At 41.9% G+C, this 97,784-nt stretch carries 90 protein-coding genes, 1 tRNA gene, 1 other RNA gene and 2 pseudogenes (1 of these 94 only partly in view); 51 read left to right on the top strand and 43 right to left on the bottom strand.

What is annotated here, in order from left to right; all coding sequences use genetic code 11:
- Positions 1-251 precede the first annotated feature (251 nt).
- The 6 genes from Xind_RS10080 to Xind_RS10060 all read left to right on the top strand — a co-directional run bounded on the left by Xind_RS10080 (position 252) and on the right by Xind_RS10060 (position 3,715).
- Complete coding sequence (locus Xind_RS10080; RefSeq protein ID WP_187649982.1) at positions 252-1,172, top strand: BstA C-terminal domain-containing protein; 921 nt, start codon at positions 252-254, stop codon at positions 1,170-1,172.
- Between the two features lie 105 nt (positions 1,173-1,277).
- Complete coding sequence (locus Xind_RS10075; RefSeq protein WP_187649981.1) at positions 1,278-1,508, top strand: hypothetical protein; 231 nt, start codon at positions 1,278-1,280, stop codon at positions 1,506-1,508.
- Positions 1,509-1,519: 11 nt separating this feature from the next.
- Entirely contained in the window at positions 1,520-2,053 is a 534-nt protein-coding gene (locus tag Xind_RS10070) for a phage N-6-adenine-methyltransferase (RefSeq protein ID WP_187649980.1), read from the top strand.
- The gene (locus tag Xind_RS10065) at positions 2,050-2,235 is read left to right on the top strand and encodes a hypothetical protein (protein WP_187649979.1); all 186 of its coding nucleotides are present in this window, start codon (positions 2,050-2,052) and stop codon (positions 2,233-2,235) included. The genes Xind_RS10070 and Xind_RS10065 overlap by 4 nt, the downstream gene beginning before the upstream one ends.
- 101 nt (positions 2,236-2,336) lie before the next feature.
- Positions 2,337-2,675, top strand: coding sequence for a helix-turn-helix domain-containing protein (locus Xind_RS23150; RefSeq protein ID WP_338114343.1), 339 nt, complete (start codon positions 2,337-2,339; stop codon positions 2,673-2,675).
- Positions 2,558-3,715 (top strand): tyrosine-type recombinase/integrase, encoded by a 1,158-nt coding sequence (locus Xind_RS10060; protein WP_338114344.1) that lies wholly within the window; start codon positions 2,558-2,560, stop codon positions 3,713-3,715. Before Xind_RS23150 ends, Xind_RS10060 begins: the two co-directional genes overlap by 118 nt.
- Positions 3,716-3,730: 15 nt before the next feature.
- On the opposite strand, the gene Xind_RS10055 is transcribed toward Xind_RS10060, so the two are convergent.
- A tRNA-Arg gene (locus Xind_RS10055) sits at positions 3,731-3,807 on the bottom strand.
- A 182-nt stretch (positions 3,808-3,989) separates the two neighbouring features.
- Between Xind_RS10055 and folD the strand changes: the two genes are divergently transcribed.
- From folD to sra, 3 genes are all read left to right on the top strand, one after another.
- Entirely contained in the window at positions 3,990-4,865 is an 876-nt protein-coding gene (gene folD, locus Xind_RS10050; RefSeq protein ID WP_187649977.1) for a bifunctional methylenetetrahydrofolate dehydrogenase/methenyltetrahydrofolate cyclohydrolase FolD, read from the top strand.
- Positions 4,865-5,077 (top strand): ribosome-associated protein YbcJ, encoded by a 213-nt coding sequence (gene ybcJ / locus Xind_RS10045; protein ID WP_047682569.1) that lies wholly within the window; start codon positions 4,865-4,867, stop codon positions 5,075-5,077. Before folD ends, ybcJ begins: the two co-directional genes overlap by 1 nt.
- A gap of 244 nt (positions 5,078-5,321) precedes the next feature.
- On the top strand, positions 5,322-5,558 hold the full coding sequence (gene sra / locus Xind_RS10040) for a stationary-phase-induced ribosome-associated protein (protein ID WP_187649976.1): 237 nt from the start codon (positions 5,322-5,324) through the stop codon (positions 5,556-5,558).
- A gap of 156 nt (positions 5,559-5,714) precedes the next feature.
- Here the strand turns inward: sra and cysS are convergent, their stop codons facing one another.
- Positions 5,715-7,097, bottom strand: coding sequence for a cysteine--tRNA ligase (gene cysS / locus Xind_RS10035; RefSeq protein WP_187649975.1), 1,383 nt, complete (start codon positions 7,095-7,097; stop codon positions 5,715-5,717).
- A 282-nt stretch (positions 7,098-7,379) separates the two neighbouring features.
- Here cysS and ppiB point away from each other — a divergent pair, with 282 nt between their 5' ends.
- From ppiB to purK, 4 genes are all read left to right on the top strand, one after another.
- Complete coding sequence (gene ppiB / locus Xind_RS10030; protein WP_047682564.1) at positions 7,380-7,874, top strand: peptidylprolyl isomerase B; 495 nt, start codon at positions 7,380-7,382, stop codon at positions 7,872-7,874.
- Positions 7,875-7,915: 41 nt separating this feature from the next.
- Positions 7,916-8,638: a UDP-2,3-diacylglucosamine diphosphatase gene (gene lpxH / locus Xind_RS10025; RefSeq protein ID WP_187649974.1), complete on the top strand. Its 723-nt coding sequence runs from the start codon at positions 7,916-7,918 to the stop codon at positions 8,636-8,638.
- 144 nt (positions 8,639-8,782) lie between these two features.
- Positions 8,783-9,346, top strand: coding sequence for a 5-(carboxyamino)imidazole ribonucleotide mutase (purE, locus tag Xind_RS10020; protein ID WP_276511072.1), 564 nt, complete (start codon positions 8,783-8,785; stop codon positions 9,344-9,346).
- Complete coding sequence (gene purK, locus Xind_RS10015; RefSeq protein ID WP_187649973.1) at positions 9,343-10,410, top strand: 5-(carboxyamino)imidazole ribonucleotide synthase; 1,068 nt, start codon at positions 9,343-9,345, stop codon at positions 10,408-10,410. Before purE ends, purK begins: the two co-directional genes overlap by 4 nt.
- Positions 10,411-10,470: 60 nt before the next feature.
- Here the strand turns inward: purK and Xind_RS10010 are convergent, their stop codons facing one another.
- A complete protein-coding gene (locus Xind_RS10010) occupies positions 10,471-11,082 on the bottom strand; it encodes a riboflavin synthase subunit alpha (protein ID WP_187649972.1) in 612 nt (203 codons plus the stop codon).
- A gap of 324 nt (positions 11,083-11,406) precedes the next feature.
- On the opposite strand from Xind_RS10010, the gene Xind_RS10005 reads away from it, so the two are divergent.
- From Xind_RS10005 to Xind_RS09995, 3 genes are read left to right on the top strand one after another with little or no spacing between them, the layout of a single operon-like run.
- On the top strand, positions 11,407-12,219 hold the full coding sequence (locus Xind_RS10005; protein WP_047679940.1) for an outer membrane protein OmpK: 813 nt from the start codon (positions 11,407-11,409) through the stop codon (positions 12,217-12,219).
- A 53-nt stretch (positions 12,220-12,272) separates the two neighbouring features.
- Positions 12,273-13,559 (top strand): MFS transporter, encoded by a 1,287-nt coding sequence (locus Xind_RS10000; RefSeq protein ID WP_187649971.1) that lies wholly within the window; start codon positions 12,273-12,275, stop codon positions 13,557-13,559.
- Positions 13,560-13,606: 47 nt separating this feature from the next.
- Positions 13,607-14,662 carry an LLM class flavin-dependent oxidoreductase gene (locus Xind_RS09995; RefSeq protein WP_081988978.1) on the top strand — a complete coding sequence of 352 codons (1,056 nt, stop codon included), beginning with the start codon at positions 13,607-13,609 and terminating at the stop codon, positions 14,660-14,662.
- 92 nt (positions 14,663-14,754) lie between these two features.
- Here Xind_RS09995 and ybbP read toward each other — a convergent pair whose 3' ends face one another.
- Together ybbP and ybbA are read right to left on the bottom strand one after the other, a co-directional pair.
- Complete coding sequence (gene ybbP, locus Xind_RS09990; protein ID WP_187649970.1) at positions 14,755-17,187, bottom strand: putative ABC transporter permease subunit YbbP; 2,433 nt, start codon at positions 17,185-17,187, stop codon at positions 14,755-14,757.
- The gene (gene ybbA / locus Xind_RS09985; protein WP_187649969.1) at positions 17,184-17,870 is read right to left on the bottom strand and encodes a putative ABC transporter ATP-binding protein YbbA; all 687 of its coding nucleotides are present in this window, start codon (positions 17,868-17,870) and stop codon (positions 17,184-17,186) included. Before ybbA ends, ybbP begins: the two co-directional genes overlap by 4 nt.
- On the opposite strand from ybbA, the gene tesA reads away from it, so the two are divergent.
- The 5 genes and pseudogenes from tesA to Xind_RS09960 all read left to right on the top strand — a co-directional run bounded on the left by tesA (position 17,841) and on the right by Xind_RS09960 (position 21,125).
- A complete protein-coding gene (gene tesA, locus Xind_RS09980) occupies positions 17,841-18,473 on the top strand; it encodes a multifunctional acyl-CoA thioesterase I/protease I/lysophospholipase L1 (protein ID WP_197056361.1) in 633 nt (210 codons plus the stop codon). The genes ybbA and tesA overlap by 30 nt on opposite strands.
- A gap of 66 nt (positions 18,474-18,539) precedes the next feature.
- A pseudogene (locus tag Xind_RS09975) lies at positions 18,540-18,659 on the top strand (SDR family NAD(P)-dependent oxidoreductase); the annotation flags it as partial.
- 117 nt (positions 18,660-18,776) lie between these two features.
- Positions 18,777-19,655, top strand: a complete 879-nt coding sequence (locus Xind_RS09970) for a co-chaperone YbbN (protein ID WP_047679951.1) — start codon at positions 18,777-18,779, stop codon at positions 19,653-19,655.
- A 45-nt stretch (positions 19,656-19,700) separates the two neighbouring features.
- Complete coding sequence (locus Xind_RS09965) at positions 19,701-20,630, top strand: SPFH domain-containing protein (protein WP_187649968.1); 930 nt, start codon at positions 19,701-19,703, stop codon at positions 20,628-20,630.
- 36 nt (positions 20,631-20,666) lie between these two features.
- A complete protein-coding gene (locus tag Xind_RS09960; RefSeq protein ID WP_187649967.1) occupies positions 20,667-21,125 on the top strand; it encodes an NfeD family protein in 459 nt (152 codons plus the stop codon).
- Here the strand turns inward: Xind_RS09960 and cueR are convergent.
- Entirely contained in the window at positions 21,113-21,520 is a 408-nt protein-coding gene (gene cueR / locus Xind_RS09955) for a Cu(I)-responsive transcriptional regulator (RefSeq protein ID WP_187649966.1), read from the bottom strand. The two genes, Xind_RS09960 and cueR, sit on opposite strands and share 13 nt — an antisense overlap.
- A gap of 86 nt (positions 21,521-21,606) precedes the next feature.
- On the opposite strand from cueR, the gene copA reads away from it, so the two are divergent.
- The 5 genes from copA (at position 21,607) to Xind_RS09930 (ending at position 26,701) form a co-directional block, all read left to right on the top strand.
- Positions 21,607-24,357, top strand: coding sequence for a copper-exporting P-type ATPase CopA (gene copA / locus Xind_RS09950; RefSeq protein WP_047679959.1), 2,751 nt, complete (start codon positions 21,607-21,609; stop codon positions 24,355-24,357).
- A 128-nt stretch (positions 24,358-24,485) separates the two neighbouring features.
- On the top strand, positions 24,486-25,286 hold the full coding sequence (locus Xind_RS09945; RefSeq protein ID WP_047679961.1) for a TraB/GumN family protein: 801 nt from the start codon (positions 24,486-24,488) through the stop codon (positions 25,284-25,286).
- An 83-nt stretch (positions 25,287-25,369) separates the two neighbouring features.
- On the top strand, positions 25,370-25,846 hold the full coding sequence (gene ybaK, locus Xind_RS09940; RefSeq protein ID WP_047679963.1) for a Cys-tRNA(Pro)/Cys-tRNA(Cys) deacylase YbaK: 477 nt from the start codon (positions 25,370-25,372) through the stop codon (positions 25,844-25,846).
- A 160-nt stretch (positions 25,847-26,006) separates the two neighbouring features.
- Positions 26,007-26,174 (top strand): hypothetical protein, encoded by a 168-nt coding sequence (locus tag Xind_RS09935; protein ID WP_187649965.1) that lies wholly within the window; start codon positions 26,007-26,009, stop codon positions 26,172-26,174.
- A gap of 65 nt (positions 26,175-26,239) precedes the next feature.
- Positions 26,240-26,701: a hypothetical protein gene (locus Xind_RS09930; protein WP_052189426.1), complete on the top strand. Its 462-nt coding sequence runs from the start codon at positions 26,240-26,242 to the stop codon at positions 26,699-26,701.
- A 120-nt stretch (positions 26,702-26,821) separates the two neighbouring features.
- On the opposite strand, the gene ushA is transcribed toward Xind_RS09930, so the two are convergent.
- Positions 26,822-28,480, bottom strand: coding sequence for a bifunctional UDP-sugar hydrolase/5'-nucleotidase UshA (gene ushA, locus Xind_RS09925; RefSeq protein ID WP_187649964.1), 1,659 nt, complete (start codon positions 28,478-28,480; stop codon positions 26,822-26,824).
- 439 nt (positions 28,481-28,919) lie between these two features.
- Between ushA and Xind_RS09920 the strand changes: the two are divergent.
- Both Xind_RS09920 and ybaL read left to right on the top strand, forming a co-directional pair.
- Positions 28,920-29,382 (top strand): annotated as a pseudogene (locus Xind_RS09920) (MFS transporter); the annotation flags it as partial.
- A gap of 215 nt (positions 29,383-29,597) precedes the next feature.
- Positions 29,598-31,313, top strand: a complete 1,716-nt coding sequence (gene ybaL / locus Xind_RS09915) for a YbaL family putative K(+) efflux transporter (RefSeq protein ID WP_187649963.1) — start codon at positions 29,598-29,600, stop codon at positions 31,311-31,313.
- Positions 31,314-31,371: 58 nt separating this feature from the next.
- On the opposite strand, the gene Xind_RS09910 is transcribed toward ybaL, so the two are convergent.
- The 9 genes from Xind_RS09910 to apt all read right to left on the bottom strand — a co-directional run bounded on the left by Xind_RS09910 (position 31,372) and on the right by apt (position 41,944).
- Positions 31,372-32,682 (bottom strand): inosine/guanosine kinase, encoded by a 1,311-nt coding sequence (locus Xind_RS09910; protein WP_187649962.1) that lies wholly within the window; start codon positions 32,680-32,682, stop codon positions 31,372-31,374.
- 197 nt (positions 32,683-32,879) lie between these two features.
- A complete protein-coding gene (gene wzz(fepE) / locus Xind_RS09905; protein ID WP_187649961.1) occupies positions 32,880-33,989 on the bottom strand; it encodes an LPS O-antigen length regulator Wzz(fepE) in 1,110 nt (369 codons plus the stop codon).
- Between the two features lie 217 nt (positions 33,990-34,206).
- Positions 34,207-35,172, bottom strand: coding sequence for a ferrochelatase (gene hemH / locus Xind_RS09900; RefSeq protein WP_047679975.1), 966 nt, complete (start codon positions 35,170-35,172; stop codon positions 34,207-34,209).
- A 172-nt stretch (positions 35,173-35,344) separates the two neighbouring features.
- Positions 35,345-35,989: an adenylate kinase gene (gene adk / locus Xind_RS09895; RefSeq protein WP_047679977.1), complete on the bottom strand. Its 645-nt coding sequence runs from the start codon at positions 35,987-35,989 to the stop codon at positions 35,345-35,347.
- A gap of 173 nt (positions 35,990-36,162) precedes the next feature.
- On the bottom strand, positions 36,163-38,052 hold the full coding sequence (htpG, locus tag Xind_RS09890) for a molecular chaperone HtpG (protein ID WP_187649985.1): 1,890 nt from the start codon (positions 38,050-38,052) through the stop codon (positions 36,163-36,165).
- A gap of 224 nt (positions 38,053-38,276) precedes the next feature.
- Positions 38,277-38,885, bottom strand: a complete 609-nt coding sequence (gene recR / locus Xind_RS09885; protein WP_038262276.1) for a recombination mediator RecR — start codon at positions 38,883-38,885, stop codon at positions 38,277-38,279.
- Positions 38,885-39,214, bottom strand: a complete 330-nt coding sequence (locus Xind_RS09880) for a YbaB/EbfC family nucleoid-associated protein (protein WP_047679982.1) — start codon at positions 39,212-39,214, stop codon at positions 38,885-38,887. Before Xind_RS09880 ends, recR begins: the two co-directional genes overlap by 1 nt.
- Positions 39,215-39,261: 47 nt before the next feature.
- Positions 39,262-41,295: a DNA polymerase III subunit gamma/tau gene (gene dnaX, locus Xind_RS09875; protein ID WP_187649960.1), complete on the bottom strand. Its 2,034-nt coding sequence runs from the start codon at positions 41,293-41,295 to the stop codon at positions 39,262-39,264.
- A gap of 97 nt (positions 41,296-41,392) precedes the next feature.
- Positions 41,393-41,944: an adenine phosphoribosyltransferase gene (gene apt, locus Xind_RS09870; RefSeq protein WP_187649959.1), complete on the bottom strand. Its 552-nt coding sequence runs from the start codon at positions 41,942-41,944 to the stop codon at positions 41,393-41,395.
- Positions 41,945-42,152: 208 nt separating this feature from the next.
- Here apt and priC point away from each other — a divergent pair, with 208 nt between their 5' ends.
- Together priC and rsmS are read left to right on the top strand one after the other, a co-directional pair.
- Positions 42,153-42,695, top strand: coding sequence for a primosomal replication protein PriC (priC, locus tag Xind_RS09865; protein ID WP_047679988.1), 543 nt, complete (start codon positions 42,153-42,155; stop codon positions 42,693-42,695).
- A 17-nt stretch (positions 42,696-42,712) separates the two neighbouring features.
- The gene (rsmS, locus tag Xind_RS09860) at positions 42,713-42,883 is read left to right on the top strand and encodes a pleiotropic regulatory protein RsmS (protein WP_187649984.1); all 171 of its coding nucleotides are present in this window, start codon (positions 42,713-42,715) and stop codon (positions 42,881-42,883) included.
- 51 nt (positions 42,884-42,934) lie between these two features.
- On the opposite strand, the gene mscK is transcribed toward rsmS, so the two are convergent.
- Both mscK and acrR read right to left on the bottom strand, forming a co-directional pair.
- Entirely contained in the window at positions 42,935-46,354 is a 3,420-nt protein-coding gene (gene mscK / locus Xind_RS09855) for a mechanosensitive channel MscK (protein ID WP_246432504.1), read from the bottom strand.
- 232 nt (positions 46,355-46,586) lie between these two features.
- Positions 46,587-47,237: a multidrug efflux transporter transcriptional repressor AcrR gene (acrR, locus tag Xind_RS09850; protein WP_047685651.1), complete on the bottom strand. Its 651-nt coding sequence runs from the start codon at positions 47,235-47,237 to the stop codon at positions 46,587-46,589.
- Between the two features lie 151 nt (positions 47,238-47,388).
- Here acrR and Xind_RS09845 point away from each other — a divergent pair, with 151 nt between their 5' ends.
- The 4 genes from Xind_RS09845 to Xind_RS09830 all read left to right on the top strand — a co-directional run bounded on the left by Xind_RS09845 (position 47,389) and on the right by Xind_RS09830 (position 53,146).
- The gene (locus tag Xind_RS09845; protein ID WP_047685653.1) at positions 47,389-48,588 is read left to right on the top strand and encodes an efflux RND transporter periplasmic adaptor subunit; all 1,200 of its coding nucleotides are present in this window, start codon (positions 47,389-47,391) and stop codon (positions 48,586-48,588) included.
- Between the two features lie 14 nt (positions 48,589-48,602).
- Entirely contained in the window at positions 48,603-51,752 is a 3,150-nt protein-coding gene (locus tag Xind_RS09840) for an efflux RND transporter permease subunit (protein WP_047685655.1), read from the top strand.
- 775 nt (positions 51,753-52,527) lie between these two features.
- Positions 52,528-52,896, top strand: a complete 369-nt coding sequence (gene tomB, locus Xind_RS09835) for an Hha toxicity modulator TomB (protein ID WP_047685657.1) — start codon at positions 52,528-52,530, stop codon at positions 52,894-52,896.
- Positions 52,897-52,942: 46 nt separating this feature from the next.
- Positions 52,943-53,146 carry an HHA domain-containing protein gene (locus Xind_RS09830; RefSeq protein WP_010845060.1) on the top strand — a complete coding sequence of 68 codons (204 nt, stop codon included), beginning with the start codon at positions 52,943-52,945 and terminating at the stop codon, positions 53,144-53,146.
- Between the two features lie 131 nt (positions 53,147-53,277).
- On the opposite strand, the gene ffs is transcribed toward Xind_RS09830, so the two are convergent.
- Positions 53,278-53,374, bottom strand: an RNA gene (gene ffs / locus Xind_RS09825) — signal recognition particle sRNA small type.
- Between the two features lie 1,070 nt (positions 53,375-54,444).
- On the opposite strand from ffs, the gene tesB reads away from it, so the two are divergent.
- Positions 54,445-55,314 (top strand): acyl-CoA thioesterase II, encoded by an 870-nt coding sequence (gene tesB, locus Xind_RS09820; protein ID WP_047685661.1) that lies wholly within the window; start codon positions 54,445-54,447, stop codon positions 55,312-55,314.
- A 122-nt stretch (positions 55,315-55,436) separates the two neighbouring features.
- On the opposite strand, the gene amtB is transcribed toward tesB, so the two are convergent.
- The 5 genes from amtB to Xind_RS09795 all read right to left on the bottom strand — a co-directional run bounded on the left by amtB (position 55,437) and on the right by Xind_RS09795 (position 61,305).
- Positions 55,437-56,717 carry an ammonium transporter AmtB gene (amtB, locus tag Xind_RS09815; RefSeq protein WP_047685663.1) on the bottom strand — a complete coding sequence of 427 codons (1,281 nt, stop codon included), beginning with the start codon at positions 56,715-56,717 and terminating at the stop codon, positions 55,437-55,439.
- A 15-nt stretch (positions 56,718-56,732) separates the two neighbouring features.
- Positions 56,733-57,071, bottom strand: coding sequence for a P-II family nitrogen regulator (glnK, locus tag Xind_RS09810; protein ID WP_187649957.1), 339 nt, complete (start codon positions 57,069-57,071; stop codon positions 56,733-56,735).
- A 179-nt stretch (positions 57,072-57,250) separates the two neighbouring features.
- Positions 57,251-59,044, bottom strand: coding sequence for a SmdB family multidrug efflux ABC transporter permease/ATP-binding protein (locus Xind_RS09805; RefSeq protein ID WP_047685667.1), 1,794 nt, complete (start codon positions 59,042-59,044; stop codon positions 57,251-57,253).
- Complete coding sequence (locus Xind_RS09800; RefSeq protein ID WP_187649956.1) at positions 59,028-60,776, bottom strand: SmdA family multidrug ABC transporter permease/ATP-binding protein; 1,749 nt, start codon at positions 60,774-60,776, stop codon at positions 59,028-59,030. Before Xind_RS09800 ends, Xind_RS09805 begins: the two co-directional genes overlap by 17 nt.
- Positions 60,777-60,843: 67 nt before the next feature.
- Positions 60,844-61,305, bottom strand: a complete 462-nt coding sequence (locus Xind_RS09795; RefSeq protein WP_047685671.1) for an Lrp/AsnC family transcriptional regulator — start codon at positions 61,303-61,305, stop codon at positions 60,844-60,846.
- 121 nt (positions 61,306-61,426) lie between these two features.
- Between Xind_RS09795 and Xind_RS09790 the strand changes: the two genes are divergently transcribed.
- Positions 61,427-62,479, top strand: coding sequence for a PLP-dependent cysteine synthase family protein (locus tag Xind_RS09790; protein ID WP_187649955.1), 1,053 nt, complete (start codon positions 61,427-61,429; stop codon positions 62,477-62,479).
- A gap of 32 nt (positions 62,480-62,511) precedes the next feature.
- Positions 62,512-63,210, top strand: a complete 699-nt coding sequence (gene queC, locus Xind_RS09785; protein ID WP_047680508.1) for a 7-cyano-7-deazaguanine synthase QueC — start codon at positions 62,512-62,514, stop codon at positions 63,208-63,210.
- A 42-nt stretch (positions 63,211-63,252) separates the two neighbouring features.
- On the opposite strand, the gene Xind_RS09780 is transcribed toward queC, so the two are convergent.
- From Xind_RS09780 to bolA, 9 genes are all read right to left on the bottom strand, one after another.
- Positions 63,253-63,663: an acyl-CoA thioesterase gene (locus tag Xind_RS09780; protein ID WP_047680510.1), complete on the bottom strand. Its 411-nt coding sequence runs from the start codon at positions 63,661-63,663 to the stop codon at positions 63,253-63,255.
- Between the two features lie 148 nt (positions 63,664-63,811).
- Entirely contained in the window at positions 63,812-64,195 is a 384-nt protein-coding gene (locus tag Xind_RS09775; RefSeq protein ID WP_187649954.1) for a ComEA family DNA-binding protein, read from the bottom strand.
- A 147-nt stretch (positions 64,196-64,342) separates the two neighbouring features.
- Positions 64,343-66,217 carry a peptidylprolyl isomerase gene (gene ppiD, locus Xind_RS09770; protein ID WP_187649953.1) on the bottom strand — a complete coding sequence of 625 codons (1,875 nt, stop codon included), beginning with the start codon at positions 66,215-66,217 and terminating at the stop codon, positions 64,343-64,345.
- Between the two features lie 169 nt (positions 66,218-66,386).
- Complete coding sequence (hupB, locus tag Xind_RS09765) at positions 66,387-66,662, bottom strand: nucleoid-associated protein HU-beta (RefSeq protein ID WP_156115343.1); 276 nt, start codon at positions 66,660-66,662, stop codon at positions 66,387-66,389.
- A 375-nt stretch (positions 66,663-67,037) separates the two neighbouring features.
- A complete protein-coding gene (lon, locus tag Xind_RS09760; protein WP_187649952.1) occupies positions 67,038-69,392 on the bottom strand; it encodes an endopeptidase La in 2,355 nt (784 codons plus the stop codon).
- A gap of 207 nt (positions 69,393-69,599) precedes the next feature.
- Positions 69,600-70,871 carry an ATP-dependent protease ATP-binding subunit ClpX gene (clpX, locus tag Xind_RS09755; protein ID WP_047680520.1) on the bottom strand — a complete coding sequence of 424 codons (1,272 nt, stop codon included), beginning with the start codon at positions 70,869-70,871 and terminating at the stop codon, positions 69,600-69,602.
- Between the two features lie 144 nt (positions 70,872-71,015).
- Positions 71,016-71,639, bottom strand: coding sequence for an ATP-dependent Clp endopeptidase proteolytic subunit ClpP (clpP, locus tag Xind_RS09750; RefSeq protein WP_047680523.1), 624 nt, complete (start codon positions 71,637-71,639; stop codon positions 71,016-71,018).
- Between the two features lie 258 nt (positions 71,640-71,897).
- Positions 71,898-73,202, bottom strand: coding sequence for a trigger factor (tig, locus tag Xind_RS09745; protein ID WP_047680526.1), 1,305 nt, complete (start codon positions 73,200-73,202; stop codon positions 71,898-71,900).
- A 357-nt stretch (positions 73,203-73,559) separates the two neighbouring features.
- Entirely contained in the window at positions 73,560-73,874 is a 315-nt protein-coding gene (gene bolA / locus Xind_RS09740; RefSeq protein ID WP_187649951.1) for a transcriptional regulator BolA, read from the bottom strand.
- A 244-nt stretch (positions 73,875-74,118) separates the two neighbouring features.
- Here bolA and Xind_RS09735 point away from each other — a divergent pair, with 244 nt between their 5' ends.
- The 9 genes from Xind_RS09735 to Xind_RS09695 all read left to right on the top strand — a co-directional run bounded on the left by Xind_RS09735 (position 74,119) and on the right by Xind_RS09695 (position 84,026).
- Positions 74,119-74,706, top strand: coding sequence for a lipoprotein (locus tag Xind_RS09735; RefSeq protein WP_047680616.1), 588 nt, complete (start codon positions 74,119-74,121; stop codon positions 74,704-74,706).
- A gap of 83 nt (positions 74,707-74,789) precedes the next feature.
- On the top strand, positions 74,790-76,316 hold the full coding sequence (gene ampG, locus Xind_RS09730) for a muropeptide MFS transporter AmpG (protein ID WP_187649950.1): 1,527 nt from the start codon (positions 74,790-74,792) through the stop codon (positions 76,314-76,316).
- 223 nt (positions 76,317-76,539) lie between these two features.
- The gene (locus Xind_RS09725) at positions 76,540-77,307 is read left to right on the top strand and encodes a nucleoside-specific channel-forming Tsx family protein (protein ID WP_187649949.1); all 768 of its coding nucleotides are present in this window, start codon (positions 76,540-76,542) and stop codon (positions 77,305-77,307) included.
- Positions 77,308-77,656: 349 nt separating this feature from the next.
- Positions 77,657-78,622 (top strand): cytochrome o ubiquinol oxidase subunit II, encoded by a 966-nt coding sequence (cyoA, locus tag Xind_RS09720; protein WP_047680533.1) that lies wholly within the window; start codon positions 77,657-77,659, stop codon positions 78,620-78,622.
- 4 nt (positions 78,623-78,626) lie between these two features.
- A complete protein-coding gene (gene cyoB / locus Xind_RS09715; RefSeq protein WP_047680535.1) occupies positions 78,627-80,609 on the top strand; it encodes a cytochrome o ubiquinol oxidase subunit I in 1,983 nt (660 codons plus the stop codon).
- On the top strand, positions 80,609-81,220 hold the full coding sequence (locus Xind_RS09710) for a cytochrome o ubiquinol oxidase subunit III (RefSeq protein ID WP_047680537.1): 612 nt from the start codon (positions 80,609-80,611) through the stop codon (positions 81,218-81,220). The genes cyoB and Xind_RS09710 overlap by 1 nt, the downstream gene beginning before the upstream one ends.
- Entirely contained in the window at positions 81,220-81,552 is a 333-nt protein-coding gene (locus tag Xind_RS09705; protein WP_038262173.1) for a cytochrome o ubiquinol oxidase subunit IV, read from the top strand. Before Xind_RS09710 ends, Xind_RS09705 begins: the two co-directional genes overlap by 1 nt.
- Before the next feature lie 12 nt (positions 81,553-81,564).
- Positions 81,565-82,449 carry a heme o synthase gene (gene cyoE, locus Xind_RS09700; protein ID WP_047680539.1) on the top strand — a complete coding sequence of 295 codons (885 nt, stop codon included), beginning with the start codon at positions 81,565-81,567 and terminating at the stop codon, positions 82,447-82,449.
- Between the two features lie 206 nt (positions 82,450-82,655).
- On the top strand, positions 82,656-84,026 hold the full coding sequence (locus tag Xind_RS09695; RefSeq protein ID WP_047680541.1) for an MFS transporter: 1,371 nt from the start codon (positions 82,656-82,658) through the stop codon (positions 84,024-84,026).
- A gap of 142 nt (positions 84,027-84,168) precedes the next feature.
- Here the strand turns inward: Xind_RS09695 and Xind_RS09690 are convergent, their stop codons facing one another.
- Entirely contained in the window at positions 84,169-84,660 is a 492-nt protein-coding gene (locus Xind_RS09690) for a YajQ family cyclic di-GMP-binding protein (protein ID WP_047680544.1), read from the bottom strand.
- A gap of 177 nt (positions 84,661-84,837) precedes the next feature.
- Between Xind_RS09690 and panE the strand changes: the two genes are divergently transcribed.
- Entirely contained in the window at positions 84,838-85,749 is a 912-nt protein-coding gene (gene panE, locus Xind_RS09685) for a 2-dehydropantoate 2-reductase (protein WP_187649948.1), read from the top strand.
- Entirely contained in the window at positions 85,712-86,305 is a 594-nt protein-coding gene (gene yajL, locus Xind_RS09680; protein WP_047680548.1) for a protein deglycase YajL, read from the top strand. Before panE ends, yajL begins: the two co-directional genes overlap by 38 nt.
- A gap of 84 nt (positions 86,306-86,389) precedes the next feature.
- On the opposite strand, the gene thiI is transcribed toward yajL, so the two are convergent.
- The gene (thiI, locus tag Xind_RS09675; protein WP_047680550.1) at positions 86,390-87,838 is read right to left on the bottom strand and encodes a tRNA uracil 4-sulfurtransferase ThiI; all 1,449 of its coding nucleotides are present in this window, start codon (positions 87,836-87,838) and stop codon (positions 86,390-86,392) included.
- Positions 87,839-88,086: 248 nt separating this feature from the next.
- Here thiI and xseB point away from each other — a divergent pair, with 248 nt between their 5' ends.
- The 3 genes from xseB (at position 88,087) to dxs (ending at position 91,322) form a co-directional block, all read left to right on the top strand.
- Entirely contained in the window at positions 88,087-88,344 is a 258-nt protein-coding gene (gene xseB / locus Xind_RS09670) for an exodeoxyribonuclease VII small subunit (protein WP_187649947.1), read from the top strand.
- Between the two features lie 4 nt (positions 88,345-88,348).
- Positions 88,349-89,266, top strand: coding sequence for a (2E,6E)-farnesyl diphosphate synthase (gene ispA, locus Xind_RS09665; RefSeq protein WP_187649946.1), 918 nt, complete (start codon positions 88,349-88,351; stop codon positions 89,264-89,266).
- A 190-nt stretch (positions 89,267-89,456) separates the two neighbouring features.
- Positions 89,457-91,322, top strand: coding sequence for a 1-deoxy-D-xylulose-5-phosphate synthase (gene dxs / locus Xind_RS09660; protein WP_047680555.1), 1,866 nt, complete (start codon positions 89,457-89,459; stop codon positions 91,320-91,322).
- Between the two features lie 98 nt (positions 91,323-91,420).
- On the opposite strand, the gene hemB is transcribed toward dxs, so the two are convergent.
- The 8 genes from hemB to rmuC all read right to left on the bottom strand — a co-directional run.
- Positions 91,421-92,437 (bottom strand): porphobilinogen synthase, encoded by a 1,017-nt coding sequence (gene hemB / locus Xind_RS09655; protein WP_047680558.1) that lies wholly within the window; start codon positions 92,435-92,437, stop codon positions 91,421-91,423.
- 146 nt (positions 92,438-92,583) lie between these two features.
- The gene (gene tatC / locus Xind_RS09650; RefSeq protein ID WP_047680560.1) at positions 92,584-93,363 is read right to left on the bottom strand and encodes a Sec-independent protein translocase subunit TatC; all 780 of its coding nucleotides are present in this window, start codon (positions 93,361-93,363) and stop codon (positions 92,584-92,586) included.
- Positions 93,364-93,366: 3 nt separating this feature from the next.
- Positions 93,367-93,855: a Sec-independent protein translocase protein TatB gene (gene tatB, locus Xind_RS09645; protein WP_047680563.1), complete on the bottom strand. Its 489-nt coding sequence runs from the start codon at positions 93,853-93,855 to the stop codon at positions 93,367-93,369.
- Between the two features lie 9 nt (positions 93,856-93,864).
- Positions 93,865-94,122 carry a Sec-independent protein translocase subunit TatA gene (tatA, locus tag Xind_RS09640; protein ID WP_047680566.1) on the bottom strand — a complete coding sequence of 86 codons (258 nt, stop codon included), beginning with the start codon at positions 94,120-94,122 and terminating at the stop codon, positions 93,865-93,867.
- A 198-nt stretch (positions 94,123-94,320) separates the two neighbouring features.
- Positions 94,321-95,949 carry a ubiquinone biosynthesis regulatory protein kinase UbiB gene (gene ubiB / locus Xind_RS09635; RefSeq protein ID WP_047680569.1) on the bottom strand — a complete coding sequence of 543 codons (1,629 nt, stop codon included), beginning with the start codon at positions 95,947-95,949 and terminating at the stop codon, positions 94,321-94,323.
- Positions 95,936-96,589, bottom strand: coding sequence for a ubiquinone biosynthesis protein UbiJ (gene ubiJ, locus Xind_RS09630; protein WP_187649945.1), 654 nt, complete (start codon positions 96,587-96,589; stop codon positions 95,936-95,938). Before ubiJ ends, ubiB begins: the two co-directional genes overlap by 14 nt.
- Before the next feature lies 1 nt (position 96,590).
- Positions 96,591-97,346: a bifunctional demethylmenaquinone methyltransferase/2-methoxy-6-polyprenyl-1,4-benzoquinol methylase UbiE gene (gene ubiE, locus Xind_RS09625; RefSeq protein ID WP_187649944.1), complete on the bottom strand. Its 756-nt coding sequence runs from the start codon at positions 97,344-97,346 to the stop codon at positions 96,591-96,593.
- Between the two features lie 73 nt (positions 97,347-97,419).
- Positions 97,420-97,784, bottom strand: the 3' portion of a protein-coding gene (gene rmuC, locus Xind_RS09620; protein ID WP_187649943.1) for a DNA recombination protein RmuC. The gene runs 991 nt beyond the window's last position; the window shows 365 of its 1,356 coding nt (coding positions 992-1,356); its start codon lies beyond the right edge, outside the window; the stop codon is at positions 97,420-97,422.

Here is a 97,784-nt window from a genome sequence, read left to right as displayed (position 1 = left end):
TGGTTAGCATGGCAGTTAGGTATCAGTTTCAACAAGTGTCACTTTGGCTGGTTTGATACTGATATGTGTAAGAAAGCAGAGAGTATATGCAGGAGGTTTGGGTGATTGAGTTCAAAGGAATAAATAATGGTATAATATAGTTCTGCCAATAATCATTATGCTAGCAACATGAACGCTTGACAGGATGATTCTTCAGCTTTAAGGGAACACCCTAAAATCTTTTTAAATACAATATATTAAAGGATTTTTACATGGAAAAGAGATCACCCTTAATGATGTCTATGCCACTGGATATTGACATCAAGCAGGAAGCCACCATTAATGGGATTGAAATGGGAGTTCTTGAAAATGGCATCCCTTATCTCACCCAAAATGGGTTAGCTAGTGTATGTGGAGTTCAGAGGCTTAGGATTAAGGAAATTACAGATGAATGGGCTGAATCATATGAATCTGGAATTTTCAAAAAAGGAAAAATGACTTTTATTGGATCTTATCTCTTAAAAGAGCGATTTTTAGAACCAAAACTCTATATACCCATTACTAAAAATGGCACTGAATATCATGCTTATCCAGATATAATCTGTATGGCGATATTAGAATATTACGCTTTTGAGTCCAGGCAAGCAGATAACAACACAGCCTTGAGATCATACAGAGAATTAGCAAAGAAAGGGTTAAAAGAATATATTTATGATGCTTTAGCTTACAAGCCTGATGACCCTTGGCGCCACTATCATAATAGGGTGTCGATATTAAAAGATAAAGGAACCATTCCAGATGGCTATTTTATTATATTCAATGAGATAGCGGGAATGATAATCGACTTGATAAATGCCGGTTTAACAATAAACAGTAGCACAGTTCCAGATGGTAGCGTTGGCATACATTGGGGAACTTTTTGGAAAAACAACAAATTACATTTAATATATGGCGACAGAATCTCTTGTGAACATTATTACCCTGAAGAATTTCAACAAGCAAAATCAAATCCTCAAGAGATAAATGCATATCCTGATTCTGCCTTATCTGAATTTAGGCGTTGGTTTAAACACGACTATCTCTTAACAAAATTCCCTAAATATATACTGAAAAAAGTAAATTTATTACCGGGAGGAAAAGATGATGCAGAGAGATTATCTGAACTATTTAAGCCTAAATTAATTTCAGAGTAACAGCTCACAGCCCCCACGGTGGGGCTTTTTGTATCAAACCCCATACTTCACACTTGTTCTTCATCATCCCCTTTACCGTCATCCAAAAAAATAACGAGAATAGACATGAGTAAAAAATTAATTGAATTCAGCGCTGAATTAGAAATAACTGATTTTTGTAAAAACGGTGAAGGTAAAGCTGTAGCATTTGGCAAAGTATTTAATGACAGTAAAAATCGTTTTCCTGACGGTTCTGAAATAATCACATCATTAGTTCATAACACCGAAACTTATGAAGCTGACGGATATATTAAAACCCAGAATTCAGTTTATAAGATACGTCACTCAAACAAATAACGAGAAATAATATGGCAGATTTTGGAGGTAGTAGCACTCCGAAGGAATTTAAAGATTTATGGCAAACTCCCCTCCCGTTATTTAAAGCACTCGACCTCGAATTTAAATTTACTCTTGATGCGGCTGCTTCTGCTCAAAATACCCTGTGCGTTCATTATCTCACAGAACGAGATAATGCACTGGAGTGTGATTGGGTAAGTCATGGTGCCATCTGGTGTAATCCGCCTTACTCCAATATTACACCGTGGGTAGAAAAAGCCGCTATCGAATGCCAAAAGCAATTACAGCCCGTCGTGATGTTAGTTCCGTCCGATACCTATGTGGGCTGGTTTAAGTTGGCATTGGAAACGGTTGATGAGGTCAGGTTAATAACGGGTGGAAGAGTTCAATTTATACCCGTAGAGCAAAGAAAGAGAAATTCAAATACAAAAGGCTCCATGTTTTTAATTTGGCGGCCTTTTATTACCCCACGAAAATTAATAACCACTGTAGATAAAGAACACCTATTCAATATAGGTAACAACGAAATAAGGAAAATAACGTGAATATACCAAAAATATCAATTGAAATATCTCGTAAATCAGCTAAAGAGTTTTGTGATTTTTATGATGATGACAAGTTATCTGATGAAAGTTTGATTTTGTCCATAACTGATATTGTACAGGATGCATTAAATGATATTGAGTTTCCAGCTTCGGAAATAAAAACCACACTTACCGATGACTAACGAATTCGAGAACAAAAAATGAAAGGTGGCAAGGGATTGCCAAATTATAAGAGCTAACTATCAAAAAAATATCTTATTAGGCATGGTTAAAGGAAATAAAAATGAATATTGAAGATGACATTTGGGATACAAAAAAGGCAGCGAAAGAGCTTAACGTTTCCTCAAGAACTGTTGCCAGTTTAATCGCTACAGGTGTTATAGACGGTAAACGGATCGGCAAAGGATATAAAACGACTAAGTCCGCTGTTCTTGCTTATATTAAAAGCCCGATGCAAACTCATGGAGCGAGCAAGGGTGATCGTAATGGAGATAAATCATGTCAATCACCCAAAGAAACGGAATATGGCACTGTCATTTCTTTACACCGTCAGGAAAGAGAGTTAGGAAATCTCTTGGCACGAGGGACAAAAAGCAAGCGCAGGAGCTGTATGACAAATTAAGAGCTGAGGCTTGGAGAGTTGACAAACTTGATGATCTGCCAATTCGTACATTTGAAGAGTGTTGCATTCGCTGGCTTAGGGAAAAAGAGCATAAAAGGTCACTTGATGATGACAAAACGAAGATTGAGTTTTTCCTACAGCACTTTTCAGGTCGAGATGTTTCAACAATCACAGCAGATGAAATTTACAATGCCGTTTCAGGTATGAAGAATCGTAAACATTATCAAGTTTGGGAGAGTAAAAGAGACGCAGCGCTGAAAAAAGGGAAAAAGCCTCCTGTATATGAGGCTGTTCCAGTTAGTCAGGCAACAAAGAGCCAACACTTATCATTCATCAGATCGCTGTTAAGGGCAGCCGCTAATGAGTGGAACTGGATTAAGTCAGCGCCTGTTATCAAAACCAAGAAACCCGTCAGTAAGCGCATAAGATGGCTGACAAAAGATGAAGCAGCAAGACTCATCGAATGTATGCCTGAAAGTATAAAGCCGATTGTTATCTTTGCGTTAGCAACAGGACTTAGACGTTCTAACATCATCGATCTGGAGTGGCAGCAGGTCGATATGCAAAGAAAAGTGGCATGGATAAATCCAGAGAACGCAAAAGCCGGGAAAGCGATAGGCGTCGCGTTGAATGATACCGCATGCCGGGTGTTACGGGATCAGATAGGCAAGCACTCAAGGTGGGTATTTGTGCATACCAAAGCCAAACACCGACCAGACGGAACATTAACCCCGGCAGTGAGAAAGATGAGGGTTGATGACAATAGTGCCTGGAATATCGGCCTTAAGAAAGCAGGCATAGAAGATTTCCGTTTTCACGACTTACGCCACACATGGGCAAGCTGGTTGATACAATCAGGTGTTCCGCTTTCCGCACTGCAAGAAATGGGGGGCTGGGAGTCAATCGAAATGGTGAGAAGATATGCACACTTAGCACCTAACCATTTAAGCGAGCACGCCTGCAAAATTGATGTACTTTTTGAAGATAACGACACAAATACGACACAAGGGAAAAATCAGGCTGGGCTTAGAATCGCGTAACTTATTGATTTTAAATGGTACGCCCTACAGGATTCGAACCTGTGACCTACGGCTTAGAAGGCCGTTGCTCTATCCAGCTGAGCTAAGGGCGCATTAGGATGTGAAATAAGAAGCACAATTAATGCAGGGGTGGATTATACGGGCATAATGGCTTGAGTCAATGACCTTTTAGCTTATATGCTCATTTTATGATTAATTATTAATAACTGACAGGCGGTTCATGTTCTGACAAAATAGCTCCTGTTCCTATACTCGATGATGGAATCTTAACTATATGTCAGCAAAAATTATTGATGGGAAAACGATTGCGCAGACAATCAGAAACGAAGTAGCAGAAAAAGTCAGGCAGCGTATTGCTGCTGGAAAACGTGCCCCTGGGCTTGCCGTCGTTTTAGTAGGAGAAAATCCCGCCTCCCAGATTTATGTCGCGAGCAAACGCCGCGCTTGTGAGGAAGTTGGTTTTACTTCCCGCTCTTATGACTTACCAGACACCACCAGCGAAGCCGAATTACTCACCCTGATAGATAACCTGAACAAAGATCCAGAAATTGACGGTATCTTAGTTCAACTTCCCCTCCCCGCCGGTATTGATAATGTCAAGGTACTGGAACGTATTCATCCCGATAAAGATGTCGATGGGTTTCACCCTTACAATATTGGCCGATTGTGTCAACGTGCGCCAAAGCTGCGCCCTTGTACTCCACGAGGTATTGTGACGTTATTGGAGCGCTGTAATATCAATACCTATGGGTTGAATGCCGTTATCATTGGTGCTTCCAATATTGTCGGGCGTCCAATGAGCCTTGAATTACTGTTAGCAGGTTGTACCACAACAGTAACGCATCGTTTTACCAAGAACCTGCGCCAGCATGTTGAACAGGCCGATTTATTAGTTGTGGCTGTTGGTAAACCCAACTTCATTCCTGGTGAATGGATAAAACCCGGCGCTATTGTGATTGATGTCGGCATCAACCGTCTGGAAAATGGTAAAGTCATTGGAGATGTCGATTTCGATAAGGCATCTGAATGTGCAAGTTGGATTTCTCCTGTGCCGGGTGGTGTTGGCCCAATGACAGTTGCGACATTAATTCAAAATACCTTGCAAGCATGCGAGGAATACCATGATGTAGATACAACTGAAGGATACTGATGGACATTTTTTATTTAGATAGTCACCCTTATGTAGAACTGTGTGATCTACTGAAGTTTCAAGGGTGGTGTGAAAGTGGTGCTGCTGCGAAGGCTGTGATTGCAGAGGGTTTAGTAGAAGTTGATTCCCAGGTGGAAACCCGCAAACGCTGCAAGATCGTCGCCGGGAAAGTTGTTACTTTTAACGGTGAATCTGTGCGCGTTGAAGGGTAGCTCAGTAGCATTGAGTCTCCGATAATATCCTTCGGAAAAACTGTACCTTATATTCTCTACGCATTTAAGGTGCAGTTTTTTATTTATAAACAGATTTCTTTTTCTTAATACAAATTTATCTGGTTTTCTCTACAAGATATGTGACATTAACGATATCTTAATAAACAATCATGCCAACAATATTTTGGTTTTCTAATAAGTTGCTATACTGAGAGACTCACTTACAACTGAAAAGGAGTTGATTATGTTTAGTAATAGAGCTGCAAGAAGGTTGTTGGGTATGTCTCATAAGTTAAGTAAATCTAAACGCAGAGTGACTATTTCTCTTCTGAATCTCGATTCCAGTGATAGTAAGCATCAAATACCAGAACATCTGAGTCATTCTTCTTTTATTTCTATAAAACGAGATACTTCTTCAGGAAAAGTTACTTATCACTCTGGAAGTGCTTTCTATCCTAAATATTTAAATATGAATCAATAAAATAGTCTGTTTTATTTATCAAATAAGTTTGGCTATTAAAAATAATATCACTATAAACATTACTGTGATTAAAACATTACATAATATATTACAGTAATCAAACAAACCGCCCACATATGGGGCGGTTTTGGCATATTTACGGCTTAGAAAAATTCTTTATTTACAGCGCCATGTTGTGCCCTGTGGGCCATCTTCCAGTTCGATACCCATTGCATTAAGCTGGTCACGCGCGGCATCAGCCAAAACCCACTCTTTGTTTTTACGAGCATCGTTACGCTGTTTGATCAGCGCTTCGATTTGGGCAACGTTATCATCCGCATGAGCACTACTTTGCAGGAACTGTTCAGGATCTTGCTCCAGAAGACCCAGAATACCCGCCAGTTTACGTAGCTCAGCCGCCAGACCATTCGCCGCAGCCATATCATCTGCTTTCAGGCGGTTGATCTCGCGAGCCATGTCAAACATCACGGAATAGGCTTCCGGCGTGTTGAAATCATCATTCATCGCTTCCACAAAACGGGATTCAAAAGCTTCACCACCAGCAGGCTGGGCAGATTTATCTGTCCCACGCAAAGAAGTATACAGACGCTCAAGTGCAGTACGAGCCTGTTTTAGATTCTCTTCTGTATAGTTCAACTGGCTGCGATAGTGACCAGACATCAGGAAATAACGCACAGTTTCAGCATCGTAATATTCCAGCACATCACGAATAGTAAAGAAGTTATTCAGAGATTTGGACATCTTCTCTTTATCCACCATCACCATGCCAGAATGCATCCAATAGTTCACATAAGGGCCTTCATGAGCACAGGTAGATTGGGCAATCTCATTTTCATGATGCGGGAACATTAAATCTGAACCACCGCCATGAATATCAAAATGATGCCCCAACTGTTTGGCATTCATAGCAGAACATTCAATGTGCCAACCCGGACGGCCTGAACCCCATGGAGATTCCCAACTAGGTTCGCCCGATTTGGACATTTTCCACAATACAAAATCCATTGGATTACGTTTTACATCAGCAATTTCAACACGCGCTCCCGCCTGCAATTGCTCCAAATCCTGACGAGAAAGCAGCCCATAATCAGGATTGGTATCAATGGAGAACATCACGTCACCATTATCTGCAACGTAAGCATGACCACGTTTAATTAACTGCTCAGTGAGTTCAATAATTTCAGGGATATGCCGAGTTGCACGTGGCTCTGAATCTGGACGCAGAATATTCAGTGCATCAAAATCGCTGTGCATCTCATTCAACATACGTGTAGTCAGCGCTTCACAGCTTTCATTATTTTCAATAGCACGCTTGATAATTTTGTCATCTATATCCGTAACATTACGAACATAGGTCAAATCATAGCCTAAATAACGCAGGTAACGGGAAATAACGTCAAAAGCAACAAAGGTTCTGCCGTGGCCAATATGACATAGATCATAAATGGTGATGCCACACACGTACATGCCCACTTTCCCTTTATGGATCGGCTTAAATTCTTCTTTTTGGCGACTGAGAGTATTGAAAATTTTTAGCATCGGTGGGTTTTCCGTAAAAATTGATGTACGTGTAATAAAAAACAAAAGCGAATAAATCCGCTGATTATAGGCTTCCTTATCAGTTACATAAATAAACTATAATATGAAAAGCCAAGTGGGCTATTTCACCCTGATATGGTGAGCTTTGCAAGCATTGCGATCCGCCTTGTTCACATGAGATTGCAGAGTACTGACTCAAGATCACAGATATGGTATAAAAGCCCTTGTTCCGAACACTCTAGAATATTAGGGTCAATCAAAATTATTATTAGGATTTCTATTATGGTGACTTTTCATACCAATTTCGGCGATATTGTCATTAATACTTTCGCTGAAAAAGCGCCTGTAACTGTTGACAATTTTTTGAATTACTGCCGTGAAGGCTTCTACGACAACACGATTTTTCACCGCGTCATCAATGGCTTCATGATTCAAGGTGGTGGTTTTGAACCTGGTATGAAGCAAAAAACGACTCAATCCCCTATCCAGAACGAAGCCAATAATGGCCTGAATAATAGTCGTGGTACTATCGCAATGGCACGTACCAATGATCCACATTCCGCAACGGCTCAGTTCTTCATCAACGTTGTTGATAATGACTTTCTGAATTTCCGCTCAGAACGTCCGGACGGCTGGGGTTACTGTGTATTTGCTGAAGTTGTGGAAGGTATGGATGTGGTTGATAAAATCAAAGGTGTTTCCACTGGCCGCAGCGGTATGCACCAAGATGTACCACACGAAGATGTGATCATTGAACGTGTTACTGTCAGCGAATAATTATTTATATAATATCCAGTTAGAGAATAGTTAATCGTTACATGAGTACACTGTTTATTGCAGATTTGCATCTCAGTGCGCAGGAACCGGCAATTACTGCCGGTTTTCTACGTTTTTTGCGTGAAGATGCAATTCATGCTGAAAGTCTGTATATCCTCGGTGATTTTTTTGATTACTGGATTGGCGATGATGATCCCAATCCTCTGCATACGGAAATAGCCCAGGCACTTAATACACTGAGACAAAAAGGGGTTTCGTGCTATTTTCTTCATGGTAACCGTGATTTTTTGTTAAGTTCCCGGTTTGCCAAAGAGAGTGGCCTGATTCTGCTGCCGCAAGAAAAGATATTGGAGTTATACGGTAAACGTATTCTGATCTTGCACGGCGATACACTCTGCACCGATGACGCAGGTTATCAACAATATCGTAAACGAGTACATACCCCGTGGATCCAGCGGCTGTTTTTACTTCTTCCCTTGTTTATTCGGCTAAAAATTGCAGCCAAAATGCGGGCCGGAAGCCAATATGCTAATAGACAGAAATCCGAATCAATCATGGATGTCAACCAACAGACTGTTATTGAACACTTTAACCAATATCAGGTTGATTGGATGATCCACGGACATACTCATCGTCCAGCGATCCATGATATCCAAATCAACGATAAAACCGTGCATCGTGGTGTATTAGGAGCCTGGCATAATCAAGGTTCAATGTTTAAAGTGACAGAGGCATCTATTGAACTGATATTTTTCCCTTTTTGAATTCTCTGATCTTTTTCTAGAAAAATTGGTAAATCAAGCAACGCAAACGTTTTCCTTATGCAATTCACATGATATGATCCGCCGCCTTACAATATTATTTTGATCTTGGTTCTGGTGGACATCCAATACAGGAGCATCTGATTTATGACGGCAAGCCCTGATCCCCAAAAAGCTATTTCCACAACAACGGTTACCTTTACAGCAAAAACGCCACATCATGCCAAAATTGCTATTGTCATGGGGTCAAAGAGTGACTGGGCAACAATGCAACATGCAGCCGATGTTTTAACCTCCCTTGATATTCCTTTCCATGTAGAAATTGTTTCGGCACACCGAACACCCGATAAACTTTTCCATTTTGCCGAACAGGCGAAAGCAAACGGTTTCGATGTAATTATTGCGGGTGCAGGTGGCGCAGCTCATCTGCCGGGAATGCTGGCAGCTAAGACCTTGGTTCCTGTATTGGGTGTCCCTGTGCAGAGTGCTGCCCTGAGTGGTGTTGATAGTCTCTATTCCATCGTTCAAATGCCAAAAGGCATACCAGTTGGTACGCTAGCTATCGGCAAAGCGGGGGCAGCAAATGCAGCATTGTTGGCGGCTCAAGTATTAGCATTACATGATAATGCCCTGTTCCAACGTCTGTCAGATTGGCGTCAGAAACAAACTCAGGATGTTTTGGATAACCCAGATCCACGGGAGGATGCATGAAGCCCGTTTGTGTATTGGGAAATGGTCAGTTAGGCAGAATGCTACGTCAAGCCGGTGAACCATTGGGAATAGCAGTCTATCCGATTGGGCTGAATGCTGAACCAGAATCTGTTCCCTATCAGAGCAGTATCATCACCGCTGAAATTGAACGTTGGCCTGAGACAGACTTAACCCGTGAACTCGCTCATCACAATGCTTTTATTAACCGTGATATTTTTCCGCAACTGGCTGATCGCCTGCCACAAAAGCAACTCCTGGATAATCTTGGGTTAGCGACAGCTCCGTGGAAGTTATTAGCTGATACCAGCCAATGGCCGCAGTTGTTTAACGAGTTAGGTGATTTTATTATCGTTAAACGCCGTACAGGAGGTTATGATGGCCGGGGTCAATGGCGTATCCGACCGGGTGATGAAGCTGCCTTGCCGCCCGAAATTTACGGTGAATGTATTGTGGAGCAAGGTATTCCATTTTCAGGGGAAGTTTCACTGGTTGGTGCCCGTAACGCTCAGGGTAAATCGGTATTTTACCCACTGACCCATAATCTACATCAGGAAGGTATCTTACGTACAAGTGTTGCCTTGCCAAATACACATCATCAATTACAACAACAAGCAGAAAAAATGCTGTCCATCATCATGGATCACCTGAATTATATTGGTGTCATGGCAATGGAGTGCTTTATTGTTGGTCATGATTTGCTGATTAATGAACTGGCACCACGGGTACATAATAGCGGTCACTGGACACAAAATGGCGCTTCCATCAGTCAGTTTGAACTTCACCTGCGAGCGATTTTAGATTTACCTATGCCTCAACCAGAAATATTGGCTCCTTCAGTGATGGTCAATCTGATCGGTACAGAAATAAACCCTGAATGGCTCAGCTTACCGCTCGTCCGTTTACATTGGTATGATAAGGAAGTTCGCTCAGTGCGTAAGGTAGGGCATCTGAATCTGGTTCATTCTGACAGGGATATATTAAGAACTGCATTACAAACATTAAGCCCGTTATTGCCTGAAGAGTACCAAACTGGCCTTAAATGGGCACAAGATAAATTAAACTGAAAAACCGTAGGAAGTGATAATTTTAAATTAATTACCACTTCTTATATCAACTGCAACAAACTATTTCTTCAATAATGTTCTGGATAGTGTATCTACAATCGTTTTCGTGGTTTGGTCGATTTCATAATTGAGGAAATCCCCTACTTTGATCTTATTGAGATTGGTTAATCTTAAGGTTTCAGGGATCAGATTTAAGGCGATGGTATTATTCTCTTCATCAATGCCATTGATAGTTAAACTACAACCATGAAGCCCGATGAAACCCTTCAAGAAAAAATATTTAATATTGTCTTGAGGGATCCGAATAACCAATCGATAAGTTTCACCTGTTGCAGTAAATTCGACTACTTCAGCAATCCCTTCCACATGTCCATAAAGATTATGCCCCCCATTTTCTTTATACATCTGGTGTGATCGTTCAATGTTGACTCGATCCCCAATGGAAAGAAACTTTAATGTTGTGGTATCAGCAGTAAAATCGGAAATATCAAAAGTGGTTTCATTTTCGCTAAATTGAGTGACAGTCAGACAAGTGCCATCAATAGCAACGCTGGCTCCAATAGCTATATCATCAAAAAAATGATTATCATTACTCATTACTATTGTGCTGAATCCCTCTTTTTTATTGAGTGATAATACACTTTCTGTACCTTGTACAATTCCTGTATACATAATATTTATCTCAGCACTGATATTAATTGAAAAATGAATCTGATTTATATTAAACGGTGGATTCGACTAATAATTAAGTGCAATTTCTCAGAAAAGCGATCAGTCGCTATAGTAGGTATCTTTCTCACCAAAGTAAACATGGTGAAACATTCCCCTCAAAGTTATCCTATTTTTCAATTAATTGAATATAAAGAAAAAAGCTATTACACCACTCATCACAATCAAATGCTGGTTTTAACTCTGGCATTTTGCTAATTATGACATTAAGTTAAAGGATAAAGAGGAATTCGCCTAATCCCCCATAAAATAGCGAGGAGAAATTAAGTGCCATTTCTAAGGAAGCAGGGAATAAACAATACATTCAGGTCAGTGGCAGCAACAAGTACCGGTTTATCTGTCATCTCCTTATGTTTTCTTTTTTCGTCATCTGTGCAAGCCAGTGATTTTGTCAATTTTCAATCAATCGATACCAGCCTTTACTTCCAACTCGAAAATAAAGTTGCCCCTGATAAAACCTTCTCTCCTATCGTCGAAGCCTTCGGTGATTACAAAATCGGAGATATGTATGTCTACAGTATTTGGCAAAATTCACTGCAAAATGATTATAAAGGCGATAAAAGCACCTATTACTATAAATTTGTGCCCAGGCTCAGTGCCAGCAAAATTACAGGATATGATTTTTCCTATGGCCCATTGAAAGATGTGCTGTTTGCTCAGTGGATTGCCAAAACCAAAAACGTAAAATATGACTATTTCCCCGGTATCAGCCTTGATTGGCAGGTAGATGGGTTCAGTTGGTTACGTACCATTTTTTATTTTGAAAACAATGCCAAAGGAAGCTGGAACGATCAACGCATCCACATCGACTATGGTATTCCTTTCAGTAATCGGCTAGGAGATTTCCGCATTGTAGGAACGTTCGACTACACATTGGGGCGGCGCGATAATCCAGAGATGTTTGATTTCAAACCAGAGTTACATTATGACCTGGGGAAAAAGTTGGGGTATCAACCCGGTCATTTGTGGACAGGTATTGTCGTCAATCCGGTTAAAAATAAATACAAGATAAAAGATACGCCTTACTTTCGCACAAACCAATTTAGCTATGGAATGTTTATTCGATACAGCTTTTTTTAATAAGCACTTAGAATAGTGCCGTTTTTAATGGTTTATTCCTTAATGGGGTCACAATGTCCATTCAACACGACAAATTCGGGCGTACTTATCAGTGGATTTTGCTGATACTTCTAGGCATGGTCTATTTTCTGTCCACAGCAACCACCTTTACGTCATTGGGTGTTGTCCTGCCCAGCATGATAAACGAGCTGGACTGGAGTTGGACTGATGCCGGTTTAGGTTTCACTCTGCTTGGCCTGACGTGTGGGCTATCCAGTTTCCTGCCAACGATGTGCATTCGCAAAATTGGTGTTCGCTTCACGCTATTTATTGGCCTGCTGATTTTTTTGTCTGGTTTCTACAGCCTTTATCACACGCATACTATTTCATCGTATTTTATCGGAACGGCTTTAATTGGGGTCGGGTTTACCTTTCTGGCAACTGTGCCCGGCACCTACGTTATTTCACGATTATATGAAAAACAGTCCCTTGCTTTCGGTTTCTATTTTACGATTGGAGGATTAGGAGGCGTGATTGGCCCGTGGATCTATTTTCTGGCAACTCGTGTCTGGGGAACGTGGCGAATGCACTGGATGATCTCTGCCGTCGTTCTGGCTGTTTTTGTTATTCTGACCATTCTTACTCTTCAGGAAGGAGAGAGGGAAATGGCCCATGCTAAAGCAGTCGATCAAAAGCACAACAGCGAAAATCCCCCCAGTATCTATCGTACCAAGCAGTTCTGGACAGCCCGACAAGCACTGCGCACCTGGCAATTTTATGTCATTGCCGCAACTTATACGGCGTTTCTGTGGTGTGGTATTACGGTGAATAGCTTTGCCGTCGCCCACATTATCGAAAATGGTTTCAGTGAAGCAATTGCCGCAGGGTTACTGAGTTCTATGGCTTTCATCAATGCCTTTTCAAGGTTGGCCAGTGGTGCCATGGGAGAATGGCTTGATCCGAAAAAACTGCTGATTGGCAGTCTGGCTGTCATTATTCTTGGCTTGATCGCCTTGAGTATCGCCTCTTCATGGCTGTTCCTGATTACCTTCACGTTGTTTGTCGGCATGGGTTATGGTATGACTTTCCTCGCTTCCAGTGTTCTGCTCGCCAATTATTTTGGCCGTAAGCCTTATCTGGAACTATTCTCGATCATGAATCTGATTTCTACTCTGGCGTGTCTGGCTCCTTTCTTTGCCGGTGCCATAAAAGATTATTCCGGTAGTTTTACATGGGCTTTTCTCATCATTGCTATCCCTGTATTTGTCGTGTTAGTTGTAACACTGATGATGACCCCCCCTAGCCAAAAAATGAGAGACGATTTAATCGAAAATGAGAAGCCCACTGACGAAATTCGCTAAATAATGATTACTATACCCTGAAACAGCACACAAATAAGGAAATAGTGATGTCAAAGAAAGAATTCGGTGTATTTCTGCCTATCGCCAAAGGTGGATGGATTATTTCCCAAAACACGCCGCCATTGGATGCATCTTATAAACAAAACCGTGAAGCGGCTATTCTTGCCGATCAAATCGGCCTTGATTTCATTATGTCCATGGGCAAATGGCGCGGTTTTGGTGGCGACACTGATCATTGGGGCAGTTCACTCGAATCTGTCACCATGATGGCTGGCATTGCTGAAGTCACTCATCGCGCCAAGTTGATCGCTACGGTTCATGCTGGTCTGCACAATCCGGCGGTGACGGCCAAAATGATCGCTACTTTAGATCATATTAGTCAAGGGCGCGCCGGTCTGAATATTGTCTCTGGCTCATTCCGCGATGAATTTGAGCAGATGGGGGAATGGGACAGTAAACTGGATCACGATCAACGTTATGCGATGACAGAGGAATGGACACTGTTGATAAAACGGCTTTGGCGCGAAAAACAAGTTGATTATCAAGGAACGTATTTCAATCTGAAACAGTGTGTCTCTGAACCCAAACCTCTTTCACGCCCTCGTCCTTATTTAGTTTGCGCCGGACAATCCGAACGCGGTCTGCGTTTCAGTGTACGCCATACCGATGTCTGTTTCATTGGCGGTAAAGATGAAGCAGAGACCCGCAGGATCAGTTTAACCGCCAAACGCATTGCCTCAGAATACAACACCACAACCAAAACATTCTGCATGTGTACCATCATTTGTGCTGAAAGTGATGCTTATGCCGAAACCCTTGCTCAATTCTATCGTCAGGGTTTGGATGTAGAGGCGGTCAGAAATATGATGCACAGTTTTGGTGTTGATGTGGATGGAAAAAGTAATGCGATGGTAGAAAGATCTCAAAATGCTTTCATGACTCATACCGCTATCGGAACAGCAGATACTTGCTGTAAGCAACTGTCGGATTTACTGCGTACTTGTGAATTGGATGGGGTAATGTTGATATTTCCTGATTATATTGAGGGATTAAAAATATTCGGCGATCAAATCCTGCCGAAATTAAAGGCTGAATTTGGCTGATATCACCTTGAAAAAAAACGATTATAAACATGGGAAGCCTTGATTCCAGAGCTTCCCATGCACAACTAAGGCACTATTTATTCTGACAAACGTTATTCTGGTAAACGTCGATATTGCCCTTGTTTGCGCAATAGCCGGACACCCAGCCAACCACCACACAATGACAGCAACAGGCTGCTGATAATCGGTAACAAAAGCCACATCAGCCACTGCGGTTGCCACGGAAAATCAAAAACTTTCGTCTGCAACAACCAAAGTGCAATTTCGGCACCAAATGCCGCAGCCAAACCTGCCATAAAACCAAGCAAGGCAAATTCGCCCCACAATGTACGACGCAACAATTTCTTACTGGCTCCCAATGTTCGATAAACTACCAGTTCAAGCAGTCGTTGGTTCATACCAACCTGAATCTGTGCCAGTAAAAGTAATCCACCACAGGCCATCACCAACACAACCATCATTTCCAACGCCCGACTGACTTGCTGCAAGATCCCTTGTATCTGCTTAATCATGGAGCCAATATCCAGCATACTGATTGTTGGAAAATGACGATTCAGTTCCGTTAACAATCTTCCATTCCCCTCATAATGGAAGCTGGTCAACCATGTTTGCGGTTGGTGTTCCAGTGTTTCTTTGGCAAAAATAAAGAAAAAGTTCGGATGCAGGCTTTCCCAATCCACTTTGCGAATGCTGCTGACTGTCACCGCAAAAGTTCGGGTGTCCCCGGTGAAAGTCAATTTATCTCCAACCTGAATCTGTAACTGCTCTGCAACCCCTTGTTCCATTGAAACTTCTTTGGGTTTCGGCGGCCAACTTCCTTCTATAAGGGTATTAAACGGCGGCAATTCTTTTTTCCATGTTAAATTAAGTTCACGGCGTACTGTTGTACTTTTAGGATGCTTTTCATCAGCCCATTCAATTGCCGGCTGTCCATTAATTTCTGTTAATCGTGCCAACACCACAGGATAGTATTCCGTTGGCTTCACTTTATAGTTTGCCAATAAATCATTTACCTGAGCAATTTGCGGCTGAGTCATGTTAATCAGAAAATAATTCGGGCTATCTGGTGGTAACTGCTGCTGCCATCGCCCCAGTAAATCCCCTCTCACCATCACAAGCAGTGCCAATAACATGAAGGAAAGTGAAAATGATGCTAATTGTGTCATCGTCTGGAATGGGCGGCACAACAATCGGCTGACCGCCAGACGCAGGCTCAACTGGCGAAATGTGATCCGACGCAGCAGCCACAACCCACTCCAGCCCAATATGCCTAATAACAATGCAACAATCGGTATACCTGCCAGCAACGACCATAACAGTGGCTCAGTTCCTGCCAACAATACTAATCCACCAGTAATCAGCAGTGCGACCGCAGGCAGATAATAACGTAATGGCCAGATAGACGCGGTGACATCGCTGCGTAATACTCTTGATGGCTGAGTTGCCATTAGTTGGCGATAGGGCCGAATGCCTACCAGCAAAGCAATACCAAACAGCGCTCCAAGCGCCCACACCCACGGCCACCGCCCTGCTTCCGGTAACATCTTAGGTAACATGGCGGCCAGTACCCGTATCAATAGCGATTCAAAAACCAACCCCAGCATAGAGCCGACAACCGTAGCTGCAAGCAATATTACCAACCACTGCCCAATGATCCACTGACGCAACAGCCAACGCCCTGCCCCTAGTGTTTTCAGGATCGCAACCAGATTATGTCGGCTACGGCAATAGTGAGTCATGGAAACAGCGACCGCCGCCACGGCCAGCAATAATGTCAGTAATGCCGACAATAACAAGAATTGCTGTGCACGTTCGATGGATTGTGCCAACGCGCCATTATCCTGTTTTAGTGTCAACCAACGCTGATCCGCTTTTAATTGTGGATCGATCAGTTGCTGGAATGATTGAACCGCCTCTGGCGAACCAGCAAACATATAACGGTAAGTCAAACGGCTTCCCGGCTGAATTGCGCCTGTCGCTCTGGCATCATCAATATTGATTAAAATACGGGGAGAAAGTTGGAATGGATTAAAACCACTATCCGGTTCTTGCAACAGTTCGCCACTGATTTTCAATGTAGTATCACCAACTTCCAGGCTATCCCCAACTTTAATATTCAATAGTGCCAGCAAACGGGGAGCGACAAGTACAGAACCTTTCTCTGGCTTTAAACCCTTTGGATGAGTTTCCAATTCACCATACAACGGGTAATGCTCATCGGTTGCTTTAACCTGAGCCAGTTGCGGGATATCCCCTGCATAAGTCATGGTTGAAAATGAGATTTGACGGCTTAATGTCAATCCTTTTTCCTGAGCCAGCATTAGCCAAGAGCCATCAACAGGATACGATGCACGTAATACCAGATCGCCTGCCAGAAAATCGCGGCTCTGATAATGGACACTCTGATCAATACGATCACCAATACGCCCCAACGCCAATACACATGCTACCGCTAATGTCAGAGACAACCAGACAATCAATAGCGATGGTGTACGCCATTCACGCCAAAACCAGCGCCAGATCATGCTTCCTCCCATAATTTTCCATCTACCAGACGTAAACGGCGCTGGCAACGTGCAGCAAGCTGGTTATCATGTGTCACCAGAATCAGTGTCGTAGCATAATCGTGGTTGAGCGAAAAAAGCAGATCGGCGATACGTTCACCGGTTTGACGGTCGAGATTGCCTGTCGGTTCATCCGCAAACAGGATTTTTGGACGAGTACTGAATGCTCTGGCCAATGCAACCCGTTGCTGTTCTCCACCCGAAAGTTGGGCCGGCATATGTTTTAACCGTTTTCCCAATCCTAACTGTTCGAGTAATTCGATAGCCTGCTGGCGACTATAGCTTTCGGATTCTCCCCGCAAAAGTGCCGGAAGCTGAACGTTCTCTAACGCATTCAGAGTAGGGATCAACATAAACGATTGGAAAACAAAACCCACATTTTCTGCCCGTAATTGTGCCCGCTGTTCTTCGTCCATGCGGCTGATATTCTGTCCTAGTAAATGCACTTCCCCTGAACTGCCATCATCCAAACCGGCAATAATGCCTAGCAAGGTGGATTTCCCTGAGCCTGACTCACCAATTAATGCAATTGTCTGTGCCGGCTCGACAAGTAGCTCAACACCTTGCAATATATTAATTACCTGTTCCCTTTGGCCAACATGTTTAATGAGATGATGAACTTCAAGAATACTTTCTACAGCCATGTACTTTTCCTTTTCTTGTTAGTGCTATGCAGTGCCAGAGCGGTGGCGGCTGATACTCTACTTATATTGGGAGATAGTCTCAGTGCTGGCTATCGCCTGCCCATTGAGCAGTCATGGCCCACCCTAATGGCAAAAAAATGGCAGCAATCCGGTAATAAAATAACCATCATTAATGGCAGTATCAGCGGTAATACCGTAGCACAGGGGCTTGAACGTCTGCCTGAGTTACTGAAACAACACAATCCTAAATGGGTTCTGATCGAACTCGGAGCGAACGATGGGTTACGTGGTTTTCCGGTCCAGCAAATAGAACAAGATCTGCAAAAGATCATTACGTTGGTAAAGCAAGCCAACGCTAAGCCATTATTGATGCAAATCTATGTTTCGCCGAATTATGGAAAACGCTACACCGAATCTTTTGCCAAAATTTACCCTTCTTTATCAAAACACAATCAAATCCCTTTATTACCATTTTTTATGGAGCACATTGCTATCAAGCCAGAATGGATGCAAGATGATGGCCTGCATCCCAATCAAATCGCACAACCTTTTATTGCTGATTGGATGTCCAACAGACTGTCAGCATATATCACCCATAAGTAAAAATATTCATTAATTAATAGTAAATCATTTATTTCAGTAAGCTGATGTAATTTAACAGGTAAAGTGATGCAAAAAGCAGTTCTTATTACTGGCTGCTCCCGCGGTATCGGATTAACCGCCGCCAAAGCCCTTGATCAACACGGTTATCGTGTCCTGGCTGCTTGTCGCAAGCCTGCGGATTTGGCACATAACTGAGATTGAAAAAGACATAGGTCATCCCTATCTATTGTTTATATACCCATTCATATATTTGCAAAGTGAAAGGGGATAATCGCCTGATAATGAACTTAAAGAGAGAATCCCATGGAATCAACAATGAATACTAACAGCAACACTGCTCAGATTGTTCACATCAATGAATCTAATATTGCTCCAACTGTTCAGCAGTCCTTAAATCAGCTTGTGGTATTCTATTTCTGGTCACCACAAGATCTCCATTGTCACGAATTAGAAGCGACCCTTGATAAGCTCGCACATGAATATGTGGGACAATTTATTCTGGCTAAGGTCAATTGTGATCAATTAGGTCACATCTCTGCACAATTTGGTGTACGTACCGTACCAACAGTGCTTTTTGTTCGTGAAGCCCGCCCTGTTCATGGTTTTGAAGGGTTACAAACTGACGAAAACATCAGAAAAATGTTTGCCCAACTTTTGCAGCAACATGAAAAATCACCGTTGGAACAAGCAAGTGAATTGCTTGCTGAAGGCAAAAATCTGGAAGCCTTACCTTTGCTGAAAGAAGCATATCAGGCCGATCCGCAGGATATTGAACTGGGTTTATTCCTGGCTGAAGTCCATATTTCACTCAATCAGTTAGAAGACGCCCAAAAGATATTGGAGACTATTCCATTGGAAAATCAGGATCAGCGTTATCATGATTTGCTGATGTCCATTGAATCACATAAACAAGCTGCTGATTCACCTGAAATTCAAAAACTTCTGCAAGAAATGGCAACACAGCCAGAAAATGCAGAACTTGCGATTCAACTGGCATCTAAATTACATGAAGTCGGACGTAATAAAGAAGCCCTTGAACTGCTGTTAGGTTTCCTGAAAAAAGATCTCTCTGCTGGCAATGGCGAAGTGAAAAAAACGTTAATGGATATTATCTCTGCACTTGGAGCCGGAGATGCACTGGCATCTAAATATCGCCGCCAAGTATACTCCTTACTCTATTAATCAGAGATTTTTTGTATTCCATGATTAACTAATAGAGGAATTATTATGGATTTACTCTCTCTTGGGGCTGTCCCCATTCTGATCATTATTGCGGTTGTCATCGTCTTTACTTGTGTGAAAACCATTCCACAAGGATATCAGTGGACAGTAGAACGTTTCGGCCGCTATACCCGCACATTGACACCGGGACTACATATCCTGATACCATTTATTGATCGTATTGGTCGTAGAATCAATATGATGGAGCAAGTATTGGATATCCCATCACAAGAAGTTATTTCCCGCGATAACGCCAATGTCACCATTGATGCCGTCTGCTTTATTCAAGTTGTTGATCCAGTACGTGCTGCCTATGAAGTCAGCAACCTTGAACTGTCGATTATTAACCTGACCATGACTAACTTCCGTACTGTTCTGGGTTCAATGGAACTGGATGAAATGTTGTCTCAACGCGATTTAATCAACAGCCGTTTGCTGACCATCGTTGATGAAGCCACTAACCCTTGGGGGGTGAAAATCACCCGTATTGAGATCCGCGATGTACGTCCACCTAAGGAATTGATCTCTGCGATGAATGCTCAGATGAAAGCTGAACGTACCAAACGTGCAGATATTCTTGAAGCAGAAGGTATTCGTCAGGCCGCCATTTTGAAAGCTGAAGGTGAAAAACAGTCTCAGATCCTGAAAGCTGAAGGTGAACGTCAATCAGCGTTCCTGCAAGCGGAAGCCCGTGAACGTGCCGCAGAAGCCGAAGCACGAGCAACCAAAATGGTCTCTGACGCTATTGCCGACGGTAATATGCAAGCGATTAACTACTTCGTCGCTCAGAAATATACCGATGCCCTGACCAGTATTGGCGCAGCAGATAATAGCAAAGTGATCATGATGCCGTTGGATGCCAGCAATCTGATGGGCGCTGTAGGCGGCATTGCTGAGTTGATCAATGAAAGCAGGAAGAACAACCAGGATAAATAACGGCTCAGTATAAACGACTATTTCAGGATAATGACTATGATTGAACAGGTTGCCACTCAACCAGTCTGGTTTTGGCTCTGTTTTGGTGGGTTACTATTAATTGCAGAGCTGCTGGGAACAGGGGGATATTTGCTGTGGACGGGTATCGCTGCCGTGATTATCGCCCTGATCACATGGATTTTTCCTGAAATGAGCTGGGAGCTGCAAGGCACTCTGTTTGCTGCCTTGACACTACTCTCTGCCATTGCGTGGCGTAGCTGGCTGCGTTACCATCCGCGCAATAGCGATAAGATGCTCAATCAGAAAAACCAGCAGTTAATTGGGTTACACGCCCGCTTAATCGCAGACACCGAAAATGGTTATGGGCGTATCAAACTGGCTGATGGCAGTTGGCGCATTCATTGTGACAGCGAACTGACTGCCAATACCGAAGTTGAAATCATTGCCGTTGACGGGATCACACTAAAGGTTAAGCCTGTATCTCATCCATCATGATTGGCGCAACAACCAGATAGTTGTTCAATGATGGGGCAATCTGCCCCATCATCTCCTGGGCATTCGGCAGCCAACGCTAATAGCTTTTCCCTTATCTGCTGTAATTTCACAATTTTTTCTTCTATCTCAGTGACTTTTTGTAGTGTGGCTGTTTTCACATCTATACTGTGACGATTGGGATTGCGGGATAAACGCAATAACTCCCGGCACTCTTCAATCGTGAATCCTATTTCTCTTGCCTGACGTAAGAGTATCAATTCATCAACATGTTTCTGTTGGTAAAAACGATAGCCATTATCTCCCCGCTCCGGCGCAGTAATCAGATCTTTCTCTTCATAAAACCGAATAGCTTTACTGGTTAAGCCAGTCTTACGGGCAATTTCACTGATATTCATATTTTCCCCTTGACCTTCCCCTTGCAGGAAGGTTTAGCCTAAAAGGATAATGATAAGTATATCACTCTGTTTCAGGAGATTTTGTTATGTCCACAACAACCATTCTCACACTTCAAGGCTTGACCTGTATGCACTGTGTCGGCAGTGTCAAAAAGGCACTGGAGAATCTGTCAGATGTTGAACAAGCAGAAGTTACCCTTGAATACGCTAAAGTGATCGGTAGTGTAACTCCCGATTCATTGATTGCCGCCATTACTGATGCGGGTTATGAAGCCACTCTGGCAACTCATCCCGATGTTGAATTACGGCTTTCAGGTTTAAACTGTATGAAGTGTGCAGGTAAAACCCAAAAAGCGTTGGAATCAGTGGCTGGTGTAGTTGCGGCTGAAGTTGATACTCAAACAGCCAAAATTTACGGCAAAGCTGAAAACCATGCTTTGATTAATGCCGTAAAGCTAGCGGGTTATCATGCTGAATTAGCAGGGGAAACCTATTCCCCAAAAAATAAGCCGCTGACAACATCTGCCTCAGAGTCTGCTTCACAAGCACCGGAGTTTTTGGCAGCGGCAATAGATCCTACTCCGGATACACGAACCACTTCAAATGATCATGATAGCATCCAGCTTCTATTGGATGGTATGAGCTGTGCTAGTTGTGTCAATAAAGTACAAAAAGCCCTGCAATCTGTTGCAGGGGTTGAAAACGCCAGAGTTAACCTTGCAGAGAGAAGTGCACTGGTTACGGGGACAGCATCTCCCCATGCTCTGGTCGATGCTGTCATCAAGGCTGGCTATGGTGCAGAAGTTATTCTGGATGAAACCGAGCGCCGGGAACGTCAGCAGCAAATTGCTCAGGCCAATATGCGCCGTTTCCGTTGGCAATCGGCCCTCGCTCTGGCTGTCGGGGTTCCGGTCATGATTTGGGGCATGATTGGTGACAATATGATGCTCACTCCAGATAACCATACAATTTGGTTAAGCATCGGGCTGGCTACTCTTGCCGTAATGATATTTGCTGGCGGACATTTTTATCGTAATGCGTGGCAAAGCCTGAAAAATGGCAGTGCCACAATGGACACATTAGTTGCACTGGGAACGGGTGCCGCATGGCTCTACTCGATAAGTGTTAATTTATGGCCGGATATTTTCCCGCCTCAGGCGCGCCACATTTATTATGAAGCCAGCGCTATGATTATTGGCTTAATTAACCTCGGACACGCCTTAGAGCAACGCGCACGCCAACGTTCCTCAAAAGCACTTGAGCGATTGTTGGATTTAACACCTCCCACAGCTCAGGTCATCATAGAAGGCAGTGAGAAAACGTTGCCATTGGCTGATGTTAAACCTGATATGACATTGCGGCTGGTAACAGGGGATCGGGTTCCCGTGGATGGTGAAATCATCCACGGCACAGTCTGGTTAGATGAAGCGATGCTGACAGGTGAAGCGCTCCCTCAACAAAAATCAATTGGCGATACAGTTCACGCGGGAACTGTGGTGCAAGATGGAACCGTACTCTTTAAAGCCTCAGCAGTAGGTAGCCAAACCACTTTGGCAAGAATTATCAAGCTGGTACGTCAGGCACAAAGTAGTAAACCTGAAATCGGCCAATTGGCGGATAAAATATCTTCTATATTTGTGCCTGTTGTTGTTGCTATCGCACTCATTGCGGGGGCAATCTGGTTTTTCATCGGCCCGGCACCCCAAATCATGTACTCACTGGTTATCATCACCACAGTGTTGATTATTGCCTGTCCTTGTGCACTCGGCTTGGCAACACCAATGTCCATCATTTCTGGGGTCGGAAGAGCGGCGGAATTAGGTGTACTGGTACGTGATGCTGATGCCCTACAACAAGCCAGCCAGCTCGATACCCTTGTTTTCGATAAAACGGGAACGTTGACTGAAGGGATGCCACAGGTCACTGAAATTCAAACTTTCAATGGATTCACCAAAGAACAAGTATTGCTGTGGGCTGGTGCGTTGGAAAGCGGTTCAAACCATCCTTTGGCAAGAGCCATTCTGCTGAAAGTTGAAAGTGAACAAATTGAAGATCAACAATTACCTGAAGTAACACAATTCCGTACTTTAGCCGGAACGGGTATACGCGGGAATGTTGGTAATACAACACTGTTGTTAGGAAATCTGAACCTACTTGAACAAAATCAGATTGATACAACAGAATTTAAATCACAGGTTGCCAAACAAGCAGAAAAAGGTGCTACCCCCGTTATACTGGCAATCGACGGAGAAGTGGCCGCTCTGTTTTCAATACGTGACCCACTACGTCAGGATACCGTCTCCGCCTTGCAACGCTTACATCTTCAGGGTTATCGCTTAGTCATGCTGACAGGTGATCATCCTGTAACAGCCAATGCTATAGCCAAAGAGGCTGGTATTGATCAAGTCATAGCAGGAGTGCTACCTGATGGTAAAGCCGCCGCCATTCAGGATCTCCAGTCTGAAGGTAAGAAAGTTGCCATGATTGGTGACGGCATCAATGATGCACCTGCATTGGCACAAGCAGATGTGGGAATTGCCATGGGAAGTGGTAGTGATATCGCCATTGAAACCGCGTCAATTACCCTGATGCAACATAGCCTGCATGGTGTTGCAGACGCGGTTGAACTGTCCAAGGGAACATTGCGTAATATGAAACAAAATTTATTTGGCGCCTTTATCTATAATACGCTAGGTATCCCGGTTGCAGCAGGTATTCTCTACCCCTTAACCGGAACATTATTGAATCCAGTCATTGCCGGAGCCGCCATGGCTCTCTCTTCAATCACCGTGGTCAGTAATGCCAACCGATTACTTTACTTTAAAACCAAACGCTGATATTCCACATTAATCATGCAGACATCGAAAAGCTAAACAACACCGGGTTTAGCTTTTCATTTATCACTTTCTTGTTAACCTTTAACACGTTAGCATACCCATTCACGCCAATTACCGGAGTATGTAGTATGGGAAAACTAATGACATATCTCAGTAATGTATTAGGACTGAATTCCCAACGATATTACCCCTATCCTGCTTTTGACGTCATTCTGCCCAAAAATAGACAATTACATATTGTTGGCAGCATCCATATGGGTACAGAAAATATGTATCCACTTTCCGAAGTACTGTTGGAACAACTGGAACAGTGTGATTCTTTGATTGTTGAAGCAGATATTACCCAATCTGGTTCACCATTTGGAAAAATATTTCCTGAACAGGTCGTACTGTCACAACGTTTATCAACTGAACATTTTGCTGCCTTACAGCAGTACTGCCACGAAATCCAACATCCGGTAGAGTCACTAGATCTATTACCTTCATGGCAAGTTGCTCTGATCCTACAGGCCGCTCAGGCTCAATATTTAGGATTACGTCCCCAATACGGCATTGATTTTCAGCTACTGAGCAGTGCAAGGGCCATTGATAAAAATATTATCGAGCTGGAAGGAACCGATACTCAGGTTAATTTACTCACCAAACTACCGAATGGTGGCATCTCTCTGTTAGAAGATACTCTGGTTCACTGGCATACTAACGCCCGTACCTTACAAATGATGATTAGCTGGTGGATGAATTATAAACCAAACCAAGCAAGTGGGGCATTACCACAGACTTTCTGTGAAGTTACTTACCAGACCTTGATGACTGAACGTAACCGCCAATGGAGTGAACGATTACATGACTTACCGGCAGGAAAATATTTAGTGGCTGTCGGAGCATTACATCTCCAGGGTGAAAACAATTTACTGAAGCTGTTACAATAGTAGCTATTATAAGAATAAGAATAAAAATAAAGACTATGACTAATAGTTACTATTTATACAGATAATGTTACAGGAAATACGACATGACGCCTGCTGTTACTCTACTGGAAAAACACAAAATTAATTTCAAACTTTATCCTTATGAACATGATGTTAATGAACATAATTTTGGTGATGAAGCGGTTAAAAAACTTGGGTTAGATGCTAAGCAGGTTTTTAAAACCCTCTTAGTTTCATTGAATGGTGATCCTAAAAATCTGGCTGTTGCTGTCACTCCGGTCACGGGACAACTGGATTTAAAAAAAATCGCCAAAGTATTTAAAGCGAAAAAAGCGGATATGGCAGATCCACAGTTGGCACAAAAAGTGACAGGTTACCTGGTAGGTGGCATCAGCCCATTAGGACAAAAAAAACGTCTTCCTACTGTTATTGACAGTCAGGCCCAAAACCTCCCGACTCTGTTTATCTCTGGTGGTAAACGTGGCCTGGATATTGAACTGGCACCGACTGATTTATGCCAACTACTTAATTGTCCATTTGCTGATATTGCCAAAATTTGAAAACTAATTGTAATTTCCGTTAAATTTTTCGAGCTGGCTCTGTTTTCTTGAAAACAGGGCCTTGTTCAATTATCTAATGCCGATATACTTCCCATATAGCAAAAACAATATCATTTACTATTTCAAGTAACTTAATATATTTAAATAAAAGGAGATAAAAATGGCCACTTCGTCATTTTTCAGGCAGATTGTTATCACCTATCCCAAGGCAATTAAGGTGTTGCGAAGGGCAAATAGAAGGCCATCTAAAAATAATTTTGAAAAAATAGACATTGAAACTGAACAAAAAGAGGCAATAGAGATATTAAAACAAAAACTCTCACTTTAGGAGAAGTATTAATAGTATTAGGCAGAGACAGAACAGAAAAGTATTTTCTTTCATTCTCCTGCCCCTTGAATCGAGACGTAGAATCTTTTTTACATAAAAATTCAATTAGATTTGAACAGGCTGATGTAACCAGAACATACTTAATTTTAAATGAAAAAGGGTCAATTCTTGCCTATTTTTCATTGACTTTTAAGGAGCTGAGAGCATATTCATTTTCTATTTCAAAAACAAAAATAAGGAAACTTAATGGCATCAGTAAAAACTCTAATACGATAAAAGTTTACTTAATCGGCCAAATAGCAAAGAACTTTTTATTCAATCAAAATCCAATAAAATTCGAAGATATTTTTCTTTATGTAAGGAACATTATTAACACAGCAAAAATTCTAATTGGAGGAAGAGTTATTGCCTTGGAATGTGAAAACAATCCTAAACTTATAGCATTATACTTAAAATATGGATTTGAAAAACTATCGGAAAAAGAAGGAGGAAACAATTCACTAATAACCATAATATTCAATAATTAGATAACTATTTATTTTCACCCATCCCCATTTTAGATTATTTATCACCGTTCCGACGACTAAGTAAAAGACCATCTGAAAATAGATGGTCTTTTTTTTCTAATAATTAACCTTCACCCATTATCATTTGCGCGCAATTTCGCCGTTCGGTTCATAGTCCGCCACTTTCAGCGGAGAGTGTTTTTCAATATACCCTTTCAACACTTCTGCATCGACAAAACCGGTATTAACATATCCTGGTAAATCATCGATTCGCGGATAACCGTCACCACCGATAGCATTGAAGTTCAATGTTGCCATCCGGTAAGTTTTATTCAGATCCAGGGGTTCTCCACCAATTTTGACATCACTGATATTTTTGCCATCTTTCACAAAACTGACATTATAGAATTGACCATAAGCACCAGAATCAGCTTCCATATTCGCAGCGGCAGTCAAATAAGGCAGAACCTCACTTCCTTTGAAATCTACATAAACCAATTGATTAGCAAATGGGTGAACCTTTAATACATCTTTATAAGTGATATCCCCTGCCTCAATGGAATCGCGGATCCCTCCTCCACTCATCACAGCAAAATCAGCGTTTGCCCGTTCCATCTGTGCTGCCAGTACAAGATGAGCCATATTAGTCTGTATAAAACGAACTTTGCTGCGATCTCCCTCTAATTTACCGTCAACAGATCCAATTTTGACTCCTAATTTCTGATCTCCTTTATCCTGATAAGGTGTCAACAATTTCAGCATTTCAGAGTCTTGAGGAATTTGATGAGTGTAGTAAACACGCTCAGTGCTTCCGTCATCTTTTTTGACCCTTTTGTTTAAATTGATAGGAATTAATTGATAATGAACTAGCTTAAATTCACCATTACGAAACTGGAAATCAGCACGACCAACATATTTTCCCCATTCATGAGCCTGAACAATCCATGTCCCATTTTGACGATCCGGAGAACAAGGCGTCCCAGGGACATAATTCACCTGTTTATAGTTTTTATTTTCCGCAGACATACAAACCGGATCCTGTGAATGTCCACCCACAATCATATTTAAATAACCAGCAGGTAAGCTACGTGCCATTTCCACATCACCCGGCGCATTCGTGCCATGTTGACCATCATCGTAATGCCCCATGTGGGTTGCTGCAATAATGACATCCGGCTTTTCAGTTTTCTTCAATTCATCAATGACTTTTTTCGCTTCTTCGGCAGGTATACGGAATTCCACATCAGGGAAATTAGCCGGATTACCTATTTTAGCTGTATCATCAGTAGTTAAACCAATAACCGCAATCTTCACACCTTGCTTTTCGAATATCACATATGGCTTAAATACGCGCTTGCCGGTGCTGGTTTGATAAATATTCGCTGACAAGAATGGGAAAGTCGCCCATTTTTGCTGTTGATAGAGTACATTCAAAGGCTTATCGAATTCATGGTTTCCCAATGCCATCGCGTCATAACCTACCAGATTCATTCCTTTAAAATCCGGCTCGGCATCCTGCATATCCGATTCAGGCACACCAGTGTTAATATCCCCGCCAGATAACAACAATACACTACCGCCTTTTTTAGCAACTTCCTGACGGATAGAATCCACTACGGTTTTCTGAGCTGCCAGACCATACTCTCCATGATCATTCTGCCAAAAGTGACCATGGTGATCATTGGTATGCAGGATCGTAATATCATACGTTTTATCCTTTTCCCAAGCGGATGCGATCATCGGTGACAATGACAGAGAAACAACCAGGGCACATACTGACGCTTTAAATGAGAATTTCATCGGGTATCTCCATGTTCCTTAAATAAATCTGTTATTAGTTTTCAAGAATGTTGAAACCTACCCCATTTAAGGCACGTTACTTTTTTATAACAAGGAACCTTACTGGAATAAGTACATATTCACTACAGAATGGAATAACAACACGACATTCGACGCAGTGTTTTTTCGATCAAGATTACATAATCAGGCCATTAAATAGAGTTTAATTTCATTTTTTTGCGATAAGCATCAAATTATATCAAGATAAGCAAAAATTTTATTAGAAAGTTAATATGTATTAAGGTGTAACAATTAAATAACAGTTCAACACCACTACAACGTAGATAAGATCGGTGAAACAATGAACAAAATTAAGCAAAGTAATACTATCTCATTATCAGCTCCGCGAAAAAAAACACAGGGAACGGCTTTCTCAATACTTGGTGCGATCAGCTTATCATCCGTGCAAAATGCGCAGATTCATCTTTTTGTATTTTTGTTTGCTGTAGCTACAAGCACGATTATTGGTGGACCAATCGGTGATAAGATTGGTCGTAAATATATCATCTGGGGATCTATTCTGGGTGTTGCTCCATTTACTCTGTTATTACCTTATGTATCGCTATTCTGGACAAGCGCTCTCAACGTCATTATAGGTCTGATACTGGCATCTGCATTTTCTGCCATTCTGGTCTATGCACAAGAACTGATCCCCCGGTAAGACAGGCATGGTTGCGGGCTTATTCTTTGGTCTGGCATTTGGTATGGGAAGCATCGGGGCCGCGCTACTTGGCTATGTAGCAGATAAAACTAGCATAGAATTGGTTTACAAAATTTGTGCTTTTTTACCACTTCTTGGTATTTTTACCTTATTCTTGCCAAATATGGAAAAGAAGAATGAAAAAAATAGTACAAGATACTAAAAAATATTATTTTCTTAATATCACTTCTCTTTGTAAACATGAGTAAATAATGAAAAGATCTACATAAAATACCATTACAATAATATTTATGTAGATCATCTGCATTTCTCTATAAAAGAATATTTTTCAAGCAATTATCTTAAATTATTTGTAAAATAAATTATTACCTCACCTAATAATACAATCTATAACAATCTAGCCTAGAAGGAGCCTTGATGGAGCATTCGACACCTCTAATCACGACTATTGTTGGCGGTTTTCTTCTCGCCTATCTGCTCGGTATGTTTGCACAGCGCCTGAGAATCTCGCCTTTAGTAGGTTATCTTATGGCAGGTGTACTTGCCGGGCCTTTTACACCTGGTTTTGTTGCCGATACTTCTCTGGCACCCGAACTTTCAGAAATTGGCGTGATCTTACTGATGTTTGGTGTCGGCCTGCATTTTTCACTCAAAGACTTATTAGCCGTAAAATCAATTGCAATCCCAGGTGCTATTGCGCAGATTGCTGTTGCAACTGTTCTGGGAGTCGGCTTATCAAAACTACTTGGTTGGGGACTATACAGTGGAATTGTCTTTGGCCTCTGTTTGTCAACCGCGAGTACCGTCGTACTTCTCAGAGCAGTGGAAGAACGTCAACTCATTGATAGCCAACGAGGTAAGATTGCGATTGGTTGGTTAATTGTTGAAGATCTGGCAATGGTACTAACTCTGGTATTACTACCCGCATCTGCTAGTATTTTAGATAACCAGAATGCAGATATAGGCCAGTTACTGCTCGGACTGACTATTACCATTGGCAAAGTTGTCGTCTTTATTTTATTGATGATTTTCGTCGGCCGCCGTCTTATCCCTTGGCTGTTAGCGAGAACAGCCGGTACAGGCTCCCGTGAATTATTTACCCTTGCAGTTCTTACCATCGCATTAGGGGTCGCCTATGGTGCCGTGACGCTGTTTGATGCCTCGTTTGCATTAGGAGCATTTTTTGCCGGCATGGTGCTGAATGAATCAGAATTGAGTCATCGTGCGGCGCAAGATACTTTGCCTCTCAGAGACGCTTTTGCAGTTCTATTCTTTGTGTCCGTAGGCATGTTGTTTGATCCAATGATCCTCTTACAACAGCCAATTGCCATTTTAGGAACCCTTGCCATTATCATTATTGGCAAATCAGCCGCCGCCATGTTGTTGGTCAAGATCTTTGGTCATTCGCGACGTACTGCGCTGACAATTTCCGTCAGCCTGGCCCAAATTGGCGAGTTTGCCTTTATTCTGGCAGGGCTCGGAGTAACTTTAGGTATGTTGGATGAAGATGCTCGCAATCTTATACTTGCCGGAGCCATTCTTTCTATTATGTTAAATCCAGTTTTATTCAGTCTGCTGGATCGTTATCTGGAAAAAACAGAAACCATTGAAGAGCAGCTATTGGAAGAAACATTAGAAGAAGAAACTCAGATCCCTGTCAATATTTGTGGTCATGCCATTGTCGTGGGATATGGCCGGGTTGGTCGTCTGCTTTGCCAACATCTACAAGAAAGAAATTTTCCACTGGTAGCCATTGAAGATACACGTGCCGGATTTGAAGAGTTAGGAGAGGCTGGTATCAGTGCCGTAATGGGTAATGCGGCCAAGAAAGATATCATGACATTAGCAAGACTGGATTGCGCTTGTACACTATTCCTGACCATTCCAAATGGTTATGAAGCAGGTAAAATTGTTGAAAATGCGCGGGAAATGAGACCAGATATCAATATCATTGTCCGTGCTCATTATGACGATGAAGTCACTTACATTACAGAACGCGGTGCCAATCACATTATTATTGGCGAACATGAGATCGCCAAAACGATGGCTAATGTACTACCGGAAAATGATGAAGGTTGCCCAATAACTCCACCACCACCATCACTTTCACCAACCAATCCATCAGCGGCATAACTATTAGCGATATGGAGTATCCCGATAAAACTAACGGGATACTCCCGAACAATAATTGTCAACGTTCCCAGTACGCTTCTTCCAGGCTATCTTCTTTTTCTGGTAATCCACGAGTCAAGCGCGGAGCATGCTGGCTCAATACCTGATAACTCACTCTGTTCGCATACTTACATACCTGAGCTAAAGAAGAATATGTCAAGTAAGAGCGCATATGTTTGCTGGAATTCGGGACATTCATGCGGTGATAACTATTGGCCGTAATATCATGCAGCAACGCAGACAGTGCACCATCTCCTGCCCCATTAGTGTTCATAATCTTCTCAGGCCCTCCCATATATGGCTCAATATGAGAATAGATCCGCATTGGATTCTGGCAATCAGCCTGACGCATCGCGCGGCTAAACTCAAAACGATTAAACTCAGCAATTGCGCCCGGCAATAATGGATGTGAAGTCTGACGCTTATGCTCTTCTTCAGTGTAACCCGCCATATACAATCCGGCCGGTCCGGCAGTACACAATACAAGATCCACCCAATTCAATACTCTATCTGCCGCCAGCAGGGGATCACTAAAACCAGTCAGTTCCTGAGCTTCATCCTCATTCATAGCTACTACAGAAACGTGCTCTGACAGGAAATCACGCCACCATTGAGGATCATCAGCAATGACGTATTTAGTTCCTAATGTCAGTACAACAGGGACATTATACTTTTTCGCATATTCGATGGCTTTCATCGTCGCTTCCGGCATAGGTTCACCTGGCTTACAACGTACCAAATAGGCTGTAATGACCAACGCCGATGCTTCAGCAATAATATGTTCAGGAATATTTTCTGGACTGAGTTGATTCATTAGTCCTGGGCTGATAGCGAATGTTCTTTCACCATTTTCAGTTATTAAAGTGAAACAACGACCAATTGGACCATCAACGCCCTGAAGATGATTTAAATCCATACGACTGGAAGTATTGCAGAGATAGCAATAGGCATAACTGCCGATTTGGATGTTATTACACATAGTACCAAGCAATACGGATTTATCATCCGCTAAAACAGAGTAATTGTGCAAAGTATTACCGATAGTTCCACCTGCAAACTCATGGCTAATCAAGTTATTTTCTGCTAACTCATTGTAGAGTGCCTCAGCCACATCATCCTCAATGACTAGTGAATGCCCTTGGCTCAGGTTATAACGTTGAATAAAACTTTCATCCACTTTTGCTTCAATATCTACCAATATTTGGTCAATACCAACAATATAGGCTCGATTACTTTCAGTATCCATCATCTCTTTGATGGGCTGGAGTAGAGGATCTTTGAGGCTGACAGGAAAATAGTGTTTAGATTTACGCTTACCGGGGAATTTCATAGTTGATTGCTGCTATAGAGCCAAAACATGCGGCATATTAGCATAATCCCGTTTGGCACAATACCACAGCGAAACAAAAAAACCGGGTGTTCATAAATGGTATCCATAAAAGAAAAGCGGCCAATGTTATTACAACATTGGCCGCTAAAATTACAATGATTATCAGCCTCTAACAAGGCATCAGCTTATAAAATATATTAAGCTGTCTGCTGCTTCTGACGGCTACGCGCCGTATGGCGCATCAGGACAAACATAATGGACAGAATAAAGCCAATAAAACCAGCACCAACCAGAATCAACAGACGTTTAGGTGAATCTTTCGTGGTTGGCTCATAAGGCTCCTGCATATATCTGAATGGCTGGAAATCAAGTTTATCAATATTGACAGTTTCCAGATTTTTGATATACAAAAGACGGTTACGCAAATCTGCATCTATCGTTGTTGAATCGGTAATTCCTTCAGTAATCTGCAACTTTCGTTGCAACGCATCGGAACCTAATGCAATTGAATAATCGGGATCATCCTTAATGATAGCACCACCATTAGAGACCGGTTTTTTGATACCCGCAGAGTTGGCGATGGAAATCGCATACTTCAATCGTTCAATATCCGTAGCACGCATATTTGTGATACGGGCTAAATCAATCTCATAGAGTTTTTTCGAGTAAGCCAGCTTCTGACGCACTGTATCGTTCAGTTCATCTTTCACCTGATCCCGCACAACTGCGGAGACAAATTTGATATAGCCAGATAACAGTTTGTAAGAATCTTCCGCCGTACCGGCACTAAAAGAGAGCGTTGTTTCATAAAACTCGTCATCTTTATCTTTTTTAGGCACGGAAGAGGAAATATTTTTATTTACAATCTGTTCGATCAAACTTCTTTTGCTCTGGGCAGTAATTTCATCTTTATTAGCAAGCAGTGCTTTGAAATAATCAGTATCCACCAAATATTCTTCACGTAATACACGTGAATTATAGTTTTCAACAAAACGCTTATATAACGATTCTTCTGTCAGGTTTGATTCGAGATTAAGAACATGCAACTCTGTTAATGCGTTCTTTAATGGCTGAAACTCTTCCAGCCCTGGTTGCACCACCGCAGCCGTACTGGTCCATTTTTGTGGCAAGAATGATGCAACACCAAAGCCAATGACGGCAAATACAAAGGATACTGCAATAATCAAATATTTTGATTGAAAAATTACGGAGAACAATTCAAACAGATCAATTTCATCTTCTTGCCTTGAATGATAATCTGCATGCCCCTCATAAAAATCTGCGTGCTTAACTGGTTTATTACTCATTATCTACATTTCCAATCCAAAATAATTTTGCTTCTCAATTGTTGCCCGCCGAGTTTCTACTCCATACTCACGGAATTCGTTGATTTTGAAGCAATATCCTTAAAAAATCACACAACTCGCAAAACATATGCTGGTTAACTATAGGCAAAAATATCCGTATCTACTAAGGTCTTGCCAACATGGAGTTCGATAACAATCCATGATTGCCAACAATTCATTATCTGGCGATGTTATTGACCAATTGCTCGAACAGCGAAATGTGTGCCTCATTATCGTTAAGTGCAGGTATATATTCAAACTTTTTTCCACCTGCGCCCAAAAAAACAACTTTATTCTGTTGCTTAATTTCTTCCAATGTCTCAAGACAATCAGATGCAAACCCCGGACATAGTACCTGAACATGTTTTACACCTTGTTTTGGCAGCGATGCCATTGTCTTATCCGTGAAGGGGGTTAACCATGGCAAACGACCAAAACGTGATTGGTAGGTCATCATAATTCTATCTGCCGGATAATCCAACACTTGCGACAAAAACTCAGTTGTTGCCAGGCAATCTTTTGGATAAATATCCCCCATCTTAACTAAACGTTCAGGAATGCCATGGTAAGAAAGAATAAGGCGGTCGGGCTGACCATGCTTTTCAAAACTTTGCTCTACTGTTTCCTTCAGCGCAGCAATGTAAGCAGGGTGCCTTGCATAACCACGGATAAAATTCAAATGAGGAATGGTACGATATCCCTGCAATATTTTGCTGATACTGTCAAATACAGCTGCCGATGTTGTACTGGAATATTGGGGATAAAGAGGAAGTATGATGAAATGATCAATACCTTGCTGTAACAAAGTATCTACTGCCTGAGGTAAAGAAGGTGAGCCATAAGTCATCCCCAGAACCACAGGAATATTACCCAGCTTTTCACTCAATCGTTTTTGTTGGCGAATACTATAAGCCAGTAAAGGAGAGCCCTCTTCTGTCCAGATTTCCTCGTATAGTTTAGCGACACGGGAAGAACGGAAGGGAAGAATAACACCGTGTAAGAATGGCTTCCAAATCAACGCAGGGATATCTACCACCCGTCGGTCACTTAGGAATTTCGCCAAATAACGTCTGATTGCTGCTGGTGTAGGCTCATCTGGCGTGCCAAGATTGACCAATATAACACCATAATTGCGATTACTCATTCCTCAACACTCCATCAAAATGACTGGTAATCAAAAATAAAACACTATGATAGTCACATATTACATTTTATGGAGCGAGAGTTTCATGGTATGTGAGGTAAAAGTCAGGCGGCATTCACACCGCCTGCTCTAACTGTTTAGAATTAAAATGAATCAAGAACCGACTGTATAATTAGCCCAGGATTCTGGCTAATTCTTCACTGACTTCAGATACCTGACGGGTTCCATCAAGTTTGAAGTATTTTGTATTACCGTCCTGAGCTTCTTGTTGGTAATAAGAAACCAAAGGGGCTGTTTGTGCATGGTATTCAACCAGGCGTTTACGAACTGTATCTTCCTGATCGTCTTTACGAACAGTCAATTCTTCGCCTGTAATATCGTCGTGGTTTTCCACTTTTGGTGGATTAAATTTGATATGGTAAACACGGCCTGATGGTGCATGTACACGACGACCAATAATGCGTTCAACGATAATGTCGTCTGGAACACCAAATTCCAGCACATAATCAACCTTGATACCCGCTTCTTTCATAGCATCAGCCTGAGGAATGGTACGTGGGAACCCATCCAACAAGAACCCATTACGGCAATCATCTTGTTTGATACGCTCTTTAACCAAGGCAATCACCAGCTCGTCAGTGACCAGTTTGCCATTATCCATCAATTCCTTTGCTTTTAAACCTAACTCGGTACCTGCCTTTACTGCGGCACGCAACATGTCACCTGTCGAAATCTGGGGGATCCCAAATTTCTCCATGATAAATTGCGCCTGAGTCCCCTTACCGGCGCCTGGCGCGCCCAGCAGAATAATACGCATCGCGTAAATCCCCTTGCTATTTGCTTTTCGTATTTTTAAAAGAAAACGAACCACCATACCATTGGAATGGGGGATGGCTCAAGAAAACAGGTAAACGTTTTCGCATTAATCAAAAAATAAACCACGCTCAATTTTCGGTTGAAGCGTGGTTTATTGCCATAATTTCAATGAAATTATGCTTGTTCAGCGGATAATAATTGATTCATACGACGAATGAATTGGTTTGGATCTTCCAATGTGCCACGTTCGGCAAACAATGCCTGATCCAGCAATAATTCTATCCAGTCAGCAAACTGAGTATCATCCTGAATGTCAGCCGCTCTTTTCACCAGGTTATGCTCCGGGTTCAGTTCAAAATTATAACTAACTTCTGGCACTGACTGACCTGCTGCTGCAAACAGTTTTGCCATTTGAGTCGTCATTCCGTTGGCATCGGTGGTGACTATCGCCGGAGTATCAGTCAATCGATGAGTCAATTTAACTTCTTTCACACGCTCACCAAGCAGTGTCTTCACGCGTTCAACGAATGGTTCTAGTTTTTTATCTTCTTCTTCCTGCTCGGCTTTGTTCTCATCAGCCAGTTTATCAAGGGATTCATCAGCCTTACTGACTGATTGGAATGATTTACCATCGAACTCAGTCAGATAGCTCATCATCCATTCATCGATGCGGTCGGACAACAACAGAACTTCAATGCCTTTCTTACGGAACAGTTCCAGATGTGGGCTATTCTTCGCCGCAGCATAACTATCAGCCGTAATGTAGTAAATCTTCTCCTGACCTTCAGCCATGCGGCTAACGTATTCTTCCAGAGAAACAGTTTGTGAAGAGCTGTCATTGTGAGTGGTGGCAAAACGCAGTAACTTAGCGATAGCTTCTCTGTTTCCACCATCTTCAGCGGGGCCTTCTTTCAACACCAGACCAAACTGCTGCCAGAAAGTTTGGTATTTCTCTGCGTCATCTTTTGCCAGTTTATCCAGCATTTGCAATACGCGTTTAGTCAATGCACTACGCAGATTACGGGTGATGGAACTATCTTGCAGAATTTCACGGGAAACGTTCAATGGCAGATCGTTAGAATCAATTAGGCCACGGACAAAACGCAGATAATTTGGCATGAATTGTTCAGCTTCATCCATGATGAATACACGCTGCACATACAGTTTCAAACCATGTTTATGTTCACGGTTCCACAAATCCCACGGAGCTTGAGAAGGGATATACAGTAAGCTGGTGTATTCCTGCTTACCTTCAACACGATTGTGGCTCCAGCTTAGAGGATCAGCGAAATCATGGGAGATATGTTTATAGAATTCTTTATACTCATCATCGCTGATTTCAGCTTTACCACGAGTCCACAAGGCTTGAGCTTTATTGATTTTTTCCCATGCGACAGTAACTGAATCGTCTTCTTCGTTTTTAGTTTGGGTTTCAATTTCAACAGGTAAAGCAATGTGATCAGAGTATTTGCCAATGATAGAACGTAGACGCCAGTCGTTAAGGAACTCGTTTTCCCCCTCGCGCAGATGCAAGGTAATTTCTGTACCACGATCTGTCTTTTCAATATCTGCAACTGTGTAATCACCTTCACCGGTCGATTCCCAGAATACACCTTGTTCTGCCTTCGCACCTGCTGCACGGGTACGTACGGTCACTTTATCAGCAACAATAAAGGAAGAATAAAAACCAACACCAAATTGTCCAATCAACTGGCTATCTTTAGCCTGGTCAGAGCCGATAGATTCAAGAAATGCCTTAGTACCGGATTTTGCAATCGTTCCCAGATTATCGATCACTTCATCACGGGTCATACCAATACCATTATCGCTAATGGTGATAGTTTTCTTCTCTTGATCTAAAGCCAGACGAACACGTAGCTCAGCATCATTCTCGTACAATTCAGGCGCAGATAATGCTCGAAAGCGTAATTTATCAGCAGCATCTGATGCGTTTGAAATCAGTTCACGGAGAAAAATTTCTTTATTGGAATAGAGAGAGTGGATCATCAACTGCAATAATTGTTTAACTTCAGACTGAAATCCACGGGTTTCCTGATCTTTCATGCTCATTTATTACCTCAATCTAAATCCAGTTCAGATATGTAAAATCGGAAGATGGTAATCAGATGGGGATAAAACCTGAAAGTTTCAAGCTCAGATAACAAGAAGAATGTGAAATTAATTATATAACTCAGTAAAAACAATAAGTTAAATAAAGCATTATGGATGGTGGCGTTCTCTGCAACACCACCCATTGGAATTTCCCATTAAAAATAATGAGAGAGCAATCACAAATCAGTAATTTTCTGTCGGCCAGCAAGAGAATGGGACAGTGTTGTTCCATCTACCATTTCGAGTTCCCCCCCAACGGGAACACCATGAGCAATACGACTGGCAGTCACACCATATTGTGAGCACATTTCCGCAATATAGTTTGCCGTTGCCTCTCCTTCGACAGTCGGGTTGGTTGCCAGAATAATTTCTGACAGAGTTTCAGAAGACAAACGCTCTTCCAAGCGATCCAACCCAATATCCATTGGACCAATACCATCCAACGGCGATAAATGCCCCATAAGGACAAAATAACGCCCTGCAAATTGACCGGTCTGTTCAATTGCGTGGATATCCGCGGGGCTTTCCACCACGCAGATTTGACCATTTTGCTGGCGACGGGGATTGGCACAAATTGTGCATTGTTCCTGCTCTGTAAATGTCCGGCAGTCCTGACAATGACCAATTTCAGACATGGCGCGCGTCAATGCTTGCGCAAGCCGCATACCGCCACTGCGATCCCGTTGTAAAAGATGAAACGCCATTCGTTGTGCCGATTTAGGACCTACGCCCGGTAAGCAACGCAATGCTTCCATCAAGGATTCAAGAAGAGGACTGGTTTGCATCAGAAAGGCATCTTAAAGCCAGGTGGCAATTGCATTCCACTGGAAACACTGGCCATTTTTTCTTTTTGAGTTTCTTCAATACGGCGGGCCGCATCATTGAATGCCGCAGCAATCAAATCTTCCAACATATCCTTATCATCATCCATCAGGCTTGGATCGATTTCGATTCGACGGCAGTTATGTGCACCATTAATGGTAACTTTCACCAGACCAGCACCAGATTCACCGGTCACTTCCAGATTTGCAATTTCTTCCTGCATTTTCTGCATTTTTTCTTGCATCTGCTGGGCCTGTTTCATCAAATTGCCCAAACCACCTTTACCAAACATAATTTTCTCTCTTTGCTGTAGACACAGTATAAATACACACTGCGGGGTTAAACAGGCCGGATACTTTCTTCATCCAATTCTGCATCGAATAACTGCTGAAGTGTTTGAATCGTTCTATCCGAAATAATGGATTGGCGAGCTTGTGCCAATTTTTCTTCATAAATCGCTTGTCGCCACTCCAACGGTGTTTTTACCGCTGGATTATCATCTTCAATGATACTGAGTTCAATAGGTTTACCATGTAATTCACTCAATGCTTCAGTTAACGTTTTCTGTGCTGATGCTGAATTAAGATGACGTTGTTTTGAACGTAAATGAAGGCAGAACTGGCTTTCGTTAATCTGCTCTTTAAATGCATTCAATGCCACCTGTTGAACCAGTTTTGGAATATTTAAGTTATCAATTTCAGCGGTCCATGGATCTCTTTGCTTAGATTCAACAGCCAACTTTTCCACCAATTCTGGTGTCTTTTCATATTCAAGCGCTGATTTGATCGCTTTTGGTGTTGTAGCAACTGGTTTTTTTTCAATATTTTTAGCGCGCCAGCGATAAGCTTCTTGTTTTACAAGTTTAGATTCCCGCGCCTCGGGAATAAAAGATTGCGGCCGCTGTTCAGCCACCGTAACCAATCGCTCCAATGCCGAACTTGCCGACTTCGCCTTCACAGACGCTGCCGGCTCAGCCTTTTTTGGAGGATCGTTTCCTTGGCGAGAAAGCAGATTCCTCGCTTGCAGTAATTTTGCTGTCGGACTGTCAGCTACCGATTCTGCCTCTGATGTCTGAGGCATTTTTTGTTCAGTAGATTTTTTGCTGACAATATTGTCAGGGACAACATGATTGTCAGGCACAATATGGTCAGGTACAGAATTATTTTGCCCAGAATTATTAAGTTTGGATTGAGCTATAAGACGCTGCTGTGCAGGTGTTGATGCTGCAATAGCCGATGCAGTAGGCATTTCTACATTATGGGATTCCGGCATTTCCTCAATAACTGTTTTGGGATGAAACGCCAAAGCACGCAATAATGCCATTTCAACTCCCATTCTACGCTCCGGCGCATAGGGGAGATCTTTACGACCAACCAATAAAGCCTGGTAATAGAGTTGTAAATCGCTAGGTGAAATTGATTTCGCCAGCAATCGCAAACGCCCTTCTGTTGAAGACGATTCTATATCTGATCGCTGAGGCAGCAATTGGATCATGGCTATGCGATGTAACAACGATAACATCTCGACCAGGAGATTTTCCCAATCCATACCACGTGCTGCAACCTGATCAACCAGAGCCATAAGCACCTGCCCATCAGCACGAACTAGCGCTTCTATCATTTCCAGAGGCTGTTCATCATCCAGCGTGCCTAGCATCTGGCTGACAATCTCTGCTGTCAGTTTTCCTCCACCGAGAGCAATGGCCTGATCGGCCAGACTTAATGCATCACGCATACTGCCATCCGCCGCACGAGCCAATAGCTGACGGGCCCGAGCTTCGCTCTCTATTTGTTCGGCCTTAAGTACATGCTCCAATTGGCCACTGATTTGATTAACATCCAGTGCCTTCAAATGAAATTGCAAACAACGTGAAAGAATAGTTACCGGCAATTTCTGCGGATCAGTCGTTGCCAACAGAAATTTCACATGTTCTGGCGGTTCTTCCAATGTCTTGAGTAAGGCATTGAAGCTATGACGTGACAGCATGTGAACTTCGTCAATAAGATAAACTTTGAAACGCCCTCTGGCAGGCGCATACTGCACGTTATCCAGCAATTCACGAGTATCTTCTACTTTTGTTCGCGAAGCAGCGTCAATTTCTATCAGATCAACAAATCGTCCCTGCTCAATTTCAAGGCAGTTTGTACACTGACCACAAGGGGTTTTTGTGATACCTGTTTCACAATTCAGCCCCTTTGCTAACAGACGCGCAATAGTTGTTTTTCCCACACCACGAGTGCCGGAAAAAAGATAAGCATGATGGAGGCGCTGGTGTTCAAGACCATTAGCCAATGCAGTCAACACATGTTGCTGACCAATCACATCAGAAAATATTTGTGGGCGCCACTTACGGGCAAGTACCTGATAGCTCATGAATACCGAGGAGATTGAACACGACTGTCTATTATGCTAGCACAGCCTCACCATGGACGGCGAGGCTGAAGTATCAATTATACAAAAATCAGAACAATCAGTGTCCAGGAAACTCGACGAGAATGTAGCTGTCAACACCCTGATTTTTCAAACGCTCTGCACCACCCAAATCAGGTAAGCCAATGATAAAAGCTGCTTCAGAAACCTCGCCACCAAGACGGCGGATTAAGCGAACTGTTGCTTCGATTGTACCACCAGTTGCAAGCAGGTCATCAATAACGAGAACTTTATCTTCGGCGTTGATACTGTCTTTATGAATTTCTAATGTATCAGTGCCATATTCCAGATCATAAGTTTCACTTAATATTTCTCTGGGTAATTTTCCTTTTTTACGGACAGGAACAAACCCCACTCCCAAACGCAGTGCTACAGGTGCTCCAAACAAAAAACCACGCGCTTCAGTACCGACAATTTTGGTGATACCTTTTCCCTCAAAATGAGCGACCAATAAATCAATCGTCGCCTGGTATGCAGCAGGATTATCCAATAGCGTAGTAATATCACGGAAAAGTATGCCTGCTTTGGGATAATCAGGTATTGTTTCAATACTATCTTTAATAAATTGCAGTTTTTGTGCGTTAGCGGTCATAATTAATGCCAGCCAGTTAAAAAAATGAAAGCGCTAAAATCTATGAAAACTACCGGAAAAAAGCAACAACAAAGCACGTTGCTGATTATATTTGTTGATATGTATCAAACTTAACCTCTATGACGTTCGGCATCGTTGTTAAACATAACTTTGATGATCGGATGGCATAGAATTTAACAAGAAGATTATTGACTATAACGGGATACTGATGGGTATACAAAATTTATTAGATGTGCTTGAAAAACAAATCAGTATGCTGGCAACCGAGTTAACTTCCCTGCCAGATACCCCATTTTCAATTGCTCGTTTTGATCAGGCTTTATTTCATCACCACAGCAATAAACTCAGTGGATATATGCAGGAAATTAACCAGAATATGGTTCAGTTAAGACATTGTGTCAGAAACAATCGCACTGTACAGGTCAAGTTTCTTTCTGAACGTTTAGTAATACAAATTGAAGCTCTAAAAAGAGAATTATCCACCCAATCACTGCGCAGGCAAGAAGATCAGTTTGATCGACAGTCACAAGAGCGAGATCTTTACCAACGTTTAGCCGAACATCAAGATTATGAACGCCGTTTAATGGCAATGATTGATGATCGTGAGTTACAACTAAATCAACAAGTTGTATTAGCAAATAAATATAAACTGCAAAAAGAAATCGCCGCTCTGGCAGGAAGGCTTGCTCGTTGCCGTCAGGCATTGATGCGTATAGAAAAAGCGATAGAAAAGCAGGAACATTCAGATTAATTAGAGGAATAATCGTGATGGTTTTCGAAAATGCACCCGCTGAAGTTAAACTTGCAGTAGATCTTATTTATCTACTCGAATGCAATGAAATTTCCCCTGAAATCGCATTAGCTGCATTAGAAATCGTTAAACATGACTTTCAAGGGAAACTAAAACAAGAGTCTCAACAATCTGAGAAAAATGCCTGATAAACAATCATCAGGCATATTTTTTTAAAGTCATTTTTTTAAAATCATTCCTTAAGGTAAGAGAGGCTTGTCGTCAGAGGCTGGATGTTCATCTGAATAACGTTGACCACTGCTCATGAAGGGCTGAGCCACAGAATTTTGAACCATCGTCTTTTGAACTTCTTGCAGGCTATTTCCCTGTCCATTATGCAAATAGACTTCCAACTGATTGAACGCAATATTGATATCATTTTCCCGGCACAATTTATCTATACTGCGGTTAACTTCATCAACCGTGCGACTGCGATCACCTAATTCCCGCACATATAACCTTAATTCATGATCCAGTGTGCTAGCCCCGAAACTCATGAAATAAACCTGAGGTTCTGGTTCGTTCATGACGCGGGGGTTACTTTTCGCCGCCTGTAACATCACTTCTTTCACCTTATCGAGATCAGAACCATATGCAACACCCACCTTAATGATAATACGGGTGATTGTGTCAGAAAGTGTCCAGTTAATCAGGCGCTCTGTAACAAATGCCCGATTAGGAATAATGACCTCTTTACGATCAAAATCAGTAATTGTTGTTGCACGAATACGGATTTTACTGACTGAACCAGAATATGTTCCTATAGTAACGGTATCGCCGATACGAACAGGACGTTCAAACAAGATAATCAAACCTGAAACGAAATTGGCAAAGATTTCCTGTAATCCAAATCCCAACCCCACCGAAAGTGCTGCTGCCAGCCACTGTAATTTATTCCATGAAACACCCAGTGTTGCCAGTGCACTAATCCCCCCAACACCGATGATAAAATAAGTCAACGTTGTCTTAATGGCATAAGAAGAACCCTGTTGTAACTGTAAACGGGATAGTACCAATACTTCCAACAAACCCGGCAAGTTTCTCATCATAACCCATGAAATAACCAGCATAGCTATGGAAAGAGCCAAATCTTTCAAGGTGACGTGTTGCAGGACATTTCCTAGCTCTGTTGCCGTACTGTATTGCCACAGATTAATTCCATCAAGGTAAGAGAATACCGTCACCAAGTCAGACCAAGTCCAGTAAAATGCCATAAAAAAGATCAGAAACAGCACCATCGTGGTTAAACGTAATGATTGCTGATTAATGAGATCCAATGCCATTGGTGGTTCTTCCACCACTTCACCCTCTGCACCTTCTTTTGCCTGAGCCTGACGGCGGGCAACCGCCCGGCGATACGCAATACTACGTGCTGCAAGGCTTAATCCACGCAGACAGGACTGATAGCAAATATGCCAGAGAAGTAGCAGATAACCACTGTAAAGCCAGCGTTCAGATAAACGTAATGTCGTATAGAAGTAGCCGGATACCGTTAGCACAATGAGAACCAACGGGGCAAAAGTCAATGTTGTTACCACGATGGTTTGGATCATATGCGAACTTTTTTCACGCCATACTTGACGGCAGAATGGAAAAATAAAAATGAAAACAAAGAACAGACAAATCAGTACCGTACATTGACCAATAACATCATCAGATAACCGAAGTGGATGTTTAACGCCCAGGGTTACCCAAAACAGAAGCGGCAATAAAGCGAGTGACAATCTCGCGAGGTTTTTGCGAAATAGTGAACACAATTCTTTATTCAGTGAGAAATGCTGTTCTCCCAGCCCCCCTTTATCCAGAATTTGATAACTGCATCTATAGACAATCCAGAATAACGCCAATTGACGGGAAAATCCCCAAACCAACTCTCCTAACTCATCACCTGACTTCGAGTACCAGTAACCTATTGCCAGAATAATAAAAGCCAGAGGCAATGTCTTTATCAGCGTCAGAATCAAGGCCAGTGGAGTATGTAATTGACTATCCCTGCGTAGTTGCCCTACCTCAGCAGAAATTTTCTTTAGTTGCACATTAATACTTTTTGTCTGCCAGCGTAAAAACAGCCCTACAAGTAAAAGGGGAATAACAAAGTGAATGGAATTCTGCAACCCGGTGATAAGCCCGCTGATCGTAAAATGAATATTAAAATGCGTCAGCTCCTCATGAGCTAATGCTGGCAGTGATTTCAACCATGCCCAGTTCATAGGCTTATTGCTATTAACCCAGAAAATCTGCTGGACAAGCGTCTGTTCCAGCGATTGACTCACATCCAATAACTCCTGTTGATCCATCTGCAAATTAATAGCGTGTGTAATCTGCTGACCAAGCAAGTTATTCAGTTGGTTCAATAAATCCCGGCGGATCTCAAGCAATTGCTCTATCGCATTACGAATTTCCCCAACCATCTCTTGAGGCTCATTTTGTATCTCACTAACATGTTGGTTCAATAGTTGATTGATATAGTCATTAACCAAGTAAAGCTGATCACGTTGCTGAGCAATCTCAAACTGTTCTAACCGCAAGTCGGCAATTTTCGTTGGTAAGTCCTTTGTCAGGACATTTCGGGGTACTTTGAGCTGTTCCTGAAACAAAATGCGTGATAACAATAAGCTTCCACGTAACACTTTAACTTGCTCTTTCAAACCACGCTCAGATTGGATAGCTCTATCCAGAAAATTCTTTACCTGAATTTTTTTCTGCACTAGTTGGTTATTATCCCGTGTTGCCGCTACCAAACGTTCACTGAGATCTCGATTTATCTCGATTTCTTCCCTGACCAGCGGATTGGACTGAATATGGGGATTAGTATCATCTGAATTCTGCACCTCTTTGGCAGTTTCTTCCGAAACAATTAGGTGTCTTCCATTAACAATATCCTGAATTAACTGGACATACCGCTCCAATTGTTCAATTTGGAAAGAAGTGTAATCACGTTGAAGCTGTAAAAGCGTTTGTAACTGGGTATTGACTTGCAAGGACTCTTTTTGGTAGTCCTTTTGTTGCATCAAGAAAGATTGCTCTACCAATAATAATTCGATTTCGGTATGACGAACCTCAGACTGTTCCGTGATTGCGTTATTAAGCTGATTACGAATTTGCTGCAACCGTTGTACATTATGGTACAGCAAATTTTGTGCTCTTTCTGGCTGCGTTTGTAACCCAATCAGTTGACTATTATAACTGGCGAGATTGTCCTGTGCTTTTTGCAGATTGTTCAGTGTATTGTTCAGTTTAGCTTCAAGCTGTTTCAGAGACAAAGTAGCCAGATTTTGCTTATATTCATTCTCATTCTGTTGGGAATTATTCTTCAGGCTTGCTAATTCAGTGGTGAGCTGTTGTGATTTCTGTGGTAATTCCTGTAAATTTTTTTTAAGTTGCTCAGAATCCAGCTTAACTTGATCTATTTTATCAAAGAAAGAGAGCGTTTTTTCTAAGTCGACTATTGAGGCTTTCTCCTCAACTGTATGCTCCTTACGCTCGGTTAACACTTTAAGTTGATTCTGGATATCATCCCGCGTTGGAACATCACTGCTGAATGCAGCCATAGCTGGATGAAAAAAGCATGACAGCAGAATAAATAAGCTCACCAGCCCTAAAAAGCGAAAATACAGCATCCCAGGTCTTTTATTGCACAAGACCCCCTTATTGAGTACTGCACTCAAATAGTGGTTAAATGGAACCATGAATTCATTTACTCATCGTTTGCAGATAATGGAATGATAGCACTGAAGTGCGGGTAACACTGCTATGTTTATTTTTCAGCTCAGTGTCAAGAACCTGCTCTTGAGAGCATATAATTACTGACCATAATAAAAATTGATTCCATTCATATTTATCTCATGTTATTCAAAATTTGTTTTCTTCAATATGGCGCATGTGATGGCTATATTTTAGTGTATCAATGAAACTATCCACCAGATATACAGATTGCTCCTGAATATTAAAACTGTCCGGCGCAAATAACCAATTCTCCAATAACCCAGTCATTAATGCTCTTAGCATAATAGCTGAACGTTTTGGATCGATATCATGAGGCAACTCTCCCGATTGAATACAAGCAGCCAACACGTCTTCTATTTTTTGATAATCGGAAATACATACCTCCCGAATCTGTTCAGCCAATAAAGACATTTCTCCAACAAACTCACATTTATGGAAAAAAATTTCCATTAACAAACGATTCTGGCAATTACCCGTCATCATTTTTAACAGAAAAATCAACAGAGATCTCAATACAAGGAGTGGATTATTGGGATATTTTGCTTGATACTCTTTTTCAAAAGCATCTATTGTGCTTTCGGGCATTTTACAAGCAGCAAAAAGTAAATCAGTTTTGTTTTTAAAATGCCAATAAATTGCGCCACGTGTTACACCGGCTGCAATTGCGATATCTGATAATGACGTAGCAGAAACGCCACGCTCAGAAAAAACCTTTATCGCAGCTTCTATAATTTGTTGACGAGTTTCTTTAGCTTGCTGTTTAGTTTTTCGTGCCATTTTTATGCCATAGACTTTGTTTTTTAACCGAGGCTAATTTACATACATTCATGTATGTTTGTACTATAGCATCGCTCATCAATGAAGTAATAATTTCACTCGTTAGCACTCATCAATTCGAGAGTTTACATTGAAAAATTGAGGTTTACTTATGCGAAAAATCAGAGGGGTTGTGCCTCTGGCCATATTATTGGTACTTTCAGGCAGCTTCATTCTCTCAGGATGTAATGACAGTCAAGATTTTCAGCAAGGGGCTGCTGGCGAGCAGGTTCCTGAAGTCGGTATCGTAACGCTGAAAGCTGAACCTCTGACAGTGATCACAGAATTACCGGGCAGAACTTCAGCTTATCGTGTTGCTGAAGTACGCCCTCAAGTCGGTGGCATCATTCTGAAACGTAACTACAAAGAAGGCAGTGATGTTCATGCCGGAGATTCTTTATATCAAATTGATTCAGCAACCTATCAAGCAGATTACAGTAAGGCCAAAGCAAATCTGGCCAGAGCAGAAGCAAACGAAAGCGTCGCTCGTTTAACTGTTGAACGCTATAAGTCATTATTGGGTACGCAATATGTCAGTAAGCAGGAATTTGATAAAGCAAATTCCGAATATGCTCAGGCTGCGGCAGATGTTCAATCTTTGAAAGCGGCATTGGAAAGTGCCCGCATAAGCTTAGCTTATACTAAAGTCACTTCTCCCATCTCAGGACGTGCAGGTAAATCTACCGTCTCTGAAGGAGCTCTGGTTTCTGGCGGACAGGCAAATGCTTTGACAACAGTCCAACAACTTGATCCTATCTATGTTGATATCACGCAATCCAGCGATGACTATCTGCGGCTTAAGAATGAGATCGCAAAAGGCACAGTTCAGAGAGAAAACGGTAAGCCCAAAATTCACTTAATCACTGATGCAGGGAAAATATATAGCCAGACTGGTCACCTTGAGTTTTCAGACATTACTGTGGATGAAACAACGGGTTCCATAACAATGCGTGCTGTTTTCCCGAACCCGAATGAAGAACTACTTCCTGGTATGTTTGTCCGTACCAAACTGGAAGAAGGTGTACGCAAAAATGCGATCTTAGTTCCGCAACAAGGAGTGACCAGAACACCTCGTGGTCAGGCAACGACACTAGTCGTTGATAAAGATAACAAAGTGGAGTTGCGTTCTATCAATGCCACTCAAGCCGTTGGCAACAAATGGCTGGTTACCGCAGGCTTAAAAGCAGGTGATAGAGTCATCGTCACAGGGTTGCAGAAAATCGCGCCGGGAATAACAGTTCAGCCAACGGAAGTTGATTTGGATGCCAAGCCTACAACAACTAAAACTGAATCAGCCAAAAAATCTCAATAAGGAGTTGGGGATTCATGCCTAAGTTTTTTATAGAACGACCAATCTTTGCATGGGTAATTGCGATTATCACTATGCTTTCTGGTCTGTTGGCAATAATGAAATTACCTGTGGAGCAATATCCTTCTATTGCACCGCCATCGATTTCTATCTCAGCAAATTATCCTGGAGCTGACGCAACAACAGTACAGAACACAGTCACTCAAGTTATTGAGCAAAATATGAATGGTATCGATAACTTAGTGTACATGTCTTCTAATAGTGATTCTGCTGGCCAAGTGAGTATCACACTCACCTTTGAAGCGAACACAGATCCTGATATTGCACAAGTGCAGGTACAAAATAAACTGCAACTGGCAATGCCATTGTTACCTCAGGAAGTTCAACAGCAAGGCGTTAGCGTTGATAAAACAACCAGTTCATTTTTAATGGTCGCGGGCTTCATTTCTGAAGATGATTCTATGACTCAGGATGACATCTCCGACTATATCGGAGCCAGTGTCAAAGACTCCCTCAGCCGCGTTACTGGTGTGGGTGAAGCCATGCTGCTTGGTACTCAGTATGCCATGCGTATCTGGCTCGATCCTGACAAGTTGGTCAATTATAAAATGACTGTACAAGATGTCATGAAGGCCATCAGAGATCAGAACAACCAAGTTGCAGCCGGTCAGCTAGGGGGAACACCTCCTGTTCCTGGGCAACGCCTGAATGTTTCCATCATTGCCCAGACACGTCTAAGTTCTCCCGAACAATTCAGCAATATCCTGATACGTGTAAATCCGGATGGTTCAAAAATCAGTCTAAGTGATGTTGCCACTGTTGAGCTTGGTGCTCAAAACTATGGCTTCATCGCCCGATTCAATGGTAAAGCGGCGTCAGGGCTCGGTATCAAATTAGCAACCGGTGCCAACGCCTTAGATACGTCTAAAGCGGTCAAAAAAGTACTGGCTGAGCTGCAACCATTCTTCCCGCATGGTTTGACCGTTGTATATCCGTATGACACAACCCCCTTCGTTAAGATTTCTATTTTCGAAGTGGTGAAAACACTGGCAGAAGCTATCCTGCTGGTCTTTGTTGTCATGTATCTGTTCCTGCAAAACTTCCGGGCAACACTGATCCCAACTATTGCAGTTCCGATCGTATTACTAGGTACATTTTCAGTACTGGCCGCATTTGGTTACTCCATCAATACGTTAACCATGTTTGCTATGGTACTTGCCATTGGACTACTCGTAGATGATGCAATCGTCGTGGTGGAAAATGTTGAGCGCGTCATGCAAGAAGAAGGGCTCTCACCAAAAGAAGCGACAAAAAAATCAATGGGGCAGATCCAAAGTGCTTTGGTCGGTATCGCACTGGTACTTTCTGCGGTATTTGTTCCAATGGCGTTCTTTGGTGGATCGACCGGTGCAATTTATCGTCAATTCTCGGTGACAATCGTCTCAGCAATGATATTGTCTGTCTTTGTTGCCTTGATCCTGACACCCGCACTCTGTGCAACCATGCTTAAACCCGTTACTAAAGGCAGTCATGGCATTCAAACCGGTTTCTTTGGCTGGTTTAACCGCTTGTTCGAAAAAAGCACACATCACTATACCGATAGTGTAGGGCGTATGCTACGTGGTACAGGGCGTTATCTGCTGATTTATGTTGGACTGATCGCAGGTATGGCTCTGATATTCATGCGTATCCCCTCTTCTTTCCTTCCACAAGAAGATCAGGGGGTACTGCTGGCAATGGTTCAGCTACCTTCTGGATCAACTCAGGAGCAGACACAAAAAGTATTGGATGAAGTCAATGATTACTTCTATACCGATGAAAAAGACGTTGTTCAATCTGTATTTACCTTAAACGGCTTTGGTTTTGCTGGTATGGGACAAAATATGGGGCTGGCCTTTGTCAGCTTAAAAGATTGGGATGAGCGTAAGGCAGCAAAAGACAAAGTCCCGGCAATTCTAGACCGGGCTAACATCCGTTTTTCACAAATCAAGGAAGGGATGGTATTCGCATTTAACATTCCGGCGATTGTAGAATTAGGTTCCTCCAGCGGTTTTGACTTCCAGCTCATTGATAGAGGAAACCTCGGACATGAAGCGTTGATAAATGCACGTAACCAATTACTGGGCATGGTTGCTCAACATCCAGATATGCTCACGAGTGTTCGTCCTAATGGGCAGGAGGATACTCCTCAGTACCGCTTCTATATTGATCAGGAGAAAGCAGAAGCACTGGGTGTTTCCGTCAATGATATCAACACAACATTAAGTACGATGTTTGGTGGTGCTTATATCAACGATTTCATCGACCGGGGTCGGGTTAAAAAGGTCTATGTTCAGGCCTATTCAGCTTTCCGTATGTTGCCAAAAGATATTGGTAAGCTGTATGTCCGTAACTATTTCGGTGAAATGGTGCCATTCTCTGCATTCATAGATACTTCTAAAGAACCATGGATTTATGGTCCTCCACGTCTGGAACGCTACAACGGATTACCATCAATGGAAATTGTCGGTGAAGCTGCCCGCGGGAAAAGTACCGGTGATGCAATGGCTCTGATGGAAAAACTTGCTTCACAGTTGCCATCGGGTGTTGGCTATGACTGGACGGGAATGTCTTATCAGGAACGTCTATCAGGTAACCAGGCTCCGGCACTATATGCTCTATCATTGATTGTCGTGTTCCTTTGTCTGGCAGCGCTGTATGAAAGCTGGTCCATACCATTCTCTGTAATGTTAGTTGTACCACTAGGAATTATTGGTGCATTGCTGGCAACTTTAATTCGGGGTCTGGACAACGATATCTACTTTAAAGTAGGGTTGCTAACCACAATCGGTTTGTCTGCAAAAAATGCCATCCTTATCGTTGAATTCGCTAAGGACTTGCTGGAGAAGGAAGGTAAAGGACTAATAGAAGCAACTCTGGAGGCTGCGAGGATGCGTTTACGTCCGATTCTGATGACTTCTTTGGCCTTTATGCTAGGTGTCATGCCTTTGGTTTTGAGCAATGGTGCTGGCTCTGGTGCTCAAAATGCCGTAGGAACTGGCGTACTGGGAGGTATGATTGCTGCAACATCGCTGGCAATCTATTTCGTCCCTGTATTCTTTGTTGTAATTAGACGCCGTTTTAGCCAAAAAAATGAGGATATAAAACACATTTCATCTCCTCAATAAATCCAGTAATTAACTTAAAAGGCCACACTCGTGGCCTTTTATATCAACCCAATGACACCAACAACAAAACATCCTCTCTTGTATCCAACTTGGAAAAACCACTTTTACCACAGTTAAAATAAATACTTATGAAAAATGCTCTACTTTTAAAATGTGATATCTTTACGTTTTTTATAATAAATGGGAGATAAGTTGGTAACTTGACATCTGTTTCTTCTGATTACACCTTTAATGGTAAAAAGTGTTCCCCCTTGATGATGATATATGTAATAATGATGTTATATCGATTTTGAAAGTTCCAATACAATTACTCATACCCAAGTCGAATTCAAGTTGCAGCGTGATAACAAACAACTCACAAACCTCCAGAAGCCATAGATAACTATACCTAGATAACTGTGCCTGGATAACATATGTGAGTGAACGCAGCCAACGCTATAATCAGCAAAAAAGTAGCAATTTGAAAGATGAAGGGTATATAATGATTTTTGTACCTACTTGCTATAACATCTACTATATTAGTATAATCCAATATATTTGATGTCATATGTGTTTACATCCATATTTTTAGTAGCATACTAGCTTTTAGCCTTAACTAAGTGTAAATTGCTCACCTTTAAAAAAACGGATTGGTGAACGAAAGAAATATAGAGACTTATTATTAATAAATAATAATCATGTTTTGATAGGCTTAATTCTAAAAGAACGACTATAATAATTGATATGTATAAGCCTTAGCTCAAAATAAGCCGTGCATTGTTTACGGGAGGTGATTATGGATGAATATTCACCAAAAAGACATGATATTGCTGAATTAAAGTACTTATGTGAAAATTTAATTCACGAAGCATTTTCAGTGTTGAATCGCACTGATAATCATTGGATAAACGATCTGACTTCTGAAAAAAGCTTAAGACTAAACGAATTTATCGAACACATTACAGAGTTTGTTTGGAGTTTTAAAATTAAATATACTGACAACTACAACCTCAGTACCTTAATTGATAAATATCTGGATGAAACATATAATTTGTTTGGAAATGATAAGATAAGCTTTGTTGAACTGACAAAGTGGCAAAAAACAAATAAACACTTAACTAACATTCTGTTACATGATTTAAACGCTTCTTTAAGCAAAATCTGATAAATATATTCCTAACTATTTTTATACCAAATAAGATAAGGCGATTATGACTAAAACTGACTATCTGATGCGTTTGAGAAAATGCACTTCTATTGAAACACTGGAACGTGTAATTGAGAAAAATAAATATGAGCTTTCGGACGATGAACTAGAATTGTTCTATTCCGCCGCTGATCACCGCTTGGCTGAACTAACCATGAATAAACTCTATGATAAAATCCCGTCATCTGTTTGGAAATTTGTCCGCTAAGCTGCTGTGATCAGATAGGAAGTAGTGAAAGCCGGTAATTATTATCGGCTCCCCATATATTGGGTGATATGTAAACTAACTGTGGGTTAAAAATGGTAGGCTAAAAACCGCATCTTGAAAATGGGTGAGGGCTCTACCAGCGACATCCCAGCACACACATCCCCTGCTATGGCTGCTTCTTTCCAGACCTGACCAAGTTAACAAGTTAGCATTGCGGGAGAACCAATAGAGCCCCCATTGACGTTAGCTTCAAACTCCAAAGCGGCGGCTATTATCTTTCATACAATCTCAAATAGCAAGCCACTCCAATTTAAATGTCCATTTATTACCCACAATGATAGGTAAATCTTCAAAAAAGTTGTTTTAACACACAAAACAGCCTACAGCTTATAGATGGATTCATATCATCACTGACAATTTGTTCAAATATAATAACAAAACAACTCAAGCCTCATGAAACCAAGACCTATTCATTTGATTAAGTATCATTACCATCAAGTTAATTACAAACTCAATATCAGAACCAGAATAGAGATGCTATCCTTTAAGCACTAATACATAAGAGTTACAATCGTATTCCTAACAAAAATAACAAATAAAATAGTTTAATAAGATAGATCATTAATACTTTTCTATTTAAATATATTTAATCAACATCATGTTTGAAAGATGGTTGTTTAAAGAATTGCGCTTAAAAATTTGTGTTTAATCACATCTAAACAGCTATTAACCTAAATATCTAATCAATAAAAATGACTGGAACAACTAACAAACATGATAATCAATAAACACATTCGGTAGCCAAGATATCAATTTAAAATGATGTAATGAAATTTATGAAATCTCTCAAAATATACTCATGTCAATCATCATGTCACTTACCCTCAAAATTCTGATAAAAAAACAAAAATAGCCATAAAAATCAATACATAAGAATAAACCTTAATACTTATCGTATCCTTTAATAGGAATTGATAAAATTAATAACACTCTCTTTCATTTCCTGATGAAAACATAAAGAAAAAATTTACAGATTAAATGGATTTTTTATTTTCCTCATAAAATAAAACACACTATCAGAAATTAATATATTATTGTTTTATACCCTATGGATTTCAAAATGCATCACGACGGGCAAGAGAACGAATTTGTTCAGCCAAAGGCTAGCCTTCGGTGAGAGGCTGGAGCATAGATAAGTTCTGTGACTGGGGGGAGCGAGTGAAGCCAACAAAGATGCAAGCTTGAAATACGACGGGTATATAAAGAGTTACCTAATATTACAAAAATAAGGGCACATTATGAGTCAGGCATTGCAAAATTTAATCAACCTGATGCATCTGGAAAAGATCGAAGAAGGAATTTATCGGGGACAAAGTGAAGATTTGGGATTTCCTCAAGTTTTTGGTGGGCAAGTTATCGGTCAATCTCTATATGCAGCAAAGCAGACTGTTGCAGATGAGCGCATACTGAACTCCTTCCACAGCTATTTTCTCCGACCAGGTGATAGTCATAAACCAATTATTTACGATGTTGAAATATTACGTGATGGAGCCAGTTTCAGTGCCCGCCGAATCAGTGCTATACAAAATGGCCACCCTATTTTTTATATGACAGCTTCTTTTCAGGCTCATGAAGAAGGTTTTGAACACCAGGGTTCGATGCCAAAGGTTCCTCCTCCTGAAATGTTAGCACCTCAACAAGAAATAATTAAAAATATCTCTCATCAACTTCCTGACAAACTGAAAAGTGTGTTTTCAGCTTCTCCCCCGTTAGAAATAAGACCTATTAATTTCCATAGTTCTATTAATAATTCATCAGAAGAGCCCATTCATTATGTCTGGTTTCGTAGCAATGGCAAACTGCCGGAAGAACTCTTTATTCACTATTGTCTGCTAGGCTACGCCTCAGATTTAAATTTTTTACCTACATCATTACAACCTCATGGTGTTCATTTTATGGAGAAAGGTATTCAAGTTGCCACTATTGATCACTCTATGTGGTATCACCGCCCATTTAGGATGGATGACTGGCTACTTTATGCAATTGAGAGCCCCTCAGCATCAGGAGGTCGTGGCTTTGTTCGTGGTCATATTTATAACCGTGAAGGTCTACTTATTGCCTCTGCTGCTCAGGAGGGTGTGATCCGTAAGCGAAAACATACCCAATGAAGAAAATATACTCAATATAGAAACTCCAGAGCATAGATAAACTATGCCCTGGGATGTTTTGAGAACAGGCTAACATCGTCAACAAAACAAAAAATGGAAAGGTGAATATTTAAACAAATTGATCAGTTGTAGGCACTTTCTCCGTGTGAAGTAATATCCAACCCCTCTCTTTCTGATTCAACGCTAATACGCAACCCAACCGCAAGGTCAGCAATTTTGAATGAGAAATAAGCAGTTACGGCTGACCAAACAACACACACCAATATACTGATAACCTGTATGCCAAATTGCCTTAGCATAGTCATTCCTTCCACAAATCCGGTTCCCCCCAAAGCAGAAGCAGTAAAAATACTTGTTAATAAACAACCAACAATACCGCATACGCCATGAACGCCGAAGACATCACAAACATCATCAACACGCAACCAACGTTTTAATACCACTACTCCCCACAAACCAGTGATCCCGGCAATCACACCAATTACCAGAGCTCCTCCAATGCCAACTGTTGCGGCAGCAGGAGTGATAGCAACCAGTCCGGCAATACAACCAGAACATGCACCTAAAAGAGAAGGCTTATCGCGTAATAACCATTCAGAAGAAATCCATGACAGTACTGCCCCCGATGTTGCTACCATTGTGTTCACTAGTGCCAAAGCAGCAATAGCATTCACGGCTCCCGCAGAGCCAACATTGAAACCAAACCAGCCAATGTAAAGAACTGCTGTGCCAATAAACGTCATGGGTAAGTTATGTGGTTTAAAAGCTTCCTTACCAAATCCTGAACGCTTACCCAGTAAGTAAGCACCAACTAAACCTGCAACCGCAGCATTAATATGTACAACAGTTCCACCTGCAAAATCCAATGCACCGTCCTGAGCCAGCCAACCACCGCCCCATACCATATGAGCCATAGGAATATAGGAAGCAGTAAACCACAAGACAATGAAAATCAATAAGGCAGAAAAACGGACTCTTTCACACAAAGCCCCAACAACCAAAGCTACAGTGATACAACCAAAAGCGCCCTGAAAAACGACATAAATCAATTGATAAAAACTGCCACTTAAATCAGTAATGGATATGTTTTTCAACATGACTTGCTTTAATCCCCCAAAGAAAGGGTTTCCCGTCTCAAAAGCCAAGCTATATCCATAAATAACCCAAAGCACACAAACAAGTGAAAAACTTACAATTACTTGTGACATCAATGACAAAACATTCTTACGACGCAACAACCCGCCATAAAATAAAGCAATACCGGGTATCGTCATAAAAATCACAAGAATCGTATTTATCAGCATGAATACCGTATCAGCTTTATCAACCGAGTTTCCCGCAGCAAAAGCGCAAGAAGGTACACCTGCTATGATGCTGATAACAGCAAACCATTGTTTTCTCATTTTTCACCTCCCCATTCACAGTGCTGCATCATTCGTTTCATCTGTCCTGATCCTGACAGCATGCTGTAATTCAAAGACAAAAATCTTGCCATCGCCCATTTTCCCAGTGAAAGCAGTTTGTTTTATAACATGAATGATTTCTTCCACTCGTTCATCATAAGTAGCAATATCAATTTTTACTTTGGGCAAGAAATTGACACTGTATTCAGCTCCTCGGTAAAGCTCTGAATGACCTTTTTGACGCCCAAATCCCTTTACTTCTGTAACAGTCATGCCTTGTATACCAATATCAGAAAGAGCTTCCCGTACTTCTTCTAATTTAAAAGGCTTAATGATGGTAGTGATCAATTTCATACTCCCCCCGTCTTTATCTGTATTTGTAAAATGATATTTGTAGAAACGCATTACAAAGATATTTGCAAAGGGAGTGCCAAGAATTTAAAAATGTTTTTAATCAAATCGTTACAAAGAATTCGTATAGATAGGAAATATAAGACAGGGAGTAACCTTTTCAATCACTCCCGATATGCACACTAAATGTGCAGCGGTTCATTTAAGGTTTCACCAACCTGTTGAAGCTGGTACATCTGGTAATAGCGGCCACGCCTTGCCAATAGCTGTTGATGCTGACCTTGCTCTACAATTGCACCACGATGCAGCACGAATATAGAATCAGCCTCAACAATCGTTGAAAGGCGGTGAGCTATAACCACTAATGTTGTATGTTTTCGGATCATCCGTAGCGCTTGTTGCACCGATTGTTCTGTTCCCGAATCAATATTCGCTGTCGCCTCATCCAAAATCAGAATTTGCGGTGTTTGCACCAAAACCCGTGCCATTGCCAAAAGCTGTTTTTGTCCGGCAGAAAGAGTATTTCCTTGTTCTCCCAATCTTGAATTTATCCCACCCGGTAACTTGCGAACAAACTCAGCCAGTTGTACAACTTCCAGAACCTGCCAAACTTTTTCCTCACTAATATCTCGCCCTAATGTAATATTATCGAAGAATGAGGCAGCTAAGACGACTGGATCTTGTTGAACCATTGCTACACCATTACGCAAGACAGTATGAGAGAAAGAAGACACGGATCGTCCATCAAGATAAATGTCACCGTTTTGCCATGGGTAATACCCCATCAGCAAATTGGCTAACGTACTTTTGCCACTCCCTGTATGCCCAACAAGCGCGATAAAGCCCCGTGACGGTACATGCAGATTGATATTATGTAACACAACTTTGTCATTACGATAGGAAAAGCTTAAGTTTTCGACATCAATTCTACCACTCGTCAAAGCTTGTTGATCAACACCGTACTGTTGCTGTGGACTATCCATTAACTCAAAAACCCGTTCGCCTGAGACCACGGCTTGCTGTAATAAGGATTGTTGAGCTGTCAGCTCAATCAATGGTTCATTTAGGCGTCCCAGATAACTAATGAATGCATACAATACACCAACCCCAATAAAATCTGTTCCCTGAAAGCCAAACAGTAGCAGTAGACCACACAACACTGCGGTAGAAAACAGGCTCAATAAAGGCCTTAACAGAATGCCATCCAATCGTAATGCCTGCATACGCGCCTGATAGTGAGCCCGATTAATGGCAAACAATTTCTCACCAAAGCGCGCTTGCTGACGAAATTGCTGAATGACAGCCATGCCATTAATAGCCTCATTAAAAACATTGTTAATATCAGCAAGATACACACGAACTCGTCGAATAATCGGTGTACTAAAACGCTGGTAAATTATCATCACAAGAAAAACAGCAGGAAAGATCGTCAGTGCAACACATGCCATACGCCAATCCAAAAAGAACATTGCTATCAACATTGCCCCAATTAGCGCAACACTACGAAAAACTGTTGGGATGACATTCACAAATAGATCTTTAATGACCTCAGTATCATTCGTCACACGAGATATTAATTGCCCAACAGGTTGGTTATCGAAAGTACTCAGAGGCTGGCGTAGTGCTGAATCCATGACATCCGTCCTGATCTGCTGTATAACGCCAATAGATGCCTGATTAAACAACAAAGACTGGAAATAATGTAAAGCAGCCGCCACTAACTGTAATATCAAAAACACAACCGCAAGACCACTAACAACATCAAGTGGAAGATTGCCCGTTGAAACTATGTTATCGATAAAATAACTGATAATCATCGGGCCACTAACTTCAGCCAATGCAGCAATCCATAACATCAATACAGCCAGACCAATTGGCTTACGGTAGTTTTTACTGTAAACCAACAGGCGTTTTAACGATGACCAAAAATTACGCGTATTAGACTTCTCCATATCAGTATTACTCATATTGACCATCCAATGCGGCTTCAAGTTGTTGGTAATGGTACATATCTGAATACCAACCAGATTGCGCAATAAGCCGTTTATGCTGCCCCTGCTGAGAAATCGCACCATTTTGCATCACCAAAACATTATCTGCTTCTACTAAAGCTGATAATCTATGTGCACTAATAATAACAGTACGTTGCTGCCGCCATTGGCTGAGATTTTTCATGATACGGTGCTCAGTCTGACCATCTACAGCAGAAAGCGCATCATCCAGGATTAGAATCTCTGCATCTAATAGCAATGCTCTTGCTATAGAAATACGTTGTTTTTGCCCACCAGAAAGCATCACTCCACGCTCTCCGACTTCGGTTTGATAACCTTGTGGTAACTGCAAAATATCATCATGCACATTCGCCAGACGGGCTACTTCTTCGATTTGTTCTTGAGTAGCATCAGGACACCCTAAGGCAATATTCCCTGCAACTGTATCCGAAAATAGAAAAGGAGTCTGATTCACAACCGCCAATCGTGATCGCCATTCTTCCAGCCTGAGTGTAGAAACATTGCGGGATTGAAACAGTATTTCGCCATCAGCGATATCAAACTGGCGTTGCAATAAAGCAAGCAACGTACTTTTTCCTGACCCCGTCGGACCACAAATTCCCAATAATTGACCCGGTAGTAACTGAAAACGAATATCTCGAAGAACAGGTACACTATGCTTTGGATAAACAAAGGAGTTGATATTTGCTATCAGTGTCCCGCGTTCAGCAGATAAAGAGTGTGAACCATCCTCAATCACCAGAGGCTCCTGTAATAAGCTACGGATCCGTGTATATGCCGCACTACCACGCTCAACAATATTGAACATCCATGCTAGCGCTAGCATAGGCCAAATCATTAGCCCCAAGTACATGACAAAGCTGGTCAACTCTCCTAATGTCAGAGAACCATTCACAACCATCCAACTTCCACCACCAACAGCCAATAAATTTGCAAGCGCAATAGCAATGAAGATAGTAGGGTCAAAGCGTGCATCCACACGTGCAACACGCATATTTTTACGTCCTGCCTCAGTGGCTACTTCTTCGAACTGGCTGGATTGTAGTTCTTCCAGCCCAAAAGCCTTTATCATTCGAATACTGGTCAAGCTTTCCTGAGCGTGGTTATTAAGCGTAGAAAATGCGCCTTGAGCCAACTTGAAACGATGGTGAAGTTGTTGGCCATATCGTTTAATCACTAACGCCATAATAGGCATAGGTAACAGTGATAATAATGTCAATTGCCAACTGATCTCCACACTCATCACAATAAGTACAGCACATCCCATTACTAAGGCATCAACTAAAGTAAGTACTCCCTCACCTGCAGCAAAAACAACTCTATCAACATCATTGGTTGCCCGGGCGATTAAATCCCCTGTTCTATGACGTAAATAGAATTCAGGATCTTGGCTGCTCAATCTCTGATAGAAATCACTGCGCAACTTAACAGCTAATCGATTAGAAGCACCAAATAGCCATACCCGCCAAACGTACCGTAGACCATATATGGCCAGTGCAATGATGAGCATAACGCTTATCCACATCAATAATTGACTGGATGACATTGTTTTTGCGCTGATGCCATCAACAATAATTCCAACCAAACGAGGGGGAATTAATTGTAATATCGCAATCATCACCAGAAAAATGACAGCACCTAAATAGCGACGCCATTCACTGAAAAAATACCAACTTAACTGAGAAAATAATCTCACAAACCTATTCCCGAGGTAAAAATGAAAGGATCGGCGACCACTTCACCAAAGAGATTTGAATAATTATCTAATCTGGTATGGGTAACGCCGTTGTATATTTTATTTTTTCCATTGCAAAGTTTGATGTTACATCAATCAAACCAGGTATCCCATTAACCATGCGTTTGTAGAAATGATCATAACTTTTCATATCAACAACTTCTACGTGCATTAAATAATCATATTCCCCTGCCATACGATAGAATGTTAAGACTTCCGGCATCTCTTTAACAAAAGAAACAAACTGTTCATACCATTCACTACTGTGCTGTTGAGTTTTTATCATCACAATTACAGTCAAACCTAACCCTAGTTTTTCACCATTAAGTAACGCAACTTTTCCAACAATATATCCTTCATCTTCAAGCCGTTTAAGACGCTTCCAGCACGGTGTAGATGTCAAATTAACGGCTTCTGCCAACGCATTTAAGGACAAACTACAATCCTGTTGGAGCAGCTCTAGTAGCTTACGGTCTGTTTTATCTAACATACCTATATCCTGTAGAAATATTTCCTAAAAATAGAACGCAATATCAGAAAAATAACAATCTATTTCTCTGAATGTAAGAGTAATATATACGTCAAAAATGTATTTTATCTGGGGTCAATTTATGTCGTCTTTATGGGCTACCAATGCCATAAAATCTATTCAAGCTGATTATCAACGCAGTGCTGATACGCATCTGATTAAACTCAACCTCCCCATGTTTCCTGAAGTCCATCTGTATCTCAAAGACGAAAGCACTCATCCCACTGGTAGTCTTAAACACCGACTTGCACGTTCCCTTTTCCTTTATGCACTCAGTAATGGTTGGATAGATGAAGGAACTCCTATTATTGAAGCCTCATCCGGTAGTACTGCTGTTTCTGAAGCCTATTTTGCTCGTTTACTTGGCTTGCCTTTTATTGCAGTGATGCCCGCTTGTACTGCTAAACGCAAAATTCAGGAAATCGAATTTTACGGCGGTAAATGCCATTTTGTAGAACATTCAGCCCAGATTTATGAAGAATCAGAACACCTGGCAAAAGAACTGAATGGTCATTATATGGATCAATTCACTTATGCTGAACGAGCCACTGACTGGCGGGGCAACAATAACATTGCAGAAAGCATTTTCCGTCAAATGGAATTAGAACCCTTCCCTGAGCCAACTTATATTGTCATGAGTGCAGGGACTGGCGGAACGTCCGCAACACTTGGCCGTTATATGCGTTATCAAGGATATAACACTAAACTCATTGTTGTTGATCCTGAGAACTCCGTTTTCTACGACTGCTATCACCAAAATTGCAGACAAATACGCAAAAATACAAGCAGTAAAATCGAAGGTATCGGGCGTCCGCGTGCCGAACCATCTTTTATACCTCATGTTATCAATGATATGTTCCAAGTTCCTGATTGTGCTTCGATTGCCACCATCTACTGGCTCGAAAAGCTCATTGGAAAAAAAACGGGAGCATCAACAGGAACCAATGTCTGGGGAGCTTTGCAACTAGCCAAACAAATGCATGACAACAACCAGCAGGGTTCAATCGTGACATTGTTATGTGATAGCGGGGAGCGTTACCTTGATACTTATTACAACCCAGAATGGGTCAAAAATAATATCGGTGACATCACGCTATATCTCACGCAACTACCCAAACTCAATAGTTATGAGTAACATATCTCCTTCAATTTAAAGAGGTAGGTATCATGAAACGAGCTGTTGTTGTATTCAGTGGTGGACAAGATTCCACCACTTGTTTAATTCAAGCACTTCACCAATATGATGAAGTTCACTGTATTACTTTTGACTATGGTCAACGCCACCGAGCTGAAATTGATGTTGCCAGCCGTATCAGTAAAGAGCTGGGAGCGGCTGCCCATAAAGTACTTGATGTTACTTTATTAAATGAGCTTGCTATCAGCAGCCTGACAAGAGATAACATTCCCGTACCAGATTTCAGTGAAAGCGAAAAAAGTGGCCTACCGAATACTTTTGTTCCCGGTCGTAATATTTTGTTTTTAACTCTGGCAGCGATTTACGCATATCAGATTGAGGCTGAAACCGTTATCACCGGTGTTTGTGAAACTGATTTTTCCGGCTATCCCGATTGTCGCGATGAGTTTGTCAAATCCCTGAATAATGCTGTTTGTCTCGGTATCGCCAGAGATATCCGCTTTGAAACTCCATTAATGTGGCTGAACAAAGCGGAAACCTGGGCATTAGCTGATTATTACCAGAAACTGGATTTTGTTCGCACTCAAACTCTCACTTGTTATAACGGAATACAGGGTGATGGTTGTGGTGAGTGCGCTGCCTGCCATCTTCGAGCTAATGGGCTAAATCTTTATTTAAACAATGCCAAGCCCACAATGGCAGAAATGAAATCCAAAACGCAGCTTAACTAGATAATTCAGGTATCAGTGAGGGGGAAAAATACCTCTCACTCCTCACTTCACGGCTTCATTCTTAAACTCATCAAACCTTTCTCTTAATTCACCGTCCAACACCAACGTTTGTTGAGTTTTTAAATCAACACAAACAAATGTAGTCATAGAATCGGCGATAATTCGGTTATCGCCTTTGCGTATAATTTTCTGGAAAAAAGAGCCGCTTTTGTTACGCAATTCCTGCAAGGACGATTTCACTTCCAATTCATCTCCTAATACAGCAGGATGACGATAGTTAATATTGATATTGGCTACAATAAAAGCAATTTTATTATTATTTAGCCATCGTAACATGTCACTTTCAGCGAGTAAATCCCAGCGAGCCGCCTCCATAAACTCCAAATAACGTCCATTGTTTACATGCTGAAAAACATCAATATGATAACCTCTGACTTTTATAATTGTGCTCATTGCTATTTTCCCCTAAACTCATCTGACCAGTAAGATTATTAACAATAGCAAAACATTTTAATTACAATAGCGTTTAATTAATTATTCTTGATCAGTATCACAGCCCTCTTGATAAAATCATCAGCACACTCATCAAGAGGGCTTTTAATCAGTAGGTTAATTTATCCCGGTTTTTCTCTATAAAAGCAGGACCAATGCCTTGTACTTCCTGTAATTGCTCAATTGCTGTGAATGGGCCATATTTTTCACGATATTCAATAATTGCCTGTGCTTTTTTGGCACCAACACCATTAAGTTCTTTTGCTAATTCTTCAGCATTCGCTGTATTGATATTAATGCTTCCTTTTCCTGAGAGCGCTTTTTCTTCCTTATCCCTTGATTCGCTTTTCTCAGTAATGGTCTTATGCAGATCAGATGATGGTGTCAGTACCACTTTATTAACAGACTCTCCTGCTGCAATAGCATGAGATAACGGCATGCTAATACCAAAAGTAAGAATAAATGAATTAAATAATATCCTTAAATACTTCATAAAAATGTCTCCATGTTTTGTTGATGGAGGAAAGAGTGCCATAACAAAAATTCAGAACAACAGGAAAGATTCAAATATGCGAAAGGCCACGAAAGTGGCCTTTTTCAATTACTGTTTTGCAAAATCAGTTGCGAGTAACTTCGCAATTTACTCAATTTGCCCTATTTTAATTTCAGCATTATCACGTAAGTTAGCGACTAAAGATTCCAGCATAGCATTACCCATCTGATACTGCTCAACCATCATATATTGTTTAATCTGTTCTTCTGAAACAGAACCAGATGCAACTTTATCCAATTGAACCAAAACAGCATTGCCAAGCTCATCATGAGCTAATCCATATACTGGCTTACCATCTTTGGGATGAGGCAAGGTAAATACCACATCAGTAATCGGGTTGGCTTGTGGCATACGTGTCATTAGTGTTGGTTCACCAAACTGGAGCCCTGCCACTTTTAGAGCTGGTTCTCCTTTATCTTCTTTTAATGCTGTAAGAAGATTTTCACCATCAGCCTGTAACTGTTTTTCAGCCTTTTGACGTTTTACCCATTCAGTAACCTGAGTTTTAGCCTCTTCAAATGGCAGAATGGATTCAGGTTTAACATCATCCACCCGAATAATAAAGGCCCTGTCACCATCAACAGAGATTACATCAGAGTTAGTTCCTGAAGCGCCTTTATCATCCATCAAATTACTAAAGAAAATAGCCTGAACGACCTGACTAAAATTAATATCAGCCGGGATATGATCTCGGTCAAACCAATCAGTAGTAACAGCTTTATAACCAACGGCCTGTTCTGCCGCAGCTAAGGATTCATTATCATTGGCAGCAGCTTCACTGACTTTTCTCTGCAATGCATAAAACGCATCAATTGCTTTTTCTTGTTTTACTGTTTTTTCTATTGTTGTGCGTTCATCCGCTAATGACTTAACTACCTGAGGTTTAATGTCGTCCAAACGGAAGATTGCATACCCATTAGATAATTTGATGGCATCAGAGAATTGCCCTTTTTCCGTTAAATGAGCGGATTTGATCTCATCAGGTGAAGAGCTGTCTTCCATCCAGCCAAGATCACCTCCTTGCTGAGCAGAATATTTATCTGTCGATTTTTCTGCTGCCAATTTGCTGAAATCGGCGCCTTTTTTCAATTCATCAAGAATCGATTTTGCATCGGCTTCAGACGCAAGTTGAATAAGACTATATTTCTTCCTTTCTGGTTGTGTATATTTTGACAGGTTATTTTTATAATACTTTTCAATATCAGCATCAGTTACGGTAACATTTTTCAGCTCATCCGCAGCATCCATCTTGATATAGCTGATTTTAACTTTCTCAGGCACTGTGAAGCGATTACCATTCATATCATAGTAATTTTTCAGCTCTTGCTCAGTTACTGTCTGTTTTGCTTCAACTGATTTCAGTTCAAGAGTTGCCAAACGAACCGTTCTTTCTTGCAAAGATAACGCTGCCATCTGTTTAATTTCTGTCGGCAAAGCAATTTCTGAACCCAGTAACGTTGCACGAAGTTGACGGGTAATCAATTCCTGCCGAACTTGTTCCGCATAAGCATCTGGATTCAGTCCAACTCTGGTCAACGTTTCCAGATATTTATTGTTATCAAATTTGCCATCCTCGGTCTGGAAATAAGGCTGTTTGCGGATCTCTGCTTTTACTTGCCCATCGCTTGCTGATAGACCTAGCTTACTTGCATATTGTTCAAGTAAAACCGCATTAATAATACTATCCAATGACTGGCGTTTCAGCACTCTCACTTGCTGTTCATTACTTAGCAGAGTTGAGAATTGATCTCCCAGTCTTTCCTGTAATGAAATTTTTTCTTGTTGAAATACCTGCTCTAATTGAGCACGACTAATGGTTTGACCATTCACTTTGGCAGCATAATTACCGCCTTCACTTGACAGGTAGCCTGTTACCCCTGTCACCAAAAAGGTCAGGATAATTAGAGCCAACACGATTTTAAGCACTGGGCCGTTTGCCGCCGTGCGTAGGTTGTCCATCATAAAGACGTAAAACTCCGCTTAGTGAAAAAGAAACTATCATCTTACGCTAATTCGAACGCTAAGAAAAAAAAAGCGCATCAATCAAGTGATACGCTTATATTCTAACCTATCAATTTAATCCAGTCAGTTTATAACTGTCACAGTAAATGTGACAGGTTATTTATGTTCATTACCCGTTGACAGCATCTTTCAGCCCTTTTCCTGCACGGAAAGCGGGTACTTTTGCTGCTGCTATTTTGATTTCCTTGCCGGTCTGAGGGTTGCGTCCTGTACGAGCAGCACGATCACGTACAGTAAATGTGCCAAACCCTACCAAAACGACATCATCACCGTCTTTCAATGCACCAGATACTGAAGAAATGAATGCATCTACTACACGCCCGGCAGCTGCCTTAGAAACATTTACATCAGCAGCAATTTTGTCGATCAGTTGTGACTTATTCACTCTTATCATCCCCATTTAGTTTTATACCTTGAATCTTTCAAGTTACCTCTTTCATTGGCCGCGTTACCCTTTACAACGACTCCCGGTCACATAGTTATCTATGCTACTGAGGATTCGTTCTTTTGCCACCACAATGCAACTTGAAATCTATTAGGTATACTATTGTAACAAACACCTATTTAGAACGGATAACACAACAGTCTTGCCGTCATATCAACCAATTCCAGTATTAGCAAGAAATTATAGAACAGCAAAATATTTAATCAGATCTTTAGATTAAACTAACTTAATGAGACAAAAAAAGGCTGGCAAGCCTGAATTAACTTACCAACCTAATTTTTATAAAGAGTCTTGAGTTAGCTCACTATTTTTGTACTACTTTAGTGAGACAACCTCAGCACCAAACGCAGGATCTTGTAAAGCAATAGTTAAAACGTCTTCTATACGCTTAACCGGATGAATTTCCAAATCCTGAATTATGTTTTGAGGGATCTCTTCCAGATCTCGTTTATTTTCGTAAGGAATAATGACCGTTTTAGTTCCTCCACGATGGGCTGCCAGCAGTTTTTCTTTCAAACCACCGATAGGCAAGAGAAGACCACGCAGAGTAATTTCACCTGTCATCGCTACAGCAGCACGAACCGGATTACCTGTCAAACAAGAAACCAGTGCTGTACACATTGCAATACCTGCACTTGGGCCATCTTTCGGTGTTGCACCCTCCGGGACATGAACGTGAATATCACGCTTTTCGTGGAAATCAGAACTGATACCCAACTTATCTGCACGAGCCCGAACGACAGTCAGTGCGGCCTGAATGGATTCTTGCATCACTTCACCCAACGAACCGGTATAAGTTAATTTCCCTTTACCCGGTACACTGGCTGTTTCAATTGTCAGCAAATCACCACCGACTTCTGTCCATGCAAGCCCTGTAACTTGACCAACACGGTTTTCAGTATCTGCACGACCATAATCCACTTTCTGAACGCCCAGATAATCTTTCAGATTATCTGCATTGATTTCGATATGCTTAAGCTGCTTATCCATCAACAGAGCCTTGACCGCCTTACGACACAGCTTGGAAATTTCACGTTCCAAACTACGCACGCCAGCTTCACGGGTGTAATAACGGATTATGCTAATAATCGCCCCATCATCAATGGTCAATTCACCTTTTTTCAAAGCATTGCGTTCGATCTGTTTCGGCAACAAGTGACGCTTGGCAATATTTAACTTCTCGTCTTCGGTATAACCAGATAAACGGATCACTTCCATACGATCTAACAAAGGTGCCGAAATGTTCATAGAGTTGGATGTCGCCACAAACATTACATCGGATAAATCATAGTCCACTTCAAGGTAGTGATCGTTAAATGTCACGTTTTGTTCAGGATCAAGTACCTCCAGCAAAGCAGCAGCAGGATCACCACGCATGTCAGATGACATTTTGTCAATTTCATCCAATAAGAACAGTGGGTTTTTAACGCCTACTTTGGACATTTTTTGAATTAATTTACCCGGCATTGAACCAATATAGGTACGACGATGCCCACGTATTTCAGCTTCATCACGTACACCGCCCAAAGCCATACGAATATACTTACGCCCTGTTGCTCGAGCAATGGAGCGGCCCAGTGAGGTTTTACCCACACCCGGCGGTCCAACCAGACAAAGAATTGGACCTTTGATTTTACTGACCCGGCTTTGCACTGCCAGATATTCAAGGATACGTTCTTTCACTCGCTCTAAACCATAATGGTCTATATCAAGGACTTCCTGCGCCTTTACCAAGTCTTTTTTCACTTTGCTGCGTGCGTTCCAGGGAACCTGCACTATCCAATCAATGTAGCTGCGAACAACTGTTGCTTCTGCTGACATTGGGGACATCATTTTTAATTTTTGCAGCTCAGCTTCCGCCTTTTCCCGCGCCTCTTTTGGCATTTTGGCGTCTTCGATCTTACGTTTCAGAGTTTCATATTCATCAGGTGCATCATCCATCTCACCCAATTCTTTCTGAATCGCTTTCATTTGCTCATTCAGGTAGTATTCGCGCTGACTTTTTTCCATCTGTTTTTTGACGCGATTACGAATACGCTTTTCTACCTGTAATAGATCGATTTCTGATTCCATCATTGCAATCAGATATTCAATGCGTTCAACAACATCAGACATCTCTAAAACAGTCTGCTTGTCATTGATTTTCAATGGCATATGGGCAGCAATGGTATCTGCCAATTTTGCTGCATCTTCAATGCTGTGCAATGATGTCAGTACTTCCGGCGGGATTTTTTTATTCAGTTTGATATAGCCTTCAAACTGATTAATGGCGGTTCTTACCAGAACTTCTTGCTCACGCTCATCAACAAGCGGGGAATCCAGATATTCAACCTGCGCATAAAAGTACTCTCCATTATCTGTTAATGTTGTAATACGAGCACGCTGCAAGCCTTCAACCAGAACTTTCACTGTACCGTCTGGTAATTTCAACATCTGTAAAACAGAAGCTACTGTACCTACGGAGAACAGATCATTGACTCCCGGTTCATCAGTGGATGCTTCTTTCTGCGCTACCAACATGACCTGTTTGTCATGATCCATTGCTGCTTCCAGACAATGAATCGACTTTTCTCGCCCAACAAACAGAGGGATCACCATATGTGGGTAAACCACTACATCGCGTAAAGGCAATACAGGGATTTCTATGCGTTCGGAACGCTCAGGGTTCATAGAGCTCTCTCTTCGTTTAGCTTTCGCCAGTTTTAGGAATCTCGTGAAACACGGTTTTCACGAGTTTCACTTCAAAGAATATAAAATATATGGGGACAGGAACCTGACATTCAATAGCCTATGTCTGCAAAAAGCAAAATGAGGGAGAATCCCTCATTTTATTTTTTCAATGCGTATTGATAGCCGGTACTTTCTACCCCATTTTCGTCACTCACCAGAAACTTGAGCATCCGGCTTGCTATATATCAATAATGGTGCAGATTTATCTTCAACAACTGTCTCATCAACGACAACTTTTTCTACATGTTCCATTGATGGCAGATCGTACATTGTATCCAACAAAACACCTTCCACAATTGAGCGAAGTCCACGTGCACCTGTTTTACGCGCCATTGCTTTTTTCGCAATCGCTGTCAGCGCTTCTTTTCTGAACTCCAGCTCAACACCTTCCAGATTGAACAAAGCCTGATACTGTTTTGTTAAAGCGTTTTTTGGCTCTTGCAAGATTTGGAGCAACGCTTCTTCATTGAGTTCACCCAACGTTGCCACAACAGGCAGACGGCCAATGAATTCAGGAATAAGTCCAAATTTGATCAAATCTTCCGGTTCAACCTGAGCAAGCAATTCACCTTCTGTCGCTTTCTCTGATTCGCCTTTAACTGTAGCACTAAAACCAATTCCAGAACTGACATTCAAACGCTGGCTGACAACGTTGCCTAAACCGGCAAACGCTCCACCACAGATAAACAGAATTTTAGAGGTATCAACCTGAAGGAACTCCTGCTGTGGATGTTTACGACCACCTTGAGGGGGAACCGCTGCCACTGTACCTTCGATCAGTTTCAAAAGTGCTTGTTGAACACCTTCACCCGATACGTCACGAGTTATTGAAGGGTTATCAGACTTACGAGAAATTTTATCTATTTCATCAATATAAACGATACCACGCTGTGCTTTCTGTACATCGTAGTCACATTTTTGTAAAAGTTTTTGGATAATATTTTCTACGTCTTCCCCAACATAGCCCGCTTCAGTCAAAGTCGTTGCATCGGCCATAGTAAAAGGGACATCTAAGTAACGAGCAAGAGTTTCTGCTAACAAAGTCTTACCACTGCCTGTTGGCCCAATTAGCAGAATATTACTTTTACCTAACTCCACACCACTATTAGTGTCTCCATTACGTAGTCGCTTGTAATGGTTATAAACAGCCACTGCCAGCACTTTTTTCGCCATTTCCTGACCGATGACATAATCATCCAAATGTTGACGAATTTCATGAGGAGTAGGTAATGTACTACGCTCACGATGTGGTACTAGCTCTTTAATTTCTTCGCGAATGATATCATTACATAAATCGACACATTCATCGCAGATATACACTGACGGGCCAGCTATTAATTTCCGAACTTCATGTTGGCTTTTCCCGCAGAAAGAGCAATACAGCAGCTTTCCTGAACCGTCTTTGCGCTTATCTGTCATCAGTCAACCTCACTTTATGAGCTGTTATCCCAGTCTCTCTGGCATAACAGAAAAAACGCTGTCATTACTCCGCCGAATTAGGTGTTAGCACAAAAAGTCACCTTAAAATTATAGTGTTGGAGTAATAAATTAATTATCAATAAATTAGTTTCGATGGGTAAATACACTATCAACCAACCCGTACTCTACGGCTTCCGCGGCTGACAAGAAACGGTCACGTTCTGTGTCTTCGACGATCTTCTCAAGTGGCTGTCCCGTATGTTTTGCCATCAATTCATTCATACGAGCTTTAACTTTGAGTATTTCCTGCGCATGGATTTCAATATCTGTCGCCTGTCCCTGGAATCCGCCTAATGGTTGGTGGATCATAACTCTGGAATTTGGCAAACAAAAACGCTTTCCTTCTGCGCCAGCCGTTAGCAAGAAGGCCCCCATTGAGCAGGCTTGCCCCATACAAATAGTACTCACATTTGGTTTAATAAATTGCATCGTGTCATAAATAGACATACCCGCTGTGATAACCCCACCCGGCGAGTTGATATATAAGTGAATATCTTTTTCTGGGTTTTCTGCTTCCAGGAATAGCATTTGAGCGACAATTAAATTCGCCATATGATCTTCAACTGGGCCAGTCAGAAAAATAATTCGATCCTTTAATAAGCGGGAATAAATATCGAACGCACGTTCTCCACGTGCTGTTTGTTCAACCACCATCGGCACCAAAGACATGTTAGGTGCATATTGATCTTGCTTGCCACTGTATGACATTTCCGTCTCCTAATAGAACTCACGCTGGTGCCATTCATAACTGATTCTACGTGAGATAAGCGATGATGACCATGATCCAAAGTTAACTAACAGAGGACTCTCCCTCTATAAAAAGTAGTAAGCCTCTACATAATAGTAAGAAAGGATATGAGGTTAAATCTGTTTTTTTCAAGAACAATAAAAAACCCGCAGGCCAGGCTTGCGGGTTTACATCACTGAGAGAAAAATTCACCATCTCAGGTAATCAATAAATGAAACTTATGCCAGTTGGTTCTGATTCATCAGATCGTTGAAGCCAGTTTCTTTTTCAGAAACTTTTGCTTTGCTCAGAACCAATTCAACAGCTTGCTCTTCCAGAGCAATGTTGCGGATATTGTTCATCATTTCTTGATTTTTGCTGTAGTATTCAACGACTTCTTTCGGATCTTCATAAGCAGAAGCCATTTCTTCGATCAGTGCATTAACACGCTCATCATCAACTTTCAGCTCATTGCTGCTGATAACTTCACCTAACAGTAAGCCAACAACAACACGGCGTTTTGCCTGCTCTTCAAACAACTCACGAGGCAATTCCAAAGCTTGTTTTTCAGAACCACCGAAACGCTGAGCCGCTTGACGACGCAGTACATCGATTTCACCGTCAACAACCGCTGCCGGAACTTCAATTTCGTTAGCCTTAACCAGACCATCCAAAACCTGAGTTTTAATGCGGTTACGCACTGCATTTTTCAGTTCGCGTTCCATATTTTTGCGAACTTCTGCACGCAGGCCATCAACAGTACCATCAGCAATACCAAAACGCTTGATAAATTCTTCAGTCAGTTCTGGCAGTTCACGCTGTTCAACTTTCTTCAGGTTAATAGCAAACTTCGCTGCTTTACCTTTCAGGTTTTCTGCATGGTAGTCTTCTGGGAAAGTGACATCGATTGTAAATTCTTCGCCCGCTTTGTGACCAACGATACCCTCTTCAAAACCAGGGATCATTCGACCCTGTCCCATTGCCAGAACGAAATCAGTTGCTTTACCGCCTTCGAACTCTTCGCCATCAACAGAGCCATTAAAATCAACAGTTACACGATCTTCTGCAACTGCTGCTGCTTCAGTTTCTTTCCAGTCAGCCTGCTGTTTGCGCAAAGTTTCCAGCATTGTGTCAACGTCTGCATCTTTTACTTCAACAACTGGTTTTTCAACTTCAATGTCTTCCAGACCTTTCAGTTCGATTTCTGGATAAACTTCGAATTCAACCGCATAAATGAAGTCTTCACCGTTTTTAAACTGTTCTGGTTTATAGCTTGGTGCGCCAGCTGGATTAATTTTATTCTCAATGATTGCATTGACGAAGTTGCGCTGCATCAGATCACCGAGAACATCCTGCAGAACGGAAGCGCCATAACGCTGTTTGACGATATTCATAGGCACTTTACCTTTACGGAAACCGTCAATACGAACTTTCTTCGCTACATTAACCAATTCACTGTTAACTGCTTTTTCAATGTCGGCAGCAGGAACGGTGATTGATACACGACGCCCAAGGCCTTGAGTTGTTTCAACAGAAACTTGCATCTTGTTACCTCAAAAAAATCATAGTGCTCGGTCAACTTCAGAATGGTGCAACGTCTAAAACAGGCAAATTACATCACTCTTCAAGAACCGGGGCGGTCGCATTTAAAAACCGAGAATCCCTGTGATCAGAAGCGCCCCGAACGAAACTATTGTAAAAATTTAGACGCAGCATTATAGCGATGCAGACAGTATGAGTCGAGAATTGCAGACAAAAGCATGCACTATTCGTTGACTTAATGTGATATGCATTGCCCAATGGCTACATCATGATATTGGCCATTCAGTATGAATATAAACAAAAATACAGCCCGAAGGCTGTAGTCTAACTTGAAAACCAGATTAATAAAAAATTAAGGATTATGAAGTTGTACTTCCTCCCCGACATGCAGGTGAGGCCAAAACGGTATCTTCTAATTCAGCCCACTCTTTTTCTGTATAAGTATGAAGCGCTAAAGCATGTACTCCTTCTTCCATCTCCTTAGCCAAGACACTATATACTGAGCGATGGCGATTGAGCATTCTCTGCTCAACAAACGCATTGCTGATCACGATGATTTTAAAATGGCTTTCAGAACCTGCTGGTACATTATGACGATAACTTTCATCGATCACTTCCAGATGAGAAGGCTTAAATGCCGCCTGTAACTTTGTTTCTATTTCCTGACGAACCATCTCATTCTCCTTAGTCACCAAAGGTTATTAATCAACCATATATTGATTCTAGTTTATTTCCCGTGATTTATAACATCAGGGTATCCAAATATCTTTTATAGAGCTTAATTTAAGCATTTTTTCATATCTTTCAATTAGTAAGCATTAGTAATATGCCGTTACCTACGGCAATGCTATGATTGCAACGGTCCATACTATCTGTATTACTATACTGGGTATCCGTATTCTGAATGAGAACACTTACATGCTAAAGAAAATATTGACTCCATTTATCGCACTTCTCTTTCTAGCCAACTTATCTGGCTGTGCAGACACCAGCAATACATTGGCTATTCAACCTAAAATTACCTTGCCATCGGCAGATCCTACAATGAAAGCGATCACAATCAGTATTAGTGGGGTCGACCATCGGCAATCTCAAGCCCTGGCCCAAATTAACCGTGATGCAAAATTAGTTACGCTGCTGCCTTCACGTGATTTACGCTTTTTACTACAAGAAGCGCTGGAAAAACAAATGGTTGCTCGTGGTTATATGATTGGTTCTCCGGCGAATGCCAATTTACAAGTCATAGTGAATCAACTTTATGCGACAGTAAAGGAAGGAAGCCTTCGCCACGATATTTCAGCGAAAGCGGAAATCTCAATTATTGTTTATGCTCAAGATGGTAGTAAGCAAATCAAAAACTACCGCACCAGCTATAATGCTCAGGGTCCATTAAACGCAACTAACGCCAAAATTGCTGATGCCGTTAATACTGTATTATCTGATGTGATTACAGACATGGCTCAAGATTCGTCAATCAGCACCTTCATTAAACAGAATGTTCGATAACAGGTAACAAGATATAGACTTTCTGCCTGATTCTATTGAACTTTCCTCTGATAGGTTATGGGCAGAAAGTATTGGAAGGGCTTATGATGAATCACACACTGAGTTTATCTACAATACGCAATTACCGTATTCTTCTTTTATTGGGTTTTGCCTCTGGTCTCCCCCTTGCCCTCACCGCAGGAACGTTACAGGCATGGATGACTGTCGAAGACATTGATATCAAAACTATCGGCTTTTTTACTTTAGTCGGTCAGGCCTATGTTTTTAAATTTCTCTGGGCACCTACTATGGATCGCTATTCCCCCTCGTTCTTAGGACGTCGGCGCGGATGGATGCTCATTACACAGCTTTTACTCATTGTCAGTATCGGAGCAATGGGATTTCTCGACCCATCGCAACATTTATGGTGGTTAGCTGCATTAGCTGTTGCTGTCGCCTTTTTCTCGGCTTCTCAAGATATTATTTTTGACGCCTATAAAACCGATTTACTTCAACAGGAAGAACGGGGAACCGGAGCGGCAATTTCTGTACTGGGATATCGGTTAGCAATGCTGGTCTCCGGCGGTCTGGCTCTATGGACGGCAACTTACATTGGCTGGAATAGCATGTACTGGCTCATGGCAGGTCTAATGCTGATTGGCGTTTATGCCACTCTTACTGCTAAAGAACCTCAAATTGACGTAGCGCCGCCAAAAACATTACATCAGGCTGTATTTGAGCCTTTATTTGACTTTTTTAGTCGAAACAATGCCTGGCTTATTCTGCTCTTAATTGTGCTGTATAAGCTGGCTGATGCTTTTGCCCTTTCACTCAGCACCCCTTTTCTTATTCGCGGAGTAGGGTTTAATCCGGCTGAAGTCGGTATGATTAATAAAACCCTTGGCCTGGCTGCCACCATTATAGGGGCCCTGTATGGTGGTTATCTGATGCAGAAGTGGAGCCTGTTCCGTGCATTGATGATCTTCGGGCTCCTTCAAACCGTTTCAAATTTCGGTTACTGGATACTTGCCGTCACTCCCAAGGATATTTATGTCATGGGTGGCGCTATTTTTCTGGAGAATATCTGCGGCGGTATGGGCACAGCAGCATTTGTTGCCTTACTCATGACACTTTGTAATAAATCATTTTCAGCAACCCAATTTGCTCTTCTTTCTGCATTATCCGCTGTGGGGCGAGTTTACGTCGGTCCAGTTGCAGGCTGGTTTGCCGAGGCTCATGGTTGGTCAATATTTTATCTGTTCTCCGTTGTGATTGGATTACCGGGTCTTGCTCTCTTGTTGATTTGTCGTAATACACTGACCTATACTCAAAAAACTGATAGTTTCATTCCGCGGACGCTATTTAGTCGCTATTATCGTCTGGCCTTTATGACCATGACATTAGCCGCGCTGATTTTTATTACCTGGTTAATTATAAGCAGCCTATTGTTTATAATCACTCATTTCGTCACTTTGATACTTTTTATTTCCCCAGAATATATCCAACTTTCTAATGAAATAAGTGACTTTATATACCCCATGCTGTCATGGAGTGTTGTCATTGGCGTCATAGGATTGCTACTGGGAGGTATATTGGATTATGTCGCATTGAAGAAAAGTCAACTTGTTTAAAATCTTACCTGTTACAACACAAAGCTGATAAAGTTCAGTTTTGTGTTGTTCCCATTTAGTGATAATTATCACAATAAAAATAAAAACTGAAATTATGTGACCCAAGAGACATCTTTTCTTACGGGAAAATATTTATACTAATAAATATTATGTTCGCATTCATTTTGTTTCGAACTATCCAAAATATTTTTTGTATATCTAAAAAACCACATAAAGGGAATTTATGAAAAGACATATTTTGACACTCACCGCAGTTGCTACCGCCTTGGTTTCTGCTTCAGCCTGTGCGGAATATCAGTGGGGGTTTGCCAATGTCAGCATGAACTACCTTGACTGGAGCAAACATACTACGCACAAAACAGGGAAGACTTCTCACAAAGATGACTTTGCTTATCTGGAACTGGAAGGCGGAGCGGGTTTCAGTTGGGGAGAGCTATATGGCTTCTTTGATTTAGAAAACCCATTTAACAGCAAAACTGCACAACCTGGTGATAACCGACGTTACGCTTTCAAAACAACAGGACGTTTTTATCTGGGAGAAACAGGTTTCAACCTTTATGGACATGTTTATGGAACCTACTCACAACCAGGAAAAGCTAACGGTGGCAACTTCCATGAAGTAAATACACTCTATGGATTGGGCTATAACACGACCTTTGCAGGTCTGTGGTTCAAACCTTTTGTTGCCCTGCACTATGTTGACCAAACTTTCTACTCAGGAAATAACGGTTATGTCGTAGGCTGGGTTGCAGGGTACGATTTCAACCTTTGGGAGCAAAAATTCAGTGTCACAAACTGGAATGAAATCGAACTGAATCGTAATAAACGTTACGGCAATGGTGGCCGTGATGGCGTTAACGGGGCTCTGGGATTATGGTGGACTCCACACTCTTCTTTTACTACCGGTATCCAATATCGCTATGCCAATAATAAATTAGGCGAAGATTTCCTTCAGGATGGTATTGTTTACAGTGTAAAATATAACTTCTAATAATTAGTTTAACTGATGAGCAGTCTCGAACTGCTCATCAATATCAAAAACGATCATTTCATTACAACAAGAAGTCAATTCAAAAACACTAACATGTGATTTTTATCAAAAAAATAGTTTTGAAAAATAGAGAGTTACTTTAAAAATATTGCCTATTTTGATTTCTTAGATACAATAACGATTCGAAGTTAACTTTTTGTTAAATCTCATATTACATGTGATCCCTCTAGCATAAAAAGCCTGCAAGCCATCCTGCTTCTATTACAATTGTTTACACTCCGGTAACCTTACCGTAGAATGCCCGCACTGATGAAACGACAATAAAGCTTTTGTTATCTGGGGTCGCTCAATGAGACTTATGAAATACAAAAAAACTATTGGGTTATCGTCATTACTCGCAGCCACTTTAATGCTAAGTGGTTGTGATATGGTATTGATGAATCCCAAAGGGGCGATCGGCGTTGAACAAAAAACGCTGATACTGACAGCGTTTGGCCTGATGCTGATCGTTGTTATCCCGGCTATCGTAATGGCAATCGTTTTTGCTTTACGTTACCGGGAAGCCAATAAATCTGCTACCTATCGTCCAAACTGGGCACACTCAAATAAAATTGAGCTTGTCGTCTGGACTGTGCCTATCTTGATTATCATCACGTTGGCAACGATTACATGGAAAACGACTCATCAACTCGATCCATATAAGCCACTAGACAGTGATGTGAAACCGGTAACGATTGAAGTTATTTCCCTCGACTGGAAATGGCTATTCATCTACCCAGAACAGGGTATTGCAACTGTAAATGAAATTGTATTCCCTAAAGATGTGCCAATTAACTTCAAAATCACCTCAGACTCTGTGATGAACTCTTTCTTCATCCCTCAGTTAGGTGGTCAGATTTATGCAATGGCAGGTATGCAGACAAAACTGCATTTAATTGCTAACTCAGCAGGTAAATACGACGGATTCTCAGCCAGTTATAGTGGACATGGCTTCTCCGGCATGAAATTCACTGCAACAGCAACTGAAGATCGTGCAGGTTTTGAAGAGTGGGTGCAGAAAGTTAAAGCATCATCTAAAACCCTAGATACCGTGCAAGCATTCAATGCGTTAGCTAAACCTAGCCAAAACAACCCAGTTGAATACTTCTCAAGCGTGAAACCAAATCTGTTCCAGGAAACGATCGCCAAATTTATGGGTGATATGGGCCATAGTGGTATGTTTGGTGTATCCAGTCACGAAAAAACAGAACATGGTAAAGCTGCAGGTCATAATATGAATATGAGTCAGCCGGCTCATGCAGGTGTTGAGGAATAAAGACATGTGGGGAAAATTAACACTTGATGCGATCCCATTACATGAACCCATTATTGTGGTGACATTGATTGGGATACTTCTTGGGGGACTAGCAGTTGTTGGTGCCCTAACCTATTTCCGTAAATGGAAATGGCTCTGGACTGAATGGCTGACAAGCGTCGACCACAAAAAAATCGGGGTCATGTACATTGTTGTTGCTATGGTAATGATGTTGCGCGGTTTCGCTGATGCCATCATGATGCGTGGACAGCAAGCCCTGGCTTCCGCTGGTGAAGCAGGTTTCCTGCCCCCGCACCATTATGATCAGATCTTTACCGCTCACGGCGTTATCATGATCTTCTTCATGGCAATGCCTTTCGTTGTTGGTCTGATGAACATTGTGGTTCCTCTGCAAATCGGGGCACGTGACGTTGCATTCCCATTCCTGAACTCTCTGAGTTTCTGGTTATTTGTTGTAGGTGTCGCTCTGATCAACCTCTCTCTGGGTGTAGGTGAATTCGCTCAAACTGGTTGGCTGGCTTACCCGCCTCTGTCCGGCCTGGAATATAACCCTGGAGTTGGCGTTGATTACTGGATATGGAGCCTTCAGCTCTCCGGTGTAGGTACATTGCTGACTGGTGTTAACTTCTTCGTGACCATCCTGCGCATGCGTGCACCTGGCATGTCCATGATGAAATTGCCGGTTTTCACCTGGGCTTCACTGTGCACCAACGTACTTATCATTGCTGCGTTCCCTATTCTGACAGTCACTATTGCACTGTTAACCCTAGATCGTTATCTGGGCACCCATTTCTTCACCAATGATATGGGTGGCAACATGATGATGTACATCAACCTGATTTGGGCTTGGGGTCATCCTGAAGTTTACATTCTGGTTCTGCCTGTCTTTGGTATCTTCTCTGAAGTCACTGCAACCTTCTCGAAAAAACGCCTGTTTGGTTATACCTCACTGGTGTGGGCGACAATCGTTATTACCATTCTGTCGTTCATTGTATGGCTGCACCATTTCTTTACCATGGGCTCCGGCGCGAACGTTAACGCCTTCTTTGGTATCGCCACAATGATTATCTCTATCCCAACCGGGGTTAAGATCTTCAACTGGCTGTTCACCATGTACCGTGGCCGTATCGAGTTCAAAACACCAATGCTGTGGACTGTCGGCTTTCTGGTCACGTTCTCCATTGGTGGTATGACAGGCGTTCTGCTGGCTGTACCTGGTGCGAACTTCGTACTGCACAATAGTTTGTTCCTGATTGCTCACTTCCATAACGTTATCATTGGTGGCGTTGTATTCGGCTGCTTCGCTGGTACAACTTACTGGTTCCCGAAAGCATTTGGTTTCACACTGAATGAAAAATGGGGTGTCCGCGCCTTCTGGTTCTGGATCACTGGTTTCTTCGTTGCCTTTATGCCTCTGTATGCTCTGGGCTTTATGGGAATGACTCGTCGTCTGAGCCAGGATATCAACCCAGAATTCCATTCTCTGCTGGTTGTTGCAGCAGGCGGTGTTGTCCTGATCGCAATTGGTATTCTGTGCCAAGTTATCCAGTTCTACGTGAGTATCCGTGACCGTGAACAAAACCGCGATCTGACTGGTGACCCATGGGGCGCTCGTACTCTGGAATGGTCAACTTCATCTCCACCTCCGTTCTATAACTTCGCAGAAGTTCCACACATCCAGACTCGTGATGCATGGTGGGACATGAAAGAAAAAGGCACTGGATATAAGCGCGCTGCTAAATATGAAGAAATTCATATGCCTAAAAACACAGGTGCTGGCGTGATCATTAGTGCATTCTGTCTGGTCTTAGGCTTTGCATTGATATGGCATATCTGGTGGATGGCTATTGCAAGTTTCGCAGGCATTATCATCAGTTGCATCGTGAAAAGCTTTGACGAGGACGTTGATTACTACGTTCCAGTGGCTGAAGTCGAGAAAATTGAAAATCAGCGTTACGAAGAACTGAGAAAGGCAGGTGTAAAATAATGTCGACTCAAACCCTTAACAATACAGCCGCCCATGACGCTCATGGGCACCACGACACAGGAGCCAACAAAATCTTTGGTTTCTGGATCTACCTGATGAGCGACTTGATTCTGTTTGCAAGTCTGTTTGCTACCTATGCAGTCTTAGTTAATGGCACTGCGGGTGGCCCAACAGGTAAACAGATTTTTGAACTGCCATTTGTCTTGGTAGAAACCTTCCTGCTGTTGTTCAGTAGTATCACCTATGGTTTCGCCATGCTGAGCATGAACAAAGGCAAAGTCGGTCAAGTTAACCTATGGTTATTTGTTACTTTCCTGTTCGGCCTGGGCTTCGTCTCAATGGAAGTTTATGAATTTCATAAATTGATCATGGAAGGTTATGGCCCTGACCGCAGTGCATTCCTGTCGGCTTTCTTCGCACTGGTTGCGACTCACGGTCTGCACGTAACCTTTGGTTTGATTTGGATCGTCATTCTGATGATTCAGGTTTCACGCCGCGGTCTGACTGACGTGAACCGTATGCGTCTGAACTGCCTGAGCCTGTTCTGGCACTTCCTTGACGTTGTATGGATCTGTGTATTTACTGTCGTTTATCTGATGGGAGCGATGTAATGAGTCATCCAAATACTTCTCATTCCGGCGCCAGCCACGGTAGTTTCAAAACCTATATGATTGGTTTTGTTCTGTCAGTTATCTTGACCGTGATCCCATTCTGGATGGTGATGGATGGCACTGCCTCACACAGCACAATCCTGACAACAGTAGTTGTTATGGCTGTTATTCAGATCTTTGTTCATTTCATCTGCTTCCTGCACATGAATACATCGTCTGAAGAGCGTTGGAATCTCGTTGCCTTAATATTCACAATACTGGTCATCGCTATTGTTGTCGTTGGCTCTCTGTGGATTATGTACAACCTGAATATCAATATGATGGTTGATTAAGGGTTGATTTGAATGATTAAGCAATACCTGCAAGTGACCAAACCAGGAATTATTTTCGGAAATCTAATTTCTGCGATTGGTGGTTTTCTACTCGCTTCCAAGGGCGTAATAGATTACCCCTTGTTCTTTGCAACAATGGTTGGGGTATCGCTGGTGGTAGCATCAGGTTGTGTATTCAACAACTATATCGACCGCGATATCGACAGGATCATGGAAAGAACAAAAGAAAGGGTCCTTGTGAAAGGGCTTATCGATCCGAAAATCAGCCTGATTTACGCCTCAGTGTTAGGTATTGCTGGTATTGTGCTGCTCTATGTAGCAGCCAATGCCTTAGCAATGCAGTTAGCTCTCATCGGGTTTGTCGTTTATGTAGGGGTCTATAGCCTCTATATGAAAAGAAAGTCTATTTATGGCACGCTGGTTGGCAGCTTATCAGGCGCTGCTCCCCCTGTCATTGGTTATTGTGCAGTAACCGGACAATTTGACACAGGGGCACTTATTCTGTTACTGATTTTCAGTTTATGGCAGATGCCTCACTCTTACGCCATTGCTATTTTTCGGTTCAAAGATTATCAGACTGCCAATATTCCAGTTTTGCCTGTAATTAAGGGTATCTCTGTGGCTAAAAACCATATTACCCTCTATATTCTGGCATTTATGGTTGCCACGCTGATGTTGGCAATCAGTGGCTATGCAGGTTACAAGTACCTGATTGTCGCTGCTGCGGTAAGTATTTGGTGGCTAGGTATGGCATTATCCGGTTATAAAACCACTAATGACCATATCTGGGCTCGTAAGTTATTTGTATTTTCTATTGTCGCTATCATGTCATTGAGCGTCATGATGTCTGTAGACTCCTCAGCATCTCCAGAAATAATGCTGACTTACGTCCGATAATATCAAAATGGCAGGGGAAACAAACCCTTGCCATTTTTCCTTTCTTTATCTCTTACAAACATTAATAAATTACTTCGTTTAGGTCACTCTTGATAAACATGATTTAGTAACCAATTGTTAGTAATCTGTATGAAATGAGCATTTTGTATCAATTTATTCCTTTCTACGCTAAATGCCGTATCGAATTTTTGAGGTATCAAGTATCCATGAACGATAATCAAATGACTCCCCTTGAACTCCGGGCAACATGGGGCTTAGGTTCCGTTTTTTCTCTACGCATGTTAGGTATGTTCATGGTTTTACCCGTCCTGACGACCTACGGTTTAGCGTTACAGGATGCCACCGAGGCCCTGATAGGAATTGCAATCGGTATCTACGGCTTAACACAAGCAATATTTCAAATTCCATTCGGGTTACTTTCAGATAAATTTGGTCGAAAGCCTTTGATAATAGGTGGACTACTCATTTTTGTATTAGGTAGTATCATTGCCACCTTTAGCGACTCTATTTGGGGAATTATCGCCGGAAGAGCTTTGCAAGGTGCAGGGGCAATCTCTGCTGCAATCATGGCGTTATTATCAGATCTTACCCGCGAACAAAATCGTACAAAAGCAATGGCATTCATTGGTATCAGTTTTGGCATCACATTTGCTTTTGCTATTGTTGTCGGCCCTGTTATCACCTATCACATCGGATTAAATGGTTTATTTGGTACGATCACAATTCTTGCCAGTTGCGGTATCTTAATAACGCTATTCGCTGTCCCATCAACACATAATCATTTATTAAATCGTGAATCTGGCATTGTCCGAGGCAGTTTCCGGCGTGTACTTTCTGATCCTCAATTACTCAAACTCAATTTTGGTATTCTCTGTCTGCACACCTTATTGATGTCCAGCTTCGTTGTTCTGCCTCTGATCATGGAAAAAACAGGTTTTCCTCCTCAACAACACTGGAAAGTGTATTTAACTACTACGCTTATTTCTTTTATTGCCGTCTTACCATTCATTATTTATGCAGAGAAAAAGCGCCGCATGAAGCAAGTTTTCTTGCTTTGTATCGGCATGTTGTTTATTGCTGAATTTGTTTTGTGGTCCTTAGGGTCACATCTTTGGGGAATATTTGCAGGTATTCAGATTTTCTTTCTTGCTTTTAATATCATGGAAGCGATTTTGCCTTCATTGATCAGCAAAGAAGCCCCGGCAGGCTACAAAGGTACAGCAATGGGCGTTTACTCTACCAGCCAGTTCCTGGGTGTTGCTCTGGGAGGCAGTATCGGTGGAATGCTATATGAACTGCAAGGCGCATCATTAGTATTTATGGGCAGTATTATTCTCACCATATTCTGGTTTATTCTCAGCCTCACATTACGTCAACCACCTTATGTCAGCAGCATCAGGCTCATCTTGCCAGCTCAATTAAATGCGCCTGAAATTCTGGAAAAGAAAATATTGTCTCAAGCGGGTGTGAAAGATGTCATTATTGTACCGGATGAACTAAGTGCCTATATCAAAGTCGATACTGAACAAACTAATCGTGAACAACTAGAACAGCTTGTGTTTTCTCATACCCAATAAGTTCTGAGATAATAGGGTCCTATAGATAATGAATTGATTAGGGAAGCACTGGTAACAATTAAAATTACTCAGCTTCCCTTAAATATTTTGATCAGAGAAAAAAGTAAATCTGCTGATATCAGCAGTCAGTCACAGAAAACAGTTAGTCACGAAAATTGGTGAATTGGAAAGGCTGTCCCAACTCTGCGCCACGAACTAATGCAATAACACCTTGCAGATCATCACGAGCTTTACCGGTAACTCTCACTTGCTCGCCCTGAATTTGTGCCTGAACTTTCAGCTTGCTGTCTTTAATCAGCTTGACGATTTTCTTCGCTAACGGTGTATCAATACCTTGCAACAAAGTTGCTTCCACACTGTAAGTTTTACCGCTATGCACCATATTCTCAGGAATATTCAATACAGAGCCGTCAATTCCTCGCTTAGCAAATTTTTCACGCAGAATATCGACCAGTTGGTTAACCTGAAAATCAGACTCACTCGCAATCTTGACCGATTCGTTCTTTTCGTTTAGTTCAAAACTCGCATTGACATTGCGGAAATCCCAACGATTGGTTAATTCCCTCTGTGCATTCTCTACCGCATTACGCACTTCCTGCATATCAACTTCTGAAACAATATCAAATGATGGCATTATCAGTCACCTCCAGCTAATCAATAATCCGGCATGATAACCGCTTTCCATTATTGGCAAAAGATCTATACTCCCCACACTAATGATCTCTTGGAATTTATATTATCTTAGCGCGCTTGGAATTCAGATCAGCATAATTTTGAGGTTCCCGATGAAAGCATTTCTCAAGGAAGAACAATGAAAATAACTGTTCTTGGCTGCGGTGCAATGGGTAAACTATGGCTTGCTGCCTTATCCCAACAGCATCACCAAATTCAGGCATGGTTAAAAGCGCCCCAGCCTTTTGTCAATGTTTATATTGATAACTTTCAAGGTAGGGTATTTGACCAGCAACTTCCGGCCAATGATGAAAAACATCTTTTCGAAAGCGAATTGTTACTTGTTTGCCTAAAAGCCTGGCAAGTTTCTGATGCTATCAATAACCTTGCCTCCAAACTTTCCCCTCATTGTCCGATTCTATTACTGCATAATGGCATGGGAACACAAGATGAACTTTTATCTCTACCCAACCCCATCTTATCGGGAGTGACAACTCATGGGGCCTATCAGGAGAATGGTATTGTTTATCACAAATCACAAGGTATAACCCATATTGGTTCTACGTTGTCTGATACTGATAAATTCAGTTTTTTAGCAAAAATTTTGCATGACGCCTTACCAAACGTAAAATGGCACGATGATATCTATACCATTAGCTGGCTAAAACTTGCCGTCAATTGCGTTATCAATCCACTCACCGTAATTTATGATTGTAAGAATGGCGAATTATCGCATCACGTCACAAAAATCCATTCATTATGTGATGAGATCTATCAGGTGATGCAAAAAGAGGGCCTTCAGATCACCAAACCCGTACTTATCAAGTACGTGATGGATGTTATTGAGCAAACATCTGAAAACTCTTCATCTATGCGGCAAGATATTCGGGCACAACGGCCTACAGAAATAGACTACATTACCGGATTTTTACTATACCGAGCCCGTGTACATGGGCTGGTGCTTACAGAAAACATCCATATTTATCATTTTATCAAACGCAAGGAGGAGAAATATGAACATTTCAGCTCTCATTTGCCTCGCACACGGTAGTGAAGAAATAGAAGCTGTCACGACTATTGATTTGTTGGTCAGAGCCGGGATCAATGTCACCATCGCCAGTGCAGCGACCGATGGAGCTCTGACATTAACCTGCTCACGTGGCGTCAAAATTGTTGCAGATGCTCCCTTAGTAGATGTTGTTGATGAAGATTTTGATGCTGTTATTCTGCCGGGAGGGATAAAAGGGGCAGAATGTTTTCGCGATAGTCTATTGGTTGTAGAAAAAATCCGCACAGCCCAAAGTCAGGGTAAAATTATTGCAGCCATCTGCGCATCTCCAGCCGTTGTACTGGAATATCATCAGCTTTTCCCGATTGGAAATATGACAGGTTACCCAAGCATGAAAGATAAAATAGCCCCGGAAAAGTGGATCGATCGTCGGGTTTATTTTGATGAGAGAGTTAATTTGCTCACCAGCCAGGGGCCTGCAACTGCTTTTGACTTCGCCCTGAAGCTGATTGAACTACTGAAAGGAAAAGACAAGGCAGCAGAAGTTGCAGCTCAATTAGTCTTACCTCCTGGCATCAATAACTACCAAAACCGCTAGTAGTGAATCTGTTAATATAAGCTGCTGACAGAAAATCTATTCGGCTAGCAGCTTATATGTTTCTTTCCAATGTACTGGCTCAGATTAAGGGCGATAAACCTTCACATTCTGAAAACCTTGTTCACGCAAGTAAAGCGCCTGCAAGCGGCTCATCACACCACGTTCACAATAAAGCAGATAATTTTTCTCTTTCGATAGATCACCAAACTGGGTACTCAACTTATAGAAAGGTAATGACTGAATTTCGATACCTTCCATACTCAGTGGACAATCATCCTGTTCATCTGGTGAACGGATATCCAACAATACATCATTCGCAGAAAACTTAGTGACTGTTTCCACTTCCACAATCTGCTCACAGGCTTGTTCAGCAATCTGACGAATATCCAAATTCTGGGCTTCACTTACCACACGCTCCAGAATATCAAAATCGAACTTACCTTCTTCCTCTTCAATTTTGGCTTTAACGGCTTTGACGGTTGGGTTCTTAGAGATCACACCACAAAATTCCGGCATAGTACGAGCAAAATCTTCCGTTCCAATTTCGCGTGCCAGCTTAATAATGTGTTCTTTATCGTGAGAAATCAGCGGACGAAGGATCAACGTATCCGAAGCGTTATCAATCAGTCTCAAGTTAGTCAATGTCTGGCTGGAGACCTGCCCCAATGCTTCTCCTGTCACAATTGCTTGCACACCATAACGTTCTGCAATCCTGGAAGCAGCTCTGACCATCATTCTTTTCAGCACAACGCCCATTTGACCGTCATCCACTTTTTCCAGAATTTCAGCAACCACTGTTTCAAAATCGACGGCAACAAAACGAACCTTATGGGAACTGCCAAATCGGTTCCACAAATAGTGAGCTACCTGTTTCACCCCAATTTCATGGGCAGAACCACCGAGATTAAAGAAGCAATAATGTACACGGCAGCCACGGCGCATCAGCATATAGCTGGAGACTCCAGAGTCAAACCCGCCAGAGATAAGGGACAGAACATCTTCCTGCGTTCCAATAGGAAATCCACCTATCCCCGGATGACGAGCTTTCACCAAGATCAGTTTATCCTGATCAATTTCCAGATTTACTGTCACATCTGGATGAGTCAGTTTCACTTTGGCAGATTCAATATGTTGATTCAGGCCACCACCGATATAACGTTCAGCTTCATTGGAGGTGAAACTGTGTTTACCACGACGCTTCACACGGACACAAAATGTTTTTCCATGCAGTAAATGCCCATATGCTTCGTAGGTTTGTTCAAAGATATGATGCAAGTCACGAAAATCTCTCTCTTCAACTTGCAGGATATGGTGAATACCCGGAATACGTGTCAGTGCATCACAAATTTCTGCGCCAAGATTATCATTTTTAGCCCGAACTTCGATATTATCCCAATGGCGAACAACAGCAATCTCTTCTCCTAGTGTTTTCAGCACATTACGGATATTGCTGGCAAGGATTTTAATAAAGCGTAAACGAACAGTTTGGCTCTTGATCGTAATCTCTGGGAATAATTTAATGATAAACTTCATAGTAAGATATAGTAGTCATTCAATATTGAACTATCACAAATAGTATCAATGATTGTTTTTAAGTGGTCAGTTGGATAGGGCGTAGAGTATAACACTATCTCACTATATCTCCTGTAAAAAAACAGAGCATCTGTAAAAAAACAGTGGTAACGAATGATTTCTTTCTTTCAGTGTAGTAGGGTACTCTGCAAGTCTGTAGCGAAATTACCTCACTGTAATTCGTTAAATAATCATACTTTAAAATTATTATGTCTAAGGCAAATAGAACATCAGAAACCGAGCAAGCACCAGCATTTGAAACTTCCCTGAAAGAGCTGGAAGAAATTGTCATTCGCTTGGAATCAGGGGAACTCCCTTTAGAAGATGCATTAAATGAATTTGAACGCGGCATTCAACTTGCAAGACAAGGGCAAAAAACCCTCCAACAAGCGGAACAACGAGTGCAAATTTTATTGAATCATGATGCACATTCTCCACTTGATGAATTTTCGCCTGATGCTGAGTAACTTTATGTCGGAACAATATAAGGCTCCTTTTGAAGAGCAATTAAGCAATTGCCAGCAACATATCAATAACAAGTTGATGGCAACGTTTTCTTCATTACCCTTTTTGGACAGCCCGTTAGCAACCGCTATGCAACACGGTGCTGTACTGGGTGGAAAACGGCTGCGCCCATTTTTAGTTTATTCTGTGGGTGAAATGTTTGGCCTTTCCAAAAAGAGCCTTGATGCGCCAGCCATCGCTGTAGAGTGTATCCATGCTTATTCGCTGATCCACGATGATTTGCCTGCAATGGACAACGATGATTTACGTCGTGGCCAACCTACCTGCCACATTAAATTTGGCGAGGATCATGCGATCTTGGCTGGAGATGCATTGCAATCATTGGCTTTTGAAATTCTGGCGAAGCAAGAGATGCCAAATGTGGCATTACCTGACCGTCTTGAAATGATTGCTGAATTAGCAATATCCAGTGGTATTGCAGGCATGTGTGGCGGGCAATCATTGGATTTGGAAGCCGAAGGGAAACAGATTGATCTTACTGCACTGGAACAAATCCATCGACACAAAACAGGTGCATTAATTCGTTGTGCGGTCAGATTGGGTGCTTACGGTGCAGGTACACGTGGCCGTGAAGCATTGCCTTGGCTGGATCAATATGCACAGGCAATCGGTCTCGCATTTCAGGTACATGATGATATCCTGGACGTCATTGGTGATACAAAAATTATCGGCAAGCGTCAGGGGAATGATCAGCAACTTGGAAAAAGTACCTACCCTGCATTATTGGGCCTGGAACAAGCTCAGAAAAAGGCCAAAGATCTTTATCAAGATGCGATTACTGCACTCACAGAACTGGAAAATCAATCTTATAATACTGTGATTCTAAAACAACTGGCGGGTTTCATTATTGAAAGAAACAGCTAAAAAACGGGTCATGACCATGACAATCATCACCGTTTTGTAAGTTATCGGTTACATACATCCAAAATCAATACAATGGAACATGGCCTTATAGGGAGAGCCCAGTAATTACATACTGATAATTCCAGGGTTCTTAATCTTTAATTTAGACGTGCATAGCGTTTTAACAGGCATGAATTTCAACAGGCATAGCATGAGCATTGATATAGCGAAATATCCAACATTGGCACTGGCGGAAACCCCTGAAGAACTGCGCCTGCTACCTAAAGACACTTTGCCAAAGTTATGCGATGAACTTCGCCAATTTTTGCTAAACAGTGTCAGTCGCTCCAGTGGCCACTTTGCTTCCGGTCTCGGAACTGTCGAATTAACAGTCGCACTTCATTACGTTTATAAAACACCTTTTGACAATTTAGTCTGGGATGTCGGTCATCAAGCCTATCCACATAAGATTCTGACCGGGCGCCGTGACCGTATTGACACTATTCGCCAGAAAAATGGTCTCCACCCTTTCCCGTGGCGAGATGAAAGCAAATATGACACGCTATGTGTCGGTCATTCATCAACCTCAATCAGTGCCGGATTAGGTATGGCAATTGCGGCAGAACATGAAGGTAAGGGTCGTAAGACAGTCTGTGTGATTGGTGATGGTGCCATTACCGCAGGTATGGCTTTTGAAGCTATGAACCATGCAGGTGATATTGATCCTGATATGCTTGTCATCCTCAATGACAACGAAATGTCTATTTCCGAGAACGTTGGAGCATTGAATAACCATTTGGCACAATTGCTTTCAGGAAAGTTGTACACAACTCTACGTGAGGGTGGTAAGAAAGTCTTCTCCGGCCTGCCGCCTATCAAAGAGTTATTGAAAAAGACCGAGGAACATCTCAAAGGTATGGTTGTTCCCGGAACACTGTTCGAAGAGCTTGGATTTAACTACATTGGTCCGGTTGACGGTCATGACGTATTGGCACTGACTCAAACATTGAAAAATATGCGTGAACTCAAAGGGCCTCAATTTTTGCACATCATGACCAAAAAAGGCCGTGGTTATGCTCCCGCGGAAAAAGATCCTATCAGTTGGCATGCTGTACCTAAATTTGATCCATCGACTGGCTCTCTGCCAAAAAGTACGGATACCCGCCCGACGTTTTCCAAAATCTTCGGTGAATGGTTGTGTGAAGAAGCAGCCACTGATAAAAAACTTATGGCGATCACGCCAGCTATGAGAGAAGGCTCTGGCATGGTACGTTTCTCTCGTGAGTACCCTGAACAATACTTTGACGTCGCCATTGCCGAGCAACATGCTGTGACATTTGCAGCAGGACTGGCAATCGGGGGATATAAACCGATTGTCGCGATTTATTCTACCTTCCTGCAACGTGCTTATGATCAGGTCATTCATGATGTTGCTATCCAGAACTTACCTGTTTTGTTCGCTATCGACCGTGGCGGTATCGTCGGCGCTGATGGACAAACTCATCAGGGGGCATTCGATCTTTCATTTCTGCGCTGTATCCCCAATATGGTGATCATGGCTCCGAGTGATGAAAATGAGTGCCGACAAATGCTACATACGGGTTATCACTATCAAGATGGCCCTGCTGCTGTTCGCTATCCGCGAGGTACAGGCGTAGGAGCAGAACTCCAGCCACTGGAAAAACTGCCCATTGGCAAAGGTGTTGTTCGTCGTCAAGGAGAACGCATTGCCATCCTGAGCTTCGGTACATTACTGCCAAGCGCACTACAAGCTTCAGAGTTCTTAAATGCAACCGTTGTTGATATGCGCTTTATCAAACCACTGGATAAAAAACTGGTACTAGAGATGGCTTCTCAACATGATTTACTGGTGACGTTAGAAGAGAATGCCATCATGGGAGGAGCCGGTAGCGGCGTCAATGAATTGCTGATGCAGGCAAGTCAGCCAGTTCCAGTATTAAATCTCGGTTTACCTGACTACTTTATACCGCAAGGCACACAGTCAGAGCTTCACGCTGATTTAGGGCTAGATACAACTGGTATTTGTAGCGCTATCGAAAACTATCTGAATAAATAACCTGTTATAACGGATGAATATCCTTTTTATTTATTCATCCGTTATTTTTTTTACCTAATATCTCAAGCTACGATATTTCTTAAGGTAAAAAGGAGTCATTAATATTTCTGTTCATGCAGCCATTGCGCTACACGCTTGGCAAAGTAAGTCAGAACCCCATCTGCTCCTGCACGTTTGAAACAGAGTAAGGATTCCATAATCGCGGGTTGTTCTTTCAACCAACCATTCTGAATGGCTGCCATATGCATCGCATATTCACCAGACACCTGATAAGCGAATGTCGGCACACCGAAGGTATCTTTTACCCTATGGATCACATCCAGATAAGGCATACCAGGTTTTACCATCACGCTATCTGCGCCTTCCTGTAAATCCTGCGCGATCTCTTGTAATGCTTCATCACTGTTTGCCGGATCCATCTGATAAGTCATTTTATTGCCACCTTTCAGATTATTACTGGAGCCAATAGCATCTCTGAATGGCCCATAGTAACAAGACGCATATTTAGCCGAATAAGCCATGATCTGCGTGCTTACATGGCCATCATTCTCAAACTGCTCACGAATAGCACCGATACGGCCGTCCATCATATCGCTAGGGGCAACAATTTCAGCTCCTGCTTCTGCATGAGATAGCGCCTGCTTTACCAAAATCTCTTTGGTGATATCGTTGATGACATAGCCATCCTGATCAATAACACCATCTTGCCCATGAATAGTAAATGGATCCAATGCAACATCAGTTAACAAGCCTAACTCTGGAACTGCATCTTTCAAGGTACGAATAGAGCGTTGGATCAAACCATCAGGGTTATAAGCTTCTTTAGCGTCCAATGATTTCTTATCTGCTTCAATAACCGGAAACAGAGACAAAACAGGAATACCCAGTCGGGCAATCTCTTCGGCTTCTTTCAGCAGAAGATCGATTGTCAGACGATACACTCCCGGCATGGAAGGCACTTCTTGACGCTGATTAGTCCCTTCCATCACGAATACCGGATAGATCAAATCATTAACGGTCAGTTGATTTTCAGCGAATAGGCGGCGGGAAAAATCATGGCGGCGCACACGGCGCATACGACGGCCAGGAAACGTTCCTGGAAACACATAGCTCATACTGCTCTCCTAATGTAAAACCCAGTGGTAATACACTGGGTTAATTCTGCCATCACTTTTATTACTTGTAATACTGCTGATCTTAGTATTATCAGACAGTTGGCGATAATTATGACTGGCAGGTAACTGATTACTTTCCTTAATTGTCACCTGCCTGAGTTGTCACCTGCATCATATTCCGATTCATCATCCGTTTTAGATGGCTTATGTTTTCCCACATAAAATTGAGAAAACAGAACTCCCAGTTCAAATAGCAAATACATGGGGACAGCCAACAAAGTTTGTGAGAAGACATCCGGGGGAGTGAGTAGCATCCCTACTACAAACGCCCCGACCAGAATATAAGGGCGTTTTCTTTTCAGTGATTCAGGTGTGACTACTCCACTCCAACACAGCAGAATAATGGCGATTGGCACTTCAAACGAGACACCAAATGCCATAAAAAGCGCCATAACGAAACTCAGATAATTACTGATATCCGTCGCAATCAATACGCCAGTAGGAACTGTTTTGGTAAAAAAACCAAATACGAAGGGAAATACGACGAAGTAGGCAAAAATCATTCCCAGGTAGAATAAGACACTACTGGACAACAACAGCGGCACAATCAAACGCCGTTCATGTTTATACAGAGCCGGTGCAATAAATGCCCATACCTGATACAGGATCATGGGTGCCGAAACAAAAATTGATACCATAATGGTAAGTTTGATCGGCGTGAAGAAAGGTGATGCTACATCCGTTGCGATCATATTCGCACCTTTAGGCAATTGTTCCATTAAAGGCGCAGCAATAAGTCGATATATATCATTAGAAAAATAAACCAATGCCAGAAAAACCACCAGCACAGTAATTAAACTATTCAAAATCCTCTTACGCAGTTCAATCAGGTGACTGATAAGAGGTTGAGTATCATCCACAGACATTTTTTAGTGTTCACTATTGGATTTTTCAGGGGATTGCTTTGTTTTCTGTTTAGTACTTTCTTTTGAGATTTCTTCTGGCTTTTTTTCTGTTACTTGTTCTCTATATTGGTTTAGTTTCTGCTCTGGTACTGGATCAGACTCAAGGGAGTGAAAATGCGTTTCGTCTTCTTCCAGCTCCTTAGCTTCTTCGGGAGTGAGCTGATACGACTTCTTCAACGATTCAGCCGCTTCCCTTAATTTATCCATTGAGGTTTTTAATTCTGGAGAGAGAGACTGTAAGTCTGCTTTTTCTTCCATTTTTTTCAAACTATCCTGAAGCTCTTGCAACTTTAATTCTTTTGCAAGTTCATTCTGGACGTTGACTGCCAGTGATCGTAATACCTTTATCCAGCTTGCTATAGTTTTGACAGCAACAGGCAGACGCTCAGGCCCCAGAACAATCAGGCCAATTACCAGCACCAACAGCAGTTCACTAAAACCAATGTCAAACACGGTTTATACCTATTCTTTTTTGTCTTTGATCTCTGATTTTTCAGACTGAGCAACGGTGGGCTTTTCAGTAAGATTTTTAGTCTCAAAGTCAGCATCATGGTTGCTTTTCTCAGCCTGCTCTGACTTTTCATCATCACTCATCGCTTTTTTGAAGCCTTTTATCGACTCTCCCAAATCAGAACCTAATGTACGCAGTTTATTAGTCCCGAACAACAAGACTACAATGACAGCAATAATGAGTAATTGCCAAATACTTATACCACCCATACTGATCTACCTCATGTTCGTGGGGAATATACCCTTCATCTTTCAGATTGTAGTTTTGTTGACTACATCTTGAAATCTATCTCAGATACATATCATTAATATTTTCATTATAAACTACGAACTTTATGTTCGAAAATACCGCAACCATACCAAAAGCTACAGCAACCTCTTTTTACTTATTTTCTTTCCTGTAAATGGCTACTTAAGTTTAAACCAGCCCAGTATCCACGATATTATTCCCGCGCCCATCAATCCCCATGATAAATGAGTCAGGTTAGTAATAAAAAATAAACCACCACAGATAAACAATGTTGCACCAATCCCCAGTAAGTAAAGAGATTTTCGATGATTATTCTGTTGCTGTTTTAACTGTTGTGATATTTGGTCAATACTCGTTTGCAACCGCTTATGTTGTTGCAATGTGCCATAAATCAGTTCAGGAAGTTCTGGTAATTTTTCCGCCCAATAGGGTGCTTTTTCTTTAAACGCACGCATAATAGCTGGAAAACCAACTTGATCATGTAGCCAATCTTCCAGAAACGGCTTTGCCGTTTTCCATAAATCAAGCTGAGGATAGAGCTGGCGTCCTAACCCTTCGACATACAACAGTGTTTTTTGTAGCAGGACTAACTGAGGTTGCACTGCCATATTAAAACGACGGGCTGTATTGAAGAGGTTCAACAACACATGACCAAATGAAATATCTGCAAGTGGTTTTTCAAAAATAGGCTCACATACCGTTCTGATAGCAAACTCAAAATCTTCCACATTGGTATCTGCCGGAACCCAGCCTGAATCCACATGGAGCTCTGCTACCTTTCGATAATCTCGATTAAAGAAAGCAATAAAGTTTTCTGCCAGATAACGTTTATCGTCTTTGTTCAGAGAACCAACAATACCGTAATCAATACCTATATAAGTGGGATCCTCTGGTCGTTCATAGCTGACAAAGATATTGCCCGGATGCATATCTGCATGAAAAAAACTGTCACGAAATACCTGAGTAAAAAATATCTGAACACCACGCTCAGCAAGTAACTTCATATCGGTATTTTGCGCTTCCAAGGACGCGACATCAGACACAGGAATACCATAAATCCGCTCCATGACCAGGACATTCTCCCGACAATAATCAGGATAAACTTCCGGTACATAAAGCATGGGGCTATCTTCAAAATTGCGCCGCAGTTGAATAGCATTTGCAGCTTCACGCAATAGATTCAACTCATCAAGCAGCGTTTTTTCATACTCACGAACCACTTCAAGTGGACGAAGACGACGACCATCAGGCAACAAAGGGACTAAATTTGCCAAACGATACATTAACCGTACATCCGCCTTTATCACGGGCAAAATATCAGGGCGGATCACTTTAATAACGATCTCTTTTCCATTCTCTTTAAGCCGTGCAGTATGCACCTGTGCAATGGAAGCAGAAGCCAGAGGATGTAGGTCAAAATCTTCAAACCACGTTTCCAGGCTTCCCCCCAATGCCGTCTCAATAGATTTGCGGGCAATGGTTCCATCAAAAGAAATGACACGATCTTGAAGTAAAGAGAGCTGATCAGCAATAGCGGAAGGAAACAAATCCCGTCGGGTAGAAAGCATTTGACCAAGCTTAATCCATACCGGGCCAAGCTCTTGCAGTGCTAAGCGTAAGCGCTCACCGAGCGGTTTATCCTTATGTCGATTAGGCAGCCAAAACAGGAAATAACGCCCAAAACGCAACGGCCATGTCAGTCGGATCTTCGGGATTAACTCATCCAGTCCATAGGTAAGAAAAACCTTAATGATAAAATAGAGACGTTTTATTTCACTGGGAGTCATATTTCTCCTCCATTGCTGCCAGACGCTTTTCCATGTCAGACAGTTTATTGGCAACAGCATTAACTTCTTCACTGAAATAAGCCAATTCCAAAGCACTGGGGGCTATTCTCCACTCTTCCGTCAATGATTCTGCCAGGTAAGTTTTTTGCTTTGTGATGGTATTACGGACAAAACTAATGCTGTTTTTCATTACCCGGTTGATACCTTCTGCCACAATATCACCGACATAAGGTGAAAGGTAATGGGCAGGATCCCATTCCAGCATATCCAGCAAGGCCGACCACTGCTGAATAACCTGCATATCCCCTTCAATGACAATTTCACCACTATTAATCAGAGATGAAAGATATTGACGATCCCGTAGCTTAAGCAATGCTGGTAATGTCGTTTTCATCGAACAATCCACAGTTCCTGACCATTGGCTTAAAACATCTAACTGTCTTTCATTAAAAACCAATACCAATGGCGTCTCAATTTCTTTCAGTTCGATAGAAAGAATTTTGCCCGCTAATCGCATACGGGCTGATTTCAATATGGTTTCTCGGTACAACAGATGATTCAGCGTTGTTTCCAGAAAAGCAGTCAGCACCGGAAACAACACCGTAGAATTCACACTGTGACTTAATGAGGGAGTTTCCATTTCAGAACTTAAACCCTTTATGCAATGCAACAATTCCCCCCGTCATATTGTTATAAGAAACTTGATCAAAGCCAGCCGCTTCCATCATGGCTTTTAATGTTTCCTGATCGGGATGCATACGAATGGATTCTGTCAGATAACGGTAACTCTCCCCATCCTTAACAACCGCCTGACCAATACGTGGCAGAATGTGGAACGAATAGATATCATAAACTTTACTCAACGGTGCCAGCACAGGTTTGGAAAATTCCAGTACTAATAACCGTCCGCCAGGTTTCAGGACACGGTACATAGAACGCAGGGCTTTGTCTTTATCCGTGACATTACGCAGGCCGAATGAAATAGTAATGCAGTCAAAATAGTTATCCGCAAATGGTAATTCTTCAGCATTAGCCTGAACATAGCTGACATTGCCGACTATGCCGTTATCGCGCAGTTTTTCCCGCCCGACTTTCAGCATAGAATCGTTGATGTCTGCCAGAACAACTTCTCCCTTCTCTCCTACAAGTCGGGAAAATTTCGCGGTCAGATCCCCTGTTCCCCCTGCCAGATCAAGGACTCTATGACCACGGCGTACACCACTTGCATCAATAGTGAAACGCTTCCAGATACGATGAATGCCAAACGACATCAAATCATTCATCAAATCGTATTTTGATGCGACAGAGTGAAATACCTCCGCCACCATATCTTTTTTCTCTTCTTTGGCTACGGTACGGAAACCAAAATGAGTGGTTTCTTTCGATTGATCTGCCATGTTATTTGTCCGCTTTTCATTCAAAAAATTATAGCAAGTGTACCAGCCTTTCCGGTAAAACCCTATTCAGACTTTACTCATTAACCAATAAAGATTGGAAAGATTTATCAATAACCTGTGAGTCGATAGGGCGTTTAATATCCACCCCTAAATCACGAAATCCTTCGGCCTGTTTAATCAGATTCCCCCTTCCTTCTGTCAGCTTTTTCATTGCCAAATGGTAACTCGCCTGTGCTTTGCTGAGGTTTTGTCCTAAGCCCTGCATATCATCCACAAACAATCGCATTTTGTCATACATTCTGGCCGCTTTTTCTGCAATCAAACGTGCATTCTGGCTTTGATATTCATAGCGCCAAAGGTTATTAATAGTGCGAACAGCCACCAGAAGTGTGGAGGGGCTAACCAGCATAATATTATGCTTCAGTGCCTCATCGAGTA

This window comes from Xenorhabdus indica, from assembly GCF_014467235.1.
Taxonomy (GTDB): Bacteria; Pseudomonadota; Gammaproteobacteria; order Enterobacterales; family Enterobacteriaceae; genus Xenorhabdus; species Xenorhabdus indica.
The sequence above is the reverse complement of the archived record's forward strand: the minus strand, read 5'-3'. Positions and strand labels throughout refer to the sequence as shown.

Excerpts from the sequence above, each read along its gene's own strand:
- Xind_RS10080 (WP_187649982.1), top strand. The coding sequence starts at position 252 with ATGGAAAAGAGATCACCCTTAATGATGTCTATGCCACTGGATATTGAC.
- Xind_RS10075 (WP_187649981.1), top strand. The coding sequence starts at position 1,278 with ATGAGTAAAAAATTAATTGAATTCAGCGCTGAATTAGAAATAACTGAT.
- Xind_RS10070 (WP_187649980.1), top strand. The coding sequence starts at position 1,520 with ATGGCAGATTTTGGAGGTAGTAGCACTCCGAAGGAATTTAAAGATTTA.
- Xind_RS23150 (WP_338114343.1), top strand. The coding sequence starts at position 2,337 with ATGAATATTGAAGATGACATTTGGGATACAAAAAAGGCAGCGAAAGAG.
- folD (WP_187649977.1), top strand. The coding sequence starts at position 3,990 with ATGTCAGCAAAAATTATTGATGGGAAAACGATTGCGCAGACAATCAGA.
- ybcJ (WP_047682569.1), top strand. The coding sequence starts at position 4,865 with ATGGACATTTTTTATTTAGATAGTCACCCTTATGTAGAACTGTGTGAT.
- sra (WP_187649976.1), top strand. The coding sequence starts at position 5,322 with ATGTTTAGTAATAGAGCTGCAAGAAGGTTGTTGGGTATGTCTCATAAG.
- cysS (WP_187649975.1), bottom strand. The coding sequence starts at position 7,097 with ATGCTAAAAATTTTCAATACTCTCAGTCGCCAAAAAGAAGAATTTAAG.
- ppiB (WP_047682564.1), top strand. The coding sequence starts at position 7,380 with ATGGTGACTTTTCATACCAATTTCGGCGATATTGTCATTAATACTTTC.
- lpxH (WP_187649974.1), top strand. The coding sequence starts at position 7,916 with ATGAGTACACTGTTTATTGCAGATTTGCATCTCAGTGCGCAGGAACCG.
- purE (WP_276511072.1), top strand. The coding sequence starts at position 8,783 with ATGACGGCAAGCCCTGATCCCCAAAAAGCTATTTCCACAACAACGGTT.
- purK (WP_187649973.1), top strand. The coding sequence starts at position 9,343 with ATGAAGCCCGTTTGTGTATTGGGAAATGGTCAGTTAGGCAGAATGCTA.
- Xind_RS10010 (WP_187649972.1), bottom strand. The coding sequence starts at position 11,082 with ATGTATACAGGAATTGTACAAGGTACAGAAAGTGTATTATCACTCAAT.
- Xind_RS10000 (WP_187649971.1), top strand. The coding sequence starts at position 12,273 with ATGTCCATTCAACACGACAAATTCGGGCGTACTTATCAGTGGATTTTG.
- Xind_RS09995 (WP_081988978.1), top strand. The coding sequence starts at position 13,607 with ATGTCAAAGAAAGAATTCGGTGTATTTCTGCCTATCGCCAAAGGTGGA.
- ybbP (WP_187649970.1), bottom strand. The coding sequence starts at position 17,187 with ATGATCTGGCGCTGGTTTTGGCGTGAATGGCGTACACCATCGCTATTG.
- tesA (WP_197056361.1), top strand. The coding sequence starts at position 17,841 with ATGAACTTCAAGAATACTTTCTACAGCCATGTACTTTTCCTTTTCTTG.
- ybbA (WP_187649969.1), bottom strand. The coding sequence starts at position 17,870 with ATGGCTGTAGAAAGTATTCTTGAAGTTCATCATCTCATTAAACATGTT.
- Xind_RS09970 (WP_047679951.1), top strand. The coding sequence starts at position 18,777 with ATGGAATCAACAATGAATACTAACAGCAACACTGCTCAGATTGTTCAC.
- Xind_RS09965 (WP_187649968.1), top strand. The coding sequence starts at position 19,701 with ATGGATTTACTCTCTCTTGGGGCTGTCCCCATTCTGATCATTATTGCG.
- Xind_RS09960 (WP_187649967.1), top strand. The coding sequence starts at position 20,667 with ATGATTGAACAGGTTGCCACTCAACCAGTCTGGTTTTGGCTCTGTTTT.
- cueR (WP_187649966.1), bottom strand. The coding sequence starts at position 21,520 with ATGAATATCAGTGAAATTGCCCGTAAGACTGGCTTAACCAGTAAAGCT.
- copA (WP_047679959.1), top strand. The coding sequence starts at position 21,607 with ATGTCCACAACAACCATTCTCACACTTCAAGGCTTGACCTGTATGCAC.
- Xind_RS09945 (WP_047679961.1), top strand. The coding sequence starts at position 24,486 with ATGGGAAAACTAATGACATATCTCAGTAATGTATTAGGACTGAATTCC.
- ybaK (WP_047679963.1), top strand. The coding sequence starts at position 25,370 with ATGACGCCTGCTGTTACTCTACTGGAAAAACACAAAATTAATTTCAAA.
- Xind_RS09935 (WP_187649965.1), top strand. The coding sequence starts at position 26,007 with ATGGCCACTTCGTCATTTTTCAGGCAGATTGTTATCACCTATCCCAAG.
- ushA (WP_187649964.1), bottom strand. The coding sequence starts at position 28,480 with ATGAAATTCTCATTTAAAGCGTCAGTATGTGCCCTGGTTGTTTCTCTG.
- ybaL (WP_187649963.1), top strand. The coding sequence starts at position 29,598 with ATGGAGCATTCGACACCTCTAATCACGACTATTGTTGGCGGTTTTCTT.
- Xind_RS09910 (WP_187649962.1), bottom strand. The coding sequence starts at position 32,682 with ATGAAATTCCCCGGTAAGCGTAAATCTAAACACTATTTTCCTGTCAGC.
- hemH (WP_047679975.1), bottom strand. The coding sequence starts at position 35,172 with ATGAGTAATCGCAATTATGGTGTTATATTGGTCAATCTTGGCACGCCA.
- adk (WP_047679977.1), bottom strand. The coding sequence starts at position 35,989 with ATGCGTATTATTCTGCTGGGCGCGCCAGGCGCCGGTAAGGGGACTCAG.
- htpG (WP_187649985.1), bottom strand. The coding sequence starts at position 38,052 with ATGAAAGATCAGGAAACCCGTGGATTTCAGTCTGAAGTTAAACAATTA.
- recR (WP_038262276.1), bottom strand. The coding sequence starts at position 38,885 with ATGCAAACCAGTCCTCTTCTTGAATCCTTGATGGAAGCATTGCGTTGC.
- Xind_RS09880 (WP_047679982.1), bottom strand. The coding sequence starts at position 39,214 with ATGTTTGGTAAAGGTGGTTTGGGCAATTTGATGAAACAGGCCCAGCAG.
- dnaX (WP_187649960.1), bottom strand. The coding sequence starts at position 41,295 with ATGAGCTATCAGGTACTTGCCCGTAAGTGGCGCCCACAAATATTTTCT.
- apt (WP_187649959.1), bottom strand. The coding sequence starts at position 41,944 with ATGACCGCTAACGCACAAAAACTGCAATTTATTAAAGATAGTATTGAA.
- priC (WP_047679988.1), top strand. The coding sequence starts at position 42,153 with ATGGGTATACAAAATTTATTAGATGTGCTTGAAAAACAAATCAGTATG.
- rsmS (WP_187649984.1), top strand. The coding sequence starts at position 42,713 with ATGGTTTTCGAAAATGCACCCGCTGAAGTTAAACTTGCAGTAGATCTT.
- mscK (WP_246432504.1), bottom strand. The coding sequence starts at position 46,354 with ATGCTGTATTTTCGCTTTTTAGGGCTGGTGAGCTTATTTATTCTGCTG.
- acrR (WP_047685651.1), bottom strand. The coding sequence starts at position 47,237 with ATGGCACGAAAAACTAAACAGCAAGCTAAAGAAACTCGTCAACAAATT.
- Xind_RS09845 (WP_047685653.1), top strand. The coding sequence starts at position 47,389 with ATGCGAAAAATCAGAGGGGTTGTGCCTCTGGCCATATTATTGGTACTT.
- Xind_RS09840 (WP_047685655.1), top strand. The coding sequence starts at position 48,603 with ATGCCTAAGTTTTTTATAGAACGACCAATCTTTGCATGGGTAATTGCG.
- tomB (WP_047685657.1), top strand. The coding sequence starts at position 52,528 with ATGGATGAATATTCACCAAAAAGACATGATATTGCTGAATTAAAGTAC.
- Xind_RS09830 (WP_010845060.1), top strand. The coding sequence starts at position 52,943 with ATGACTAAAACTGACTATCTGATGCGTTTGAGAAAATGCACTTCTATT.
- tesB (WP_047685661.1), top strand. The coding sequence starts at position 54,445 with ATGAGTCAGGCATTGCAAAATTTAATCAACCTGATGCATCTGGAAAAG.
- amtB (WP_047685663.1), bottom strand. The coding sequence starts at position 56,717 with ATGAGAAAACAATGGTTTGCTGTTATCAGCATCATAGCAGGTGTACCT.
- glnK (WP_187649957.1), bottom strand. The coding sequence starts at position 57,071 with ATGAAATTGATCACTACCATCATTAAGCCTTTTAAATTAGAAGAAGTA.
- Xind_RS09805 (WP_047685667.1), bottom strand. The coding sequence starts at position 59,044 with ATGGTCAATATGAGTAATACTGATATGGAGAAGTCTAATACGCGTAAT.
- Xind_RS09795 (WP_047685671.1), bottom strand. The coding sequence starts at position 61,305 with ATGTTAGATAAAACAGACCGTAAGCTACTAGAGCTGCTCCAACAGGAT.
- Xind_RS09790 (WP_187649955.1), top strand. The coding sequence starts at position 61,427 with ATGTCGTCTTTATGGGCTACCAATGCCATAAAATCTATTCAAGCTGAT.
- queC (WP_047680508.1), top strand. The coding sequence starts at position 62,512 with ATGAAACGAGCTGTTGTTGTATTCAGTGGTGGACAAGATTCCACCACT.
- Xind_RS09780 (WP_047680510.1), bottom strand. The coding sequence starts at position 63,663 with ATGAGCACAATTATAAAAGTCAGAGGTTATCATATTGATGTTTTTCAG.
- Xind_RS09775 (WP_187649954.1), bottom strand. The coding sequence starts at position 64,195 with ATGAAGTATTTAAGGATATTATTTAATTCATTTATTCTTACTTTTGGT.
- ppiD (WP_187649953.1), bottom strand. The coding sequence starts at position 66,217 with ATGATGGACAACCTACGCACGGCGGCAAACGGCCCAGTGCTTAAAATC.
- lon (WP_187649952.1), bottom strand. The coding sequence starts at position 69,392 with ATGAACCCTGAGCGTTCCGAACGCATAGAAATCCCTGTATTGCCTTTA.
- clpX (WP_047680520.1), bottom strand. The coding sequence starts at position 70,871 with ATGACAGATAAGCGCAAAGACGGTTCAGGAAAGCTGCTGTATTGCTCT.
- clpP (WP_047680523.1), bottom strand. The coding sequence starts at position 71,639 with ATGTCATACAGTGGCAAGCAAGATCAATATGCACCTAACATGTCTTTG.
- tig (WP_047680526.1), bottom strand. The coding sequence starts at position 73,202 with ATGCAAGTTTCTGTTGAAACAACTCAAGGCCTTGGGCGTCGTGTATCA.
- bolA (WP_187649951.1), bottom strand. The coding sequence starts at position 73,874 with ATGGTTCGTCAGGAAATAGAAACAAAGTTACAGGCGGCATTTAAGCCT.
- Xind_RS09735 (WP_047680616.1), top strand. The coding sequence starts at position 74,119 with ATGCTAAAGAAAATATTGACTCCATTTATCGCACTTCTCTTTCTAGCC.
- ampG (WP_187649950.1), top strand. The coding sequence starts at position 74,790 with ATGATGAATCACACACTGAGTTTATCTACAATACGCAATTACCGTATT.
- Xind_RS09725 (WP_187649949.1), top strand. The coding sequence starts at position 76,540 with ATGAAAAGACATATTTTGACACTCACCGCAGTTGCTACCGCCTTGGTT.
- cyoA (WP_047680533.1), top strand. The coding sequence starts at position 77,657 with ATGAGACTTATGAAATACAAAAAAACTATTGGGTTATCGTCATTACTC.
- cyoB (WP_047680535.1), top strand. The coding sequence starts at position 78,627 with ATGTGGGGAAAATTAACACTTGATGCGATCCCATTACATGAACCCATT.
- Xind_RS09710 (WP_047680537.1), top strand. The coding sequence starts at position 80,609 with ATGTCGACTCAAACCCTTAACAATACAGCCGCCCATGACGCTCATGGG.
- Xind_RS09705 (WP_038262173.1), top strand. The coding sequence starts at position 81,220 with ATGAGTCATCCAAATACTTCTCATTCCGGCGCCAGCCACGGTAGTTTC.
- cyoE (WP_047680539.1), top strand. The coding sequence starts at position 81,565 with ATGATTAAGCAATACCTGCAAGTGACCAAACCAGGAATTATTTTCGGA.
- Xind_RS09695 (WP_047680541.1), top strand. The coding sequence starts at position 82,656 with ATGAACGATAATCAAATGACTCCCCTTGAACTCCGGGCAACATGGGGC.
- Xind_RS09690 (WP_047680544.1), bottom strand. The coding sequence starts at position 84,660 with ATGCCATCATTTGATATTGTTTCAGAAGTTGATATGCAGGAAGTGCGT.
- panE (WP_187649948.1), top strand. The coding sequence starts at position 84,838 with ATGAAAATAACTGTTCTTGGCTGCGGTGCAATGGGTAAACTATGGCTT.
- yajL (WP_047680548.1), top strand. The coding sequence starts at position 85,712 with ATGAACATTTCAGCTCTCATTTGCCTCGCACACGGTAGTGAAGAAATA.
- thiI (WP_047680550.1), bottom strand. The coding sequence starts at position 87,838 with ATGAAGTTTATCATTAAATTATTCCCAGAGATTACGATCAAGAGCCAA.
- xseB (WP_187649947.1), top strand. The coding sequence starts at position 88,087 with ATGTCTAAGGCAAATAGAACATCAGAAACCGAGCAAGCACCAGCATTT.
- ispA (WP_187649946.1), top strand. The coding sequence starts at position 88,349 with ATGTCGGAACAATATAAGGCTCCTTTTGAAGAGCAATTAAGCAATTGC.
- dxs (WP_047680555.1), top strand. The coding sequence starts at position 89,457 with ATGAGCATTGATATAGCGAAATATCCAACATTGGCACTGGCGGAAACC.
- hemB (WP_047680558.1), bottom strand. The coding sequence starts at position 92,437 with ATGAGCTATGTGTTTCCAGGAACGTTTCCTGGCCGTCGTATGCGCCGT.
- tatC (WP_047680560.1), bottom strand. The coding sequence starts at position 93,363 with ATGTCTGTGGATGATACTCAACCTCTTATCAGTCACCTGATTGAACTG.
- tatA (WP_047680566.1), bottom strand. The coding sequence starts at position 94,122 with ATGGGTGGTATAAGTATTTGGCAATTACTCATTATTGCTGTCATTGTA.
- ubiB (WP_047680569.1), bottom strand. The coding sequence starts at position 95,949 with ATGACTCCCAGTGAAATAAAACGTCTCTATTTTATCATTAAGGTTTTT.
- ubiJ (WP_187649945.1), bottom strand. The coding sequence starts at position 96,589 with ATGGAAACTCCCTCATTAAGTCACAGTGTGAATTCTACGGTGTTGTTT.
- ubiE (WP_187649944.1), bottom strand. The coding sequence starts at position 97,346 with ATGGCAGATCAATCGAAAGAAACCACTCATTTTGGTTTCCGTACCGTA.